Consider the following 111,694-nt stretch of genomic DNA (forward strand, 5'->3'; position numbering starts at 1 on the left):
CCCCCCTCTCTTGGGGGGGGGGGGCGTGGCCCGAAACCCCCCCCCCCCCCCGGGGGGGGGGGCGGCGCCGGCGGGGGCGGGCGGGGGGGGGGGGGGGCAGCGCCGGCGCCAGTCACCCCTCCCCGCCGCTTCGCGGCGACCCTCCCCATCCAGGGGAGGGTAAAGCGCGATCGGCCGAAGGCCGCAAGCCCGACCGGGCGTCCGAGCCGTTGCGAGGCGACTCCCGCGACGCCGAAGGCGCGCAAAAAAGAGGGGGCGGAGGGCCCGCGCCGGCAGGCGTGGAACAGCCCGTGAGCGTGAATATTTGCTGCGTCGGCGACGACGACCAGTCCATCTATGGCTGGCGTGGCGCCGAGGTCGACAACATCCTGCGCTTCGACAAGGATTTCCCGGGCGCCACCATCATCCGGCTGGAACGCAACTACCGCTCGACGGCGCACATCCTCGGCACCGCCTCGCACCTCATCGCCCACAATGAGGGTCGCTTCGGCAAGACGCTGTTCACCGAGAAGGTCGCCGAGGACGACGAGAAGGTGCATGTTCACGCCGCCTGGGATTCCGAGGAGGAAGCCCGCGCCGTCGGCGAAACCATCGAGACCTACCAGCGTGCCAAGCACAAGCTGAACGACATGGCCATCCTGGTCCGCGCCTCCTTCCAGATGCGCGAATTCGAAGACCGCTTCGTCACGCTCGGCCTCAATTACCGCGTCATCGGCGGCCCGCGTTTTTATGAGCGCATGGAAATCCGCGATGCGCTGGCCTTCTTCCGCGTCGTCGCGCAGGGCGCCGACGACCTCGCCTTCGAGCGCATCGTCAATGTCCCCAAGCGCGGCCTGGGTGAAGCCACCATCCGCCAGATCCACGACACGGCGCGTGCGTTGCGCATCCCGATGCTGGAGGCAGCCTCCAAGCTCGCCGAAAGCGATGAATTGAAGCCCAAGCCGCGCGCGGCCTTGCGCGAAGTGGCGGCCAATTTCGAGCGCTGGCAGAAGGCGCTGGAAACCACGCCACACACCGAGCTCGCCGAGACCATTCTGGAGGAGAGCGGCTACACCGACATGTGGAAGAACGACCGTTCGGTCGAGGCGCCGGGCCGGCTGGAAAACCTGAAAGAGCTGATCCGCTCGATGGAGGAGTATGAATCGCTGCGCTCCTTCCTCGAGCATGTCGCGCTGGTCATGGACGCCGAGCAGAACGCCGAGCTTGACGCCGTCAACATCATGACGCTGCATTCGGCCAAGGGCCTCGAATTCGAGACCGTGTTCCTCCCCGGCTGGGAGGAAGGCCTGTTTCCGCACCAGCGCGCGCTGGACGAAGGCGGCCGCTCCGGCCTGGAGGAAGAGCGCCGTCTCGCCTATGTCGGCCTGACCCGGGCCAAGAAGAACCTGCATTTGTGGTTCGTCTCCAACCGCCGCATCCACGGCCTGTGGCAATCGACCATCCCGTCGCGCTTCCTGGACGAACTGCCGGAAGCCCATGTCGAGGTCGCCGAAAGCGGCAACTCCTATGGCGGCTACCGCAATACCTATGGCGGCGGTTCGTTCGCGTCCGGCCGTGGCGGCCAGGGCGCAGGACGGCAGAACCCCTACGGCGCCTCGCGCTTCGACAATGTCGGCGCGGAAAAATCCGGCGCCTTTTCCAACACCTATGCCACGCCGGGCTGGCAGCGCGCCCAGGCCAACCGCACCGAAGCGACCGACCGCAACTGGGGTTCGCGCTCCGGCCACCAGGTCGAGCGCATCGGCTATGGCGAGACCGACTCCGGCTACGGCGCCGGCCGAACCAGCGTCAAAGGCCGCACCATTGACGGCGAACTGGTCGCCAAATCCGTCGCCGACACGCCGTCGCCCTTCAGCGTCGGCGACCGCGTCTTCCACCAGAAATTCGGCAACGGCAACATCTCCAACATCGAAGGCAACAAGCTGACCATCGACTTCGACAAGGCCGGCCAGAAACGCGTGCTGGACGGGTTCGTCGCGGCGGTGTGAGCGCCCGCTTGTCCTGTTGTCCTACAAGCGACCACATTGTTGTAGTCTGGCGGAGCCCTCCCCGCCTCGTCATCCACGGGCGGAGCAAGGAGCGTAGCGACGCAGCGTAGACCCGAGGATCCATCCCGCGTCTTCAACGCGTTGCCACGGTGCGGAATCCTGCGCAGCTGCACTCCAAGGTCGCGGAATGGATTCCAGGGTCTACGCGACGGAGCTTCGCTCCTGCTCCGCCCTAGAATGACGAAGCGACGGGCGTCTGCCCAGTCGTCGGGGCATGCGGTCCGCAACATGAGCGTCCCCGTCAATTTAGCCCGCCCCTCACCTGTACCGCGCCTGGTTCCACTTGTGCCCCAGCAGCGACAGGATGATGATCAGGCCGTTGAAGAACTGGACGTAGAAGCCGCTCAAGCCCGCCGCCACGACGCCGGTCTGGATGAACGACACGGTGACCGCGCCGATGGCGCCGCCGGCAACCGTACCGATGCCGCCCCAGGTCGGCGTGCCGCCGACGAACACTGACGCCAGCACCGGCAGCAGATAGCCGTCGCCGGCCGTCGGCCACCAGGTGAAGTTGATCATCACCGAGAACGTACCGGCGATCGCGGCCCCGATGCCGGTGAAGATGAAAACTTTCACCCGTACGCGCTTGACGTCGATGCCCATTTGCTGGGCGCTGTCGGGGTTGTCGCCGACCACCCTCACCTGCGCGCCGAAGCGGTGCCGGTTGTAGAGCATTGCCGACAAAATGACGAAGGCGAGTGCCCAGAAGACCTGTACCGGAAAACCCCACACCTGACCGGAGAAGATGGTGTACGCCCAGCTGTCGCTGAGACCGGTCAATGCCGTCGATCTGCCCTCGTTGATGATCTGGATCAGCCCACGCAGCAGGAAATTCATGCCGAGCGTGGCGATCAGCGACGACAGCCCGCCATAAACGACGAGCGACCCAACGAGGAAGCCGAGCAGCGTGCCGGTGATGAGTGCGGCAGCGATGCCGAGAAACGGATCATAGCCGGCCTGCACCACCAGCGCGAACACCCAGGAGGCAAAGCCCATGGTTGCGGGAAACGACAGGTCGATCTCGCCACAGGTGACGACGAAGACCAGCGGCACCACCACGAACAGCGCAACGGGCAGCGTGGTCAGCACGGATCTGTAGAGATACCAGGTGGTGAACACGGTCGGGTTGGCGATCAGGAACGCCGCCATCATGATGATGAACACGGCGAGCGTGCCGAGCGCTGCGCGGTTGTCGATGACGAAACCGCGCAGCCAATGGTCGGACGGGTGCTTCCACTCAGGCCGGGCCGCCTTGCCGCCGAGCGGGCTCTGCAGATCGGGTTCCATGGTCTTGCTCATCGTGCTGCCCTCTCCGCGTCGCCGGCCTCGTGCAGCCCCGGCAATCCTCCGGGATGCGCAACGTCTTCCATGAAATTGATCAGCTCTTCGGCCGACTTGACCTCGGTGCGATCGGCGGTCAGCGCCACCTTGCCGCGGTCAATCACCACGAAGCGGTCGGCGATGTCGAAGACATGGTGGATGTTGTGGCCGATGAACAGGATCGAACGGCCGCTCGCCCGCACCTGGCGCACGAAATGGAAGACCTTGGCGGTCTCGGTCAGCGACAGCGCCGTCGTCGGCTCGTCAAGGATGATCAGCTCGGCCTGCTTGTAGATGGCGCGCGCGATCGCCACGCCCTGGCGTTCGCCGCCGGAGAGCTGGCCGACGATCGAATGCGGCGTGAACACCTTCGAGGTAAAGCCGATCTCGCGCATCAGCCGGCTCGCCTCCTCTATCTCTTTATTGACCTTCAGAAAGCCCATGAAGCCGGTGAGTTCGCGGCCCATGAAGATGTTGCGCACGATGGTCTGCTGCACGGCCAGCGCCCGGTCCTGGAAAACCGTCTCGATGCCGGCGTCGCGCGAGCGTGCCGCACTCCAGCCGGTCACCGGCTTGCCGCGCACCAGGATCTCGCCGCTGGTCGGCTTGACGACGCCGGACAGGATCTTGATCAGCGTCGATTTGCCGGCGCCATTGTCACCGATCAAGCCAACCACCTCGCCGCGGTCGACCGAGAGATTGACCCCGCCCAGCGCATAGACCTGGCCATAGGATTTGCTGATGTCGCGCAGTTCGATGATGCGTTCGGCCATGGCGATCCTCGCTCCTGTGGTATCATCCCGGCCTGGTGCCGGCGGTCCTGCCGGCCGGGCTTGCGCCCAGCCGGCAGTTTGGGAGGTCAGCGCAGCGCCTGCTTGGCGAGCTCGGCGACGATCTCGTAATTCTGCGGCGTGACGAAGCCCGCCCCGGTGTCGACATTCATCGGCGCCAGGCCCAGCACCACCTGCTGGCAAAGGCTGAGGATCGGCAGATAGCCTTGCAGAAACGGCTGCTGATCAGCCGTCAGCTGCACCCAGCCGCCCTTGAACGCCTCGACGATCTGCGGGCTGGTATCGAAGCCGAAGTTGAAGATGTCGCCGGGCTTGCGTCCCGCCGCCTGCATGTAGGTGGCGACGTTGCCCAGCATCTGGCCGCCGGGATAGCCGACCGCCTTGACGTCGGGATTGTTGAGCAGGGCCGCGGTGATCACCGGTATCGCCAGATTGGGGTCGGACGCCCATTCGCCGCTCGGCGGCGACGACAGCTGGATGACCTCGACGCCGGCTTCCTTGAGTGCTGCCACCGTGCCGCGCTCGCGCGCGCCGCGGGCCTCGTTCTCGAACGGGCCGATCATGATCGCCTTGTCGCCGGACTTGAGATTGCCGAGCTTGAACGCTTCGACGCCGAGCGCGCGGCCCTGCTGCTCCTGCTGGGCGCCGACATAGCCGCCGCCGAACGCGTCCACCACCTTCGGCACCGGCACGTTCTGGTACATCATCTTGATGCCGTCCTTATGCGCCTGTTCGGCCAGCGGCATGATCGCGGCGTCGCCCGGATGGCCCATCATGGCAATGCCGTTTGGCTTCACGGCGACGGCCTCACGCAATTGCTGCACCATCTTCTCGACGTCCCACTGCGAGAAGATGTAGTCGACCTTCGGCCCGAGATCGGACGCCGCCTGCTTGGCGCCATTGTAGACGATGGTGCCGAAAGCGTCGCCCTCGGCGCCGCCGACGAAAAAGCGGATGTGGACATCCTTGCACCACTGGGCGTCGAGCGCCTGCGCCGGCAGAGTGGAGATGGCAGCGCACAGCGCCGTGGCGGCGGCCACGACGGTCGAGCGCAGAAGTGTCGTTCTCATTGCGATGCTCATGCACGTTCCTCCCTTTTGTCCTCGGTGAGCCGAGGGGTTCGTCGTTCGCTTTTCGGCAGTGCTTGTCGGCAGTGCTTGGCAATCTGTCAGGCCGGCTCCTCCCACCGGCCCTCGGTCACGCTGGGTTCGGCAGGTAGGTCGCTCCTCCCCGGCATTGCTTGAGGTATTCCAGCCCGCGCACCTGGCCTGTGATTTCGAGGTCGCCGCGATAGACCGGGTCGTGCCAGCCCTCGATGTCGATGGCGCCCTTGTAACCGGCCAGCCGCAATTCGCTGATCACCCGCGTCCAGTCGCTGTCGCCAAAACCGGGTGTGCGCATCTGCACGAAGGGCAGCTTGCCGAACACGCCGTGCTCGCCGATGACATCCCAGCGCACCGTCGCGTCCTTGCCGTGGACATGGAAGATGCGCGGCGCCCATTTGCGGATCTGCGGTATCGGGTCGATGAGATAGACCAGCTGATGGCAGGGCTCCCATTCCAGGCCGAGGTTCTCGTCGGGCAATTCGTTGAACATCAGCTCCCAGGCGTCCGGATTGTGGGCGATGTTCCAGTCGCCGGCCGCCCAGTTGCCGTCCATGGCGCAATTTTCGAAGGCAATGCGCACGCCCTTGTCGGCGGCGCGTTTGGCCAGCGGCCCCCAGACCTCACGGAAGCGCGGCAGGCTGTCGGTCAGCTTCTTGCCACGCAGGCGGCCGGTGAAGCCGCTGACCGTCGAGGCGCCGAACAGATGCGCATTGTCGATCACCGTTTCCCAGGCCGCGAGCACGCCGCGATCGACCTCGCCGTCCTCCAGCGGATTGCCGAACACACCGATCGACGACACGACGACATCGGCATCGCCGATCGCCTCGCGAATCTCGCCGGCGAGCCGCGGCAAATCCTTGCCGCCCAGCGTCTGCCAGAAGAAGGGCTGGATGCTCTCGAAGCCGAGCGGCAGAATCTCTTTGATGTAGGCGGCCGGGTCTTCGAGATTGGCCCGCACCATGGTGCCGATCCGGATGTCGAGAAGCGGGTTTGGCATCATGATGCTTCCTGTGTGATTGCGACGCGCCGTCCGGTCTCGGCGCTTTCGATGGCGCCAAAAACCATGGCCAGGCTTTTGATGTTGTCGCTGCCACGCGTTTCCGGCTCGCTGCCGGTCTCGATGGCGTGGATGAAATCCTTGATGATGCCGAGATGACCGCCGATGCGGTCGGCGGGATCGAGCGGCGGCACTGTGATGGGTTGGGTCAGGTCGAACAGGCCGTCGCGGACCGACAACACAACCTCGGCCTTCAGCCCGTCCTCGCCGTCCCAGAGCAGGCTGCCGTGCTCGGCGACGATGCGCCATGTGCTCTCCCAACTGGTGCGGAAGCCCGCCGCGCACCAGGAGCCTGCATAGGTGAAGCGCTTGCCGCCACCGAGATCGAAGATAGCGCTGGCCGACGATCCCTGCCGGTACCAGGAATTGGCCGGCTCCCATTCCTGGCAAAAGACACCGGCGGGATCGCCTGCGACCATGTAGCGGGCGGCGTCGAATGTGTGGATCGCCATGTCGAGCAAGAGCACATGGGCCATCTCCTCGCGAAAGCCGCCGAAATGCGGCGCGACGAAGAAGTCGGCATGGATGCTGGTCGGCTTGCCGATGGCGCCGGAGTCGAGAAAGCGCCTGATGCGCCGGACATTGGCGACGTAGCGGCGGTTCTGCACGACCGCATGGACGCGCCCCGCGTTACGCGCCGCATCGACGATGGCGCGCGCATTTTCCGGAGTATCGGCCAGCGGCTTTTCCGTCAGCAGATGGCAATTATGGGCAAAGGCGGCAAAGGCGACATCACGCCGGGCGGCTGGAACCACGACATCGAACACCGCGTCGGGCCTGGTCTGGTCGAGCACCGCGTCGAGGCTGGTGCCGATGACCGCGCCGTCGAGCCCGTATTCGTGCGCCCTCGCCTTCGCCCGTTCGGCGTCGAGATCGACAAGGCCAACAATGGCCAGCCCGTCGATCTGCCTCGCGGCATCGAGCCAGGCCTTGCTCATCGCACCACAGCCGACGAGGACGGCATTCATCATCCGGCATTCCTCCCGTCCGGTCCCTCCAGACCGAATGTCACGGCATTTCCGGCATCACCGTAAACGTTTCTCCGTAAACGTTTACGAGAACACACCCGATGGCGTAGAATGTCAATCGGCTGTCAGCGAAAATCATCCCGAAGCCTTGGCCTGGGCGGCAGCCGGTGCTAGCCAAGACAGGGGGAGAACTGTCCTTGGCGTCCAGCATCCATGACCTCGCGCGTCACCTGAACATTTCGATCGGCACCGTGTCGCGGGCGTTGAACGGCCGCGCCGACGTCAATGCCGACACCCGCCAGCGCGTGCTCGCCGCCGCCAAGCAATTGAACTATTCGCCCAACCAGTCCGGCCGCAGCCTGCGGCAAGGCACCACCCATTCGATCGCCTTCATGCTGCAGCCGCATCCGGGCGACCAGCAATATGGCGAACCGTTCTTCATCCCGTTCCTGATCGGTCTGCAGGGCCGGCTGGCCGAGGATGACCTGGATCTGATGGTCGTCATGGGCGAGCCCGGCCAATATCAGCAGGAGAGGCTGCGCCGCGTGGTTGAGACGCGCCGGGCCGACGCGGTCGTGTTGGCCAATACACGGCGGGAAGACGATCGGATCGACTATCTCAGCAAGGCCGGCTTTCCCTTCGCCACGCTTGGCCGAAGTCAATCCGGCGACGACACCTATCCTTCGCTCGATATAGATTTCGAGAGGGCGGGTGATGAAGCCGTCGACCGGCTGGTCGCGCGCGGCCACCGCCGCATTGCCGCCATCCGCCCTTCGCTTGATCTCAACTTCGGCTACCTTTTCCTCGACGGCTACCGCAAGGGGCTGGAGCGGCATGGCATCGAAGTCGACCCCGGCCTGATCGCCGACGGCTTCATCAACGAGGCAGGCGGCTACCAGGTGACGCCGCGCGTGATGCTCTCCAAGGACCGGCCCACAGCCATCATCTTCAACAATGACGCAATGGCGCTCGGCGGCTGCAAGGCACTGGCCGAGATGGGCATCAGGCCCGGCCACGACATCGCGGTGATCGTCATCGTCGACACGCCGCTCTGCCGCTACTTTTCACCGGCGCTGACCGCCTTCCGTCCGTCGCTGGAGCCGATGGGCCGGCGGCTGGCCGAAATGCTGCTGGCCTCGCTTCCCGCCTTTGCCGGCCCGGAAGGTCCGCGCATCATCCGCGAAGTCTGGCCGCTGGAGCTGATCGCGCGCGACAGCGATTGATAGTGCGTCTCTCCCTTCTCCCACAAGGGAGAAGGAAGAGGCCCGCTCTGTCACGCAAGTATCATGTTCGCGTCCTAGACCGCTTTGCGAGAGGGCGACATCGTCGATGCGATGCGGTGGCCCCTTTGCGCCGCTCAAGGCTTGTCACAAAGAGGATCTCCATGAAAATCTCGCACCGAACCGTGTCGCTCGGCGCCGCGCTGGCGCTGTTTACCGCCCTGACCCCTGCCCTTGCCGACAGCACAGCCACCGTTGGTGGCTTCGTCAACAAGGGCCTGGTCGGCGTCGGCCGCATCCCGGCCGATCAGAAGGACAAGTTCGGCGAGACCTTCGGCTCCGGCTCCGGCATGTCGATCGACGCCGCAAGCTGGACCCGTGGCGCGGACGGCTACAAGGGCTCGCTCTGGTTGCTGCCCGACCGCGGCTACAATGTCGTCGGCACCACCGACTACCGGCCGCGCCTCAACACTATTCGCATCGAGTTCACGCCGGCCGCACTAGGCGCCACGCCCACCTCCGGCCAGGAACAGACAGGCGTCAAGGCGACGCTTGCCGATTCCCTGCTCCTCACCGACGACAAGGGCGCTGACGCCACCGGCCTCGATCCGCTCAACGGCGTGCGCGCGGCCAATGGCGACCTGCCGATCCTGCCCGAGGCCAATGGCAAGCTGGCGCTCGACAATGAGGCGATCGCGCGGCTGCCCGACGGCACCATGTTCATCTCTGACGAATACGGCCCCAACATCTACCGCTTCTCGGCCGACGGCCATCTGTTGTCGGCAACGCAGCCGCCCGCCGCTTTGGTGCCGATGCGCAAGGGCGCGCCGAACTTCGCCTCCGACAATCCGGGCCCCGGTGCAGCCGAACCCGATCCGAAGGATCCCGAAACCGGCCGCCAGAACAATCAAGGCCTCGAAGGCATGGCGCTGACGCCGGACGGCAAGTCGCTGATCACTGTGCTGCAGTCGGCGCCCCGCCAGGATGGCGGCGATTCGCCCGCGACGCGCCAGAACACCCGCGCGCTGGTCTACGACGCCTCCGACCCGGCCCATCTCAAGCTGGTGCATGAATATGCCGTGCCGCTGCCGGTGTTCAAGGACGCCAAGGACAAGACCAAGGTCGCCGCGCAGAGCGAAATCGTGGCGCTGTCCGACAAGACCTTCCTGATGCTGGCGCGCGACAGCGGAAACGGCCAGGGGGTGAAGGGCGATACTTCGCTGCTGCGCCAGATTTTCGTCGTCGACGTCTCTGGCGCCACCGACATTGCCGGCGGCGCCTTCGATGCCGCCGACAAGCCGCTGGCGCCCAAGGGCGTGCTCGACCCCTCGGTGACCCCGGCCAAGCTGACGCCGTTCATTGACATCAACGACAACAAGGAACTCGGCCGTTTCGGCCTGCATGACGGCAAGCCGAACGACAAGAACAATCTCTCGGAGAAGTGGGAAGCAATGTCTGTGGTCAGCCTGCTCGATCCGGCGCTGCCCGACGACTATTTCCTGTTCGTCGGCAACGATAACGACTTTCTCACCCAAGACGGTTTTCAGGTCGGCGCGCCCTACAAGGCCGACGACGGCGCCGATGTCGACACCATGTTCCTGGTCTATCAGGTCACGCTTCCGGGCCTCGCCAAGAAGTAGCCGTTTACGGAAAGGCGGACGCGCCCGGCGCGTCCGCCTCTAAACGTTTGTCGGCGATCAGCGATGCCGTGAAGGCACCTATTTCAAAATCTCCGCATCCCTTGGCACGCCGGCATCGATCGGCTCGGCGGTCCGGCTCGACACGGCCATGATCTTGCCTGCGGCCGACAGGTTCGGGCGCACATAGACCTGGGCTACGCCGTTGACCCGGCTGTAGAGGTCGATAATGTCCTGGTTCATGAAGCGCACGCAGCCCGACGACGCGTTCTTGCCGATGGAATCCCATTCCGGCGTGCCGTGCAGCCGGTACATCGTGTCCTTGCCGTCGCGGAACAGATAGAGCGCACGCGCGCCGAGCGGGCTCTGCGGTCCCGGCGGCATGCCGTCCTTATATTTCGCCAGTTCCGGCCGGCGCTGGATCATTTCGGGCGGCGGCGTCCACACCGGCCATTTCTTGCGCGCCTGGATCACGGCGCTGCCGGTCCAGCCAAACCCGGCCTTGCCGAGGCTGACGCCATAGCGCATTGCCTTGCCGCCGTCGCGCACCAGATAGAGAAAATGCTCGGATGTATCGACGACGATCGTGCCGGGTTTTTCGCCGGTCGGATCGTCCACGATCTGGCGCACGAACTTCGGATCGAGCTTGGCCACGGGGATTGCCGGCAATGAAAAGCCCTCATCGACGCGCGCCGAATACATGGTGGCGGCATCGCCCAGAGCCGGTTCGGGCGCCGGAGCGGGCGTTGGCGGCACCACGACGTCGGTCGTGGTGCAGGCTGAAAGCGCCATGGAAGCGGCACCCAAAGCGGATATTCCAAGAAACGCGCGCCGGTTCAGGCGCTCGGAAAAAAGCGGATTGTCGGACATGATCCCCCCAGCCTATTCATCATATCCAACAGGATATGCGACCCCACGCGGCGACGACCCATATCCCATTCCGAATGTTTTGAGAACTGATTAGCTTGAAGCCGCCAGGTGGCATGTTCCAATGCCGCATCGACCTTGTCCGTCAAATCGGCGATCATTGCCGGGCGGACTTTGAGATGAACCTTCGCCGAACAGCCCATGGACGAAAAAATACCACCGCGCCGGCGCACCGGCGACCTGACCAGCGGCCCGATTCCGCGCACGCTGCTTTTGTTCGCTCTGCCGGTGCTCGGCTCCAATGTGCTGCAGTCGCTCAACGGTTCGATCAACGCTGTCTGGGTCGGCCGCTTCCTCGGTGAATCGGCGCTGACCGCCACCTCCAACGCCAATCTGGTTCTGTTCCTGATTCTTGGCACCGTATTCGGCATCGGCATGGCCGCCACCATCCTGGTGGCGCAATCGGTCGGCGCCCGCGACCTGCCCGAGGCGCGGCGCATCGTCGGCACCAGCGCCAGCTTCTTCTTCCTCGTCTCGGCTATCTTCGCCGTCTGCGGCTGGATCTGGGTCGACGCCATCCTCAACACACTGGGCACCCCGCCCGATGCGCTGCCGCTGGCGCGCTCCTATCTGCGTATCATCTTCGTCGCCGTGCCGATGATGAATCTTCTGTCCTTCGTCATGACGGTGCTGCGCGGTGCGGGTGATTCGCGCACGCCATTCTTCTTCATGGCGCTCGCCGTCGTGCTCGACATCATCCTCAATCCGCTGCTCATTCGCGGCATCGGCCCCTTCCCCGAGCTCGGCATCGCCGGCTCCGCCACCTCGACGCTGATCGGCCAGACAGTGAGCGTGATCGCCATCCTCGTCGTGCTTTATGCCAGAAAGCATCCGCTGCGGCTCGCCGGCGCCAACCTCGCTCTGCTGCGGCCGGATCCGGCGCTGCTCAGGATCGTCGTCTTCAAGGGCGTGCCGATGGGCCTGCAGATGATCGTCATTTCGGCGGCGGCGCTGACCGTCATGGGCATCGTCAACTCCTACGGCTCGCAGGTCGCCGCCGCCTACGGCATCGCGGCGCAGCTGTGGACCTATATCCAGATGCCTGCGCTGGCGATCGGCGCCGCAGTCTCGTCGATGGCGGCCCAGAATGTCGGCGCAGGGCGGTGGGACCGCATCGGTCGCATCGCGGCGTCCGGCGTCGGCTTCAACCTGGTGCTCACCGGCGCCCTGGTGGCGCTGCTGTTCTTCTTCGACAGGCCGGTGCTCGGCCTGTTCCTTAGCGGCGACAGCACCGCAATCGACATTGCAGCCCACATCAACAAGGTGGCGTCCTGGTCGTTCATCCTGTTCGGCGTCACCATCGTGCTGTTCGCCACCGTGCGCGCCACCGGTGCCGTGATGCCGCCGCTGATCATTCTGGTGATTTCCGTGCTGGTCGTGCGTACCGGCTTTGCCTACTTCTTCAGGAGCTACATCGGCGAGGAAGCGCTGTGGTGGAGTTTTCCGGCGGGATCGATCACCTCGCTGGTGCTGGCCGCCGCCTATTATCGCTTCGGCCGCTGGCGCACCATGCACATGATCGAGGACCGGCCGGCCGCCGGCGAGCCGCCCGACACCGGCCTCGGCATCCCGCGCGGACGGGCAAACATGGCGCCCGAGACGCCAAACGGGTGAGGCTCAGCGCGCGTATTTGACGCCGAACCCCAGCGCTACGACAGAGAACAGCGTGATCATGCCGGCGAAGGCCAGGCTTGCCGTCGTCGGAGTGGTCCAACTCGACAGCAGCCCAATGCCGATCACCGGCAGCGCATTGCCGCAGAAGCAGCAGATAAAGAACGCCGACACCAATTCGGCGCGACGCTCGGCAGGTGCGATCTGGTTCACCACCTGCAGGCCGCCGCGATAGCCGAGCGCCGCCGCCACGCCGCACACAGCGGTGGCGGCAACCATCAGGGACATCGAGGCGAAAAACTGAGCAGCAACCATCAGCCCTACGGCCGGGATCATCAGCGCCAGCGCGGCCAGCATGCCGGCGCGGCTGGACAGTCGGGTCGTGGCCAGAATGGTCGCGGCCGCAACGATCGACAGTTCAAAGAACAGCCCGCCGGCCTCGGCATGGTTGGCCACATGCAGCTGCTGCGCCAGGATGCTCGGCGCCAGGGCTGCATAGAAGCCGACCAGCGCCATGGCGCCGAAGCCGGTGAAGGCCGGCGCCACGAAAGCGGCGCGGATATCAGCGGGCACCGACAGCCGCGGCCGCAGCGAAACGTCGGCCAGCCTTCCCGGCCGCGAAACGGTTTCCCTGGTGCGCCAGATCAACAGCGTCACCACCACGAGCAAGGCAAGATAGACCGCAAACGTTAGTCTCAACGGCCAGGGCGCATATTCGGCGAGCAGGCCCGATGCCAGCGCGCCGAGGCCAAGGCCAACGAAGTTGGTGCTGGTGGCGATGATTGCCGCGCGCGATTTGTCCTTACCCTCGATCAATTCGGCAAGCCAGGCCGTGCCGGTTCCCGCGCCGACGCCGATGCCAAGGCCGCTCAATATGCGGGCGACATCGAGCCATGCGACGTTCTCGGCCAACAGGAACACCAGCGCGCTGACCACCGCTATGGCCATCGACGCCAGCGCCGCAGGACGGCGGCCAATGCCGTCGGACAAGCGCCCGAACATCAGCAATGCGCCGAGATTGCCGACGACATAGACGGCGTAGACCAGCGTCAGCGTGATCTGCGAGAAACCGAAGGCCTGCTTGTAGATGACGTAAAGCGGCGTCAGCACCGTGCTGCCGGCGAACAGAGCGGCGATCATGGCGGCAACCGCGGCCATCGCGGGCCGGCCATCGAGTCCGTTGTCGCGCGTTATGGTCTCGGCATAGCTGGTCATGGCAACCTCCGGCCAATCGCCCAACGCCCAATTGCGCCCCAACGTCCATGTAAGGATGGCCGTTCCACGCGCCGAACTTCATCCTGACAACCTTGTCAGGATGGTCTTGCCCGAAATCCTCGCTTAACGTCTTTCCATCGAGAAGGAGAATCCATGGGAAAAGGTAGAGTCGAGGCATTCACCGATGGGGTGGTCGCCATCATCATCACCATCATGGTGCTGGAGCTGAAAGTGCCCCATGGGGAGGATTTTTCAGCGCTTCTGCCGCTGTGGCCGATCTTTTTCAGCTATGTCTTGTCGTTCATCAATGTCGGTATCTACTGGAACAATCTGCACAACATGTTCCACACCGTCCAAAGGGTCGACGGCCGCGTGCTGTGGGCCAACCTCAACCTTCTGTTCTGGTTGTCGCTGATGCCGGCGACGACGGCCTTCATGGGCGAGAACCATTTCGCGCCGGTCCCCGTCGCCGTCTATGGCATCGACCTGGTGCTGTGCGCGGTCGCCTACACCTTTCTCGCCACCAAGCTGCACCATTTGCACGGCAACGACACCGCCTTCGCCAAGGCGCTGGGCAATGACCGCAAGGGCAAGATCTCGGTGGCCCTCTACGCCGCCGCCGTCCCGCTTGCCTTCGTCAACCAATGGATCGGCGTTGCGATCTTCGTGCTGGTGGCCGCCGTCTGGTTCGTTCCGGACACGCGTTTTTCGCGGGTGCTGGAAAAGTAGCGTAGGACGCCTCTACTTGCGCATCGCCTTCAGCTTTTCGGCAACCGACGCGGCTAGGTCGGCATAGCGCTCCTCCAGCCGCTCGGCCGCCTTGATGATCGAAAAATCATGGCCGAATTTTTCCAGCGCCATGCGCAATTTCTCGACGAACTCGGCCTGTTTTTCGAGTGCCGAAAACAAGGTCTTCACCTGCGCTTCGCTTATGTCCGGATTGGCAAGCATCTGTGGCACCTCGCGGCCCATCTGGTCGCCGGTGGCGGTCTGCTCCTTCAGGATCGCAACCCAGTCGGTCAATCGGCAGTCTCCTGTTCAGCCGCAGCATGCACAGCCGCCGTTGATGCGGTCAACCCGAACACGCGGGACGGCCTTGCACGATGCGCGTCCCGCGCTAAGTTCGGCGCCACCCGAACCCTAGGAAAAAGATCATGACCTCCGACGCCGAAATCCAATCCGCTTTGCCCGCCCTCAGCCGAGGCAACGTCGCCGTCATCACCGGGGGCGCCAGCGGCATCGGGCTTGCCGCCGCCAAAAGGCTGGCGGCTATGGGCATGAGACTGGTGCTGGCCGACATTGGCGGCGCGCGCCTCGATGCGGCCCGCCAGGCAGTCGCCGCGATCGCCGGCGAGAATGCCGTGCTTGCGGTCGCCACAGACGTCTCGAAGGCCGACGAACTCGGCCGGCTGGCGGAAAAGACGCATGCCGCTTTCGGCGCCGTATCGCTGCTGATGAACAATGCCGGCGTCGGCAACAATCCGGGAAAACCGTGGGAGAACGGCGACGCCTGGAAGCGGCTGATCGACATCAATTTCTGGGGCGTCGTACATGGCGTCGAGGCCTTTGCGCCGGCCATGCTGGCCTCCGGAGAGCCGGGCCTGATCATCAACACCGGCTCCAAGCAAGGCATCACCACGCCACCCGGCAATCTCGCCTACAACGTATCCAAATCGGCATTGAAGACGTTCACCGAAGGCCTGGCGCACGCATTGCGCAACGAGCCGGGCGCGAAGGTCGCGGCGCATCTTCTCATTCCCGGCTTCACCTTCACCGGCCTCACCGAAGGAGCGGTCGAAAAACCCGCTGGCGCCTGGACCGGCGAGCAGGTGGTCGACTTCATGCTGGCTTCGCTGGCGCGCGGGGACTTCTACATCCTGTGCCCCGACAATGAGGTGATGCGGCCGACCGATGAAAAGCGCATGGCCTGGGCGATCGGCGACATCATCGAGAACCGGCCTGCTCTCTCGCGCTGGCACCCCGACCATAAGGACGCTTTCGCGGCCTTTATGGGAAACTGATCGTCGAACTCAGCCAAAGCCGAGACTCAGGCGGGCGCGCGTTTTTTCGCGGTGCGCTTTTGCGCGACGGCCTTCTTGCCCGCCAGTTCGGCGAGCTCGTGGTCATGGCGTTTTGCCGCCCGCTCGCATTTGTCTCTGATCTCCTCGACCTCGGATTCGGTCAGGTGCTCGATGCCGATGAAATGATTGTGGCCCTCGCTGACGCGGATCAGTTCGTCGAGCTTGGCCTGAACCGCGGCGCCGTCGCGGTTCTGGGTGTTCTGAATCAGGAACACCATCAGAAAGGTGATGATCGTCGTTCCCGTGTTGATGACGAGCTGCCACGTATCGGAGAAGCCGAAGAATGGCCCGCTTACCGCCCAGACGATAACGATGGCGCAACAGGCGATGAAAGTCGGCGGCAGGCCCGCCAAGTGCGAAACGGTGTTGGCGATTCTGGTAAACAGCTTTTCGATCATTCACATCCTCAACCGTTCAAAGCGCGACGAGCTGACCAAGGCCGCATTCATCGCTCCAACAATAAACAACCGGCAGCCGCTTCCGGTTCCCTGTCGCAGAGGGCATCGCTGGTGCAATTGTATGCACGCCAAAGGCGCAGCGCCGTGAAAAGCCGCCTTATCGGTTTGTTGCCATTAGTCACCATGCAGGCCAAAACCTGTTCGTTCCGCTTCACGGCGGATTTGTCTCCAAGCCCCTTCCGCTGCGCCACCCCCGCATGGCGGAAGGGGTCCGTTGCGTTGCCGCAGACCGGCGGAACTCTTCCCGACACGTGCCGTTCAGAATTTTGGCGCCAGGATTTCGGCCAGCCAGTCGATGAAACCGCGCACGCGCGGCGAGCTCTCAGGAATGCTCTTGCTCCCAACGATCGAGGAAATCCTCAATCGGCAAGGCCTGCATGTCGGGAACCGCTTTGGCGAGTTTCTCCGGCGGCCAGTCCCACCAGGCAAGGCTTTCGATCCGCGCCGCGATCTCGGAGGGAAAGCGCATGCGCAACGGCTTCGCCGGTACGCCGGCGACGATTGTGTAGGCCGGCACATCCCGCGTCACCACCGAATTGGCGCCGATGATGGCGCCATTGCCGATGCTGATCTCGGGCATGATGACGGCGCCATGGCCGATCCAGACATCATTGCCGATGCCGACCGCCTTGGCCTGCCGCCGCGCGCGGAACGCCGCGTCGACGCCCAGCCAGCGGAAATACTCGTTCGGCCGGTAGCTGAGCTTGTGCTGCGTGATCCGCTCGATCGGATGCTCCAAGGCATTGATGCGGCTGTTGGCGGCGATCGAGCAGAATTTTCCGATCGTCGTGTAGATCGCCTCGGCGTGGCGCTCGAAATAGGAGAAATCGCCGACATTGACCTCGCGCAGCACCACCCGTTCGCCGATCGAGGCATAGCGGCCAAGCTTGCACGCTTTCAGCTCCGCGGTCGAATGGATGCGCGGCTCGGGATCTTTCAGGACGAGGTTTTCGGTACGGTCCATCTGGCGGATTTACCCCCGCGCAATTGCGGAAGCAATTGTCGCGTTGCGCCCGGAGGATCGTTATTTCGGCTTGCCGCCGGTCCACACCACGTTCTGGCCGAACAGCGGCACGGTCGTCACCGACATTTTCGCCGAGCCGTCCTGCACTTGGCGCGAATGCGAGAGATAGATCAGCGTCTCGTTCTTCTTGTCGTAGATGCGGTTCACCACCTGCTTCTTCCAGATCAGGCTGATGCCTTGCTTGAACACCTCTTCGCCGCCCTCGCTCATGTCGATGTCGCCGATGGTGATCGGCCCGGTCTGGCGGCAGGAGATCGAGGAATCAGACGGATCCTCGAACCAGTTGCCCTTGTGCAGCCGGTCGATGACGCTGCGGTCGAAATAGGAGACATGGCAGGTCACGCCGTCGATCTTGGGATCCTTGATCGCCTCGACGATGATGTCGTTGCCGACCCAATCGACGCCGACCTTGCCGACTTCCTCTGCCGCTGCGGCACCGGCGCCAAGGGCAATGCATGCGGCCAGCGCGCCGCCGATCAGTTTCTGCCCAATCCGTCTCTGCCCAGTCCGTCTTTGCAAGGGAGCCTCCTCAGGTTCAGTTTGCCGGTCTCAGGTGGGATAAGGGCCAGCTGTTTGCAAGGTAGCGCCCAGCCCGGTTGCGGCAACGCGGCATCTTTGCCTTGCCCCCTGCGACCGGCTAAGACTGCCGGCAGAGAGGCGCCGATCCGGCGCTCGATGATTTCTGCTACGGACAATTCCTGATGATGCGTTCAATTCTGGTCGGCATTCTCGTTCTGATGGCGGCGGGCATCGGCTGGCTCACCTTTGACTTCTATCGCGGCCACTATGGTGGCGAACCGTATGGCGCGCCATTCACGCTGGTCGACCAGAAAGGCGCGCCAATCACCGAAGCCGCCTTCCGGGGAAAACCCAGCATCGTCTTCTTCGGCTTCACCCATTGCCCGGAAGTCTGCCCGACCACTTTGTTCGAAATGGCCGGCTGGCTGAAGACGCTGGGCGACGACGGCAAGAACCTCAACGCCTACTTCGTTACCGTCGATCCAGAGCGCGACACGCCGCCTGTGATGAACACTTACGTCAGCAATTTCTCCGACCGCATCGTCGGCATATCGGGCGATCCCGACAAGGTGCACGCCATGGCGAAGTCCTTCAACATCTACTGGAAGAAGGTCGACACCGGCGACGGCGATTATACGATGGACCACACCGCCTCGGCGCTGCTGCTCAATGCCAAGGGCGAGTTTTCGGGCACCATCGCCTATGGCGAAAGCGCCGATACCGCGATTGCCAAGCTGAAGCGGCTGGCAGCAGGCTAGGCATGATCCCTAAATGTGGAATCCGGTTTTCTCGGACAGAAAAGTGTTGTCCAGAGATCATGCTCAAGCAAGAGACCAACTGATGGGTCAGACCAGGCTCCACTTCATCGCTGGGAAGATCGAGGCCGACCGCATATTTGCCGCGCTCGAGCCGGCTTTCGAGGATGAAGGCCTGCCGATCGCCGTGCTCGAAGTCGATGAAGACCGCGACATCTATGAGGTTTCGCTCTACACCGACGGCAATGTCGACGCGGTTGAGGCGCGGCTAAAAGACAGCCTTGTGGGACTGTCCCTGTCGAAGCCGATCGAGCGCGAGGTTTTGCCCGACATCGACTGGGTGGCGCGCTCGCTGGAGGGACTGAAGCCGGTGCGCGCCGGACGTTTCTTCGTCCATGGCGCGCATGACCGCCGGAAGCGCCACAGCGGCGAACTCGCCATCGAGATCGAGGCCGGCCTTGCCTTCGGCACCGGCCATCACGGCACCACGGCCGGCTGCCTCGAAATGCTGGAACGGGTCGTGCGCCGCGAACGTCCCAGGAATGCCCTCGACCTCGGCACCGGCAGCGCGGTGCTGGCAATCGCCGTCGCCAAACTGGCGCATATTCCGGTGCTGGCGACCGACATCGATCCGATCGCCGTCAGGGTCGCCGCCGCCAATGCCCGCCTCAACCACGTCAAGGCGCTGGTTGAAACGGTGACGGCGCCCGGCTTCCACCACCCGATCTTCGGCAAGCGCGCGCCTTTCGACCTCATCGTCGCCAACATATTGGCGCGGCCGCTGATGCGGCTGGCGCCTGAGATGGCCAGGCACATCAGCCTCGGCGGCTCGATCGTGTTGTCCGGCATCCTCGAGCGCCAATGCAATGCGGTGATCTCGGCCTATGTCGGCCAGAATTTCCGGCATGTCAGGACCCTGCATCGCGAAGGCTGGGTGACGATCCACCTGAAGCACTGAGACGCAACGCGCTTTGGACCAATCCGAGCCTGTTGCGATTGGCGAAAATCGATTCCGGTTTTCCGGGTCATGCGCTACGGTCGCGCCCGATACAGGAGGCATACCATGTTCCAGACCTTCGATTCCGCAGGCGACCCGAGCGTCGGCAAGCCGCGCGTGACGTTGCTGCGGCGATGGCTGGCGGATAATGGCCTCGACGGTTTCCTGGTGCCGCGCGCGGACGAGCACCAGGGCGAATATGTCGCCGATCGCTCGGCGAGGCTGAAATGGTTGACCGGCTTCAGCGGCTCGGCCGGCGTAGCACTTGTGCAGCGTGACCGCGCCTTCATGTTCGTCGATGGCCGCTATACCTTGCAAGTGCGCCACGAGGTCGATCTCGACATTTTTGCGATCGAGAGTCTCGTCGACAACCCGCCGGCCTCCTGGATCAAGGACAATCTCGGCAAGGGCGCCACGCTTGGCTTCGACCCCTGGCTGCACACGATTGGCGACATCAAGGCGCTGAAGGCTTCGGCCGAGCAATCCGGCGCGACGCTGGTGCCGCTGGACAATAACCCGATCGACATCATCTGGAAGGATCAGCCCGAGCCGGCGGTGGCGCCGGTCGAGATCCACCCGATCGGCTTTGCCGGGGAACTCGCCAAGGACAAGCTGGCGCGGCTGGCGGCGGCAATCGGCAAGGAGGGCGCGACGCACGCCGTGCTCACCGACCCCTCCTCGATCGCCTGGGCCTTCAACATCCGTGGCGGTGACGTGCCGCACACGCCGCTGGCGCTCGGCTTTGCGATCCTCGCCGCCGACGGCAAGCATCAGCTGTTCATGGACAGCCGCAAGTTTTCGCGCACGGTCGCCGCCTATCTCACCCAACTCGCCGATCTGCACGAGCCCGGCGAATTCGAGGCGGCGGTCGCAGCCCTTGCCAAGGGCGGCGCCAAGATCGGGCTCGATCCGGTGCTGGCGGCGGAAAAGCTGAGAATGCTGGTCGAGGACAATGGCGGCGCATTTGTTTCAGCGGCCGATCCCGCCCGCATTCCGCGCGCCACCAAAAACCCAGCGGAAATCGCCGGCAGCCGCGCGGCGCACCGCCGAGACGGGGCGGCGGTGGCGAAACTGCTGTGCTGGCTGGAACGGCAGAAGCCGGGCACGCTCGACGAAATAACCGTTGTCACCAAGTTGGAGGAGGTGCGCCGGCAGACCGGCGAGGAAACGCAGATGCCGCTGCGCGACGTCTCCTTCGACACCATTTCCGGCGCCGGGCCGAACGGCGCCATCATGCACTACCGTGTGTCGCGCGCCACCAATCGCAAGCTGGCAAAGGGCGAGCTGTTCCTGCTCGATTCCGGCGCCCAGTATCAGGACGGCACCACCGACATCACCCGCACGGTGCCGATCGGCCAGCCGACCGAGGAGATGCGCGAGCGCTTCACACTGGTGCTGAAGGGCATGATCGGCATTTCCACGCTGCGCTTTCCCGCCGGCACGCGCGGCTCGGAAATCGACGCAGTGGCGCGCATGGCGCTGTGGAAGCATGGCTGCGACTTTGCCCACGGCACCGGCCACGGCGTCGGCTCCTATCTGGCGGTGCACGAAGGGCCGCAGCGCATCGCCCGCACCGGCACCGAAAAGCTGCTGGCCGGCATGATGCTGTCCAACGAGCCCGGCTATTACAAGGAAGGCTCCTACGGCATCCGCATCGAGAACCTGATCCTGGTGACACCGGCTGAACAGGTGGAGGGCGGCGACATCGCCATGCACGGTTTCGAGACGCTGACGCTGGCGCCGATCGATATCAGGCTGATCCGCACCGACCTGTTGACGCGCGAGGAGTTGCACTGGCTGGATACTTACCATGCCTGGGTGCTGGCCGAGATCGGCCCGATGCTCGACGGCGAGACGCTGGCTTGGCTGGAGAAAGCGACAGCGCCGCTGCCGCACGACGCCAAGATCTGAAATGAGCTTCTTTCTCCCCGTCACTATACGGGGAGGTGAGGAGCGGTCCGCGAAGCGGACGAAAAGCCAATTGCTTGGCTTTTCGAGTGACGAACGCCCGCCAGGGCAATGAGCGGCGGCGCCGACAGTTCGAAACTGTTCCGCGCGCAGGCGCCCTATGCCACAAACTGCCGCGCGAGGACCAGCACCACCGCCCCGGCCAGAAACATCGCCATCAGGCCGCCGCGCAGCGAGACCACAGCGGCGACGACCAGCGCCGCCCATTCCGCCGGTCCGGCGCTAAGTGCGGCGGGCGCCACCAGCGTCGTCAACACTGCGGCCGGCACGGCATTCAAACCCGCCTCGACGCGTGGATGGATGTGGTCGAAGCGCGAGATCACCAGATGGCCGCCGACGCGGGTGAGATAGGTGGCGATCGCGCCGGCAATGATGATCCACAAGGTCGCGCTCATCGTTTTGCCTCCACACCGCTATGGTGCGGCGGCAGGATGACGGCCAGAAGCACGCCTGCAATGGCGCCGATGGAGACGTGCCATGGCGATCCCACAGTTTTGTAGGCAATGATCGACGCCGCGGCGCTGGCGATCACCACCGGCAGCCACAGTGGCCGGTTGCGAAAGCCCATGACCAGCCCGAGGAAATAGATCGGCAGCAGGAAGTCGATGCCGAGCGCATGCGTGTCCGGGATCAGCTTGCCGAACACCGCGCCCAGCGCGCTCTCGATCCCCCAGAACACATAGACCGGCAGGCCAAGCCCCATGTACCAGGCAAAGCCAACGGTCTCGCCGGCTTCGGCCTTACGCTCGGCCACCGCGAATTGCGGATCGGTGAGCACGAAATAGCCCAGCGCTTGGCTGATAACCGGCCAGTGCGCGATTCGCCGGCCGATGCTGGCGGAGTAAAGCACGTGACGGAAGTTTACGGCGAAGATCGACAGCACGATCAGCCATGGCGCGACATGCTGGCCGAACAATTCGATGCCGACCATCTGGCTGGCGCCGCCGAAGATCAGCGCGCTCATCAAGAAAGCTTCGAGAACGGAAAAGCCGTTGTCGACGGCGATGGCGCCGAACAGCAGCCCAAATGGCGCCGCGGCGACAACCACCGGCATCGACAGCCGCACGCCGTCCCAGAAGTCGCTGGCCACGGAATTTTCGCTTAAGGTCTCTGCCGACATGTCACATTCCCATCTCGCGCTGCTATGTAGGAGCCGGCGTTTGAAAAGTCAGACGAATTCGCTTGAGCCAACAAATCAGCGAAACTGATGTTGTAAAAACAAATGAGGGGGTTCGGATGATCGCTTATGACTTCACCGGCAGGCACGCGGTCGTCACCGGCGCCGGTGGCGGTATGGGCGAGGCGATCTCGCTGGCGCTGCTCGATGCCGGCGCCTCGGTCACCGCCATCGACGTCAAGCCGCGTCCGGCGTCGCTTGCCGCCTATGACGACCGGCTCACCTTTGCCCAGGGCGACCTCACCGACGCCGCCTTCGTCGAGCAGACCATCAATGCCGCGGGCCGCGAGCGCGGCGGCATCGATTATCTCGCCAATGTCGCAGGCGTGCTCTGGTTCGGTCGCGACAAATCGGCCCTCGAGATGGACCTCGATGTCTGGGATCAGGTCTTCAACATCAATCTGAAATCCTTCGTCCACACCGCGCGGGCGGTGGTTCCGCATATGCGGGCCGGCGGACGCGGCGGCGCCATGGTGCACTTCTCCACCATCCAGTGGTATCGCGGCGATCCGACCCCGCAGGATGCCTACCAGGCATCGAAGGCCGGCGTCTGTGCGCTGTCGAAGTCGCTCGCCATGCAGTTGGCGGGCGATGGCATCCGCTCCAATTCGATCTGCCCGGGAATGGCGTTGACGCCGCTGCAGGCGCGCTGGGACACCGAAGAGAAACGCGCGGCCGTTGCCAATTATGCGCCGCTCGGCCGCATCGGCACGCCGCAGGACATGGCCAATGCCGCGCTATTCCTGCTTTCCGATGCGGCAAGCTACATCACCGGCATCGAACTGGCAGTCGACGGCGGTCTTTTGATGCGGATGTAGCCGTGCAGTGCGCCGGGCTGATTTAGCTCCGCGGTGCCGTGCCCTGGATCGCCCTGCCCCAGTCGAGCAACGGCTTGGCGCGCAATGTGAAATCGACAAGCTCGTCGACCAGCGCTGGCGCGTGGATGCCGGCCGGATCGATCATGTGCTGGACATAGAAGTGCCGGTTGCGGATGGCGTCGACAAGATCGGGTTCGTTGACCTGCTCGAATCCGCGCGGCGTGCGCTTCAACCGACCCTCGGTTTCGAGTTCGAAGCCGTTTTTCCTAAGGGTTGAAAGCAGTTTTCGGAACTCGGCTGGCCGGGCGATAATCGCCTTGCGCATCGCCAGCAGCAGGGGCGGCTCCGGGTTCCACCAGGCAACGTCGGCAAAGCAGCGGTCGATCCCGACATAGACGAAGAACACGCCCTGCTCCATCTTGGTGCCATCCGGTGACAGCATGGCCGACAAATGCTGGTTGTAAGGCCGTTTGTCCTTGGCGAAGCGCACGTCGCGGTTGATGCGAAACAGCGATTTCTTGCGGTCTCCGCGCAAGCCCAGACCCGCCGCCGCGAAGCGCTCCGTCAGCGTCTCGACCAGATCGCAGAACGGCTCATGCAACTCGCTGTCGTAAAGCGCGCGGTTTTCCTGGAACCATTCGCGGCTCTGGTGGAAGTCGAGCGCCTTGAGGAACGGGATGGCTTTTTGCCCGAACCCTTTGAACGAACCGGCCATCACGCCTTGCCGACCCGTTGCAGCCAGGTGTCCTCGTCGATGACTTCGACGCCGAGTTCGCTGGCCTGCTTCAGTTTGGAGCCGGCGCCCGGCCCGGCCACCAGCAGATCGGTCTTCGCCGACACCGAACCCGCCACCTTGGCGCCGAGCCGTTCGGCCATCGCCTTGGCTTCGGAGCGTGTCATCTTTTCCAGCGTGCCGGTGAAGACGATGGTCTTGCCGGCAACCTCGCTGTCGGTCGACACGGTGACGACATACGGCTTCGGCTTGACCTGTTCGAGCAGTCTGTCGAGCACGTCGTCATTGCGTTCATTGCCGAAGAAATCGCGCAACGCATCGATCACTGTATCGCCAATGCCGTTGATGGAGGGGAAGACGCTGTGCGGATCCTCAGCCGCCGCCGTTTCCTTGCCGACGCGGATCAACTCCTCGATGGTCGAAAACGTCCGGGCAAGCACGGCCGCCGTCGTTTCGCCGATATGGCGGATGCCGAGTGCGAAGATGAAGCGGTCGAGCTCCGGCTCGCGGCGCGAATCGATGGCCGCGAACAGCTTGTCGAGGCCTTCATAATTGCGGTCCTCGACACCGCGCACATTCTTGCGCGCCTTGCCCGATGCCGCCTCGCGCTGCCTGGCCTGCTCCTCGCGCCGCTCGGCCAGCGCCCTGGTGACGCCCGGGCGGCGATCCCTGAGGGTGAAGATATCGGCGGCGGTCTTGACCAGTCCCGAATTGAAGAACAGGTCGATATTCTCGGCGCCCAGACCCTCGATGTCGAGCGCGCCGCGCGACACGAAATGACGCAGCCGCTCCACAGCCTGGGCAGCGCAAATCAGCTCGCCGGTGCAGCGCCGGCGCGAATCCTCCTTGCCGGTCTTTTCGTTGATTTCGCGCGTCGCCGGCGAGCCGCAGACCGGACAAATGTGCGGGAATTCGTAAGGCACCGCATCAGCCGGCCGCTTGTCGACGACCACGCTGACGATCTGCGGAATGACATCGCCCGCCCGTTGTATGACAACCGTGTCACCGATGCGGACATCGATGCCGTCGCGAATCGGCAGGCCGTTGCTGTCGAAGCCTTTGATGTAGTCCTCATTGTGCAGCGTGACGTTTTCGACCACCACGCCGCCGACCGTGACGGGCGCCAGCCGCGCCACCGGCGCCAGCGTGCCGGTACGACCGACCTGGATATCGATCTTCTGCACCGTCGTCATCGCCTGTTCGGCCGGGAATTTGTGCGCAACGGCCCAGCGCGGCTCGCCGGTGACAAAGCCCCAGCGACGCTGCAATTCCAGCTGGTCGACCTTGTAGACGACACCGTCGATGTCGTAGCCGAGCGACGAACGCAGCTCCTCGATCTTGTGGTAGTGCGCGATCAGCTCCTCGACCGACTTCGCCCGCACCATCAGCGGGCTGACCTTGAACCCCCATTCGGCGAATTTCTGCACCGAATCATATTGGGTCGGCGCCGGATCCGCTGTCGTGTAGCCCCAGGCATAGGCAAAAAACTTAAGATTGCGGCTGGCGGTGACGGACGCATCCTTCTGTCGCAGTGAGCCGGCCGCGGTATTGCGCGGATTGACATAGTCCTGGCCGCCCACCGCCGCCGAGCGGGCCTTCAGTGCCTCGAATTCCGCATAGGTCATGTAGACTTCGCCGCGGATCTCGATGGTCTCGGGCCAGCCCGATCCTTTGAGCTTGGCGGGGATGTCGGCGATGGTCCTGAGATTGGCGGTGATGTCTTCGCCGACAGCGCCGTCGCCGCGCGTAGCACCCTGCACGAACACGCCGCGTTCATAGCGCAGCGACGCCGACAGGCCGTCGATCTTCGGCTCGGCCGTAAACGCAATGTCGAGATCCTTGTCGCGGTCGAAGAAGCGCCGGCCACGCTCGATGAAATCGGTGACGTCCTCGTCTGTATAGGCCTTGGCGAGGCTGAGCATCGGCACCGCATGGCGCACCTTGGCAAAGCCCTCCGCCGGCGCGGCGCCGACCCGCAGCGAGGGCGAATCCTCGCGCACCAGACCGGGAAAGCGCTCCTCGATGGCAAGATTGCGCCGCCGCAGCGCGTCATATTCCGCGTCCGTAATCGTCGGCGCGTCCTCGGCATGATAGCGCCTGTCATGACCGGCGATCTCCTCGGCCAGCCGCTGGAGCTCATCCGCGGCTTCGCTTTCGCTCAACGATTCGACTGGTTTTTCAGACATGCAGCGGTCCCTGGACAGTGGCGCGACACCATAAATCAGGATTTCGGAAAAAGCATTCCTGAACAGCGGGATGGAGCCATATCCTGACTCAGTCCGAAAGCCTTGCGACGACTACGCTGCAGCAATATTTTCGCGCAGCAGCCGTTCGGCGGCTGCGCGCGCCTCTTCGGTGATGGTGGCGCCGGCCAGCATGCGTGCAATCTCTTCCTGGCGCGCGGCCCGGTCCATTTCGGCGATACCGGTAGCGACCCTGTCCGAGCCGCCGGATTTGGAAATCAGGAAATGCGTCGCAGCACGTGCCGCCACTTGCGGAGCATGCGTGACCGACAGCACCTGCACGCGCTTCGACAGCCTGGCCAGCCTTTGGCCGATCGCATCGGCCACGGCGCCGCCGACCCCGGTGTCGATCTCGTCGAAGACCAATGTCGGCGCCGAGCCACGGTCGGCCAGCGCCACCTTGAGCGCCAGCAGGAAGCGCGACAGCTCGCCGCCCGAGGCGACCTTCATCATCGGCCCAGGCCTGGTGCCGGGATTGGTGCGCACCCAGAACTCGACCTGGTCGATGCCTTCTTCCATGCGGTTCTCGCCATCGCTGGCCAGTTCGACGATGAACTCAGCCCGTTCCAGCTTCAGCGCCGGCAATTCGGCCATCACAGCCTTGGTCAGGCCGACCGCGGCGGCGTGGCGAAGCGAGGACAGCTGGGCTGCGGAGATATCGTAGGCCTCGCGCGCCGCCGCGGCCTGCTTTTCCAGGACATGCAGGCGCCCCTCGCCGGCATCGAGATCGGCAAGGTCGGCCAACATGGTGTCGCGCAGTTGCGCCAGATCGTCGACAGCGACACTGTGCTTGCGTGACGCCGCGCGCAACGAAAACAGCCGCTCTTCCGCCTTCTCCAGCCGCTGCGGGTCGTATTCGGTGGCGCGCAATGCCGCCTCGACGCCCGATTGCGCGGCATCCAGCGACAGCATCGCCTCATCCAGCGACTTCACCACATCCTCGAGCAGGCCCGGCGCTTCGCTGGCCTTGCGCTGCAGGCGCCTGAGCAAACTGGCCAGTTGCGGCAGTGGCGAGGACGGGCCTGACAGCACATCCTGCGCATCGTGTATTTCCGAGGCGATCTTTTCGGCCCGCATCATCGTGGCGCGCAATTCGGCCAGTTGCGTCTCTTCGCCGGGCTGCGGATCGAGCTTTGCCAGTTCCGCCACCGAGGCCCTGAGATAATCGGCCTCGCGCGCCGCTGCCTCGACCTTGGCGCGGTGCCTGGCAAACTCCTGCTCGGCGCCGCGCCAGTAGCGCCACGCCTCGCCGGTCGCGCGGGCGGCGCCGAGATGGCCGCCAAAACTGTCCAGCAATTCGCGATGGGCGCCGGGATCGACCAGAGCGCGCTCGTCATGCTGGCCGTGGATCTCGACCAGCGCGTGGCCTATGTCGCGCATCAGGGTGACGCTGGATGGCTGGTCGTTGACGAAGACACGGGTGCGGCCATCCGCGGTCTGCAGCCGGCGTAGGATGATGTCGCCGTCATCCTCGATGGCGTTTTCGGCCAGCAGCGCGCGCACCGGGTGGTTGCGCGGCACATCGAAGACGGCAATGACCTGGCCCTGGGCAGCTCCGTGGCGCACCAGCGAGGCGTCGCCGCGCGCGCCAAGCGCCAGCGACAGCGCGTCGAGAAGGATGGATTTGCCGGCGCCGGTTTCACCGGTCAGCACGGAAAGGCCGGGCTGGAAGTCGATATCCAGCTTCTCGATCAGGACGATATCGCGGATCGACAGTCTGGAAAGCATCAGAACCTGGACCTCAAGCAATTCCAGGAAAAGTGCGTAGCGGTTTTCCGTCCGGAATTGCGTACAACAAAAAGTTAGGACGGTTCAGCGCCTCAATTAAACCACTGAACCGCTGGTGAAGCGGCTTGCGACCGATGGAGTCGCAGCGCCGCACTATCTTTTTGTTTGAGCGTCGGATCAATCCGAAAAGCGCGTTCCGCCTCAGTCGATGCTCGGGCGTCAGGCGCCGGTGATCAGCTTGCCGGCCTTGGATATCCACGATCCGGCATTCTCGCGCGGCTCAAGCCCGTTGCTCTGCAACAGCTTGTAGGTATCCTTGTACCATTGGCTGTCGGGATAATTGGTGCCGAGCACCGCAGCGGCGGTTTGCGCTTCCGAGGTCAAGCCCATCGCGTAGTAGCTTTCGGCCAGACGCGCCAGCGCCTCTTCGACATGGCGGGTGTTGGAATAGTTCTCGACCACGTTGCGGAAGCGCTTGACGGCAGCAATGTATTCGCGCCGCTCGAGATAATAGCGGCCGATCTGCATCTCTTTGCCGGCCAGCTGGTCGTTGGCGAAACGGATCTTTTCCTTGGCGTCGTCGACATATTCCGACGTCGGCCAGCGCGTCACCAGATCCTGCATCGTCTGCACGGTCTGGCGTGCTTCCTTCTGATCTTGGGTGACGTCCTTGATCTGCTTGTAGTAGCTCAGCCCGATAATATACTGGGCGTAAGCCGCGTCGTCGGTCGACGGATAGAGCGTGAGATAGCGCTTGGCCGAGCCGATCGCTTCGTCATAACGGCCGGCGCGATAGTCGGCGAAGGCGCCCATCACCATCGATTTGCGGGCGAATTCCGAATAGGGGTGCTGGCGGTCGACGGCGTCGAACTTCTTGCTCGCCTCATCCAGGCGGCCGGCATTGAGATTGGCAAGGCCTTGATTGTAAAGGACGTCGGCCGGTTCGGTCTGGTCGACATAGGTCGACAGGTCGACGTCTTTCTCGGACGACATGCAGGCCGAGAGGAAGAGCGATGGCACAACCACCGAAAGCGCCAGGAAAACAGCCCGATACGGCGCTTTCGATTGACCAACTCGCTTGAAGAACATGATTGGATTGCGCCCTTTCGGCGTTAGTTCAATGCCTTTCGCATGGCGTTCCCTCAAAACTGATCCCCACTTTTGAGCGACATGCGCCTAACAGACGGCAGCAGCCATAAACCATAACTGCCTTGCCCAGCAACGCTATGTCTAGCCAATCGCACATTTTTGTGGCGGCTTGGTGTTGCCCCGAATGCTACGCACTTTCACTGGCCGGTGATGCTTTCGTGCAACACCGGCCAGCGTTCAGAAAGCCAGAAAATCGTTAAGAATCAGATCACCCAGGGCGCAAAGACAGGGCCGGTGACGGCGCTCATCTCGGCGGTGCGGCCGCGCTCGCGGCGCGTGGTCTCGACGACCTCGAAGGCCGAACGGTCGGACAGAAGCCGCCGCAAAGCAGCCGCATTCATCCGGTGACCGCCGCGATAGGAGCGGAAGCAACCGATGAAACGGGCGCCGGCCAGCGCCAGATCGCCCATCGCGTCCATCGTCTTGTGGCGAGCGAACTCATTGGGGTAGCGCAGGCCGCCCATGTTGATCACCCGGTTGTCGTCGCCGATCACCAGCGAGTTCTCCAGCGAGGAGCCCAGCGCATAGCCGGCCGCCCACAGCCGCTCGACATCCTTCATGAAGCCGAAGGTGCGGGCGCGCGCGATATCCTGGCGAAAGATGTCGGGGTTGATGTCGGAGGCGAATAGCTGGCGGCCGATCGCCGGGCTTTCGAAATCGATCTCGACCTCGAAGCGCGTGCCGCTATAGGGCCTGAACTCGGCCCAGGACGCGCCATTCTCGATGCGGACGGGCTTGACCACCCTGATGTAGCGGCGCTTGACCGCCAGCGTCTCGATGCCGGCTTGGTCGATGGCTTCCACGAACGCCACCGCACTGCCATCGAGGATCGGAACCTCATGACCGTCGATCTCGATGACGATGTTGTCGATGCCGAGCCCGAAAAGCGTCGCCATCAGATGTTCGACGGTGGCGATATGCTCGCCTGCCGGATCGCCGAGCATGGTGCAGAGATCGGTCGCGCCGACTTCAGCAACCAGCGCGCGGAACTCGCGGCTCTCGCTTCCGTTCGAAAGGTGGAAGAGCACGCCGGTGTCGGCGTCCGCAGGGAGGAAATTGACGGTGACCGGTTTGCCGCTGTGAACGCCGGTACCGGTCAGCGTTGCACGCGATTTCAGTGTCGTCTGATAGTCTTGCAAGACAAACCCCATAGCCCAAACGCCTAAGTCCGCTTTAACCCAAAAGGCGCGGCTCTTTTTTATCGGCAGGCAGGGCCACTTCCCCGAATCCCAGCACACCGAAAGTGCTGCGGCAAAGATAATGGTCTGTCAGGGAGACTCCAAATCACGGTTTCTTACTCTGTGTAACCGCGACAGACCTTGAGCGTCACATCGTAACGCCTTGTTATTAAACCACTTTAAACGTTAACAGGCAGACAATCTCTCGTCTGCCTGTTAACAAGTGTTACATACCGTTAACGGCTCAGTTGGCCTGGCGGCGCAGGAAAGCCGGTATCTCCAGCTGGTCGTCTTCCTGGGTCGACCTGGTCTGCGGCGTCAACCGGCCCTGATCGTCGAGCTGGCCGCGGCGCGGCGCGTAAAGCTGCGGATCCTGGCTGGCAAGGCGGCGCATTTCCGGCGCCGCCTGGCGCAGTTTCGGTTCGCGCGGCTGTGCCGGCTGCAACCGGGCCGGCTCTTCTTCGCGGCGCGTCAGCCCGTTGGTCAGCCGCTTGAGCAGCCCCATCGGCCCGCTGTTTTCATGGTCGGCCGGACGGCCCTTGGCTTCCACCTCGGCCCGCACCACCGGCGGAAAATCCTCCACCCGCGGCATGCGCTGCGGTGCGGCAGCCACCGGCTGCGGCATTTCCCGCATCGGCGCCGGTTGCATCACCTGCTGCACGACAGGCTGCGGCTGGGCAGGCGGGGCCTGGAAGATCTTGCTCTGCGGGCGGAAATCTTCCGCCTGGGCCATCGGCGCCGGACGAGCCATTGCCGCCGCATTGGCCTCGGCAAGCTGGATCGCCTCGGCCACCGGATCGGCCGCGCGCTGCTCATAGGTCTGCTGCTGGACCGGTGCCGGACGGCCTTCCGCCCCCGGAGCCGCTGGGCGGCTGACCGGCTTCTGCTGCGGCGGCACGGCCCGGATCGAGATCGGCGCCGCGGCAATTTCAGCTGCCGATTTGTCGATGCCGGTGGCGACCACCGAGACGCGGATGACGCCTTCGAGTTCCTCGTCGAAGGTGGCGCCGAGGATGATGTTGGCGTCCTGATCGACTTCCTCGCGGATGCGGGTCGCGGCCTCGTCGACTTCGAACAGGGTTAGGTCGCGGCCGCCGGTGATCGAGATCAGCAGGCCCTTGGCGCCCCTCATTGAGGTCTCGTCGAGCAACGGATTGGCGATCGCCGCCTCCGCGGCGGCCATCGCGCGGCCCTCGCCCGAAGCTTCGCCGGTGCCCATCATCGCCTTGCCCATTTCGCGCATCACCGAACGCACGTCGGCGAAGTCGAGATTGATCAGACCTTCCTTGACCATCAGGTCGGTGATGCAGGCAACACCGGAGTAGAGCACCTGGTCGGCCATGGCGAAGGCGTCGGCAAAGGTGGTCTTGTCATTGGCCAGCCGGAACAGGTTCTGGTTGGGGATGACGATCAGGGTATCGACACATTTCTGCAGCTCCTCGATGCCGAGATCCGCCGTCTTCATGCGGCGCTGGCCTTCGAAATGGAACGGCTTGGTGACGACGCCGACGGTGAGGATACCCCGTTCGCGCGCCGCGCGGGCAACCACGGGAGCCGCACCGGTTCCGGTGCCGCCCCCCATACCGGCGGTGACGAAGCACATATGGGTGTTGGAGAGATGATCGATGATCTCATCGATGCACTCTTCCGCCGCCGCACGGCCCACTTCAGGCTGCGAGCCGGCGCCGAGCCCCTCGGTGACATGCGCGCCGAGCTGGATCAGCCGCTCGGCCTTCGACATGGTCAGCGCCTGTGCATCGGTGTTGGCCACGACGAACTCGACACCGCGCAAGCCCGCGGTGATCATGTTGTTGACGGCATTGCCGCCGCCGCCGCCGACACCGAATACGGTGATCCGCGGCTTGAGCTCGGTGATGTCCGGCTTTTGCAGATTGATCGTCATTGTCTCCGTCCTTTGCCTTTCCCGCCGCTTCGCCGCCGCGGCCGCCTATGGGGCTGTCCCCGTCAATTAGAAACTGTCTCTCAACCACTGACTCATGCGATGCAGTTTTCCGCCCGTCCCGGTCATCCTGAGACCGGAAATTCCTTTCGCCGGATGGCTCTCGAAGCTCGCCATCTGCGGGTAGATCAGCAGCCCGACCGCCGTCGAGAAAGCCGGCCCCTTGGCAGCTTCCGGCAGGCCCGCCACGCCGAGCGGGCGTCCGATGCGCACATTGCGTCCCAGAATGCGGCGCGCCGCCTCGGGGAGACCCGCAAGCTGGCTGGCGCCGCCGGTCAGCACGACGCGTTTTCCCACGGCATTGCCGTAGCCCGACTTGTTCAGCCGGTCGCGCAACAGTTCCAGCGTCTCGTCGATGCGGGCGCGGATGACGCGCGTCATCACCGAGCGCGGGATCTGCAGCGGCATCTCGCCGTCTTCGCCGATCGGCTGGATCGAGACCAGGTCGCGATCGTCGGCACTGCCAGGCAGCGCCGAACCATGCATCACCTTCAGCCGCTCCGCGGCGTCGAGCGAGGTCGACAGGCCCTTGGCCATATCGAGCGTCACATGATTGCCGCCGATGGCAATGGCATCGGCGTGGACGAATTTGCCTTCCGAAAACACCGAGATGGTCGTCGTGCCGCCGCCCATGTCGATGCAGGCCGCACCCATTTCCAGTTCGTCGTCGACCAGGGCCGCAAGCCCGCTGGCATAGGGCGTCGCCACCATGCGCTCGACCGACAGATGCGAGCGGTTGATGCAGAGCTCCAGATTGCGCAGCGGTGCGGCATCGCCCGTCAGCACATGCATGTCGACGCCGAGCTGGTCGCCGACCATGCCGCGCGGATCGCGCACGCCGCGCTCGGCGTCCAGCGAAAAGCCGACGGGCAGCGAATGGATCACGTCGCGTTCGGCCTTGAGCGCCTGCTTGGCGCCGGCGGCAAGCACGCGCTTGATGTCGGCTTCGTCGGCCTGATGGCCACCGAGATTGATGGTGGCCGAATAGGTTTCGCTCTTCAGCCGGCCGGCCGTCATGTTGACGATCAGCGAATCCACGGTCAGTCCCGCCATGCGTTCGGCTGCGTCGACGGACAGGCGAATGGCGTGCTCCGCGCGGTCGAGATCGACGACCACGCCCGACTTCACGCCTTGCGATTTCTGGTGGCCGATGCCGATCACCTGGATGCGGTGCGAGCGGCCGCGCAACAGCTTGCCGTCCTCGCGCGGCTTCAGTTTCGCCACCACGCAGCAAACCTTGCTTGAGCCGACATCCAGCACGGTGAGCGTGCCGGAACGCCGCGAAGAGGCATCGCTGTTGCCGCCAAGCCAGCTCATATCTTCGTCCCCGACTTGCGCTTCAGATTTTGCGGCTTTTCATTGAGCGCGGCCTGGCGCTGCGTCGCCGCTTCCGGCGTCAGCTGCACCACCAGGCGATCGGAGATGCGCATGTCGACGGCGGCGATGTCCCGCGTCAGAAGCCCGCTGTCGTGGTCCATCCGAACCAGGTCGGCAATCGCCTGATCCTCGCCATTCTCGGGCAGCTTGATCGTGATGCCGTTTTCCAGCTTCAGGTCCCAGCGCCGTTCGCCGATGCGGACATAGCCTTTGACCCGAGCCGCGAGCTCGGGAAATTTCTTGATCTTGGCCACGAAGTCGGGCGCCTTGGCCGGTGCGCCGGTGCCGATGATCAGCGGCAGCAGCGCCTGCTTGCCGCCCGAGAACGGCGCAATCACCGCGCCGGAGCGCTCGATGACCGAAAGCTCCGAGCCCTGCTGCCAGAGCGCGAACGGCTCGCGCTCCTCGACACGCACTTCCAGCGTATGTGGATAGACCTTGCGCACCGCCGCCACTTCGACCCAGGGCAAGGTATCAATACGTTCACGCGCGGCCTCAGCATCGAAGCCGATCAGTGACGTCCAGCCGTCGAGATCGAGCCGGTCCAGTATGTCGATCTCCGAAGTCTGGCGGTTGCCGACCACCTTGATCTGGTCGACGGCAAAGCCGGTCCGGGCGGTGATGCTCTGGACGATGTCGTCGGCATGACCGCCGAGAATGGCGCCATAGAGGCTGCTTGATGCAATGAGCGAAGCCGACAGGATGGCCGCGGAAAAGCGCGGCGCGACGAAGTCGCCGCCGCCCAGGCGCGCCAGCACGCGCACCGGCCGGCGCAGCACGCGCGGCAGCACGAAATGGTCGAACGACAACGGCATGCCGAACAGCGCCGGCCCGGCGCCGCCCCTGCCCTTGTCCTGTCCCCATTTCAACGCAGACACGAAGCGTCCTCCACCATCCAACTCAACAATTCGCCAAACGAGTGCCCGGCCTGGGCGGCGATTTCAGGCACCAAAGACGTCGGCGTCATGCCCGGCTGAGTGTTGATCTCGAGCCAGACAATCTCGCCGTTCTCGGAGTGACGGTCGTCATAGCGGAAGTCCGATCGGGAAACGCCCCGGCAGCCGATAGCCAGATGTGCCTTGAGTGCCAGTGTCTGTATTTTTTGGTAAATATTTGATGAAATTTTAGCAGGGATTTCGTGTTTTGATCCGCCGGCGACGTATTTTGAATCATAGTCGTAGAAGGAATGGCCGGTCGGAATGATCTCGCAGACGCCGAGCGCCACGTCGCCCATGACGGCGCAGGTCAGCTCGCGCCCATGGATGTAGCGCTCGACCATGACGGTCTCGCCATATTTCCATTCGGACGAGCCGATGACCTGCGGCGGATGCGACTGCCCTTCATGCACGATGACGACGCCGAAGCTTGAGCCTTCATTGACCGGCTTGACCACGTAGGGCGGCTTCATCGGATGCTTGTTCTGGATGGCAAAGCGGCTGGCAACCTTCGATTCCGCCACCGCGATGCCGGCAGCCTTGGCGACCTTCTTGGCTTGCTCCTTGTTCATGGCGAGCGCCGAGGCGAGCACGCCCGAATGGGTGTAGGGAATGGCCAGATATTCGAGGATGCCCTGGATGGTGCCGTCTTCACCGAACGGGCCGTGCAGTGCGTTGAAGACGACATCAGGCTTGAGTTCGGTGAGCACGGCGCCGACATCGCGCGCAACATCGACGCGGGTAACCTGGTAGCCTTCATTCTCAAGCGCATCCGCACACGCCTTTCCCGAAGACAGAGACACGGGCCGCTCGGACGAGAATCCGCCCAGGAGGACAGCCACATGCTTGTTCTTCATATCCCGTCATCCCTCTCACGGCGGGCCCGCAACCACGCATTCAGCGACCAGATTGAGTCCGAGTCTCCCGGCAGGTTGCCCCCCAGACGGAAAACGCGGTCGACGCGTCGAACGACTCAAATCAGGAAACGCTTTAAGGCAGAGAATCAGAGAGTTGATTCGCTGGCAAGTGCTTATGATTCCGACAGATTCACTTTCCGCGAAAACGGCCGGAAAAAGCGTGTTGTGAGTCTTTAGAGCAACGGTGGCGCTGTTGTTTCAGACCGTTTGAAGTTCAAGCATCACATGAACTTCAGCTTGCGCTAAAGAAGCTGTCCGAGGAATTCCTGCACGGCATGGCCGGGGCGGAAATTGCCGAGCCGCTTGATTTCCCACTGCAGGCGGATGCCTGAATTTTCAAGCACGCGGGCGCGCACCGTCTCGCCGAGATATTCGAGGTCGTATCCGGTCGCTGTTCCGGTGTTGATCATGAAGTTGCAGTGCATCGGCGACATCTGTGCGCCGCCGATCATCAGCCCGCGGCAGCCGGCCTTGTCGATTTCCTTCCAGGCCGAGGTGCCTTCCGGATTCTTGAAGGTCGAGCCGCCGGTCTTCTCGCGGATCGGCTGCACCGTCTCGCGATGCGTCTGGACGGCGTCCATGGCCGCCTTGATCGCCTCCTGGTCTTCCAGAACACCTTCGAAAACGGCGGAGGTGAAGATCAGCCCGGCAGGTGCGGCCGAGTGACGATAGGCATAGCCCATGTCTTCATTGCTGAGGGTGTGGAGATTGCCCTTGCGGTCGAGCGCCCGAACCTCGACGACACGTTCCCGCGTCTCGACGCCATTGGCGCCGGCATTCATCCTCAGCGCCCCGCCGATGGCGCCGGGAATGCCGTGATAGAAATGAAAGCCGCCAATACCGGCCTCATAAGCGACGGCCGCGACGCGCTTGTCGGGCGTCGCAGCACCGGCCTTGATGACGGTCGGCGAAACCACCTCGGCTTCGCCAAAGCCCTTGGCCGAAAGCCGGATGACGAAACCCGGAATGCCGCCGTCGCGCACCAGGAGGTTGGAGCCGACACCGACGATGGTGAGCGGGATGTCCTCCGGCACGGCGCGCAGGAAGGCAGCCAGATCCTCCTCGTCGGCCGGCTGGAACAGGGCGTCCGCCAGACCGCCGGCGCGGAACCAGGTGATCTTGTCCATCTCGGCATTGGGCGTGATGCGGCCGCGCAGGCCGGCAAGCCGGTCGCCAAGTTTGTCGAGCAGGTCCTGGCCGCGCATCATGAGACGGTACCGCCGAGTTCCCCAGGCAGCGCATAGGCCCATTGGGTGATGTTGCCGGCGCCCAGGAAGATGACGAAGTCGCCCGGTTTCGCCAACGCGCGGATGACGGGCGAAATCGCGGCAGGGGTTTCGACGTAGCGCGCATCGCGATGGCCCCCGGAGCGGATGCGCGACACCAGCGCCTCCGAGGTCACGCCGTCGATCGGCTCCTCGCCCGCCGCATAGACCGGCGCCACCATCACCGTGTCGGCATCGTTGAAACAGACCGAAAACTCGTCGAACAGATCGTGCAGCCGGGTGAAGCGGTGCGGCTGCGCAATGGCGATGACGCGGCCCTTGGTGGCGCTGCGCGCCGCTTTCAACACCGCCGTGATCTCGACCGGGTGGTGGCCGTAATCGTCGAAGATGTCGACGCCGTTCCACGAGCCGGTGTGGGTGAAGCGCCGCTTGACGCCGGCAAAGGACGACAGCCCTTTCTTGATCGCTTCGGCCGATAGGCCGAGTTCATGCGCGACCGCAATTGCGGCGGTGGCGTTGGAGACGTTGTGGCGGCCGGGCATCGGCAGCCGCAGATCCGATATCGTCGTCTGGCCGCCGGTCTTGCGGTCGCGGATCACCACGTCGAATGCCGAGACGGCACCGGCCATCCGGTGGTTGGTGAAACGCACATCGGCCTGCGCGTTCTCGCCATAGGTGATGACGCGGCGGTCCTCGATGCGGCTGACCAGCGCCTGTACTTCCGGATGGTCGGTGCACATCACGCCAAAACCGTAGAACGGCACGTTCTCGACGAATTGCCGGAACGCCTCGCGCACCTTGTCGAAACTGCCATAATGGTCCAGATGCTCGGGATCGATGTTTGTGACGATGGCGATCTCGGCCGGCAGCTTGAGGAAGGTGCCGTCGCTTTCGTCGGCTTCGACCACCATCCACTCGCCATCGCCCATACGGGCATTGGTGCCATAGGCATTGATGATGCCGCCATTGATCACCGTCGGGTCGAGCCCGCCGGCATCGAGCAGCGTCGCCACCATCGACGTGGTTGTGGTCTTGCCATGCGTGCCACCGATCGCGACCGCCTGGCGGAAGCGCATCAGTTCGGCCAGCATCTCGGCCCGGCGCACGATCGGCAGCAGTTTTTCGCGCGCGGCCTTCAGCTCGGGATTGGATTTCTTGATCGCGGTGGAGACGACCACCACTTCGGCCGCGCCGATATTCTCGGCCTTGTGGCCGACAAAGCATTCGATGCCCTTGTCGCGCAGCCGCTGGACATTGGCGCTGTCGGCCTGGTCCGAACCCTGCACCTTGTAGCCGAGATTGTGCAGAACCTCGGCGATGCCGCTCATGCCGATGCCGCCAATGCCGATGAAATGCACAAGGCCGATGGTCTGCGGCATCTTCATCAATGCGTCCCTTTCCTGAAATCCGAAACGGTTTTTCTGGACGCAATAGCCTCTGTGAGATCAGCGAGCAACCGTGCCGCGTTCGGCCGGCCAGCCGACTTCGCTCCGGCAGCCATGGCCGTCAGCCGCTCGGGAGTGTCCATCAGCCCGCCAATGAGAGCCGCGATGCGCTCCGGCGACAGTGACGATTGCGGATGCACCTCGCCGCCGCCCGCCGCGGCAAGGGCGGCTGCGTTCGCCGCCTGATCGTGATCCAGCGCATAGGGATAAGGCACCAGCAGCGCCGGCCGGCCGATGACGGCGATCTCCGAAACCGTCGAGGCGCCGGAGCGCGAGATCACCAGATGCGCCGCGCCCATGCGCTGTGCCATGTCGGTGAAGAAGGGCGAGACCTCGACATGGACGCCGAGTGCCGCATAGCCGGCCTTCACCCGCGCCACGTCGTCGGCGCGGGCCTGCTGGGTGATCACCAGCCGCTTGCGCTGCGCCTCCGGCAGAAGTGCGATCGCCGTCGGCATGGCGTCGGAAAAGAACTGCGCGCCCTGGCTGCCGCCGAACACCAGGAGCCTGAACGGATCCGCCCCTTTGGATGCGGTGTAGGGCGTCTTGGCCGCCTCCAGGATTGGCGGCCTGACCGGATTGCCTGTCGTCACCGTCTTGGCGCCTGTGGCACTTTCATCTTGCGGCAGGAAGCCGCCGGCAATCGCATCGACACGCCCGGACAGCGCCCGGTTGGCGCGGCCCATCACTGCGTTCTGCTCATGGATCAGCGTCGGCAGCTTGCGCCGCGTCGCGGCATAGAGCGGTGGCAAGGTCGGATAACCGCCAAAGCCGACGACCGCATCAGGCTTGATCCTGGCGATGACGGCAGAGGCCTGGCGCACGCCGCGCCAGATCTTCCAGAACGCTCCGAGCAGAGCGGCGGGGTTTTTCGAGCCCATCGTCGCCGACTGGATCGGATGGATGGCGGCGGCCGGGAAATGGCCGGCAAAGCGCTCGGCGCGGTCGTCCGTCGCCAGATGCACGCCCCAGCCGCGCTCGATCAGCTCATGCGCCAGCGCCTCGGCCGGAAACAGATGTCCGCCGGTTCCGCCAGCCGCGAGAAGGATGACACCCCGCGCCATATCACTCCGCCGGCAGGGCGCGCTGCGACAGGGCAAAGCCCATCTGCTTGCGCTTTTCCGGTCGCTTGCGCGTCAGCGCCAGCACCATGCCCATCGAGATGGCAATGGCGATCTGCGAGGAGCCGCCATAGGAGATGAAAGGCAGCGTCATGCCCTTGGCCGGCATCAGTTGCAGGTTGACGCACATGTTGATGACCGACTGCAGGCCGAAGACGGTGACGAGACCGCCGACGGCGTAGCGGGTGAAATCATCATGTTCCTTCAATGCCGTGCTCAAGCCGCGCAGCACGATGAAGGCGAAGATCGACATGATGAAGAAGCACATGATCAGCCCGAACTCTTCGCCGGCGACCGAAAACACGAAATCGGCATGCGCGTCGGGAATGACCCGCTTGACCGTGCCCTCGCCCGGGCCGACGCCGAACCAGTGGCCGTTGATCAGCGCCTCGCGGCCCATGTCGACCTGGAACGTGTCGCCTTCGCCGGTCAGGAATTTGTCGATGCGGGCGGCGACGTGCGGGAACACCGTATAGGCGGCAAACAGGCCGCCGGCGCCGGTGGCGCCAAGCGCGATGATCCATAGCCATGGCAGGCCGGCCATGAAGAACATGACGCCCCAGGTGCCGGTCACCAGCATGGTCTGGCCGAGATCGGGCTGCGCCACCAGAAGCGAGATGACCAGGATCAGCAGCAGCATGGCAAACAAATTGCCGGGGATGTCGGGCTGGCGCTTGTGTTCGGCGAACAGCCAGGCGCAGACGATGACGAAGGCGGGTTTCAGAAATTCCGACGGCTGGATCGACATGCCGACAAACGACACCCAGCGCCGCGCGCCCTTCACCTCGACGCCGATGTAGAGCACGGCCACCATCAGCACCAGCATGATGCCCAGGATGATCAGCGCCATGCGCCGGATCTGCCGCGATTCCAGGAAGGAGACCGCCAGCATCACGCCGAGCGCCGGCACGGTGAAGATGATCTGCCTGGTGGCAAAGTGGAAACTATCGAGGCCGATGCGTTCGGCCACCGCCGGGCTTGCCGCAAAGGACAAGACGATGCCAAGCCCCATTAGCGACAGGAACGCCGCCAGGAACCAGCGATCGATCGTCCACCACCAGGTTGCAACCGGGCTTTTGTCGAGACGGCTTTGCATTATCGTGCCCCTCCGATGGGTTTGACACCCTCGATAGCATTCGCAGCTTGCCTGAAGGCTTCGCCGCGAACTTCGAAATTCTTGAACTGGTCGAAACTGGCGCAGGCCGGCGACAGCAGCACCACCACCTCGCCGTTGTCATCCTTGGCCGAGTCTTTCGCGGCATGGTCGACCGCGGCGGCCAGGGTGCCCGAGATTTCATAGGGCACGGCTTCGCCGAGCGTCGCCGAGAACGCGGGCGCCGCCTCGCCGATCAGATAGGCCTTGGCGATGCGTGGGAAAAAACCGCGCAGCGGCTCGATGCCGCCTTCCTTGGGCAGTCCGCCGGCGATCCAGTAAATGCGCGAAAAACTCGACAGCGCGGGTGCCGCCGCATCGGCATTGGTCGCCTTGGAATCGTTGACAAACAGCACGTGGTCCTTGCGTCCGACCTGCTCCATGCGATGCGCGAGGCCTGGAAAGCTCTCCAGTCCCGCCTGGATCTCGCCCAGGCTCAAGCCGACCCTGAGGCAGGCGGCAACAGCGGCAAGCGCGTTCTGCGCATTGTGCTGGCCGCGCAACGAACCGATGCCTTCGAGGAAGGCGACGCGGCTGTAGCGGCCATGGACGGCTTCCATCAGATCGGAACCGTCTGCGAAATAACCGTCGGTCAGCGGCAGCCGCTTGGAGATGCGGATCACCTCCCGGCCCGCCCTCTCCAGCCGGTCAGCGATCTGCGCGCACCAGGAATCGTCAACGCCGACGATCGCCGTCTCGCTGCCGGCAACCAGCCGCTCCTTGATCGAAGCGTAATGCTGCATGGTGCCGTGGCGGTCGAGATGGTCGGGCGTCAGGTTGAGCAGGATGCCGGCCGTCGGGTTGATCGAGGGCGCGAGATCGATCTGGTAGGACGAACACTCGACGACATAGTCCCGGTCAGCCTGCGGTGGATCGAGCGTCATGATGGCCCGGCCGATATTGCCGCCCATCTGCGTGTCGCGCCCTGCCGATTTGAGGATATGCGCGGTCAGCGCCGTGGTCGTCGACTTGCCGTTGGTGCCGGTGATAGCGATGAACGGCGCATCAGGCGCGCGCGCAATCCGCTCGCGGCAGAACAATTCGATATCGCCGATCACCTCGACGCCGGAGCCACGCGCCAACTCCACCGTCCAGTGCGGCTTGGGATGCGTCAGCGGCACGCCGGGCGAGAGCACGAAGGCCGAGAATTTCGACCAGTCGGCGCCGCGCAGATCGGCGGTCGCAATGCCTTGGTCAGCAGCCTTGGCGACGCTATCGGGATTGTCGTCCCAGGCAAGCACGTCGGCGCCGCCCTCGATCAGCGCGCGCGCCGTGGCGATCCCCGAGCCACCGAGCCCGAAGAGCGAAACGCGTTTGCCCGAAAAGGATGCGGCGGGGATCAAGCGGGTTCCTATCTCAGCTTGAGGGTCGACAGGCCGACCAGCGCCAGGATGACGGCGATGATCCAGAAGCGGATCACCACCTGGCTTTCGGTCCAGCCGAGCTTTTCGAAATGATGATGGATCGGCGCCATCAGGAACACGCGCTTGCCGGTCATCTTGAAGTAGCCGACCTGAATGATGACCGACAGGATTTCCACGACAAACAATCCGCCGACAATGACCAGCACGATCTCGTGCTTGGTGGCGACCGCGACCGTACCGATCAGGCCACCCATGGCCAGCGAACCGGTGTCGCCCATGAAGATCGCCGCCGGTGGCGCGTTGAACCAGAGGAAGCCGAGGCCGGCGCCGATGACGGCGCCAAGCACGACAGCCAGCTCGCCGGTGCCGGGCACGAAATGGATCTGCAGATATTCGGCGAACACCGCATTGCCGGAGAGGTAGGCGATGACGCCAAAGGATGCCGCCGCGATCATGATCGGCACGATCGCCAGCCCGTCGAGGCCATCGGTCAAATTCACCGCATTGCCGGCGCCGACAATGACGAAGCAGGAGAACGGCACGAAGAACCAGCCGAGATTGATGATGAATTCCTTGGCGAAGGGGAAGGTCAGCGACGACGAGAACGGCGCCTGGCCATTATGCATGATCGCCCAGGCGGCGATGCCGGCGATGACGAATTCCAACGCCAGCCGCGCCTTGCCGGAAAAGCCGAGATGCGACTGCTTGGTTACCTTGAGATAGTCGTCGTAAAAGCCGATCGAACCGAAGCCCAGCGTCACCAAGAGCACCACCCAGACATAGATCGAGGAGAGGTTCGCCCATAGAAGCGACGAGCCGACGATGCCGCACAGGATCATCAGCCCGCCCATCGTCGGCGTGCCGGCCTTCTTGAAATGCGTCTGCGGGCCATCGGCGCGGATCGGCTGGCCCTTGCCTTGCCGCAGCCTCAGCGAATTGATGATGGTCGGCCCGAAGATGAAGACGATCAGCGCCGAGGTGATCAGCGCACCGCCGGTGCGGAAAGTTATGTAGCGGAAGACATTGAAGACCGAGACCTTGTCCGCAAAATCGACGAGCAATGTAAACATGCGATTCCGTCCCCCGGACTAGTTCTGTTTCGTGCCTGCGGCTTCCGCCGGATATTTGCCGAGCAAGGCCTCGACCAGCTTTGAAAAGCCGATGCCTTTCGACGATTTGATCATCACCACGTCGCCTGCCTCCAGCGTCGACAACAGCAGCGGCTTCAATTCCTCGGCGCCGGCGCGGTATTCCGTTTTGATCTCGTCGGGCAGGATGTCTGCCAGCGCCCGCATTTCCGGGCCGCCGAGAAAGACCGTGTGCGTGCCGGTCCCGACGATCAGTTCGGCCAGGGCTGCATGCAGCTTGGCCGAATGGTCGCCGAGTTCGAGCATGTCGCCGAGCACGGCGATGCGCCGGCCCTCGCCCGTGACAGGCGTCGCGTTGAGCAGTGCCATGGCGGCAGCCATCGAGGCCGGATTGGCGTTGTAGCTCTCGTCGATCAGTGTGATCGGTCCCTTGGGATGGCGAAGCACATGGCGCTTCCCACGGCCACGCTCGGCGGAGAGATCGGCCAGCGCTTCCGCCACCTTTGCGATGTCGGCTTCAACGAGATGCGCCGCGCCAAGAACGGCGAGCACATTCTGCACCATGTGGCGGCCGGGCGCGCCGATCCGGGCAACGACATCCTGCCCGCCGATCCTGGCGGTGATGTCGGAATGATCGGCATGCAGCTCGCATTTGGTCAGCTTGTAGGTCGACCGTGCATTCTCACCGAAGCCAAAGACATGTTCGACGCCGGCGGCCCGCGCCATCTTGTCGAGCAGCTTCCATCGCGCATCGTCGCGGTTGAGCAAGGCCGCACCGCCGGGCTCGATGCCTTCAAAAATCTCGGCCTTGGCCTTGGCGATCTCGTCGAGATTTCTAAAGAAGCCAAGATGCGCCGCGGCGATCATCGTGACGATGGCCACATGTGGCCGGACCATCTTGACTAACGGCCGGATCTCGCCGGGATGGTTCATGCCGATCTCGAACACCGCATAGTCGCAATCGCCGGGCATGCGCGCCAGCGTCAGCGGCACGCCCCAATGATTGTTGAAGGACTGCGCCGAAGCATGCACCGTGCCGACGGCCGACAGCACATGACGCAGCGCCTCCTTCGTGGTGGTCTTGCCGGCCGATCCTGTCACCGCGATGATCTTTGCATTGGACCGGGCGCGGGCGGCAACACCGAGTTTCTCCAGTGCTGCCAGCACATCCTGCACGACGATCATCGGCGCCGTCAGCCGCCCGAGCGACGGCAACTTGCCCTCGGCAACGATCAGCACGCCGGCGCCGGCCTTGATCGCCGCGGTCGCGAAGTCATGGCCGTCCATCGCCTCGCCCTTGATGGCGAAGAAGGCGTCGCCCGGCTGCAGGCTGCGGCTGTCGATCGAGATCCCCGAAATTCCCTCCGGCATCGGCCCGAGCGGCCGACCGCCCATGGCGTCGACCAGCGCCTCGGAAGTCCAGAGCACGCTCATGCGGCCCGCTCCCGCAGCGCCGAGCGGACTTCTTCGTGGTCGGAGAACGGAAATGTCTCGGCGCCGATGGTCTGGCCCTCTTCATGGCCCTTGCCGGCAACGATCAGCGTATCGCCCGCTTTGAGCATGGCGACCGCTTCGTGGATCGCCTTGCGGCGGTCGCCGATTTCAATGGCGCCGGGTGCGGCTGCCAGGATCGCGGCACGGATCGTTTCCGGCACTTCCGAGCGCGGATTGTCGTCGGTGACGATGACGACATCGGCGAGCCGCGTGGCGATCTCGCCCATGATCGGCCGCTTGCCCCGGTCGCGGTCGCCGCCGCAGCCGAACACGACGATGACGCGGCCGGTGGTGAACGGGCGCACGGCGGCCAGCACATTTTTCAGCGCATCCGGCTTGTGGGCATAGTCGACATAGACGGGCGCGCCATTGGCGGTGGCGCCGACAAGGTCGAGCCGTCCCGGTGCCCCCTGAAGTTTCTCCAATGCCATCAAGGCTTTGGCGACCGGCGTTCCAGTGGAAATGGCCAGCCCGGCCGAAACCAGGGCATTGGCGATCTGGAAGTCACCTGCGAGCGGCAGGTCGATCTCGTAGAGCACGCCGTCGGCTTCGACCTCGGCGCGCTGGCGGTGGCGCTCGTGCTCGACCCGCTTCAGGCGCAGGAAATCGCCATGGCGGCCGACCGTCAGCACCTTGAGCCCGGCGGCCTGCGCAGCCTGGATGGTCGGCGCCGACCACGGATCGTCGGCAAAGATGACCGCCGGCGCGCCTTTCGGCAGCAGCGTGTCGAACAGGCGCAATTTGGCGCGATGGTAGTCCTCGACCGTCGGATGATAGTCCATATGGTCGCGGCCGAGATTGGTGAAACCGCCCGCGGCGAGCTTGACGCCATCAAGGCGGCGCTGGTCGAGACCATGGCTGGAAGCCTCCATCGAGGCGTGGGTGACGCCGGCCTCCGCCAATTCCTTGAGCAACTGGTGCAAAGCCACTGGATCGGGTGTGGTCAACGAACCGTAGTCGTTGCGGCCCGGCGCCACCACGCCGGTGGTGCCAATGGACGCGGCGGCAAAGCCGGCCTGCTCCCAGATCTGCCGGATGAAGGCGGCGACCGAGGTCTTGCCTGCGGTGCCGGTAACCGCGACCATGGTCTCCGGCTGGCTGCCGAAGAAACGTGCCGCGCTCAGCGCCAGCGCCAGGCGTGGGTCGTCGACGCTGAGCACCGGGACGGACAGGCCGGAAACGGCGCTGGCGTTGCCAACGACGACCGCCGCTGCGCCGCGCTTTGCCGCATCGGCGGCATAGGCCGAACCATCCGCCTTGCTGCCGGCGAGCGCGAAAAAGACCACGCCGGTCTTGACCGTGCGGGAATCCGACGAAATCCCGGTTACCTCCACATCGCGGGAAGATGTTCCCTCGACAGGCAGGATACCGGCTAAATCTCTCAGGTGCATCGAACCCCGTTTATCTCAACAAAATGGCGCGCAGTTGCCGGCGCGCCCTAAGAATCACTGATAGGAAACCAGCGTTGCGCCATTTTCATGGCTGAAATCTGGCTTCACGCCAAGCATGGCGGCTGCCCGCCTGATGATGTTTCCGGCCATGACACCCGCATTGTTGGCGGCGACGTCGGTCATTCCGGGCTTTTCCGGGTGCGGAGCGTCAGCGATCGTAAACACCAGATACTGCGGATCGTCCATCGGGAAGGCGGCGACGAAGGTGTTGAAATTCAGTTCCTTCGAGTAGCGGCCATTGATCACCTTCTCGGCGGTTCCGGTCTTGCCGCCAACGCGGTAGCCGGGGGCCCTGGCGTTTCTGGCCGAGCCTTTCTCAGCATTGAGCGTGTAGAGGTAGCGCATGCCCTCCACAGTCTTTTCGCTGACCACTCTCTTGGCCACCGCCATGGCATCCTGCTCGCTGCGGACCAGGAAAGTCGGCGGGATCAGGTAGCCCTGCATCAGCGCCGCGCAGCCGACGGCCGCCTGCAGCGGCGTCGTCGACACGCCATGGCCGAAGGCGATGGTGAAGGAGTTGACCTGCTTCCAGACCTTCGGTTCGGTCGGGCGGGCGACTTCAGGCAGTTCGGTCTGCATCCTGTCCAGAAGGCCAAGGCGATGCAGGAATTCGCGGTGCCCCTCGATGCCGACCATTTCGGCCTCACGGGCCGATCCGATATTGGAGGAGTAAAGGAACACCTCCGGCAATGACAGCACGCGGTTCTTGCCGTGGAAATCGTGGATGGCCTGATGGCCGACCCGGATTGGGTGCGAGGCGTCGAAACGGCTGTTCATGTTCGCCTTGCCGGAATCGAGCGCCATGGCCGAGGTAAAGCTCTTGAAGGTCGAGCCCATCTCGTAGAGGCCGGCCGACATGCGGTTCAGGCGGTCCTTGTCCTGCGCATTGAAGGGATTGTTCGGATCGAAATCCGGCACCGAGGCCATCGCCACCACTTCGCCGGTCTTGATGTTGAGCACGACGGCGCCGGCGCCCATGGCGCGATAGCGCTCGAGGCCGGCGGCAATCTCGTCGCGCACCACATGCTGGACGCGCAGGTCGATCGACAGCTGAACCGGCTTCAGATCCTTGGCGATCGCCAAGCCTGAGGCCTGCAGGTCGCTCAGGCCCTGCTCGTCAATGTACTTCTCCATGCCGGAGATGCCCTGATTGTCGATGTTGGTGAGGCCGACAATGTAGGACGAGGTCACGCCGGCAGGATAGAAGCGGCGCTTTTCGGTGCGAAAGCCGATTCCGGGAATGCCGAGCTGCATGATGTCGGCCTGCTGCTTGGGCGTCAGCTGCCGCTGCAGCCAGACGAAGCCGGCGCCGCTCTTCAGCTTGTGATAGGTCTGCTCGGGGTCGATATCTGGCAGAATGGTCGACAGCTTTTCGATCGCCTCGTCGGCATCGACGATGCGGCGCGGCTCGGCAAACAGCGATGCCGTCTTGATGTCGGTCGCCAGCACCTCGCCGTTGCGGTCGACGATGTCGGGACGCGACGCCGTCACCCGGCTTTGCGGCCCATTCGACATGTCGGGGGACTGGAAACCGAGATAGACCAGCCGCCCGGCGATGGTCGAATAGATGCCGAAGAACACCGCCATCGTCATCACGATGCGGGTCTTGGCCTTGCCGCCGGTCGCCTTGCGAGCGCCTTCGACCACGATGGAGCCGTCCTCGCCGGTCCGTGCGCGGCGCTTCAGCAATTTGCCGACCGACGGAAGTTTGGCGCGCATTGGAAATCCAGCGATCATTGGACGATGGCTCCGGTGACCACGGGATCCTTGTCGGCTGGTCCTTTGCCGGAATTGTCGGCCATGCCGCCAAGCCGTTGCGACGACAGGTCCTCGATGTTGAGCGGTTTTGCCGGCAGGTCGTCGAGCCCGACGATCTGCCGCGCATTGACCGGCTCGAGTGCGAGCTGCGATTTGTAGATTTCAGCCAGCTTCTGCAGGCGCGACGGCTGGGTCAGCAGGCTCCAGTCGGCCTTGAGCAGGTCGATCGTGTCCTCCTCATAGCGGATCTGCGCCTCGATCTTCTGCACCGAAGCCAGCTGTTCCTCGGCCTCGCGCTTGGCCTTGTAGGTCAGGGCCGCGGCCGAGACCATGACGGCGATCAGGACTATGTCGCTGGTTCGAAACACGTATTCACCTCTCTCGCGGCGCCTGGATGCCGGGAAGCTTTGGAAGGCCGAAAATGGTGAGATCACCGGCGCGCGCCGGCGCCTCGGTGCGGATGGCGGCACGCAGCCTGGCCGAGCGCGCCCGCGGATTGGCAGCGACTTCGGCATCGCCTGCCGTCACGCCGCCACCAGCCTTGCTGAAGGTCGCGGTGCGCACGTGCGCCTCAGGCAAATGACGTGAGCCGGTGGCGACATCGGCGCGGTCGGCGATGAAGCGCTTGACGATGCGGTCTTCCAGCGAGTGGAACGTCACCACGGCAAGCCGCCCGCCGGGCTTCAATACCCGCTCGGATGCCATTAGGGCTTTGGCCAATTCGCCCAGCTCGTCATTGACGAAAATGCGCAGCGCCTGGAAGACGCGGGTGGCCGGATGGATCTTGTCTTTCGGCGCGCGGCCGATATGCGTCTCGATGGCGTCGGCGAGATCAAGCGTACGCTCAAACAACCGTTTTTCGCGGCGGCTCTCGATCATGCGGGCAATGCGCCCGGCGTTACGCTCTTCGCCGAGGAAGCCGAAGATGCGGGCAAGGTCGCCTATCTTGAACGAATTGACGACGTCGGCAGCACTCAAACCCGCCTGCGCCATGCGCATGTCGAGCGGCCCGTCCGTGCGGAACGAAAAGCCGCGCTCGGGCTGGTCGACCTGCATGGAGGAAATGCCGATGTCGAGGACAACGCCGTCGGCGCTTTCGACCTGCTCGTCCAGCGTCGAAAATGGCGCCTGCACCAGCCTTAGCCTGCCGCCGGATTGCTGTTCCAGGCCGCGCCCGGCGGCAATCGCATCGGGATCGCGATCGATCGCCACCACCGAGGCGCCGCTCGCCAGGATCGCCTTGGTGTAGCCGCCGGCGCCAAACGTGCCGTCGACGATCACATCGCCGGCTTTGGGTGAGAGCGCCTCCAGCACTTCGGCGAGGAGGACCGGAATGTGGCGGACCGGTCCGCCAACGGCGCTGAGATCATCGCCGTGATCCGCCATCATTCCGGCCGCTCCCCAGCCTTGGCCTCGTGAGCCTTCGTCCCCTGCCGAAGCTGCAAAAGCCGAGCGCGCGCCTGCGCCCCATAGGCGGCCAGCCGTCCAGGCTCCCAAACTTGAAAGAAATTGCCACGGCCGACAAAGGCCACTTCGCTCGTGATGCCCGTATGCTCGCGGATGAAATCGCTCATCGTGATGCGGCCATCCTGATCGAGCTTCAGGAACGTCCCGTCGCCATGGCAGAAGAACGACATATCGTCCGCCGTCTGCAAAAAAGGGTCTTCCAGCGCGATGCGCTGTTCGTAGCGGTCGAGCAGATCGAGGCCGCCGACGTCCATCGCAGGCACGTCCAGTCCGCGCAGCGCGTAGAGCTCCGAATAGCCGCGTTTCTGCACGACAGCGCGGAAATGCGCCGGAACGGAGACCCGCCCCTTCGCATCGATCCTGTTCACCGCGCTTGACAGAAACCGGTCCATGACACGCTGCAGCCGCTTCCGCCGCCGCACCCCTCTCCATGTTTTCGTCCGCGCCGAAGCGCGTCCCCTGCCGAAAATCCGCTTCGGTCCCAGCGGCAAAACCCCGCAAACGCACAGCCGCCGCGGCTGCCCGATTGGCGTACGCTTTACCCTGACGCGGAACGAAGGCTTTGGTATCGAAATGGGATATCATGGGGCACTATGGGCGTCAACGGGAACAGGCTTCACAAACGCGCGCGCCACAACCGGTGAGAGCAGCTCTGACAACACTCCCGTCTTTATCTCCCATTAAGCCTAACGAACCGTTTAGAGCGGGCTGGCCCAAGCGGAAGCGGCTTGCCGCGCATCACTGCCGCGAATAGCGTCGTCAGTCTTTTCGCTGAGCAACAAGGTCAGAAATCCATGTCCGAAACAGCAAGGTCCCGCGCGGCCTCCCTTGCCCATCTGCGGCGCGACGGACTTGCCAAAGGCGACCCCATCCCATTGGCGCTGACCATGGCCGCTATTTTCCACAACCCGGGCGACGGCGCCGGCTACAGCCAGTACGGCCGCTACAGCAACGCCACCTGGGATGCAGTCGAGCACATGCTGGCGCATCTCGAAGACGCGCCATGCGTCGGCTTCCCATCCGGAATGGCGGCAATCTCGGCGGTGTTTTTCGGCCTGTTGAAATCCGGCGACCGCGTGCTTTTGCCTTCGGACGGCTACCATGCCACACGGGCGCTGGCGGAACGCTTCCTCAAGCCCTTCGGCGTCGCCTATGATCTGCGGCCGACAGCTACATTCCTCGATGGCGGCTTCGGCGGCTACCGCCTTGTCTACGTTGAAACCCCGTCAAATCCGCGATTGGACATTTGCGACATTACAGCCGTCACCGAGGCCGCGCACCAAGCGGGCGCGATCGTCGTCGTCGACAACACCACGATGACGCCGTTCGGCCAGCGCCCGCTCGATCTCGGCGCCGACATTGTCGTTGCTGCCGACACCAAGGCGGCCAATGGGCATTCCGACGTGCTGTTCGGCCATGTCGCCAGCCGCAATCCAGATATCATCGCGGCCGTCACCGGCTGGCGCGAGACCGCGGGCGGCATTCCCGGCCCGTTCGAGGCTTGGCTGGTGCATCGCGGCCTGGAGACGCTGGAGGTACGCTTCGACCGCATGTGTTCTTCTGCCGAGGTGATCGCGAAGCGCCTGAAAAACCATCGCGCCGTTAGCGGCTTGCGCTACCCCGGGCTGGAGGGCGACCCGTCGCACAACCTCGCCCGGGCGCAGATGGAGCGCTTCGGCTTCCTCATGTCCTTCGAACTCCTCTCCCAGGAAAAGGCCGAGGATTTCATCAACAACTGCACGCTGATGCAGGCGGCAACGTCGTTCGGGGGTGTCCACACCTCCGCCGAGCGGCGGGCCAAGCGAGGAGATTCGGTTCCGCCCGGCTTCGTGCGCCTGTCGGTGGGCTGCGAGCCGGTGGAAGAACTCTGGCAGGCGATCGAGGCATCGCTGGACAAGATCGGCATCTGAGCTGGCGGTTAGGTCACCAAGTCGTCGGCGCCAATATCGCGCCTGCCGTGCAAAACGCGGACGATCTCGATCGCGTCTTCGCCCATGCGATACAGAGTGACATATTCGCCGACGATCAGATGACGAATGCCGGGCGCGATATCATCGCGCGGCGCACCTGAGAACGGGTGCAAGGTGAGCAGTGTCCAGCGCCTCTCCAAAGCGTCCACAAGGCGCATGGCTCCCTTTGGGCTATGTTCCGCAATGTAGTCACCGATGCCTTCGACATCTGATATCGCCTGAGGAAGCAGCCGATATTTCACTCTTCCGAGCCTGCAGCTTCCGACATCCTGTGATATTTGGCTCGCAGCCGGTCCATGAAGGGCTGGCCGTCCACCGCCGGTCCGCTGTCGATCCCCTCCTGAACCAGCCTGCGCAGTTCCTCGACCGTATAGCCGAGCAGATCGCGGCGGTCTTTCCATTGCCGCAGCGCATCACGGATGACTTCGCTGGCCGAGGCATATTCGCCGGCGGCCACGACATCGTCGACCGCCGCCGCCAGTTCCGGCGAAAGCGTGATGCTGCGTTTGTCGACATGACCCATGGCGTGCTCCTGATCAAACCACGACGATCATGGTACGATTAAATCGTACCAGCTTCAAGAATGCGTTTGTCTCGACCCACCCGGTGCAGTTGATTCAATCGCTCAAGCACCTGAATCGTCAGCTGCGCCCGAAGGCGCAGACTGCTGATCCCAAAGGATTAATCGCGATATGGGGAGAAATTGCCAGCTGGCCTGTAAGCCGGGTTTTGTATGGCCCTCGCCCCTTTCGGGGCGAGAACGTGGCGGCCATTCATCTTGGGCGCATGTTGCCATGCGCCTCACGCAACCTACCCGGACGGTGAGCCGGAAACAGCCCTCGAAGGTTTCCCCTCGCACCGTCCCTATTCGGTCTTGCTCCCGGTGGGGTTTACCGTGCCGCTCCTGTTGCCAGTCGCGCGGTGGGCTCTTACCCCACCCTTTCACCCTTGCCCCGATAAATCGGGGCGGTTTGCTTTCTGTGGCACTTTCCCTGGGGTCGCCCCCGCCGGCCATTAACCGGCACCGTGTCTCCATGGAGCCCGGACTTTCCTCACCCGCAGCCTTTCGGCTTTGCGGGTGCGGCCGCCCGGCCAGCTGGCACAGCGTATAAAGGGGTTCACGTTCCAAAACGCAAATGAAAAAGCAGACTTTATGCCGGCGATCCCAATGCCGCCAACTGCACCTTGACCTTGCCGCAATAGGCCGCCGACACCGGGTTCATCCGCGTCGCGGCATGGCCGGCATTGTATTTCAGGATCGTGCCGCAGGTGGTGCCGCCGCCGAGATTGCGCGCCATGGCAAGGTACTTCATGCCGTATTTGATGTTGGTGTCGGGATCGAACAGACCCTTGGCGGAGCCGCTATACCCCATCATCCGCGCCGTTGCCGGCTTGATCTGCATCAGGCCGATTTCACCCGCGCTGCCGACGATGTTCGGCCGGTAGTTGCTCTCGATCTTGATGACCGCCTGGGCCAGCGACACCGGCACGCCTTCGGCCGCGGCATAGCGGGCAATGATTGCCGAATACTGGCCGCCAAGCGCGGCTGCCGCAGTCGACTCCGCAGCGGTGCTTGGGCGGATCGATGCGGTCGTCGTCAGGTCGACGCTCTTCCTGTTGCGCTTAAAATGCCTCTTGGCCGTGGCTTTTCTGGCCTTCACCACGGCTGCTTTGCGCACATTCGCGGTGGTTGCCCTTTTTGCTTTCGGGTTTGCCTTCGTCATGGTGGCTTTGGCGGGTGCGGCGATGAAGCCCTGGTCTGCCCTCTGGCTCAGTGGTGCGGCATCGGCCGTGCTGAAGGTAAAAGTCATTACGCCGGCAGCAATAGCTGCCGTTACAACGGTCAATTTCTGCATGTGGTCCCGTTCTGTTTGGCCGCGCGAAGATCTTCACGCAGCAACGCCTAATCAATATCGGAGCATCCGGGGGGCTGGAGGTCCGATAACTTGCACGAACTGCCTTTGAGGGCGGAATTTGTGTCGAACAAGGCGAGGCAATTCACTTTCAGTGACAGGCTGTAACTTGAATATCAGGAAACGATTATTTAGACGCAACTGACCTAAGGGAAGTCAGCAGGCTTTGCAGCGTGCTAGACGTAGAGCCGTCGGCGACACCATCCACCAGGCGCGGTCGGAAATGCCGTTGAAAAGCTTCGACGACGATTTCGGTCTGGCGGTCGAAGACACCTGATATCTCGACGCCATAGCCATAGAGCGCCAGCATCGACTGCAGTGTCTCGACCTCGGCGCCGGTATCGCCGGCTTTCAGCACCGCGCCGCGCCGGACCGGCGCCGCAGGCACGAGATGGCCGACCCCGGCCGCAAACAGCGCCTTCCAGGGGAATTTCTCGCCCGGGTCGATCTTGCGCCCCGGCGCTATGTCGGAATGGGCAAGCACCCTTTGCGCCGAAATGCAATGGCGTTCGATGATACCAAGGCAAAGCCCGATCACCGCTTCCACCTGCCGCTTGGGAAAGGCCGAATAGCCGAGCGAATGGCCGGGATTGACGATTTCGATGCCGACCGAACAGGAGTTGATGTCGGTACGCCCGAACCAGGAACTTGCACCGGCATGCCAGGCGCGGTCGCTTTCGCGCACCATCTGGATAATGCGACCGTCCTCATGGACGAGGTAGTGCGACGAGACTTCGCTTGCGGGGTCGCACAACCAGGCTTCCGCGGCAGCACCAGTCGCCATGCCGGTATAGTGCAGCACGATCATGTCGGGCCTGAGGGTTTCGCGCCGCGGGCCGAAATTCGGCGATACCCTGACCTCCGCGCTTGGCTCGTCGGGCGGGAAGCCGCTCATGCGTGCCTGAGGCCCCGCTCGATCATTTCATAGGCCGCGTTGATCGCCGCGACCCTGGTCGTTGCAATCTTGATGAATTCCTGCGGCAGGCCGCGCGCGATCAGCCGGTCCGGATGATTGTCGGAGACCAGCTTGCGGTATCGCTTCCTGACCTCCTCGAACGGTTTCCCGCGCTCAATGCCGAGCACGATATAGGGATCGCCGGCGCCGAGATTGACGTGCCTGGCCAGGATGGCCTCGTAGTGCACCTCGTCGATGCGGAAAATCTCGGCAATACGGTGCAGGAAAATCCCTTCGCGCTCATGCACCAGCCCGTCCGCCTTGGCGATATGGAACAGACCGTCGAGTATGTCTTCCAGCATGACGCAGTTCGAATGGCCCGAGCCGCACATCTGCGCCATACTCTCGGCATAGGTCTCGAACCCGGCGACGTCGCGCTTGGCCAGATCGTAAAGCCGCGCCACATTGCGGGTCTGTTCTCGCGGCACCTCGAATATTTCCTGGAACGCGCGAACCTCGTCCTGGGTGACGATGCCATCGGCCTTGGCCATCTTGGCTGACAGCGCAATCATCGCCACAGAGAAGGCGACGCGCCGGCGCAGATCGGCGTCACCGGAGAAAACCGTGCGCACGGCCTCGACCACATCGGCTACGCCGGACGTGGCTGAAGATGAAACGCGGTTGATGAAGTCGCCGAGGCGATCCCAAATCGACATGAGCGCTTATTAGGGCCGCCGGCCATCGCTATCAAGCCAAGACAGCGCCGCAGAGTGGATCGAATTCACGCAAGCAACCGACGCGCCAGATCCCAAACCGTAGGAAAGAGCCGGTTCAAGACCCTTGAGCCCCGAATCGACCTAAACGCAGGAAGGCCGGCGCGAAGCCGGCCTCCTCTCTCGTCACGTCAAAGTGACCGAGACTGCTGCTACTGCGCGGGGGCAGGAGCAGGTGTTGCCGGAGCCGGTTCTGCAGGCTTCGGTGCATCCGGCGTCGCCGGCTTCATGGGCTCGGCGGCTGGCGGATTGGTGCTCTGGGTGGTGGTGTTATCCGTACCGCTGTCGCTGCAGGCGGCAACGCCGAACAGGGCCAGGGCGGAAACGGAAGCAAGAATGAGCTTTTTCATGACATCTCTCCTTCAACACACGCTCACGTTGCGGTGAACGGTCGAAGGCAAAATGCATCAAACGGCCATGAGTTTCGTAACGTTGCGTTTCCTGATGTAACATCCGCGCACTACCGATTGCGGGCCGGGCGATGCCGAACTAACAGTCTGGACCCAAATGCAATGCCGGAGTTCTGCGTGGACAAGAAATGGGATTTTTGGATCGACCGCGGCGGCACCTTCACCGACGTGATCGGACGTGATCCGCAAGGCGGTTTGCATCCCAGGAAATTCCTGTCGGAAAATCCCGAAGCCTATCCCGACGCGGCCATAGCCGGCATCCGCGAGCTTCTGGGGCTGAAATCCGGCACCGCTATTCCTCCGGGCCTGGTCGGTGACGTCAAGATGGGTACCACCGTTGCCACGAATGCGCTGCTGGAGCGCAAGGGCGACCGTGTGCTTTTGCTCATCACCAAGGGCTTTCGCGATGCGCTGAAGATCGCCTATCAGGCGCGGCCGGACATCTTCGCCAAGGAGATCATCCTTCCGGAACAGCTCTACGAGCGAGTCATCGAGATCGACGAGCGTGTGCGCGCCAATGGCGAGGTCGAGCGCTTGCTCGACATCGCCGCCTGCCGGCCCGCCATCGAACAGGCGAAGGCCGACGGCATCGATGCGGTGGCCATCGTCTTCATGCATGCCTGGAAATATCCCGACCACGAGAAGGCGGTGGCGAAAGTCTGCCGCAAGATCGGGTTCAGCCAAGTCTCGGTCAGCCATGAGGTCTCGCCGCTGATCAAGCTGGTCGGCCGCGGCGACACTACCGTGGTCGATGCCTATCTGTCGCCGATCCTGTCGCGCTATGTGCAAAGGGTGGCGGGAGAACTGGGCGCGATGCCAATCTCCCCACTTGTGGAGGGTGAGGAGCGGTCGGCCAAAGGCCGAGAAAAAGCCGACGATTTGGCTTTTTCAGCGACGAACGCCCGGAGCCATAGCGAAGGGCAGTCGGCAAAGCCGACAGGGGGGGTTCTCTCAGGAGGCACCACCAAAGCGTCGAGCACTGCCGCGGCGACCCCACCCGGCGGCTTCGCCGCCACCCTCCCCTCGAGGGGGAGGGAGAACCCTCGCCTGATGTTCATGATGTCGTCGGGCGGGCTCACCGCCGCCGACATGTTTCAGGGCAAGGACGCGCTGCTGTCCGGCCCGGCCGGCGGTGTCGTCGGCATGGTCGAAACGGCGAAACTCGCCGGTTTCGAGAAAGTCATCGGCTTCGACATGGGCGGCACCTCCACCGATGTCGCCCATTTTGACGGCGAGTATGAGCGCGCCTTCGACACCGAGGTTGCCGGCGTGCGCATCCGTGCGCCGATGATGCGCATCCATACCGTCGCTGCCGGCGGCGGCTCGATCCTGCATTACGAAGCCGGCCGCTTCCGCGCCGGGCCGGATTCCGCCGGCGCCAATCCCGGCCCCGCCGCCTACCGGCGCGGCGGCCCGCTTGCCGTCACCGACGCCAATGTCATGCTGGGCAAGCTGCAGCCCGATTTCTTCCCGGCAATTTTCGGCCCAGGCCAGGACCAGCCGCTGGACGTCGCCGCCGTGCATAAAAAATTCGCGGCGCTCGCCGCCGAAATCGGCGATGGCCGCACGCCGGAAGCCGTCGCCGAAGGGTTCGTTACCATCGCGGTGGAAAACATGGCAAACGCCATCAAGAAGATTTCCGTGCAGCGCGGCTACGATGTCACCGAATATCTCTTGAACTGTTTTGGCGGCGCCGGCGGCCAGCATGCCTGCCTGGTTGCCGACGCGCTCGGCATGGAGGCGGTACTGATCCACCCCTTCTCCGGTCTGCTCTCAGCCTATGGTATCGGCCTGTCGTCGGTTTTCGCGTCGCGCCAGCAGGCACTCCTGAAGCCGCTTGCCGAAGAATCCAGGACCGAGATCGGCAGCCTCATCGGCACGTTGAAAAAAGCCGTCATCGCCGAATTGGCAGCGCAAGGCATTGCGCAGGACAAGATTGCGGCAAAGCCGGTGCTGCACATCCGCTATGACGGCACCGACACCACGCTGCCGGTGAATTTCGAACAGGACTCTATCTTCCAGGCCAGGCGCGATTTCGAATTGGCCCACAAGGCGCAGTTCGGTTTCGTCTATGACGACAAGCCGATGATCGTCGAGACCGTTGGCGTGGAAGGCGCCGAGATCGTCGAGACCACGGCCGAAGCCGTTGCGCCCGCCGGACCGGCAATGGTTGAAGCGGGTGCGTCGGGAACGCGGCGCATCTACACCGAGGGCCGCTGGCATGAGGCCGGCATCCATCGCCGCGAAAACCTGCGCCCATCCAATCTGGTCCCAGGCCCCGCTTTGATCATCGAGCCGAACCAGACCATCGTCGTCGAGCCGGGCTGGCAGGCCGAAATCACCAACCTCAATCACGTCGTCATTCGCCGCACGGAACGGAAAGTTCGCACGGCTGCCCTCGGTACCGAAGCCGATCCGGTGATGCTGGAGGTCTTCAACAACCTCTTCATGTCGATCGCCGAGCAGATGGGCGTCACGCTGCAGAACACCGCCTATTCCGTCAACATCAAGGAAAGGCTGGACTTTTCCTGCGCCGTCTTCGACCGTCATGGCGCGCTGGTCGCCAACGCGCCGCACATGCCGGTGCATCTCGGCTCCATGGACCGCTCGGTCGAAACCATCATCCGGCTGAACTCCGGCGACATCCATCCCGGCGACGTCTTTGCGCTGAACGCCCCCTATAATGGCGGCACGCATTTGCCTGATATCACCGTGGTGACGCCGGTGTTTTCCCTCCCCCTTGAGGGGAGGGTGGCCGCGCAGCGGCCGGGTGGGGTCCTCTCAGAAGGCACCACAAGAGCGTCGAGCACTGCCGCAACGACCCCCTCCGGCGGCTCCGCCGCCACCTCCCCCTCAAGGGGGGAGGAAGTAATCTTCTACGTAGCCTCGCGCGGCCATCATGCCGATATCGGCGGCACTGCCCCCGGCTCGATGACGCCGCTTGCCACCACAGTCGACGAGGAAGGCGTGCTGTTCGACAATTTCCGCGTTGTCGATCGTGGAAAATTCCGCGAGACGGAGTTGCAAACGCTGCTCACCGACCACCCCTACCCCGCCCGCAATCCGCACCAGAACATCGCCGATCTCAAGGCGCAGATCGCCGCGAACGAAAAGGGCGTGGCGGAATTACGCAAGATGGTCGGCCATTTCGGCCTCGACGTCGTCGAAGCCTATATGGGCCATGTCCAGGACAACGCCGCCGAAAGCGTGCGCCGCGTGCTGGAGCGGCTGCCCGATAGTTCTGAGTACGAATACCCGACCGACACCGGCCAGGTGATCAAGGTGAAGATTACCGTCGATCGGCAAAAGCGCGAGGCGACCGTGGACTTCACCGGAACGTCGAAGGTCGAGAAGAACAATTTCAATGCGCCGGAGCCCGTCGCCCGTGCAGCCGTGCTCTATGCCTTCCGTGTCATGGTCGAGGACTTGATCCCGATGAATGCCGGCTGCCTGCGGCCGATCAACATCATCATCCCCGACGGCTCGATGCTGAAGCCGGCCTACCCCGCCGCTGTCGTCGCCGGCAATGTCGAGACCTCGCAGCACGTCACCAACGCGCTGTTCGGCGCCATGGGTGCCATGGCCAATGCGCAAGGCACGATGAACAACCTGACCTTCGGCAACAAGCAGTACCAGTATTACGAGACCATCTGCTCCGGCTCGCCGGCAGGCCGGATGAACTCCGGCCGCGGCTTTGCCGGCACATCCGGCGTCCACACCCACATGACCAATTCGCGCCTGACCGACCCGGAGGTGCTGGAACTGCGCTTTCCCGTTTTGCTCGAGGATTTTCACATTCGCGAGGGCTCCGGCGGCAAAGGCAAATGGGATGCCGGTGACGGCACCAGGCGGACGATCCGTTTCCTCGAAAAGATGGAATGCGCCATACTGTCCTCGCACCGCAACCGCCCGCCGCAAGGCCTCGATGGCGGCGGTGACGGCGAGGTCGGCTCGACCAAGGTCCGCCGCCAGGACGGCAGCGTCGAGACGCTGAAGGCCTGCGACCAGACCGTGCTCGACGCCGGCGACGCCGTCATCCTGACGACGCCGACGCCGGGCGGGTTTGGCAAGGCCTGAACTCGCGTCAACAGGCTGTCACCCGCCTGTCATGCCCCTGAGTTACCCGCTTGCGGCAAAGCAAATGGGGAATCACTTTGCCATGACGGACGTCTCCTCGGATCTCGTTTTTCGCCGCGGCAAGGAAGTTGGAAAAGCCGTCTACCAGAACCGCCCGCTTTCGCAGGCCGGCCTTTCCGAACGACTGTTTGCGCTGCTGTTTTCCGGCCTTGTCTATCCGCAGATCTGGGAAGACCCTGAAGTCGACATGGAGGCCATGCAGCTTGGCCAGGGCCACCGCCTCGTCACCATAGCGTCGGGCGGCTGCAACATCCTCGCCTACCTCACCCGCTCGCCTGAACGCGTCGATGCGGTCGACCTCAACGCCGCCCACATCGCCTTGAACCGGATGAAGCTGGAGGCGGTGCGGCATCTGCCCTCGCAGGGCGATCTGTTCCGTTTCTTCGGCGCCGCCGACACCAACCACAATTCGCAAGCCTATGACCGCTTCATCGCGCCGCATCTCGACCCGGTCAGCCGCCACTATTGGGAGCGTCGCAGCTGGCGCGGCCGCCGGCGCATCACCGTCTTCGATCGCAATTTCTACCAGACCGGCCTGCTCGGCCTGTTCATCGCCATGGGCCACCGCATCGCCAAATTCTTCGGCGTCGATCCCGCCGGTATCATGGCGTCGAAGAGCCTCGCCGACCAGCGCCGCTTCTTCAACGAAGAGCTGGCGCGGGTCTTCGACAAGAAGCTGTTGCGCTGGGCTACCTCGCGCAAGGCTTCGCTGTTCGGCCTCGGCATTCCGCCGGCGCAGTACGATTCGCTGATCACCTCGGGCGATGGTTCGATGGCCAGCGTGCTGAAGGCCCGGCTGGAAAAGCTCGCTTGCGATTTTCCGCTGAAGAACAACTACTTCGCTTGGCAAGCCTTCGCCCGTCGCTATCCCAATCCGGGTGAGGCCGCCCTGCCCGCCTATCTAGAAGAGGCCAACTACAAGGCGATCCGCAACAATGTCGATCGCGTCGGCATCCACCACGCCAATCTGATCGAATTTCTGGCCGGCAAGGACGCAAGCACCGTCGACCGTTTCGTCCTGCTTGACGCGCAGGACTGGATGACGGACGACCAGCTCAATGCCCTTTGGTCGGAGATCACCCGCACCGCCTCGGTCGGCGCCCGAGTCATCTTCCGCACCGCCGCCGAGCCCAGCCTGCTGCCGGGCCGCGTCTCGATCTCGCTGCTCGACCAGTGGACCTACGAGGACGAGGCCTCGCGCGACTGTTCGGCCCGCGACCGCTCTGCGATTTATGGCGGCTTCCACCTCTATGTGAAGCGCGCGGCATGAGCGCGAGCGGGCTGCCGGCCGATCATGCCGAACTGATGGACGGCGTCTACCGCTGGCAGCGCCACATCTACGACCTGACCCGCAAATACTATCTGCTTGGCCGCGACCAGATGATAGTCGGGCTGGATGTGCCGGCGAATGGCAGAGTGCTCGAACTTGGCTGCGGCACCGGCCGCAACATCGCGCTTGTCGCCCGCCGCTATCCCGACGCCCGCCTCTACGGCCTCGACATCTCGGCCGAGATGCTGGAGACGGCGAGCAAGGCGATCGGCCGCGACGGCCTGTCCGGCCGCGCCGTGCTGGCGCGCGGCGACGCCACCGATTTCGACGCCAAGACGCTGTTCGGCGTCGAGCGCTTCGACCGCATCTTCGTGTCCTATTCGCTGTCGATGATCCCCGGTTGGGAAAAGACGGTTTCGGCAGCCCTTGCGGCACTCGCGCCCGGCGGCTCGCTGCATGTCGTCGATTTCGGCCAGCAGGAAGGCTTGCCCAACTGGTTCCGGACATTGCTGCGCGGCTGGCTCAAGAAATTCCATGTCACGCCACGTGAATCATTGCGCGAAGTCTTGGAATCGGAATCTCGGCGAACCGGCGCAAGCTTCTGTTTCCGCGCGCTTTATCGCGGCTATGCCTGGCTGGCGGTCGTCAAGATCGCGCACTCTTCCCTCCCCCTCGATGGGGGAGGTCGCGCCGAAGGCGCGGGTGGGGGTGAAGTGCCAGGCACCCCGCCCCGACGCTACGCGCCGACCCTCCCCATCAAAGGGAGGGTAAAGAGAGCTAGCGCAGTGCCTTCATCAGCGCGCCGACCATCACCTGCGGCCGGTAACCGAGCTTGGCGGGCGTCAACCCCAGCCGCACCACCACCAGTTGCTCCGACGGGATGATGGCGACCGTCTGGCCGTCATGGCCCTCCATCCAGTAGGTATCGTTGGGCAGGCCGGCGGCGACGCCGGCGCCGGGATTTCCTTCGTCCCCCGGGGCTTCGATCCAAAGTTGCCCCTTGCCGTAGACTTTCGAGGCCGGTGCCGGTTCGCGCATCCAGTCGACGAAACCGGCCGGCAGGATCTGGTTGCCGTTCCAGATGCCGCCCTGCAGCAGGAATTGGCCGAACCGCGCCCAGTCATGCCCGGTGGCATAGAGGTAGGATGAGCCGACAAAGGTACCCTCCTCGTCGGTTTCGAGCACCGCGCTTTGCATGCCGAGCGGCCCGAACAGCGCTGTCCTTGGCCACATCAGCGCCTTGTCCTTGTCGCCGATAGCATCCTGCCACAGCCGCGACAGCATCACCGCCGTGCCGCTCGAATAGGAAAAGACCTTGCCGACGTCGCCGGTCAGCAGCTTGGCCTCGGCGAAGCCCGCCATATCCGGTTCGAGGTAGAGCATGCGCGTCACATCGGCAACGTCGCCATAATCCTCGTTGAACTCGAGTCCGCTCGACATCGCCATCATATCGGCAAGGCTGATGGCGGCGCGGCCGTCCGCCTTCCATGAGCCGAACAGGCCCTGATTGGTCACCGCCATCTTGCCGTCCTTGACCAGCGTGCCGACGAGCGCGGCGTTGACTGTCTTGGTCATCGACCAGCCGAGCAGCGGCGTTTTCGCCGAAAAGCCGTCGCCATAACGCTCGGCAACAATGCGGCCATTTTTGACCACCACCACGGCGCGCATGCCGATGCCGGTCATCGCCGCACCGTCGAGGATCTTGTTGATTTCGGGATTTTGCGAGGCGTCGACTCGATCTCCCCCGGGCCACAGATCGCCCTTGGTGGCCGCCGACGCCTCGGCAGGGATTGACGTGCGCCGTGCCTTGCCGACGTCGCCATCAGGAACCGAGGCGCAACCCAGGCCGGCGCGCGCAACGGCAACGCTCTTGCCGAGGAAGCCAAGCAGCCCGGCCGAGACGGTCCCCCTGTTCTTGTCGACCGACACCTTCATCAGCCTGAGCAGCGGATGGCCGGGCGCCTGCACGTCGATGGCAAGCACCTCATTGGGATCACGGCCGGCGATAAAAACATTCGAGCAGACAATCTTGGCGGAATAGCCGGAACCGACGCGGATCAGGTCGGGCGGCGCGACGTAGAGCCAGGCAAACAGGGCGGCTATGGCCAACACGACCAGGCCGAGCAGCCATTTGATGATCTTCACGGCGATCCGCATCTTTCCGTCCCTGCTTTTCCGCTGCCCGTGGCTTGCGGCCCGATTTTATGTCATCGATTTGCCGCCATTGCTTCCGCAAAATCGGTGTTCTTGTCGAGCGCCGTCAACCTGTTATCAACCATGATCGGCGATCACTGGTGCATGTCGCCCAAAAGTGCGCAGCGGTTTTGGAACAACGACATGCACGAAAATAGCGTATCAGGCGATGCTGTGGGGCGATCGCCTGAGGGGCACCTGCAACGACAACCCAACAGCGACCGGCTGATTCCGGCTCGGGAAATGCGATGCGCCGTTTCGCGGCCCTCATCACGTTGACGCTGCTGGCCGCCTGCTCGACCGCCGGCGATCTCGTGCCCTCGATGTCGCCATCCAGCAGCCCGACGGTTGCCGTGCGCGCACCGCGTTTCGAAGACTCCAAGCCGCATGAATGGGATAGCGGCGCGCCTTGGAACTATGCCGTTCACGGCACCGACGTCTCCAAATACCAGACCTCGGTCGACTGGCCGACGGCCAAGGCCAGCGGCATCTCCTTCGCCTTCATCAAGGCGACCGAGGGCGGCGACCGTTTCGACGAGTATTTCAACGAGCATTGGTCGCGCACCAAGGCCAATGGCATTCCGCGCGCGGCCTACCATTTCTTCTATTTCTGCACGCCTGCCGCCACCCAGGCGCGCTGGTTCATCCAGAACGTGCCCGTCGACCGCTCGGCCATGCCGCCGGTGCTCGACATGGAGTGGAACCCGCAATCGCCGACCTGCCGGCTGCGCCCGGATTCGGCGACGGTGCGGGCCGAAATGACCACCTTTCTCGAGATGATCGAGCGGCACTATGGCAAGAAGCCGATCATCTACACCTCGGTCGACTTCTTCGACGATAACGACCTTTCGACGTTCCGCGGCTATCCCTACTGGCTGCGCTCGGTGGCCGGCCACCCCCGCCAAAAGTACGGCAGCCACCCTTTCACCTTCTGGCAATACACCGGAACCGGTATCGTTCCCGGCATGACCGGCAAGTCCGATATCAACGTCTTCAACGGCACTGAGGCAGCCTGGAAAAAGTGGCTGCGGCAGAACACCCGTTGACACCGGCTCTGCCGCCTGCTTTTCGACGTCCCATGCGCACCTACCTGCAACCACTGGGATATCCACGCCGGAAACGATCGAGGAGCCGATTGCGCTCCGGGCTGCTCGCGGGCCTGCTGCTCGGCGCTACGGCGATGCCGGCGGGGGCGCAGGAATGCGGCGGCGACTTCGAAACCTGGAAGCAAGGCGTGGCGGCGGAAGCCAGGGCGGCCGGTGTCGGCGCTGTCGGCCTTGACGCGCTGGAAGCCGCCACCATCGACGACAAGGTGCTGGCGCGCGATCGCGCCCAGGGCGTCTTCGCCCAGACCTTCATCCAGTTCTCCAACCGCATGATCTCGGCCTACCGGCTGAAGCAGGGCGCGGCCAATCTGAAGAAATACGCCGAAGTCTTCGCGCGCGCCGACCAGCAGTTCGGTGTCCAGGCGCCGATCATCACCGCCTTCTGGGGGCTGGAGACCGATTTCGGCGCCGTCCAGGGCGATTTCCACACGCTGAGCGCCTTGGTGACGCTGTCGCATGACTGCCGCCGGCCGCAGCTGTTTCGGCCGCAACTGGTGCCGCTGTTGACGCTGATCGATCGCGGTGTCGTTCCGGCCGACGTCACCGGCGCCTGGGCCGGCGAGATCGGCCAGACGCAGATCCTGCCTTCCGATTATCTGGCGCGCGGCGTCGACGGCGACGGCGACGGCATCGTCGACCTCAGGCGCAGCGTACCCGACGTAATCATGACCACGGCCAACAAGGTGCTGTCGCGCGGCTGGAAACGCGACCAGCCCTGGATCGAGGAAGTGCGCGTGCCCGAGGACATGCCCTGGGAGCAGACCGGCCGCACCAACAAGCTGCCGCTGTCGCAATGGGCCGCCTGGGGCGTCACCAACCCCGATGGCACGCCGCTGATCGACAATGGCCTGAAGGCCGGCCTGGCGCTGCCGATGGGCCGCAAAGGTCCGGCCTTCCTAGCCTACGACAATTTCGACGTCTATCTCGAATGGAACCAGTCCTTCACCTACGCGCTGACCGCCGCCAACTTCGCCAGCCGGCTGGCCGGGGCAAAGCAGTTCGACCCGCGCAATCCCGAAACCGGTCTCAATGGCGATCAGATGAAGGAATTGCAGACCAAGCTCGAAGCCAGGGGCTATGACGTCGGCACCGTCGACGGCATTCTGGGCACCAACACCCGCGAAGCCATCCGCAAGGAACAGATGCGGCTCGGCATGCCGGTAGACGGCTGGCCGACGCCGGAGCTTTTGGGGAAACTGTGAGTAGAATCTGCCCAAGCTGGGTTCCTTATTCCCTACTCCTTGCCCGGACAAAGTCGATAAATGCCCGCAAAGCCGGGGGGACGTGCCTCGAACTCGGGTGATACAGGAAGAAGCCTGGAAAGCTGGGCGACCAGGGCTCTAGAAATCTCATCAGCCTGCCCGCATCGATCCACGACTGGACCTGATAGTCGATCATGTAGGCAACGCCTGCTCCACCCAGCGCCGCGTTCAGCATCAGCTCGGTGTCGTTGACAGTCAGGCTGCCCTCGACGGCGATTTCCAGAGACCGTTTGCCGCGCGCGAACTCCCATCGATAGAGGTTGCCGCCACCAGGCCACTGGAATTTTATGCATTGGTGCTGATGCAACTCCTGCGGATGGCGCGGTATGGCCCGATTTTCGAGATAGACGGGAGCGGCCACCGCCGCCATCTGCAAATCCCCGCTCAGTTTCACTGCCACCATGGCCTTCTCCAGCCGCTCGCCAAGCCTGATTCCGGCATCGAACCGTCCTCGAACAATGTCGGTCAGCGTATCGTCGACGATGACGGTCAGCGCGATATCAGGATAGGCGCGTTGGAAGTCGCCAAGGATCGGGCCGATGAACCGCACCGCGGCAACACGCGGCACGTTTATTCGTAGCGAACCCGCCGGTCGATCACGCGCGGCATGAATGTCCGCTACGGCGCCCTCCAGCTCTTCGAACGCAACGGCAAGGCGCGCAAACAGCGTCTCGCCGGCACCAGTGGGTGAAACACTACGCGTCGTGCGATTCAGCAACCTGACGCCGATGCGAGCCTCCAGTTGCCGGATCGACTGGCTGAGCGCCGGCGGGGAAACACGCAGCCGGGCGGCGGCGCGGACGAAACTACGCTCTTCCACGATTGCGGCAAATGCCTTGAGCTCGGCGAATTCAGAACCGCGCATTGTGTATCCCTAGATTAACAACCTAGTCAGATAATAGGCCATTATCTGATCAGTTGCATGGCCCTATTTCTCGACTAGCGGACCCGTCGGATGAAACCGGCACGGGCCTGAATGATTGAAGGAAACGTATCCTGCCCAAGTCCTTGCAAGGCAAAACCGCACTCGTCACCGGCAGTTCGCGCGGCATTGGGCGAGCCATCGCCGAAGGCCTCGCCTCCAAGGGCGCTGCCGTCGTCGTCAACTATGTCGGCAACCACGAAGCCGCTGACGAGGTCGTGGCCGCCATCGCCGGCAAGGGAGGAAAGGCGATCGCCGTCCAGGCCGACATATCAAGCGTCTCGGATATTCATCGCCTGTTTGACGAGGCTGAGAGTGAGTTCGGCGCGATCGACATCGTGGTTGCCAATGTCGGCGTCGCCGTCATCAAGCCTCTGACCGAGGCAACCGAAGCCGATTTCGACCATGTCTTCGGCACCAATGCCAAGGGCACGTTCTTCGTGCTTCAGGAAGCAGCGCGCCGTGTGCGAAACGGCGGCCGCATCATCGCGGTCTCCACCGGCGGCACCAAGATGTTCTTCACGCAAACGGCGCTCTATCTCGGCAGCAAGGGCGCCGTCGAACAATTCGTCCGTGTGCTCTCGCGTGAACTCGGACCGCGCGGCATCACGGTGAATGCGCTGTCGCCTGGCTTCACCGACACGGACCTGCTTCCCGAGCGCGATCGCGCCGTGGCGGCCGGCATGTCTCCATTTGGCAGGATCGGCGCGCCCCGCGACGTTGCCGATGTCGCGGTCTTCCTGGCCAGCGACGAGGCCCGCTGGCTGACCGGCGAGAATATCCAGGCCGGTGGCGGGGTCGCTTAGTCCGCCATCGTCTCCAGGCTGGCGAATCCCTGCGGCGCATCGCCTTCGTCAAACGGCGTCGTCACCTCGACAAATGTGTCGGGATAAAAACCGTTGAAGCGGGTTCTCAGCGACAGCGAATAGGCGCCGATATGGCCGATCTCGATCCAGTCGCCGGTGTCGACGGTTTCCGGCAGCCAGAACGGCCGCGACAGGATGTCGACGGAATCGCAGGTCGCGCCGCAGACCTTGAAGGGCACGATGTTCTTCTCCTCGCCATTGCGCGAACGGATCGCCGGATCGGGGATGAAGCGGGCCGGCAGTGTGATCTTGCCAGTCCAAGAATCCGACAGCGACGCCCAGATGCCGTCATTGATGTAGAGCCGCTTGCCCTTGCGCAGCAGCACCCGCACGATCAGCGACAGGCAGCGCGCCACGATCACCCGGCCGGGCTCGGCCACCAACGGGATCTGGTCGAACTGGTATTCCCTCAGGTCGCCCGACAGCCGCGACATGATCTGGCCGAGCGACGGCATCTCGATCTGCTTGCGATTGGGGTCATGGCCGTACTCGGCGGGAAAGCCGCCGCCGACATCGAGCCCCGCAATGTCGAAGGTCAGCCGGTTGCGCACCCAATCGGCGGAGGCCAGCGCCCGCTCATAGGTGTCGGGATCCTCGATCTGGCTGCCGACATGGAAGCACAGGCCGACCTTGTAGCCGGTGCGGTTGAGTCGCTCGGCGAGTTCCACAGCATAGGCCGGCCCGGCGCCGAATTTCTTTGACAGTTCATAGGCCGCCGAGCCCTTGGTCTGGATGCGCACGAACACGCTGATGGAGCCCGGATCGATGTCAAGCGCCCGCACCACCCGCGTCAGCTTGGTGATCTCGTCCTCATGGTCGAGCGAAATGACGCGGATGGCGTATTTTTCCAGCGCAAGCTTGATGTCCGACTGCGCCTTGACCGGATGCATGTAGAGCATCTCGGCGTCGGGTGAGACGGCGCGCACGGCGGCGAACTCGCCGGGCGAGGCCACATCGAAGGCGGTGACGCCGGCTTCGACCAGCGCCTTCAGCACGATCTGCTCGCCATTGGTCTTGACTGCGTAGGCGGTCTTGCCGGGAAACATGCCCATGAACTGTTTGGCATCCGCCTTCAGCACCTGCGGGCGAAAGCAGTAGACCGGATCGTCCGGCCGAAGCGCCAGCGCCGCCTCGCGGGCATTCTCGAATCGCTGCATGGACGAATCCCCTGACTTCTCGGCTGCGCACAATTAATCCAAGCTAGCGGCCAAAGAAAACAATTCTGTGTCTGGCGGGCACTGACCCAGCGGCGCACCCTCCTGGCAGCACTGTTGCCAGCAATCAGGTTTCGGGTGGCTCTTGTCGCCGGACCCGATATGCCTTCTGCCTGAGTGGCTGGCATTGATGCCGCGGGGAAGGACGTTCACGATGGCAATAGCCACGACAGCCGTGCAGCGCGGACCGATGACGCTGAGGGACTGGGGACAGCTTCTGCTGCTCGGCGCCATCTGGGGCGGCTCGTTCTTCTTTGCCCGCATCGCCGTTGCCGAAATGCACCCGCTGGTGCTGGTTCTGTTTCGCGTTGCCATTGCGGCCATTGCACTGCAGCTCTATCTCGGCATTCGCGGTCCGTCCTTCCGCCTCGCCTTCCCGCATGCCGGCCTGTTTTTCCTTTTGGCGCTCGCCAACAATGTCGTCCCGTTCTCGCTGATCTTTGCCGGCCAGACCGCGCTTGGCGCCGGCGTCGCCTCGGTGCTCAATGCGACGACGCCGTTCTGGACGCTGATTCTCGCCAACGCGCTGACAGCGGACGAAAAGCTCTCCTGGAACAAGCTTGCCGGCATCGCGCTCGGCATCGCCGGCACCGCTGTCATGATCGGCCCCGGCCTGCTGGCCGGGCTCGGCGGCCCGGTCTGGGCGAAATTCGCGCTGATCGGCGCCTCGCTGTCTTACGCCGTCGCGCTGATGATTGCCCGCCGCTTCAAGGGCGTGCCCTCGCCGGTCATCGCCACCGGACAATTGACGGCGTCGACCATCATCATGATCCCGGTGGTGCTGCTCACCTATGGCCCGGCCGGCCTGTTCTCGGCCTCGCCGCCGGTCTGGACGGCGGTGCTGGCGCTGGCGCTGCTCTCCACCGCCTTCGCCTACATCCTCTATTTCGACCTCGTCGCCTCGGCCGGCGCCACCAACGCCTCGCTGGTCACGCTCATCGTCCCGGCCAGCGCCATCCTGCTCGGCCTCCTGTTCCTCGGCGAGCGGCTCGCTCTGTTCGAGTTCTGCGGCATGGCACTGATCGCGCTTGGCCTGGTGACGATCGACGGGCGGTTGTTTGGTCGGCGCTAATGCCTGTCGACCAAAAGTGCGCAGCGGTTTTGGAACAACGACGCGCTTTAGGTCTGGTAGCGCTGCCATGCCTCGCTTTCGTCACAGCCACGTCACAATTTATTCACAGGCTACCAGCGGGTTTTGCCGAAGAGTTTCAATGCCTAACGCCAGGTGGCAGGTCGCAAATTCCACAATCGCGTCGCATTGCAGCATATTTTCCGCTTGCCTGTGGCACAAATGCCCCTAGACTCCACCCATAGCTCTTGAAGAGGAGACTATGACATGGGACTTACGAGGCCAATCAACGCATTGATGATCTGTGCTGCATTTGCCTTCATTGGCGCCCTTATCATAGGTGTTCTTCCGTAACCGCCGGAGCGGAGGAACAGCAGCAATAGCCCACAAATTCGAAAGGCCGGGTGTTTCGCCCGGCCTTTTGCATTTCAGATTTCATACCACGATGAAGCTCAGGCGGCGGCGGATCCAGCTGCCTCTGTTTCGTGGGAGCGGATGCCGATCATATGGCAGATGGCAAACACCAGGTCGGCCCGGTTCATGGTGTAGAAATGGAAGTCGCTGACGCCGCGCTCGACGAGATCGAGCACCTGCTCGGCCGCCACGGCAGACGCCACGAGCGCATGCGTCTGCGGATCGTTGTGCAGCCCTTCGAACCGCTCGGCCAGCCATGCCGGCACCAGCGCGCCGCAGCGTGCCGAGAAATTGGCGACCTGGGTGAAATTGTGCACCGGCAGGATGCCGGGCACGATCGGGATGTAGATGCCGGCGCGGCGCGCCTTCTCGACGTAACGCTCGTAGAGATCGTTGTCGAAGAAGAACTGGGTGATCGCCCGCGTCGCGCCATTGTCGGCCTTGCGCTTCAGCATGTCGAAGTCGGTGGCAAAGTCCGGACTTTCCGGATGCTTTTCGGGATAGGCCGAGACCGAGATGTCGAAATCGCCGGCGTCCTTCAGCGCTCCGACAAGTTCGGCGCCATTGGCATAGCCATCGGGATGCGGCCGGTAGGCGGTGCCGACGCCGGCCGCCGGATCGCCACGCAAGGCGACGAAGCGCTTCACGCCCATATCGGCGAATTCGCGGACGACGGCGTCGACCTCATGGCGGGCGGCGTCGACGCAGGTCATGTGAGCCGCCGGCGTCAGCGTCGTCTCGTTCAGGATGCGCTTGATCGTGCGCGCCGTGCGTTCACGCGTCGAGCCGCCGGCGCCATAGGTCACCGAGACGAATCTCGGCTTCAGCGGCTCCAGCCTGGTGACGGTGTCCCAGAGCCTGGCTTCCATCTCGTCGGTCTTCGGCGGGAAGAACTCGAAGGAAACGCGCACCTTGTCGCCGATGTCGGGACGGCGGGAAAAGCGGAACTGGTTCATCAGGCGATTTCCCCCATAGGGTACGCTTTGGTGGGTTGGGTGTCATTTGAAGGCTCGGCCATCAGCATGCGGCGGTCGCGGCCGAGCCACAGCTTGACGGTCAGCCTGGCTTCGTTGCCGCCGCGCGGCTCGAATTCCTGGGCATCCTCGAGATCGAGCCCGGCCTCGGCAAACCATTCGGAGATCTGGCGGTCGGAAAAGCCCAGCCTGACATGCGCGTGCTGGTCGCGCAGAAACTCCAGCGCATGCGGCGCGAAGTCGACGATCACCAGCCTGCCCGCCGGGCGCAGCAGCCTTGCCGCCTCGCGGATGGCGCGGGCGGGATCGTCCAGATAGTGCAGCACCTGATGGATGGTGACGAGGTCGAAGGCGTCGCGCTCGACCGGCGGCGCGAAGATGTCGCCCTGGCGGACCTGCGCATTGGCAATGCCTGCCTTGTCGAGATTGGCGCGCGCCACCGTCAGCATCTCGCGCGACATATCGATGCCGACGCCGCGCCGGTAGAGCGGTGAGAAGATTTCCAGCAGCCGCCCGGTGCCGGTGCCGAGATCGAGCATCGACTGGAACGGCCGCTTGCCGACCAGCTTGAGGAGTGCGGCTTCCACCGCGCGGTCCGGCACATGCAGCGAGCGGATATGATCCCAGCTGGCGGCGTTTTCGGAGAAATATTCGGCGGCGCGGTCCTGCCGTTTGCGCTTGACCGACGCCAGCCGCTCTAGATCGCGCTCGACCTGCGGATCGGCGCCATGAATGCCGGAGACCAGCCGCAGCACGAAGTCGCGCGCGGAATCCGTATCCGACAGCCGGAAGAAGGCCCAGGAGCCCTCCTGGTAGCGGCCGATCAACCCGGCCTCCAGCAGCAGCTTCAAATGCCGCGACACCCGCGGTTGCGACTGGCTGAGGATCTCGGTGAGGTCGGACACGGTGAGATCGCCGCGCGACAGCAGCGCCAGGATGCGGAGCCGGCTCGATTCGGCCGCAGCCTTCAACGTATCAACCATCGTATCGAGCGAAACATGCATCGGCGCGCTCTCGTTGAAAAAGATATAAACATATGTTTATGTCAGCTTTGACGACATGGCAAGGCCTATGTCGCTTCCTGACAAGGAAATGGCGCACACATGGTCCCCGCCTGAGAGAACCGCTTTTCCCTGACGATCGGCTGGAAACTTGTGCTAGGGCGAAAGCCATGTTCGAGAAGCGCGACGGCGAAAAGCTCCTGCAGGCTGACCCGGCTGACATGCCGGCGGATGGCCATATCGTGTTCATCGGCCGCATCGCCTCGCCATGGACATCCAGGCAAACCTGCCCAAAGAACATGCGCGCGGCGCGCGAGACCGGACAGGCGGCCACGGTTCTCATCGACCCTGCCTATCGCGACGGCCTGCTTGCGCTGGAGCGGGCCAGCCACATCGTCATCCTGTCCTGGCTGCATCACGCGCCGCGGGCACTGATTGTCCAGAGACCCCGCCATGCGGCTGAGCCGAAAGGCGTTTTCTCGCTGCGCTCCCCTGCCCGGCCGAACCCAGTCGGGCTGCATATCGCCAGGCTGATCGCCGTCGACATCGACCACGGCCGCATCGCCATCGACGCCATCGATGTGCTCGACGGCACCCCGGTGATCGACATCAAGCCCTATTTCGCCTCGACCGACGCCTTTCCCGAGGCGACCATTGCCGGGCGTGACGAAAAATGAGCGCGCCCACCGGCCGCCGCCGCGCCATCGCCAAGGCGCTGACCGCACTGCTGCCCCTGGCGCCCTATGCCGATATGGAGAAAATCCGCACCGAGGCCGGCGCCGTGCACATGAAGACGCTGCCGCCGGGCATCGCGGTCTGGCTGGCGACGATCGCCCATATCAGGCACGGCCATACCGACTATGAAAAGCTGCTGGCCGAGGGCTATGACCGCGACTCGGCGCGGTTCTTCGTCATCGAGCAAACAAACATGGTGCTGACCCGTTGGCGCGCCACGCGCCTGCTCGATGCAGAGGACGAAGAGGAATAACTTCAGCTACCGTCGCTTCAATACGGCAACCGCATTGTAGGGCTGGCCGTCGGCCTGGCCAACCCAGGTCCAGGACAGGTTCCCTTTGAAAAATCGGACGGTGATGCCGCCACCGTCGATGCACTTGTCCTGGCCGTAGCTGATGTTTTCCCGGTATTCCGCCGAACTGTCGTCGCGAGAAATCTGGGTCAACGATCCGCCGCAGCCGAGCGACGGATAGTCGATCGACGCGGCGCCATCGCCGATTGTCATTGCGATCGCCCAATCGGCGCCGGCAGCCCCGGCCGGACTTTGATGACCGCTGCCGGTCCAGACGCCGTTGAGCCCCGCCGCGTTGACCACGCAAGGCACGTTCTGAAAGATCGGCGTCAGCTCGCTGCCCATCTTCTCGCAACGATAGGTCTGGCCGTTCTGGCACAGCGCCTCGCCCTCGCGAGCGCATTGCGCGAAGGCATGGCCAGTGACGAAGACGAGGAAAATTGCAAAGCTGATGGTCCGAAAAGATCTGCCCATTTTGCCCCTCCCGGCCGGATATTTTCAAGCCGGACCATAGGGCATATCGAATGTGCTACCTAGGACAAACAGCGATGGTTGGGTGGCCCTATGCCGCCTGCAGGGGACCACTAGCTTGAATCTGCCGCATCAAGCCGAAGGGACCAATCGCCATGAACCGAAGCGCAGCAGCCGGTAGCATTGTGCCATTGCCGGCTTTGTCGGATCGCCATATCGATCCGCATTCCTATCCCGACGGCATCGCCTTTCTCGATGGTCAGTATCTGCCGATGTCGCAAGCCAAGATCTCGGTGCTGGATTGGGGCTTTCTGCATTCCGACGCCACCTACGACACCGTGCATGTCTGGGACGGGAGCTTCTTCCGACTCGACCTGCATCTCGACCGCTTCTTCGCCGGCTTGCAAAAACTGCGCATGACGATCCCGTCCGACCGCGATGGTGTGGCCGAGATTCTGCACAATTGCGTGGCGCTGTCGGGCCATCGCGCCGCCTATGTCGAAATGCTGTGCACACGCGGCGCCTCGCCGACCTTCAGCCGCGATCCGCGCCAGGCGGTCAACCGCTTCATGGCCTTCGCAGTTCCCTTCGGCTCGGTCGCCAATGCCGAGCAGTTGCGGCGCGGCCTGCATGTCGCCATTAGCGACAAGGTGCGCATTCCGCCGGTCTCGATCGATCCGGCGATCAAGAACTACCACTGGCTCGACCTCGTGCGCGGCCTCTACGACGCTTATGACCGTGGGGCCGAAACCGCATTGATTCTCGACTTCAACGGCAATGTCGCCGAAGGCCCCGGCTTCAACGTGTTCTGCGTCAAGGACGGCAGGCTGTCGACGCCAGCCGCCGGCGTGCTGCCCGGCATCACCAGGCGCACCGTCTTCGACCTCTGCGCCGAGGCAGCGCTTCCCACCACGGCCGTCGACGTCAGCGTTGCCGCGCTGAAGGCTGCCGACGAAGTCTTCATCACTTCCACCGCCGGCGGCATCATGCCGGTGACAGTGATCGACGGCGCTGCTGTCGCCGACGGCAAGATAGGCGGGATCACAAAGCGCTTGATGGCGCTCTACTGGCAAAAGCATGACGACCCGGCCTGGTCGAGCCCGGTGCGCTATCCCTGACCGGCGAAGGTCCTGCTCCACACGATGACGTGACCAAAAAGATTCCCCCTCGCCTCTGGAAAATCGCTCGACGCACCGTATATCGCGGAAGCGGAGAAGCCTCCGCTTCCCAGTTCACGGCCCGCATGGGCAAGGATTCCACGTCATGACAAGCAAGGTTTGGTTCATCACCGGATCGTCGAAAGGCTTTGGCCGAGTCTGGGCCGAGGCCGCACTCGCTCGCGGCGACCGTGTCGCCGCAACCGCGCGCGATGCCGGCACGCTCGCCGATCTCGTCGCGAAATACGGCGATAATGTCGCCGCGATCAAGCTCGACGTCACCGACAAGAAGGCTGTCGAAGCGGCCATCGCCGAGGCGCACAAGCGCTTTGGCCGGCTCGACGTCGTCATCAACAATGCCGGCTATGGCCATTTCGGCGCCATCGAGGAAGTCAGCGAACAGGAAGCCCGCGACCAGATCGAAACCAATGTGTTCGGCGCGCTCTGGGTCACCCAGGCGGCTTTGCCGATCATGCGGGCGCAGGGCTCCGGCCACATCATCCAGATCTCGTCGATCGGCGGCGTCAACGCCTTTGCGTCGCTCGGCCTTTACCATGCCTCGAAATGGGCGCTCGAAGCCTTCAGCCAGTCGCTCAGCATCGAGGTCGCCGAATTCGGCATCCATGTGACGCTTGTCGAACCGGGCGGCTTCTCCACCGATTGGTCCGGCGCCTCGGCCAAGGTCTCCAAAGCGATCGAGGCTTACGCGCCGGCCCGCGCCAAGATGGCGGAACGCCGCGCCAACTCGGTCGCCGGCGACCCCGAGGCCACCGGACCGGCGATGCTTGAAATCGTCGACGCGGCCGAGCCGCCGCTGCGCGTCTTCTTCGGCGATGGCGGCCTGCCGATGATCAAGCAGGAATACGCCAACCGCATCGCGCTGTGGGAAAAGTGGGACCACGTTTCCGTCGAGGCGCAGGGCGCCAAGAAGAACCGCAAGGCGGCCTGAGCGCGTCTTGAAATCCGGCTGCGTCGCCCCGGCGGCGCAGCCCGTGCCCTAGCCCGGTACTAGGATCGATAAATCCACTGCTCGGGCACGCGCACCGAGATCTCTTCCCCTGTTGTCATACGACCCGGTTTCTCGACCCAGGCAACGAGGCCGCGCAGCCGTTTCGCCGCCTTCGGGAAGGCCAGCGCGCCGGCCTCCCGATCGGCCATCCCGGCGTTTTCGGCGATCGCACGTCCAGCAAGCCGGCAAGGCCCGTTCTGCGCATCGACCTTGATCGTCACGCCACCTCTAAAGAACAGCAGCGTGCCTGACGGCAGCATCGAGAGATGCGGCACGCCTTCGATCAGCAGATTGGCGCCGATCCATTCCGGCTTGATCTCGGCCAGCCCCATCCGCTCGGCAATGACGGCGATTTCATCCGCTGCTACGATTGATATCTGCCGCTCGTTGCGGATTTCGGTGCCGCGCGGATACCAGGGTTCGCGACCGCCCGAACGACGGGTGGCGCCGGCGTGGAAGTCGCCGTCGATGCCTTCGAAACCGAGCTGCAATGCTTCCACCGGGCGCGTCTGGAAGTGATTCGACGGTGCGACGTACAAAGCGGCCACTTTGGCGGACAGCTTCCTGGCGGGGATGATGTCGACCGGCTCCTCAGACTCCGGGAAGAGGTCCAGCATGGCTTCGTTCCTTCTGCAGGATGACGTCGCAAATAGCCGTAGCCGTGGGCTCGGGTCCAGTCGAAAGCGATGATGATTCGATCAAACCGGCTGATAGCGTCCATCGGCATCGTCATGAAGGCAAGGCTGGAGGAACGCTTTCTGCGCGGAGAACTCGGCAACGCCTATGACGACTATGCCCGCCGCGTACCGATGCTGGTGCCGTTCATGCCGGCCTGATTACAGCATCCGCAAAAGCGCGCCACCGATCGAATAGCCGGCGCCGAAGGCGCACAGCACGCCGAAATCGCCGGGCTTCATGTCGGCGTGGTTTTCCGACAGCGCGATGATGGCGCCAGCGCCGGCGGTGTTGCCGAGCCGCTCCAGCACCATCGGCGCGCGGTCATGGTCGACCTCGTGGCCGAAGGCCAGTTTCAGGATCATGGCGTTCATTCGCGCATTGGCCTGATGCAGCCAGAATCGCCTGATGGCTTGCGGCGTCAGCCCGTGCTCGGCGAGGAATTCGACAATGAATTTGTGGCCGGCGACGGTGACTTCCTTGAACACCTTGTTGCCGACCTGTTTGATCAGATTGCCTTCGAGGTTGATCATGTAAGGATCGTCCTGGGCGGTGCGGGTGTGATAGCCCAGATTGGTGCGGATATTGTTCGACATCTGCGTCCAGGTGCGCGTGTCCAGCACCTCGAAACGCCCCGGCCGCCTCTCGCCCTCGCCCAGCCCCTCGACCACCATCGCCACCGATGCATCGCCGAAGATGAAATGCGTCTGCCGGTCGCGGAAATTGAGATGGCCGGTGATGATCTCCGGCGTGACCACCAGCACGCGCTTGTGCGCGCCCGCCCGGACCAGATTGGCCGCAATGTGCAAGGCGGCCGCGGCCGATGAACAACCAAGCCCCATGTCGAAGCCGGCGCCCTTGGTGCCCAGCGCCTCCTGCATTTCGATGGCGATCGCCGGATAGGGCCGTTGCTGGTGCGAGGCCGAGCAGATCACCAGGTCGATGTCGGACGGCTTCAGGCCGGCATGGTCGAGCGCCTTCCGGGCCGCGGCCACTCCAAACTCGGCCTGCAGCGACAGCGCATCATCGGGCCGCGCCGGAATGCGCGGCGCCATGCGGGTCGGATCGAGAATGCCTTCGCGCTCGATGACATGCCGGGTCTGGACGCCTGAGGCATGGACGATGAAGGCGCTGTCGGATTTCTGCAGCAGCGTCTCATCCGGGCCTTGCCGGCGCGCATTCTCCGTGTCGACCCAAGCGTTGAAACTGGCGACCAGTTCTTCATTGGTGATCTTGGCTTCAGGGATTTCAACGCCGATGCCGCTGATGATGACGCGATGCATATCCAGTCCGTCCATGCGCAGGCGTTGTCGTTCTCATGTGAACGACCAGGGGGCGCGACACAACACTTTTCTCACCCCACCGGTTTACGCCGGCTTAAACCATAGGCTGTGGCCGGATGTCATCGGGAGTGCTAGCCGGCCCGCTTGGCGACGATGAAAATGCGCGGGAAGCGCAGCAGCACCTTGCCGTTTGCGGTCTTCGGATAGGCCTTGGCAATTTTAGCCGTGTAGCTGTCGAGGAAGATCTTGCGCTCGTCGGCGTCCAGCGGATCGAGGAAAGGCTTCAGCCCCGTCGACTTCACCCATTCGACGATCGCCTCGGCGTCGGTCAGCGGATGATTGTAGGCCGTATGCCAGATATCCACCCGGTCGGAGAGCGGCGACAAGAGATCATAATAGAACGACACCGCCGGCAGCGGTCCGCGCGCAGCACCTGCCATCTTGGCGGCGAACGGCATTTCGGCGGCCGTCTCGCGCATCACCTGATGCGACGGCTCAAGCAGATTGTCGGGCATCTGGACGGCGAGCGCGCCACCGGGGGCGAGAAAGCCCATCAGCCGCTGAAACACTACCGGGTGGGTGGGCAGCCACTGGAATACCGCGTTGGCGAAGATGACGTTGACCGGCTCGGCCGGTCGCCATGTCGAGGCATCGGCGAGGTCGAAATTGACGCTGGGCAGGCGCGCCTTCGCCTTCTCGATCATGTCGGGAGAGGTGTCGAAGCCGCTGATATCAGCATCCGGCCAGCGCTCGACCAGCAGCTCGGTCGAATTACCCGGGCCGCAGCCGATGTCGACCACCCGGCGCGGGAAATCCACCGGCACCTGCGCAACAAGATCGCGCGCCGGCCGTGTGCGCTCATCCTCGAATTTCAGATATTGGGCGGCTGACCAGTCGGTCATTCAAGCTTTCCTCGTATCAGTTGAGAAATTCGCCGCCCCGGTTGCTCCCTTACCGCGTCAGCCTCTTGTAGGTCATCCTGTGCGGGTTGACGGCTTCGGGGCCGAGACGACGGATCTTGTCCTGCTCGTAGTCCTCGAAATTGCCCTCGAACCATTCGACATGACTGTCACCTTCAAAGGCCAGGATGTGGGTGGCCAGCCGGTCGAGGAACATACGATCGTGCGAGATGATGACGGCGCAGCCGCCAAAGTTTTCCAGCGCGTCTTCGAGCGCCGCCAGCGTTTCGGTGTCGAGATCGTTGGTCGGTTCGTCGAGCAGCAGCACATTGCCGCCGGTCTTCAGCATTTTTGCCAGATGCACGCGGTTGCGCTGGCCGCCGGAGAGGTTGCCGACCTTCTGCTGCTGGTCGCCGCCACGGAAGTTGAACGATGCGCAATAGGCGCGGGTGTTGGCTTCGAACTTGCCGAGCTTGACCACTTCGGCGCCGCCCGAGATTTCTTCCCAGACGGTCTTTGACGGATCGAGCGCATCGCGGCTCTGATCGACATAGCCGAGCTTCACCGTTTCGCCGATGCGGACAGAGCCGGCATCCGGCGTTTCCTGGCCGGTGATCATGCGGAACAGCGTCGTCTTGCCGGCGCCGTTCGGGCCGATGACGCCGACGATGCCGCCTGGCGGCAGCTTGAATTCCAGGCCTTCGATCAACAGCGTGTCGCCAAAGCCCTTCGACAAGCCTTCCGCCTCGATCACCACATTGCCGAGCCGCTCGCCATGCGGAATGACGATCTGCGTATCGCTCGGACGCCGCTTGTCGGCTGCATCCAGCAGCTCCTGGAACGCCTGGATACGCGCCTTGGACTTGGTCTGGCGGGCTTTCGGGCTGGACTGGATCCACTCGCGCTCGCGGCCGATGGCGCGCTGGCGGGCGTCGTCCTCGCGACCTTCCTGCTTGAGGCGCTTGGCCTTGGCTTCGAGGTATTTGGTGTAGTTGCCCTCATAGGGAATGCCGCGGCCGCGATCGAGCTCGAGGATCCATCCCGTGACATTGTCGAGGAAGTAGCGATCGTGGGTGATGATCATCACGGCGCCCGGATAGGCGCGCAGATGCTTTTCGAGCCACGCCGTGGTTTCGGCGTCGAGATGGTTGGTCGGTTCGTCGAGCAGCAAGAGGTCGGGCTGACGCAGCAGCAGCTGGCAGAGCGCGACGCGGCGGCGCTCACCGCCCGAAAGCTTGGTGACCTCGGAATCCTTGGGCGGGCAGCCCAGCGCTTCCATCGCCATCTCGACCTGCTGTTCGAGATCCCACAAATTGAGCCGGTCCATCTCGTCCTGGAGCTTGGCCGACTCGTCAGCCGTCTCGTCGGAGTAGTTCATCATCAATTCGTTGTAGCGCTCGATGATGGCGGTCTTGGCGGCGACGCCTTCCATGATGTTCTCGAACACCGTCTTGTTGGCATCGAGCGCCGGCTCCTGCGCGAGATAGCCGACGGTGGCGCCTTCGGCGAGCCACGCTTCGCCGTTCCACTCCTTGTCGAGCCCGGCCATGATCTTGAGGATCGTCGACTTGCCCGAGCCGTTGGGGCCGAGGATGCCGATCTTGGCGTCGGGATAGAAGGAGAGATGGACATTCTCAAGCACCTTCTTGGTGCCATAGGCCTTGTTGAGGCCGGCCATGTGATAGATGAACTGGCGTGCCACGCGCGCTTTCCTTGATGATTGACCGAAAATGTCGGATTGAATGGAGGTTGGCCGCTATGTAGGCGATGCCGGGCCGAACGGCAATCGCTTTTGCCATTTCAAGCCGGGTGTACACCGCACGTTAAGTTTTCCGCCGGTTGTAGGGAGCGTTGAAATCCCCGGTTAACCCTTCAGCGTCAAAACAGGATCGATCGCTGGCCTGTCGCGATCGAAAGTAGAGATCGGACCGAAGGTAGTGCTGAACAGTTTCCTGCTCCTTGCCGAAGCGGTCGTCTACTTCAGCGTCATGGTCACGCTGTTCCGCTTCAGGGATCGCATCGGCCTCGGCGTCTTCGTCTGCGCGCTGGGCGCCATGCATTTCCTCGAAACCTATCTCGCCAGCGTCTTCTATGTCGCCCTGCCCTTCGGCATGGTCTCGCCAGGCTCGGCGGTGCTGTTTTCCGGCAAGCTGGTGATGCTGCTTCTGCTCTACATGAAGGAAGATGCGGCCACGGTGCGCCAGCCGATCTATGGCCTTTTGCTCGGCAACGCCTTGATGATCGGGCTGGTCCTGATCCTGCGCCTGCACGATATTTCAGCCCTTTCCGACGGCAAGCTTCCCGATATCGGTTTCATCGACCAGTTGGGCTGGCTGATGGTGTGGGGCACGACGCTGCTCTTCATCGACGCCATCCTGATCATCCTGCTTTACGAAAAGCTCGGGCGTTATCTGCGCAAGGCGCCGTTCTCCCGCATCCTGATTTGCGTCGCCTGCGTGCTCACCTTCGACCAGGCCGGATTTTTCACCGCCCTGCATTTCGTCGCAGGCGCACCGATTGCGGTCTTCTTCGGCGGCTGGTTGGCCAAGATGGGTGCCGCTTTTGCCTACAGCGCCATGCTTGTCGCCTACCTCAGATGGTTCGAAACGCGTCAGGTCGTGGCACCCCGCGGGCTGTCCGACGTCTTCGACACGTTGACCTATCGCGAGCGCTACGAAGCCCTGGTCGAACATGTCGGCCGCGACGGCCTCACCGGCCTCTTGCACAGGGGACGCTTTGACAGCGACGGCGAACGTCTGGTTGCTGTCAGCCTGCGCACGGCCCAGCCGCTCAGCCTGCTGATCGTCGACGTCGACCATTTCAAGTCGATCAACGATCGCTTCGGCCATGCCGAGGGCGACAGGGTGCTGAGATCCATCGCCCAGGTACTGACCCAGGCGGCCGGCGCGCACGATCAGGTTTTCAGGATCGGCGGCGAGGAGTTCGCCATCCTTTGCTCGCAGCCGCATGCGGTCGCCAGGTTGCTCGGAGAAAACCTCCGCCAGGCCGTCAAAGCGTGCGTAAACCGGTTCGACATCAGCGTCAGCGCCGGCATCGCCACTGTCGATGAGACCGTAGGCTCGCTTGCCGATCTCTTCGCCCTTGCCGACGAGCGTCTCTACAGGGCCAAGTCCACCGGGCGTGACCGCGTCGTCGGCGAAGCGCATGACGATGCCGAAGACCTAACTGCGTGGACATTGCCCACGCGTGGCGTCAGCGGATAAGGCTGTCAGCTCCGCTTGCGCTGCTGCAACGCGCCGACCGCAACTGAAACGGCTATCAGCGCGATGGCCAGCCATTTCAGCACGGTGATGATCGGACTGGCATCGATGTCATAAGCGATGAACAACAGAATGCCGGGCACCAGCAGGCCGCACATGACCAGCATGATGCGGTTGATCTGCCAAGACACTTTTGCTGCCAGCGCTTCGTCACCGGCTTCGCCGACAAGACCGGCGCGCATCTCCCGAGAGATGGCCAACGCGCTCGACAGGCGCATGGAGATCGGCAAGCCGAGCCCGATTATGAGGAAGGCACACGCCGCCAGCAGAGCCGAGAATTTGAGCGCGCTGGTGTCGGCCGGCACCGGAAACAAAAGTGTCGCCAGCGGCAGGAAGACACAGACGATGCCGAGCGCGGCAATGGCGATGAAGATCGCGGCATTGACCCAAGTGAACAGCTGGTAGCGGCTTGCCCCGATCGGCGCGGCAAGCACGCGCATGCGCGCCCACTCGGCATCGGTATAGGAAAAGCCCGGCCATTCCATGCGGCCGTCTTTAATGGCGGTCATCCCCCTGGCCCAGAAAGCCAGCCGCGCCAGCGCGCCTGATGTCATGCCACTCATCGCCACCCCCGCCGAATGAAACACATCCAGACCATATCACCGCGTCACTGCCAAGCGACAGACGGATATCCTACTGGAACCCGGCCGCATCGACCGAGCCCTTCGGACAGCCCGCCTTGGTCGTCGGCGCCGAGGCGAGCATGAGAGTGCTCAGCGAACTGTCGGGGCCGATCGGGCCGGTCAGGCCGAGCGTCAGCTCGCCGATCAGCCGCCTGCCGCTCGACGGATCGACCAGGCAGGAGACACGCACCCGCGCGCCCGACCCGGCGCCGAAGGCGCTGTCGAAGGCGCTGCGGATCTGGTCCGAAGTCAGCTGCTTGCCGACATTCCTGGTGAAGAGCTCGCGCACCGGCGAGGCATTCACCGCCCGCATCAGGTTCAGCGCCTCGGCAAAATACTCCTGCTGGCTCTTGCCGTAGCAGGTGCCGTGCTTGATCCATTCATGCCGTTCGAGCTTGGAGGCGGTGCCCGGCATAACCTGGTCGAGCTCGGCGCGCGTAGCGGCATCGAGATCGACCGGCGGCAGGTCTGCCCAATGGGCCGGATTGTCATTGGCCTTGTCGCTCGCCGGCACCTGGCAATAGAAATTGCCGTTCGGCTGCGGCCAGAGCCCATGCAATGTGAAATGCGACGCGTCGAAGCCGCCCGCCGTCTGCGCCTGGCATTCGGGCTTGCTCGACTTGGTTTCGCAGAAGGCCGGCTGCCAGCTCAGCGCGAAAACATATTCGGGTTTTCCTGAAGCCGGCGCCGCAGGCTTGCCCTGATCGGCGGGCGCGGCCGGCTGGGCGGCTGCGCTGCCGCCGGTGACATGACCGCAGCTGATCTTGACCCAGCGACGCTCAGGATCGGCGCCCGGCACGCGGATGAGGTAATGCGTCGGCGCATCCTTGTTGCCGGCCAGGAGGTCGTAGCTCTGTCCAGCCGTTGTCGCGATATTGCCGGGGTTCTTGCCGCTCTTGATTGCCTGCGTTGCTGGACAGGCAGCATCGGCCACGAAGGAGCCGCTCATCTTCACATCGGCGCGCGCTAGGCCGACACCGGCCAGCGCCACCAACACCGCACCCCATATCGCCGATATCCGCATTCCAGCACTCCTAGCGTTTCATAGCGCAAGCTAGAAACGTGTGACATGTCAGAATTACGATTTCTTTCGTCCGCCGCAAAAAACAATCGCTCGGTCGATCAGACCCCGCCCTCCTCGACCCGCTTCGTCAACATACGCAGCAGATCAAGCGCGGTCTCAAGCACGCGAGGCTCGATGCCCTCGCTGATGCGGTTGGCCCAGACATGCTGGCGCGTGCCGATATCCCTGATCGCGGCCCGGCCCGCATCGGTCATCGCCAGGAGCTTGGCGCGGCGGTGCGCCGGGTTGTCCGCATAGGCGGCGAGCCCTTCGGCGGCCAGAATGTCGGCAAGGCGCTGCACGCTCTGGCGGGCAAGCCCCATGTGGCGGGCAATGTCGGCCACCGATTTCGGCTCCTTCAGCACCGCGCCCAGAACCTGCCAGCGCGCCGCCGTCAACCCGGCAGGCTCCGCCAGCCGGTCGGCCGCGTCGAGAAACCCGCCATTCAGCCGGAACACGGCAAGCACCAGTTCGGTGAGCACATCTCCGGCTTCGGTCCTGCTTGTCATTTCTGGCCGGCCTCGATGGTGGAAACGAAAGTGTTGACGGCTTCAGCCACCGCCTCCGGCTTGTCAAGCATCACCCAATGGCCGGAACCGGCGACGGTTCTGTGGCCAATTCCGCTGCGCAGCCGAAACAGGGCCGCCGCATTGTCATTGGCCTCCGTGGCCAGCACGAAGATCGGCCCGTGATAGGCGTCGAGCGTCGGTTCGGGATTCCATTCCGCCAGCGCCTTGCCGACGCCTGCCCGAGCCGCCGGATCGACCACCGCCGCATCGGCGATGACCTGTTTGCGGACATCTGGGTTGGAGCCGGCGATCGAGGTGTAATAAGCGCTCAGGACATCGCCGCCGTTTGGCCCCGCCAGATCGCGCACGAACCCGTCGCGAATCTCTTTGGGCAGGGCGCGCGGATCGGTCGCCGGATCGACCAGCAGGATGCCGGCAACACGGTCGGCATGGCCGGCGGCATAGGCGAGCGCGGCCCCACTGCCGCCGCTATGTGCAACGAGGACAAACCGCTTCAGGCCGAACGCATCGGCCACCGCACCAATATCGTCGGCACGGCCGTCATAGCCGTAGTCGGCATCAGCTGCAGGCGCCGATGCGCCATGGCCGCGAAAATCGAAGGCGACCGCCTCACGGCCACCTGCGGTGAGCTGCATCACCCGGTTCCACTGTGTGGCGCGGCTGCAATCGCCATGCGCGAACAGGATCGGCAGGCCGCCGCCGGATTTGATGTCGTAGCCGGCAAGCTGGCCCTGCGGGCCGGCAATGGTTGAGGTCTTCATGGTCGTCTCCCTGGTCTGGCTGGAAGCAATGCCGGGCAGGAGCATTGCGGATGAAAGGCTCGCCAGCAGAAACGCGCGGCGCGAAACGGTCGAAACGGTTTTCATACTCATGTTCCCGATGTAATTTGACAGCATGCTGTCATATAGCCAAATTGACAGCACACTGTCAATAGTGACGCCGGCTGATTTCGACCTCCCCTTGACGTCGGTCACGCCGTCGCCCAACAGTCGCCAAGGGAGCGAGACATGGCATTTGACAAGCAGACGACGCTGGCCTCACCGACCGGGGCCACGCTCAATCTCTATGTGAAGCACGCGGGGGGCTCTCCACGCGCGGTAGTCCAGGTCAATCACGGCCTGGCCGAACACGCCGCGCGCTATGCCCGCTTCGCCGATTACCTCAGCACCCGCGGCTTTCATGTCTACGTCCACGACCATCGCGGCCATGGCGCGACCAAGGCGCCCGATGCCCCGCTCGGCAGATTCGCCGGCACAAGCGGCCCGGCCAAGGTGATCTCCGATGTCGACGCAGTCCACGATTTGATTGCGAAGGAGCAGCCCGGCCTGCCGGTCATCCTGTTCGGCCATTCGATGGGTGCGTCGGTGGCGCTCAACTACCTGCTGGCGCACTCGCCGCGCGTCCACGCCGCGGCGATCTGGAACGGCAATTTCTCACAAGGCCTGCTTGGTCAGCTTGCACTCGCCATCCTCGCTTATGAGCGCTTCAGGCTCGGCTCCGATGTTCCCTCACGCGTCTTGCCCAAACTGACCTTCCAGGCCTGGGGCAAGGCGGTGCCCAACCACAAGACGCCGTTCGACTGGCTGTCGCGCGACGAGGCTGAAGTGGCCAAGTACATTGCCGACCCGCTGTGCGGCTGGGATGCCTCGATCTCGATGTGGCGCGATGTCGTGGAGATGGCGCAGAAAGGCGGCAAGGATGCGGGCTTTGCCGGCATCAGGCGCGACCTGCCCGTCAGCATCGTCGGCGGCGAGAAGGATCCGGCCTCCGACTATGGCAAAGGCATCGATCATCTCACCAAGCGGATGCGCGCGATGGGCTTTTCGAATCTGGTTTCAAAGGTTTACGCCGACACCCGCCACGAAAGCCTGAACGAGGTGAACCGCGACACCGTTATGGACGATTTCGCTGCCTGGGCCGATAGCGTGCTCAAAGAGTGACATCGCTGGCCTACCGCAAGGCCCGTGACAGCGGCATCCCGGGTTGATAGAGGCTGCGGTTCCGACCCGTTTTTGGTGATTTATGGCTGAACCTCCGCTGAAAGGCGTCCGCGTCGTCGAACTCGCCCGCATCCTGGCCGGCCCCTGGGCAGGACAATTGCTGGCCGATCTCGGCGCCGATGTCATCAAGGTCGAGAGCCCCGACGGCGGCGACGATACCCGCAAATGGGGTCCGCCCTTCGTCATGAGCCATGATGGCGAGAACCTGTCGGCCGCCTATTACCACTCCTGCAATCGCGGCAAGCGCTCCATCGCGGTCGATTTCTCGACGCCCGAAGGGGCCGAGACGGTGCGCCGGCTGGTTGCCACGGCCGACGTTCTGATCGAGAATTTCAAGCTCGGCGGCCTGAAGAAATACGGGCTCGATTACAAGAGCCTGAAGGCGATCAATCCAAAGCTCGTCTACTGCTCGATCACCGGCTTCGGCCAGGACGGGCCTTACGCCTCACGCGCCGGCTATGATTTCATCATCCAGGCCATGGCCGGCATGATGTCGATCACCGGCGAGGTCGGGCGCGAGCCGCAAAAGGCCGGGGTCGCTATTTCCGACATCTTCACCGGCCTCTATTCGGTGATCGCCATCCAGGCAGCGCTTCGCCATGCCGAAAAGACCGGCGAAGGCCAGCATATCGACATGGCCCTGTTCGACACGCAGATTTCCGCACTCGGCAACCAGAACCTCAACTATCTCGTCTCCGGCAAAGCGCCGGTGCAGATGGGCAATGCGCATATGAACATTGCGCCCTATGAGGTTGTCCCGGTCAGGGACGGCCACATCATCCTGGCGGTCGGCAATGACGGCCAGTTCGCCAAATTCTGCGCCGCCGTCGGGCTCGACCATCTCTCAGCGAATCCCGATTTCGCCACCAATCCGGCCCGCGTCGCCAACCGGGTGAAGTTGCGCGAGCACTTGATCGAGACGCTGAAGAATTGGGATCGCGACCCATTGCTGGCCAAGCTCGAAGCGGCAAGCGTGCCGGCGAGCCCGATCAACGACATCGGCCAGATGTTTGCCGACCCGCAGACGATCGCACGCGGCATGCGCCTCGACCTCGACGATGGCCATGGCAATCGTCTGCCCTCGGTACGCGCGCCGATGGTGATGTCCGGCACACCGCTGGTCTATGAACGCCCTTCGCCGCGCCTTGGCGAACACACGCAAGAAATCCTTGCCGAACTGGAGAAGTCTGGACGATGAAGACCGGTGGACAACTGATTGTCGACGCACTCGAGGCGAACGGCACCGACCGCATCTTCTGCGTGCCCGGCGAATCCTATCTCGCGGTGCTCGACGCATTGCATGACTCGCCCATCCGCACCATTGTCTGCCGACAGGAAGGCGGCGCCGCCATGATGGCCGACTGCCAGGGGCGGCTGACGGGCAAGCCCGGCATCTGCTTCGTCACCCGCGGCCCCGGCGCCACCAATGCATCGGCCGGCATTCACATTGCCATGCAGGATTCGATACCCGTCATCCTGTTCATCGGCCAGGTCGCCAGCCACGCCAAGGAGCGCGAGGCTTTCCAGGAGGTCTACTACAAGCGCTTCTTCGGCGACATCGCCAAATGGGTGGTGGAGATCGACGATGCCGCGCGCATCCCCGAACTCGTCACCCGCGCCTTCGCCGTCGCGACATCGGGCCGCCCCGGCCCCGTGGTCATCTCGCTTCCGGAGGACATGCTGACCAGCCTGGTCGACGCGCCTGCGGCCTTGCCGCACACGCCGGTCGAAACCCGCCCCGGCGGAGCCGAGCTCGACGCGCTGGAGAAACTGCTCGGCAAGGCCAAACGCCCTTTCGTCATCCTCGGCGGCACACGCTGGGACGAGGAAGCGGTGGCGCGCATGCGCGCCATTGCCGAGGCCTGGTCGCTGCCGGTCGGCTGCTCCTTCCGCCGCCAGATGCTGTTCGACCATCTGCACCCGAACTATGCCGGCGATGTCGGCATCGGCATCAACCCGAAGCTGGCCACCGCCATCAAGCAGGCCGACCTGGTGCTGCTGATCGGCGGACGCATGGGCGAGATGCCATCGTCCGACTATACGCTGCTGAAGAGCCCCTATCCCGACCAGGCGCTGGTGCATGTCCACGCCGATGCCGGCGAACTCGGCCGCGTCTACCGGCCGACACTGGCGATCAACGCTTCGCCTTCGGCCTTCGTCGAAGCTTTTGCCAAGCGCAAGCCGGCCGGCACGCCAGCCTGGGCGGATGAGACAGCGAAAGCACACGCTGCCTACCTCGACTGGTCGACGCCGCCTGAGACCGGCCCCGGCCCGGTCCAGATGGGGCCGATCATGAACTATCTGGAAAAGGTTCTGCCCGACGACGCCATTTTCACCAACGGCGCCGGCAATTACGCCACCTGGGTGCACCGCTTCCACCGCTTCCGCCGATTCGCCACGCAGGGCGCGCCGACCTCGGGCTCGATGGGTTATGGCACGCCGGCCGCGGTCGCCGCCAAGGCGCTCCATCCCGACCGCACCGTGATCGCCTTTGCCGGCGACGGCTGCTTCCTGATGAACGGACAGGAATTCGCTACCGCCGTGCAATACGACCTGCCGATCGTCGTAATCGTCGTCAACAACGGCATCTACGGCACCATCCGCATGCACCAGGAGCGCGACTATCCCGGCCGCGTCGTCGCCACCGATCTGAAGAACCCTGACTTTGCCGCTCTTGCCCGCGCCTATGGCGGCCACGGCGAGACGGTCGAGAACACGGCAGATTTTGCCCCTGCCTTCGAGCGTGCCCGCGCGAGCGGCAAGCCGGCGATCGTCGAAATCAGGCTCGACCCCGAGGCGATCACGCCGACGCGGACGATGACGCAGATCCGCGACAAGAGCTGAGAAGTTGGCAGCGAAAGCCGAGTTCCGTCACACCCCCCTCTGTCCTGCCGGACATCTCCCCCTCAAGGGGGGAGATTGGATGTCACGTCGCCCTTCGCCAATCTCCAGCGTTGCAGACAGGGCGCTATGGTCAGAGCTGCTGATCTCCCCCCTTGAGGGGGAGATGTCCGGCAGGACAGAGGGGGGTGCTGTCCCGCCGACGCTGCCAAGGCGATCGCCCCTTTCCTGATATCTACAAGCGAGCTATCAGACCGCTGCCAGCGCCTGCGTCAGGTCGGCGATAAGATCGTCCGGATGCTCGACGCCGATCGACAGCCTGACCGTGGTCTCCAGCACGCCGATGCGCTGGCGCACGTCGAAGGGAATGCCGGAGTGCGTCATCGCCGCCGGGTGGCTGGCGAGTGACTCCGTGCCGCCAAGGCTCACCGCCAGCTTGAATATTTGCAGCCCGTTGAGAAAGGCGAAGGCCGCCTTCTCTCCGCCTTTGATATCGAAAGAAAATGTCGACCCGGCGCCGCTGCATTGCGCCTTGTAGGCCCGTCCCGCTGCCGTATCCTCGCCCAGGAACGGCAGGTAATGCACCTTCTCGACCTTGGCGTGATCGCGCAGGAATTCGGCCACGAGCCGCGCATTGTCGTTGGCGCGCTCCATGCGGATGGACAGCGTCTCCAGCGAGCGGCCGAGCATCCAGCAGGAATGCGGGTCGAGTTGCGTCCCGATGGCGCCGCGCAGCGCCTTGATCGGCTTGGTCACCGCCTTGCTGCCCATCGCCGCCCCGGCGATCAGGTCGGAATGGCCGCCGACATATTTGGTCAGCGAATAGACGGAGACATCGGCGCCATGTTCGATCGGCCGCTGGAACACCGGGCCGAGCAGCGTGTTGTCGCAGACGATGATCGGCGTCGAGCCTTGGCTAGCGCCGATCTCGTCGGCAATCTTCCGGATCAGTGCGATCTCGACCAGGCTGTTGGTCGGATTCGACGGCGTTTCGATGAGAATGACCGAGACACGCCCCTTCGCCACCGCTGCATCAGCAGCGGCCCGCACCGCCTTGTCGTCGACGCCCTCGGCGCAGCCCCCCGCGCCGATGCCGAAGCCGGACAGCGTGCGCGTCAAAAGCGTCTCGGTGCCGCCGTAAAGCGGCTGCGAATGCAGGATGACATCGCCCGGCCGGGCATAGGCGAGCAGCGTCGTGGCGATCGCCGACATGCCCGACGAGAACAGGATGCAGGCGTCCGTTCCCTCATAGACCGCCAGCCGGTCCTCGACGATCTCCGAGTTGGGATGATTGAAGCGCGAATAGACCAGGCCGGACGCCGTGCCGCTCGGCGGCTCCTTGCGGCCGGATGTGTAGTCGAAGAAGTCGCGTCCCTCCTCCGCCGATTTGAACACGAAGGTCGAGGTCAGGAACACCGGCGGCTTGACGGCGCCTTCCGACAGTTGCGGATCGAAGCCATAGCTCAACATCAACGTTTCCGGATGGAGCTTGTGGTTGCCGATGTGGGTTTTCGACGGGCGCGGCGCGGTCATGGCTTTTCCTGCGTTCTGGAGGAGTCTCGTCCAGCAATTTATGCGATCCCGGTCCACCAGTCCTTGCTATTTTCGGCCTCGCATGGCTGCATTCCGGCAACAAATTGCCGAGCGAGAGCAAAAGTGCAACAGAAGATAGCCGACGATTTCGACCGCAAGATCCTGCGCGAGCTGCAGGCCGACGCCCGCATCACCAACAATGAGCTGGCGGAGCGCATCGGCCTGTCGCCGTCGCCATGTTTGAGGAGGGTACGCCGGCTGGAGGAGGCCGGCATCATCAGGGGCTATACCACGCTGGTCGACCCGGCCGCCTTCGGGTGGAACATGGTCGCCATCGCCACCGTCCGGCTCAGCCGCCAGAACGAGGACGAGATCGTCATGTTCGAGGACGCCATCCGCGGGTGGGAAGAGGTGCTGGAATGCCACCTCGTCACCGGGGCGCGCGACTATGTGCTGAAGGTGGTGACCGGCAGCCTCGAACAGTACGAGCGCTTCATCAAGGAAAAGATCGCGCGGCTGAAATGCGTCGCCTCGATTGAGACCAGCTTCGTCATGAACACCATAAAGGAACGGCGCCTCTGACATTTGGTCAAAGGCGCCGCTCTCGAGGTCGAAATTGCCTGGCCAGGCTTATTTGATCGCCTTGTCGGTGATGGCTGTGGTGTAGGCGCCGGTCGGCGCCTTGGTGATGATCTTCTGGTCGAGCAGCGCCTTGGCGGTGCGCTCGTAGGTCGCCGGGTCGAGCTTGCCGTCGGCATTGTCGATCAGCTTGGCGACTTCGCTCATCATCCGCTTCTGGTGGTTTTCGTCCTGGCCACCGCCGTCCATGACAATGCCCGCGGCCTCGTCATTGTTGTCGATAGCATATTTCCAGCCCTTCATCGAGGCGCGCACGAAACGCACCATCTTGTCTTCGAAAGCCGGATCCTTGAGCTTGTCTTCCGAGGCGTAGAGCCCGTCCTCCAGCAGGTCGTTGCCCATCGCCGAGTAGTTGAACACGGTCAGCTGGTCCGGCTTGTAGCCGGCATCGATCAGCTGCCAGTACTCGTTGTAGGTCATGACCGAAATGCAATCCGCCTGCTTCTGGATCAACGGCTGCACGTCGAAGCTCTGCTTCAGAACCGTGACGCCGTCCGGGCCGCCTTCGGTCTTCAGGCCGAGCTTGTTCATCCAGGCGTAGAATGGATATTCGTTGCCGAAGAACCAGACGCCCAGCGTGTGACCCTTGAAATCGGCTTCGGTCTTGATCGGGCCGTCCTTCGGACAGACCAGCTCCATGCCGGCCTTCTTGAACGGCTGGGCGATGTTGACCAGCGGCACGCCCTTTTCGCGCGCGGCGAGTGCCCCGCCCATCCAGTCGACGATGACGTCGGCGCCACCGCCGGCGATCACCTGCTCGGGTGCGATATCGGGACCGCCCGGCTTGATGTCGACGTCGAGGCCTTCGGCTTCATAAAAACCCTTGGCCTTGGCGACATAGTAGCCGGCAAACTGCGCCTGCGTGACCCATTTCAGCTGCAACGTCACCTTGTCGGCGGCCATTGCCTGGAACGCGGCCAGCGACATTGCGCCGGCCAGCATCGGTATGATCAGTCTTTTCATGTTTTTACCCTCTGAAGTTAACACCCGAACCCACCGCCCTATCCACCACGGACAGAGGGATGCCAAAACGTGACGGCTCTCTCGACGAGAGCGACCACGCCATAAAAGACCGAACCCGCCAGTGCTGCAACTGCGATTTCGGCCCAGACCATATCGATGTTCATCCGCCCGACCTCGGTCGAGATGCGAAAGCCCATGCCGACCACAGGCGTGCCGAAGAACTCGGCGACGATGGCGCCGATCAGCGCCAGCGTCGAGTTGATCTTGAGCGCGTTGAAGATGAAGGGCGCTGCCGCCGGCAGTCTGAGCTTCAAGAGTGTTGGCCAGTAGCCCGACGCATACGTGCGCATCAAATCGCGCTCCATATGGCCGGAGGCGGCAAGACCGGCAACCGTGTTCACCAGCATTGGGAAGAAGGTCATGATGATGACGACCGCGGCCTTGGACGGCCAGTCGAAGCCGAACCACATCACCATGATCGGCGCCACACCGATGATCGGCAGCGCCGAGACCATATTGCCGATCGGCAGCAGACCGCGGCGCAGGAACGGCACCCGGTCCGCGGCGATGGCCACCAGGAAGCCGGCGCCGCTGCCGATGACATAACCGAAGATCACCGCCTTGAAGATGGTCTGCCTGATATCGGCGCCGAGCACCGGCAGGGAACTGGCGATGCGCACACCGATGGCGCTCGGCGGCGGCAAAAGGATGAAGGGAATGCCGGCGCCACGCGTCACCGCTTCCCATATGATCAGGATCCAGGCGCCGAAGATCGCCGGGATGATGAGGCGCAGCGCCATCCGCGCCCCTTTTGCCATCGGGCGAAGCCCCGACAGCACCGCCACACAGCGCCAGGCCAGCAGCCAGGCAGCGGCGAGCAGCAGGAAATACGGCGCCAATGCCGTGCCTTCGAAACCTGTAATGCCCGAGATCAGCATCCAGGCGACGAGATGAGCGCCGATGAACAGCACCGCAGCCTCGGCCAGCGGCGAAATTCTGATCATCGAGATCAGCCCTGCCAGCACGGCCAGGCCGATCATCGGGGTCTTTATTCCGAAATAGGGGTAGTCGAAGCTTGCCGTCGGGTCTGCAAGGGCGGCCGCTTCCGGCTTCGACATCGCGCCGAGCGCGACGGCGACGAGGCACAGCGCAATGGCCAGCACGGCTTGCCAGGAGGGCTTCAGCCAGTTCATGCCGGCCTCCCGCCCATCGCGCGGTCAACGAGGCGCCCGGCTATGCCGACCACCATGACCAGAAGGGCCGCCACCACCGAGCCCGCCACAAGGGCGGACCAGATGTCGATGGACTGGCTGTAATAGGCACCTGCCAAAAGCTTGGCGCCGATGCCGGCGACAGCACCGGTCGGCAGTTCGCCGACAATGGCGCCGACCAGGCTCGCCGCCACCGCCACCTTCATCGAGGTGAACAGGAACGGCACCGAGGCCGGCACCCGCAGCTTCCAGAAGGTCTGCGAGACACTGGCATTGTAGGTGTGCATCAGGTCGAGATGCATGAGTTCGGGCGAGCGCAGGCCCTTCACCATGCCCACCGTCACCGGGAAGAACGACAGGTAGGTCGAGATCATCGCCTTTGGGATCAGACCGCTGATGCCGATCGCCCCCAGCACGACGATGATCATCGGCGCCACGGCCAGAATGGGAATCGTCTGGGAGGCGATGATCCACGGCATCAGGCTGCGGTCGAGCGTCGCCACATGCACGATGCCGACCGCGATGACCATGCCGAGCGCCGTGCCGAAGGCAAAGCCGAGCAACGTCGACGACAGGGTCACCCAGGCATTGTAGACGAGGCTTCGGCTCGATGTGATGGGCCGCAGGAAGGTGTTCTCGAAGAAGTTCACCGCCACCTGATGCGGCGCCGGCAGCGTCGGCTTGGGCTGCGACAGCGTCTTGCCGATGAATTCGACGGTGCCGTGGGTTTCCCCGGCGCGCCGGTCGAGGTCGCGCTGGAACGGCGCGTTGAGGATGACGGCGAAGACATACCAGAGCACCACCACGCCCAGGAGGATGGAGGTCACGGGGATGAGTTTTTCGCGGAAGGTGTCCATCTATCGCGCCTCGCCAGCGGGGCGCCCTCCTCTCCCCAACGGGGAGAGGGTGGCCGGAGCGAAGCGGAGGTCGGGTGAGGGGGTAGAAATCTTTCCGTCGAGACAAGCCAAGATCGTATCCAGGACCGCTCGGCGCTCAGCCAAAACTTCGTGATTCCAGAAGCGCAGAACCGAATAACCTTGTCCGTTCAGCCAGGCTGTCCTGGCGGGATCGGTCAGTGAATCCGCGTGTTGGCTGCCATCAAGTTCGACAATCAGCCCCTGCTCGCGGCAGACGAAGTCCGCGATGAAAGGTCCGAGCGGCACTTGCCGCACATATTTGTAGCCGTTGAGATGACGTCCTCTCAATTCCCCCCAAAGCCGGTATTCAGCTTCGGTCTCGTCAAACCGCAGCTTTCGGGCGCGAGCGGTTGCCCCGACATTTCTCTTGGTCGGATCCGTCGGCGCCGCCCCCTCACCCGACCTCCGCTTCGCTCCGGCCACCCTCTCCCCGTTGGGGAGAGGAGCCAGCCGGTCGTTCGCCCCCTCAATCATCATAGCTGTGCCCTGCCCGCAACCCATCGCGCACGCGGGCCGCGATCGCCAAAAACTCCGGTGTCTCGCGGATGTCCAGTGGCCGCTCCTTTGGCAGCGTCGATTCGATGATGTCGGTAACCCGACCTGGGCGCGGCGACATGACGACGATGCGCGTCGACAGATACACCGCCTCGGGGATGGAATGGGTGACGAAGCAGATCGTCTTGTTGGTGCGCGCCCACAATTCCAGAAGCTGTTCATTGAGATGATCGCGCACGATCTCGTCCAGCGCGCCGAAGGGCTCGTCCATCAGCAACAGGTCGGCGTCGAAGGCGAGCGCGCGGGCGATCGAAGCGCGCTGCTGCATGCCGCCGGAAAGCTGCCAGGGGTATTTCTTCTCGAAGCCGGAGAGGTTGACGAGCTCCATCGTGCGCTTGATGCGCTCGGCCTGCTCCGCTCTCGAAAGGCCGATGATCTCCAGCGGCAGCGCCACGTTACGCTCGATCGTGCGCCACGGGAAAAGGGCTGCCGCCTGGAAGACGTAGCCATAAGCGCGTTTCTCGCGCGCCTGTTCCGGCGTCATGCCGTTGACCGAGATCGTGCCCGATGTCGGTTTTTCCAGATCGGCGATGACGCGCAGCAAGGTGGTCTTGCCGCAGCCCGATGGGCCGATGAAGGAGACGAACTCGCCCTTGCCGATGGTCAGGTCGACATTGGAGAGCGCCTCTACCGGACCGTCATTGGTCTGAAAGGTAAGGCCAAGTCTGCTTGCCGAGACGACGGCTGGCGATTGTCCCGTCATCGCTTGCTGCCTGCCTCTCGCAGCCGCCCAGGATGAAATGCCGTTGCATTCGCGTTGATGTTGCTTTCCACTCGTCCAATCCCACCCAATCGACGCCCGGAGCCTTGCCGATGTCGCCCAAACCCACTTGTCACCTTATCCGTCCTGAAAGCACTTATGAAGGCAAGCAGGGATTGACCTATTTTGCCGGCATTGCAGCCGAGACGGTCGGCTCGTCCGGCATCTGCATGCATCTGCTCACCCTGCCGCCTGGCGCCCGCGCCAAGGCGCATCTGCATGAAAGCCATGAGACGGCGATCTATGTGCTCTCGGGCGAGGTCCACACATGGTATGGCGACAGGCTCGAGAACCACATCGTCGTCAAGGCCGGCGACCTCTTCTACATCCCGGCCGGCGTACCGCATCTGCCGGCCAATCTGAGCAACGCCCCGTCCTCGGCCGTCATCGCCCGCACCGATCCCAATGAACAGGAAAGCGTCGTCCTGTTGCCGGAACTGGATGCGCTGGTGGCCTGACGCTGACGGGACTGCCGTCATTTGCACCGCGCCACTTCGCCCATGACATTGCCGTCCTCGTCGGCGACCGTCAGCTTCTTGGCGTTCTTGGCGCTGCGCTTGATGGTGAATTTGGTCGGCTCCTGTCCCTCTTCGCCTTCCGCCTCGCATGTTGCCGTCACCACCAGCGACCCATCAGCCTGCGCTTGCTTCTCCGTGAAGGTGCAGGCGCTGGCGGCGGTGACCAATGCCTCGTCGGTCAAAAGCAGCATCCGATCGGCGGCGACTTCCTGGCCGTTGCGGTTGATGCAGCCATATTTGTCCCCATAGGGTTTCGTCAGGTCGATGCCTGCCGCAAGGGCCTGACCCGCAGCCAGAACGACTATCATCGCAACAGACGGCCCCAAACCGCGCGCGCTCATTCCCCCAGCTCCAACGTCACGAACACGGTTGCAACGGCCCCATTTCTTCAAGACCGGGAATGGTCACGAAGAACCCACCCTCGCCCTTGTTGGTGACCACAACGGTTTCAGCCGTCGTCCCCGCCTCGCCTTCGGCGGAACAGGTCGCATCAAGCGATTGCGTGCCCGGCGCCCACGTCAATTGCTGCGCGAACCGGCAGCCGCTGCCATAGGTCTCGATGCCTTCGGCGGTCAGCACGATATAATCGTCCCGGCCCTGAAAACCGGCCTTTGCAAAGACACAGCCGGCATCGTTGCCCCAGGAGCCGGCCAGCCTCTCGGCCCCTGTTGCCGGACCAGCGACCACCATCGCCACGACCAGTGAAATGAGCGCCCCCGGGCTCCGCAACGTCAAACGCCTGTCGCCGGAATGCCGGTGCGTTCGACCTTGCGCGGCGCGGTGATGTCCTTCCAGGTCGATAGAGCCCGGTTGACCGCCGCGTTCGGCTCGCGGGCGACGAATTCGCCATGGCCGGGCTTGGCCTTGACCTCCGCTTCCTCGACCGACAATTCGCCGCGCGAAAAGACGAAGCGCGGCAGGCCGGTCACCTCAAAACCTTCGAAGACGTTGTAGTCGATCACCGATTGCTGCTTCTTCGAGGTGATGGTCTTCTTGGCGCTGGGGTCCCACACCACGATGTCGGCGTCCGCGCCTTCGACGATGGCGCCTTTCCTAGGATATATGTTGAGGATCTTGGCGATGTTGGTCGAAGTCACCGCGACGAACTCGTTCATCGTCAGCCGCCCGGTGTTGACGCCCGTCGTCCACAGCACGGGCAAGCGGTCTTCAAGCCCGCCGGTGCCGTTCGGGATCTTGGTGAAATCGCCGACGCCATTGCGCTTCTGCTTGGTGGTGAAGGCGCAGTGGTCGGTCGCCACCACCTGCAGCGATCCCGCCTGCAGGCCGGCCCACAGCGAATCCTGGTGCAGCTTGTTGCGGAAGGGCGGGCTCATGACGCGGCGCGCCGCATGGTCCCAATCCTTATCGAAATACTCGCTTTCATCCAGCGTCAGATGCTGGATCAGCGGCTCGCCGAAAACCCGCATGCCCTTCTGGCGGGCGCGGCGGATGGCTTCGTGGCTCTGCTCGCAGGACACATGCACGACATAGAGCGGCACGCCGGCCATGTCGGCGATCATGATGGCGCGGTTGGTCGCCTCGCCTTCCACTTCCGGCGGCCGCGAATAGGCGTGTCCCTCGGGGCCATTATTGCCGGCGGCGAGCAGCTTTTGCGACAGCGCCGCAACCACGTCGCCATTCTCGGCATGCACCAACGGCAGCGCGCCGAGATCGGCGCAGCGCTGGAACGACGCGTACATCTCGTCGTCGTCCACCATCAGCGCGCCCTTGTAGGCCATGAAATGCTTGAACGAGGTAATGCCTCTGTCGACGACGGTGGCCATCTCGTCGAACACCTGCTTGCCCCACCAGGTGATCGCCATGTGGAAGGAGTAGTCGCAGGCAGCCTTCGAGGTCTTGTTGTCCCACATCTGCAACGCTTCCAGCAGCGATTGCTGCGGCGCCGGCAGGCAGAAATCGACCACCATCGTGGTGCCACCGGAAAGGGCCGCACGCGTCCCGGACTCGAAATCGTCGGCCGAATAGGTGCCCATGAACGGCATTTCGAGATGGGTGTGCGGATCGATGCCGCCCGGCATGACGTAACAGCCGCTGGCGTCGAACTCATGGTCGCCATGCAGGTTCGAGCCAATGGCGACGATCTTGCCGTGCTGCATCAGCACATCGGCCTTCCAGGTGCGGTCGGCGGTGACGATGGTGCCGTTTCGGATGACTTTGGTCATTGTCGTGTTCCCTTGTTCTCTTCGCGCTTCTTGTGAGCGTCGTTTTGAATACAGATCTTAGTTCACGCCACGATCCCCGCTGTCTCTACCACCGCATGGAACAGCACGTCGGCGCCGGCGCCGGCCCATTCCTTGGTGATTTCCTCAGCCTCGTTGTGTGACAACCCGTCAACGCAGGGGCACATCACCATGGCGGTCGGCGCAACGCGGTTGATCCAGCAGGCGTCGTGGCCGGCGCCGGAGACGATGTTGCGGTGGGAATAGCCGAGCCGATCGGCGGCGTCGCGGATCGCCTTGACGCAGCCGGCATCGAAGGTGACCGGATCGAAAGCGCCGACCTGCTCGACCTTGTACTGGATGTCGAGCGCCTCACAGATTGTGTCGATGCCTTCGCGTATGCGCCCATCCATCGCGTCCAGCACTTCCTTCTCGGGCGAGCGGATGTCGATGGTGAAGACGGTGCGCCCGGCGATGATGTTGCGCGAGTTCGGAAACACCTCCATGTGGCCGACCGCGCCGACGGCGTCGGGCTGGTAGTCCATGGCGATCTCGTGCACCAGTTCGATGACCCGAGCCATGCCGAGCCCGGCATTACGGCGCTTGGGCATCGGGGTCGAGCCGGTATGCGCCTCCTTGCCGGTCAGCGTTACCTGCAGCCATTTCAGGCCCTGGCCGTGGGTGACGACGCCAATGTCGATGCCTTCGTCCTCGAGGATCGGCCCCTGCTCAATATGCAGTTCGAAGAAGGCGTGGATCTTGCGATCACCGACTTTCTCGGTGCCTTTCCAGCCGATGCGCTCCAGCTCCTCGCCAAATTTCCTGCCCTGTTTATCAGTGTGCTGATACACGTCCGCCTGATCGAGCACACCGGCGAACACGCCGGACGCCATCATAGCCGGGGCAAAGCGCGAGCCTTCCTCATTGGTCCAGTTGGTAACGACGATCGGATGCCTGGTCTGGATGCCGAGATCGTTAAGCGAGCGAATAATCTCCAGCCCGCCGAGCACGCCGAGCACGCCGTCATATTTGCCGCCGGTCGGCTGCGTGTCGAGGTGGCTGCCGACATAAACCGGCGGCAGGCTGGGATCAGCGCCTTCCCGGCGGGCAAACATGGTGCCCATTTCGTCGAGCCCCATTTCGAGCCCGGCCGCCTCGCACCAGCGCTTGAACAGATGCCGTCCCTCGCCGTCCTCGTCGGTCACGGTCTGGCGATTGTTGCCGCCGGCAATACCGGGGCCGATCTTCGCCATCTCCATGATGGAATCCCACAAACGGTCTGAATTGATTCGCAGATTCTCGCCTGGGGCGGCCATTCAAAGTCCTCTCATTTCATATAACCAACCGGGCGGCGGTTCCCGCCGCCGCCCGACTGGCTGGATAGATTAGTCGATCGCCCTCAGCACTTCTCTGACATGGTCGATCAATTCGTTGATCTGGCCCTTGGTGATGATCAGTGGTGGCGACAGCGCGATGATGTCGCCGGTGGTGCGGATCAGCGCGCCGCGCTCGAACGCCTTGACGAAGGCCGAGAAGGCCCGCTTGGTCGGACTGCCGGCGATCGGCGCCAGTTCGATCGCGCCGATCAGGCCGATATTCCGGATGTCGATGACATGCGGCTCGTCCTTCAGCGAATGCAATGCATCCTCCCAGTAAGGCGCCAGTTCCTCGCCGCGGGTCAGCAGGCCCTCTTCCTTGTAGGTGTCGAGCGTGCCGAGTGCCGCGGCGCACGCAATCGGATTGCCCGAATAGGTGTAGCCGTGGAAGAACTCGATCATGTGCTCGGGGCCGGTCATGAAGGCGTCGTGGATTTCCTTCTTCACGAACACCGCGCCCATCGGGATGACGCCGTTCGAGACGCCCTTGGCGGTGGTCATGATGTCGGGCGTGACGCCGAAATAGTCGGCGGCAAACGGCGCGCCGAGACGGCCGAAACCGGTGATGACCTCGTCGAAGATCAAGAGGATGCCGTGCTTGGTGCAGATTTCGCGCAGCTTCTGCAGATAGCCCTTCGGCGGCAGGATGACGCCGGTGGAGCCGGCGACCGGTTCGACGATGACGGCGGCGATGGTCGAGGCGTCATGCAGGGCAACGATGCGCTCCAGCTCGTTGGCGAGTTCCGCGCCGTATTCCGGCACGCCCTTGGAGAAGGCGTTCTTCTCCGGCAGATGCGTGTGCGGCATGTGGTCGACGCCGCCGAGCAGCGTGCCGAACATCTTGCGGTTGGTGACGATGCCGCCGACCGAGATGCCGCCGAAATTGACGCCGTGATAGCCACGTTCGCGACCGATCAGGCGGGTGCGCGCGCCCTCGCCCTTCACACGGTGATAGGCGATCGCCATCTTCAGCGCCGTTTCGACCGATTCCGAACCGGAATTGGTGAAGAAGACATGGTCCATGCCCTTGGGCGCGAGATCGACCAGGCGGTTTGCCAGTTCGAACACGATCGGGTGTCCCATCTGGAAGGCCGGCGCATAGTCGAGTTCGGCCGCCTGATGCTGGATCGCTTCCGTGATCTTGGGACGGCAATGGCCGGCATTGACGCACCAGAGGCCGGCGGTGCCGTCGAGCACCTTGCGGCCGTCGCTGGTGGTGTAGTGCATGTCCTTGGCGGACACGAACATACGTGGCGCCTGTTTGAACTGCCGGTTCGCCGTGAACGGCATCCAGAATGCGCTGAGATCGTTCGGCGTGACTTTCAGCCGGTTGGGCATGACCAAGACTTCCCCTTGTAACCTGTTTCGGTGCGGCTAACGCTTGGTCTTTCCAAAGCTTGGTCTTTGCTGCGTTTTCATGCTACGCAAATTTTTGACCGATTGGACAAACGTTAGCACCGCCCTGTCGGCGGTCAAGGGATTACTAGCGGAAATGCGGCCTGCGAAGTGCGCTCCACGGGTAAGAGAAAAACTGGTCCAGAGAATTGGTCCAGATGAACCCTGCGGCCAAGGCTTGCAGGGGTGAGCGGCGCCATGGAAGGCTCAGCCCCTCGCCGCACCCGCATCCAGCAGGAAAAGCGCGAACTGATCCTGGAGGCAGCCCTCGAAGTCTTCTCCGCCAACGGCTTTCGCGGTTCGACCATCGACCAGATCGCCGAGGCCGCCGGGATGTCGAAGCCGAACCTGCTCTACTATTTCCGCCGCAAGGAAGACATCCACGAAACGCTGATGGAGCGGCTGCTGGCGACGTGGCTGGCGCCGCTACGTGAACTCGACGACATCGGCGACCCCCTGACCGAGCTCAGGAGCTACATCCGGCGCAAGCTCGAAATGGCGCGTGATTTTCCCAGGGAGAGCCGGCTGTTCGCCAACGAGATCCTGCAAGGCGCGCCGCGCATCATGCCGCTGCTGGCGGGTGAGCTGAAAACGCTGGTCGACGAGAAGGCCAACGTCATCAAGGGCTGGATGCGCGCGGGAAAAATCGCCCGCACCGATCCCTGGCACCTGATCTTTTCGATCTGGGCGACGACGCAGCACTATGCCGATTTCGATGTCCAGGTCCGTGCCGTGCTCGGCGCCGATCGCGGCGGCGACGGCCGCTTCGAGGATGCGGCGCGGTTTCTGGAGCAGTTGTTCATTGATGGGCTGAAGCCGAAGGGCTGACCTTGGGCGTCAGGCGCTGCGGCGCTCCGCCGGCATCGCCTCAAGCAAATTCTGCAGCTTCTCGATCGAATTCTGTTCGGCCAGCGGCGTGTAGACGATCAGCTTCATGTCCGAGCCGTCGTCGATCGACAGGCTCATATGCTCGAACGTCATGGCGCCGGCTCTCGGATGTCGGACATGTTTCACCCCCGACAATCGGCGTGCCACGTCGCGTTGCGGCCACCAGTCGCGAAACTCCGGACTTGAGCGCGTCATAAGCACGATCAGCCGCTCGAAATCCGCATCGCCCACATAGCGGGCGCTTTCCGCCCGGAACGAGGCCAGCACGGTGCGCGCCAATTGCTCCCAGTCAACCAGCAGGCGCCGGTGATGCGGATTGGTGAACACCATGTGGACGATGTTGCGGGCGTCGCCCTCTAGCAGGCCATAATCACCGAACACCGCTACCGCCGCCGGATTCCAGGCCAGCACGTCCCAGCGCCGCCCGACGACATAGGCCGGCTGCAGCACCAGGCTGTCCAGCATATGCATCAGCGGGCCATCGACCTTTTCCGGCGCAGCCACGCGGTTCTCCGGTTGCTGGCGGCCTGCCAGGATGAACAGATGCCGCCTTTCAACGGCGTCGAGGCGCAGCGCTTCGCTGAGCGCCGCTAGCACCTCCACCGAGGGCCTGACCTCGCGCCCCTGCTCTAGCCATGTGTACCAGGTGGTGCCGACGCCGGCGATCATCGCCACTTCCTCGCGACGCAAGCCTGGCGTGCGTCTCCGCAGGCCGGTCGCGATGCCGGTGGCGGACGGCGTCAATCTTTCGCGGCGCGAGCGCAGGAAGGCGCCAAGCTCGCGCCGGCGGCTGTCTTCAGCGGAGTGCGTGGGGGCATCCATGAGAGCTATTATAGCAGTATTGATACCAGGATAAAGTTTGAACTGTTTGGGCTGGGTCAGGCGCCCCATCTTCCATCCAGAGAGATGGAGGCTCTGAATATGGATCTGAAAGACAAGACAATCCTCATCACCGGTTCGACCGACGGCGTCGGCCGTGTCGTCGCGCAAAGGCTGGGCGCCGGTGGCGCGCGCGTGCTGGTGCATGGCCGTGACGCGGCTCGCGGCAAGGCAACCGTCGCAGAAATCGAATCCGCCGGCGGCAAAGCCGAGTTCCTCGCCGCCGACCTCGCCTCGCTAGCCGAGGTCCGCCGCCTTGCCGAGGCCGTACGCGCAAAAAACCGACCGGCTCGACATCCTCATCAACAATGCCGGCATCGGCACGGCCGGCGCCAAGCGACAGCTCAGCGCCGACAGCTTCGAACTGCGCTTTGCGGTCAACTATCTCGCCGGTTTCCTGCTGACCTCGGAACTGCTGCCGCTGCTCAAGGCGAGTTCGCCGGCGCGCATCATCAACGTCGCTTCGGCCGGCCAGCAGGCGATCGATTTCGGCGATGTCATGCTGACACGTTCCTATGACGGCGTGCGCGCCTATTCCCAGAGCAAGCTGGCGCAGATCCTGTTCACCATCGACCTGGCCGGAGAGTTGAAAGGCAGCGGCGTCACCGTCAACGCTCTGCATCCGGCGAGCTACATGAACACCACCATGGTCAAGCAGGCTGGCGTAACCCCATGGAGCTCGGTCGAGACCGGCGCCGACGCCATTCTCAACCTCGCGACATCGCCCGCCCTGGAGGGCCGCAGTGGCCTCTATTTCGATGGCCAAAAGGAATCCCGCGCCGAAGCACAAGCCTATGACGCCAAGGCCAGACAGCAATTGCGAACCCTGAGCCTCGACTTCGTCGGCCAGGCTTCCCCACAATCGAAGGAACAGCATTCATGACCGGCAAGATCGAACACACGGTCGTCATCGGCGGCTCATCCGGCATCGGCCTGGCGACGGCGCGAAAACTGCTTGGCCCGGGCATGAAGGTGACCATCACCGGACGAAACCAGGACAAGCTCACCAGCGCTTGGAAGAGCCTCGGCGGCGCCGCCGAGAAAGCTGCCTTCGATGCTTCGAAGCCGGACGAAGTCCGCCAGTTCTTTGGGGAACTCGGACCGTTCGATCACCTCGTGCTGGCTGCCAGCGGCGGCAAGGGACTTGGGCCGTTCGAAACCCTCGACCTCTCAGACATCGCCGGCGGCGTCGACGAGAAAGTCCGGCCGCAGCTGTCCTGTTTGCAGGCAGCCTTGCCGACGCTCAACAGATCGGGATCGGTCACTTTCATCTCGGCGGTGTCGGCACAATTGTCGGTGCCCGGCGTGGCCGGCATCGCCGCCGTCAACGGCATGCTGTTGACGGTGGTGCCGATCCTGGCGGTCGAACTGAAGCCTCTGCGCGTCAACGTCGTGGCGCCCGGCGTCATCGACACGCCATGGTGGGATTTTCTGGCCGAAGACCAGCGGCAGGCGGTGTTCAGCGAATATGCCGGCAAAACCCCGGTGGGCAGGATCGGCCGCGCCGAAGACGTCGCCGGCGCAATCGCCTTTCTCGTCTCCAACGGCTTCATGACCGGCCAGGTGCTGACCTGCGATGGCGGTTTGCGCTTCGCGGCGTGACCTTACAGCGACTGTGCGATCAGCGTGAGAAAGCCTCCGGCCAGGGCGACGTTGCCGACGAAGCCGTTGATGCGCGAGGCCCGGTCCGGGCCCTGATGGTCCCAGAAATTGTGGAACATCGGCGTCGCGACAATGAGAAACAGCACCAGCACAGCACTGGCGATCGCGGTCCACAGGCCGGCCATCACCAGCGCCCCGGCAACGGTTTGCAGGACGATGCCGGCCCACAACGCCAATCTCGCCTGCGGCACGCCGCGCGCGGCCATCAGCCCGGTCAGGAACGCCTCGTTCTGAACATTGCGCAGGCCGGCGAAAACGAAGGCGCCGCCGAGCAACAGGCGGCCGAGAAACAAAAAGGTCGAAGGCAAATCGACAGGCATGAAATCTTCCCCGTACTTAAGCATGAAACAGGTGGAGCGCCGCCCTTTCCACGGCGCTCCATGACTAACCGGACGGTCAGGCTGCTTTGGCAGCCGGCATCGGGTGAATGGCGTGGAACGGGATGCAGAGCCGGTTCCAGGTGTTGATCATGCCGATCGCGACCGACAGCTTGACCAGTTCCTCTTCCGAGAAGTGCTCTAGCGTGCGGGCATAGAGTTCGTCGGAAACGCCATTGTTGGCGATCAGGGTCGTTGCCTCGGTCCAGGCAAGGGCCGCGCGTTCGCGCTCGGAAAACAGCGGCGATTCCTTCCAGGCCGAAACCAGATAGAGCCGTGTCTCGGTTTCGCCATCGCGCCTCGCCTCGCGGCTATGCATCTCGACGCAGTAGGAGCAGCCATTGATCTGCGAGGCGCGGAGCTTGATCAAATGCAGCAGGCTCACTTCAAGCCCGCATTCGTCGACCGCCTTGTTGAGCGCCGACACGGCTTTCATGATCTCAGGCGCCTTGGCGAAGAATTGCAGTCTCTGTTTCATCGTCTTTCCTTTCACATCTGTTTGCGGGGGATTAAATCTGTTTGGTCGAAGCGGGTTTCTGCGGCCGCTGATGGCGCGCCACAAAGGCACAGCTGGCGGCAAACGATCGCGGATCGCCTTCGGCCTTGTAGTCAGCCACGATGTCGGACAACCGGGTTTCCGCGAGAGCGGCACGATAGGCACGCTCGGCTTTCAGCATCGCGGCATTGATGCCGCACGGCTTCACATAGGCCGAAGCATCGATCTTGACCGGGCCGCGCTGGCGGATCTCGCCGCAGCGGAAGGCCGGCTCGCGACCCTCGACCGCAAGCACGATATCGAGCAGCGTGATGCGCTCGGCCGGACGCGCCAGCCGGTAGCCGCCCGCCGGTCCCGGCACCGATTCCAGGATGCGCGCAGCAGTCAGCTGGTTCAGATGTTTCAGCAGATAGCTCGGCGACAGGCCGAAGGACTCTGCCAAAGCAGCACCCGGTATCGTGCTGTTGCCCTCCACGCTGGCCAGTGTGGCCGCGCAATGGATGGCCGCTTCTACACCCTCGCCCAGTTTCACGATGTTGCGCTCCTATTCATGGATATCTTTTATCCTAGATAGATTTTATCTGCAATAGTAAAATGAAAAACGGCGCTCGAAAGCGCCGCTTTTTTCTTCGACCCGTTCCCTACTCTGCGGCCACCTTGGCCATCGGGTTGTTCGGGTGCGTCGTCCAGTTGGCATAGACCGGCGACACCGGCTTGCCGGTGCGCTGGTCCATGACGCCGGCGGCCAGCGGCTCCATGGTGATGCAGTTCTCGACCGGGCAGACATTGACGCACAGATTGCAGCCGACGCATTCGGCCTCGATCACCTCGAAATGCCTGACGCCGTCGACCATGTTGGTGATTGCCTGGTGCGAAGTGTCCTCGCAGGCGATGTGGCAGCGGCCGCATTTGATGCAGGCGTCCTGGTCGATATGCGCCTTGGCGATGTAATTGAGGTTGAGATACTGCCAGTCGGTGACGTTGGGCGTGGCGCGGCCGACAATGTCGTTGAGCGAGGCGTGGCCTTTCTCGTCCATCCAGTTTTCGAGACCGGCGATCATCTCCTGCACGATCTTGAAGCCGTAAGTCATCGCCGCCGTGCACACCTGCACATTGCCGGCGCCGAGCGCCATGAATTCAGCCGCATCGCGCCAGGTGGTGATGCCGCCAATGCCGGAGATCGGCAGGCCGCGCGTTTCCGGATCGCGGGCGATCTCGGCCACCATGTTCATGGCGATCGGCCTCACCGCCGGGCCGCAATAGCCGCCATGCGAGCCCTTGCCGTCGATGGTCGGCTGCGGCGCGAAACTGTCGAGGTCGACGCCGGTGATCGAGTTGATGGTGTTGATCAGCGACACCGCGTCGGTTCCGCCGGAGAGTGCGGCGCGCGCCGGCTTGCGCACATCGGTGATATTCGGCGTCAGCTTGGTGATGACAGGCATGCGGGTGTTGGCCTTGCACCAGCGCACTACCATTTCGATGTATTCAGGCACCTGGCCGACAGCCGCGCCCATGCCGCGTTCCGACATGCCGTGCGGGCAGCCGAAATTGAGTTCGATGCCGTCGGCTTCGGTCTCCTCGACCACCGGCAGGATCGCCTTCCAGCTTTCCTCGACGCATGGCACCATCAGCGAGACGACGATGGCGCGGTCGGGCCAGTCCTTCTTGACCTGCTTGATCTCGCGCAGATTGACCTGCAAATCGCGGTCGGTGATCAGCTCGATATTGTTGAGGCCGAGCAGGCGCCGGTCCGCCCCCCAGATCGCGCCATAACGCGGGCCGTTGACGTTGACCACCGGCGGACCTTCTTCGCCCAGCGTCTTCCACACGACGCCGCCCCAGCCCGCCTTGAAGGCGCGGATGACGTTGTAGGCCTTGTCGGTCGGCGGCGCCGAAGCCAGCCAGAACGGATTGGGCGATTTGATGCCGACGAAATTGTTTCGAATGTCTGCCATGGGTCTTTCTCCTCTGGCCGTGGCGGGCTTACCGCCACCTCAAAGCGTTGCCTGCGATCATTCCTCGCATCGAAGAAAAACCGATGGCGGTTCGCCTTCGACCGTTACCGTGATCTGGTCCGGATCGCCCTTGCGCGCCTCCAACCCGACCATTCTTTCGTCCATGCGCACGGTCTCGTCCCCGTTGAGATAGACGCTGGCGCATGAAATCCTTGTCTCAACATGATCGCCGCTTGGCGGCCCGGATGTCCATTGGCAGATCGTGTGCTCGCTGAAGCCGACACCGGATGCCTCGACGGACATCCGCTCTTCACCCTTCTGGTCACACCATTGCGTATAGAGCCAATAGTCCGGTGAAGCCGCCGGCATTGCCGCGGTGCCGATGACGGCAGCGAGGATCGGCGCGATCATCGCAGTGCCCGGTTGATCAAGCGGGTCGGCTTTACCGAGGCCAACCAGAACGGATTGGGCGATTTGATGCCGACGAAATTGTTGCGGATGTCGGTCATAACTCTCTCCGCTAGCTACAGATCACAACAAGAGTCATCTGAACTGCTACAGGCTCACTCGAAACGTTTCGGACGACCACCTGCCACACATGGTCGCTAAACGGATAACTTGCCGATACAACTAACGCAGTAGGGTTGGCCGGCGGGATATCAAGCGCGTAACCTCCAGAGATGAGCTCCTCGTTCCCGCACCCAAGCATAGGAGAGAACGCCTCCCCTGCGCGAACGTCCGGTTGATCAAAATATCTGGTCACACGATGAGCCGCCGAGGCGTTGGCAGAAAACAGCAACAGGCTCGTGCTTAAAACTCCAACGAACTTGACGACGTTAGGCATTCCAGCTTCCTCCAGCCAGAGCCCGGTTGATGCTCTCAGCCGCGTCGCGGCCCTGCGCGACGGCCGAGACCGTCAAATCATCGCCGCCGAAAATGCAGTCGCCGCCGGCCCAGACATTGGCGAGCGAGGTTCGCCCTTCCGCATCGACCTTGATGCGGCCGGCTTCGAGGTCGATCGAGGCACCGCTTCCGTTGAGGGCTGCCGGCACAAAACTCTGGCCGATCGCCTTGAACACCTGGTCGGCGGGGAGCGTTAGCGTCTCGCCGGTGCCGGCGAGCTTGTCTCCGTTCATGGCGGTGTATTCGAGTTCGATGCCCGACACTTTGCCGCCTTCGGCAATGACCCGCTTCGGCTGCAGCCAGTGGCGGATGGTGACGCCGTTGGCGGCGGCCAGATCCTGCTCGAACTCGGAGGCGTTCATATGCTCCTGGCCGCGCCGGTAACAGATCGTCACCTCCTCGGCGCCGAGCAGCTTCGACTGCACCGCGGCGTCGATCGCCGTCATGCCGCCGCCGATGACGACGACGCGCCGGCCGACCGGCAGGCTCGCGAGATCGCTGGCCTGGCGTAGCTCGGCGATGAACTCGACCGCATTCACGACGCCATCGGCCTCCTCGCCATCTGCGCGCAGCGCGTTGACGCCGCCAAGTCCCATGCCAAGAAACACCGCATCGTAATTCCGGATCAGGTCCGACAGCTGGTAGTCGCGGCCGAGCGCCCTGCCGTTCTGGATATCGATGCCGCCGATCCCCGTGACATAGTCGACCTCGGCCTGGGCGAAATTGTCGATGCTCTTGTAGGCGGCGATGCCGTATTCGTTGAGGCCGCCGGCCTTCGGGCGGGCTTCCAGAATGGTGACGTCATGGCCCTGGCGGGCGAGCCGGTGGGCCGCGGCAAGACCGGCCGGTCCGGCGCCCACGACGGCGACCGACTTGCCGGTCGATTCAGCGCGCGGATAAAACTGCTTGTGCTCGGCCATGGCGACATCGGTGGCGTAGCGTTGCAGGCGGCCGATCTGCACCGGCTTGCCTTCCGCCACCTCGCGCACGCAGACCTCTTCGCAAAGCGTCTCGGTCGGGCAGACGCGGGCGCACATGCCACCCAGTATGTTCTGGTCGAAAATCGTCTTGGCCGAACCGATCGGGTTGCCGGTCGATATCTGGCGGATGAACAGCGGAATGTCGATCGAGGTCGGGCATGCATTCATGCACGGCGCGTCGTAGCAGAAATAGCAGCGATCGGATTCGACCAGCGCTTCGTGGTGATCGAGCGGCGGATGCAGATCGGAAAAATTCTCGGCGTACTGGTCGGCGGCAAGCCGGCCGCCGGCAATGCCGTCCTTGAACTGGCCTTCTGGCATCGTCAGTTCCCCTGTTTTCGTTTTGGGGAAGGCTAGCACGTTTTATTTTTTTATCAATTGGTCAATTTTCGACCCAAGCCGCTGAAAAGATTAGCTGATAATATGATTTAGTTGCTCATGTTATGAGTGACGGTTGCGTCCTCAAAGAGGGGAGCGCGACAAGCTCCAAGTCGCGGCAAGCTGTTCCAGGCCAGCGCGAAATGATAGGGCGCTTGAGCACGATGCGCGGCTTTCATTCAACGGAGAAGGCGATGACCGATGATAGGGAGACGGCTCACCGGTGGGAGCCCGTGGGAGATTTACCTCTGGCTGCCTGTCAGGTGTGGCGTCTAAAATCCGACAATAACTTTGAGCTGACCGTCGAAGGCGACTTCGGGACATCGGAACGAACTCTCAAGATCGATTTTCAAGGGGTAGTAGCCCTGGCTGCCCATGACGACATGCTGGGACTGACCAAAATCCGTGCGGACACCTCGATCCCATTGATTGGACTCTGGCAGGCAAGCCTCCTACAGGTGGCCGATCCTGCGAGTGGAGAACTCGCACTGGTTGCGATCGACACTTGGCCCGACAGAAGACTGTACGCATTTTCTGCTGCTCAGTCTCGAATGCACGGTTGAGGTCATTGCTCGTGAAGCCACTCCTTCTTGGATCTGATCACCCGGGGAGCGAAACGCCTTGAAACCGCATACGCTCCGGCACAGGCCAAGATTGGTGGCTGTTCGCTACGAAGGTGCCAGCTGTAGGCTGGCATCTGAGCGGCCGCCATGGATCGACCTGATCTCGTCGGCAACCAGTTGCTGCAGCCGCCACAGATTGCGGTCGCGGATGCCGAATTCCTCGAGGTGGCTGACGGTGTTGTAGAGATATTCCGCGCCCGAGCCGACATGGCCGCAGGCTCTGGCAAGCACCCCCGCCACCGTGTCCAGCGGCTGCCCGAGCGACGTTCCCCTGCCGGTCACCCCGACCCAGAAGCCGAGCGCCCGTATCCGGCCCTGCTCCGTGCGCACGGGAACCCACCGGACCGAGCTGACACTCTCATGGTCGTCGATCTCGCGCCGCAGCAGTCTTTCGATCTGCTGCGGCTTGTCGCCGTCGGGCAGGCGGTAGATGACGCCGTCGCATCGGCCACCGCGTTCGAGCGCCATCATCAGCCCCGGCTGCGCGACGCTGCCGCGCCAGCGCACCATGTCGAGGCAGAAGGAGCGGTGCCAGCCGAAAGCGGTGACGCGCTGGCGTTCGACGGATTCGAAAGCCGGCTTCCAGATCAGCGAGCCATAGGCGAACACCCACAAAGGCCCCTCGTCTGCTTCTTCAGACAGCCGCAAGGCTAAGGTCCGGTAATCCTCATCGTTCAGCTGCGTCCAACTGCAGTCGGGTCCGGGATCGACCTCTTCGCGATGACACAGTGACACAAGCTCAGGCGTGAGCGACATAAGGCGCATGAAACGACTACCCCTCGTTTGCCCAAGGAAAGTCGAAAACCGCCGCATGTGCAAGCCGCCGGTGGGCCGAAGTGCGGAACGATGTGTCAACGCAGCCGTTGAATTTTCTCCGCTTCGCTGTCGGATTTGCGTCGCTGAAAACGTCCTTTGATGGATCGGACGACGATCTATGCATGAAGGTGAGGAGACCGAAAATGCCGAAATCCCCAATGCCCTTCTTCTGGTACGAGTTGATGACCAGCGACCTCGATGCGGCGCAAGCATTTTACACCACCGTGGTCGGCTGGCGGGCCGAGCCCTTCGACAAGGCGCCCGGCATGCCGCGCTATATCGTGGTGAACTCCGCCGAGCGTGGCGTCGGCGGGCTGATGACCCTGCCCGAGGAAGCAGCCAGGACGGGTCTGAAGCCGGCCTGGTTCGGCTATATCCACACCAGCGATACCGATGCCTCGACCGAGGCACTGAAAGCCGCCGGCGGGGCTGTTCACCGCGAACCCGACGACATTCCCGGCGTCGGCCGTTTCTCCGTCGTCGCCGACCCGCAAGGCGCCGCCTTCATGTTCCTGCAGCCCAATGGTCCCGACCAGCCCGTCCTTCCGGCAACGACGCCGGGCCATGTCGGCTGGCACGAGCTTTATGCGGCCGACCGCCAGAAGGCCTTCGATTTCTATTCAAGCCAGTTCGGCTGGACCGATGCCGGTAGCATGGACGTCGGCGAGATGGGCATCTATCAGACCTTCTCGGCCGGCCCTGAATCTGGCGGCGGCATCATGAACAAGCCGCAACAGCTGCCGGTGCCGGTCTGGCTGTTCTACTTCAATGTCGACGCCATCGACGCAGCCGCCAAACGCGTCACCGACAATGGCGGCAAAATTGTCATGGGTCCGATGCCGGTGCCGACCGGCCAATGGATTGCCCAGTTCACCGATCCGCAAGGCGCTTATTTCGCGCTGATCGCGCCGGGCCGCTGATCCCCTCCGGTACTCGCCTGCACGGAACTGCTCTCATC

The 111,694-nt window shown here is 63.5% G+C and carries 105 protein-coding genes, 1 other RNA gene and 3 pseudogenes; 34 read left to right on the forward strand and 75 right to left on the reverse strand.

Features of this window, described 5'->3' with window-relative positions; translation table 11 throughout:
* Positions 1 to 293 precede the first annotated feature (293 nt).
* Positions 294 to 1,988: pseudogene (locus NKI32_RS17625) on the forward strand (ATP-dependent helicase); the annotation flags it as partial.
* A 318-nt stretch (positions 1,989 to 2,306) separates the two neighbouring features.
* Here the strand turns inward: NKI32_RS17625 and NKI32_RS17630 are convergent.
* The 5 genes from NKI32_RS17630 to NKI32_RS17650 form a co-directional block, all read right to left on the reverse strand.
* Complete coding sequence (locus tag NKI32_RS17630) at positions 2,307 to 3,347, reverse strand: ABC transporter permease (RefSeq protein WP_023746907.1); 1,041 nt, start codon at positions 3,345 to 3,347, stop codon at positions 2,307 to 2,309.
* The gene (locus NKI32_RS17635; protein WP_023668308.1) at positions 3,344 to 4,141 is read right to left on the reverse strand and encodes an ATP-binding cassette domain-containing protein; all 798 of its coding nucleotides are present in this window, start codon (positions 4,139 to 4,141) and stop codon (positions 3,344 to 3,346) included. Before NKI32_RS17635 ends, NKI32_RS17630 begins: the two co-directional genes overlap by 4 nt.
* Before the next feature lie 86 nt (positions 4,142 to 4,227).
* Entirely contained in the window at positions 4,228 to 5,241 is a 1,014-nt protein-coding gene (locus NKI32_RS17640; protein WP_352668030.1) for a substrate-binding domain-containing protein, read from the reverse strand.
* A 115-nt stretch (positions 5,242 to 5,356) separates the two neighbouring features.
* The gene (locus NKI32_RS17645; RefSeq protein ID WP_353003072.1) at positions 5,357 to 6,265 is read right to left on the reverse strand and encodes a sugar phosphate isomerase/epimerase family protein; all 909 of its coding nucleotides are present in this window, start codon (positions 6,263 to 6,265) and stop codon (positions 5,357 to 5,359) included.
* A complete protein-coding gene (locus tag NKI32_RS17650) occupies positions 6,262 to 7,293 on the reverse strand; it encodes a Gfo/Idh/MocA family protein (RefSeq protein WP_352916285.1) in 1,032 nt (343 codons plus the stop codon). Before NKI32_RS17650 ends, NKI32_RS17645 begins: the two co-directional genes overlap by 4 nt.
* A gap of 194 nt (positions 7,294 to 7,487) precedes the next feature.
* Here NKI32_RS17650 and NKI32_RS17655 point away from each other — a divergent pair, with 194 nt between their 5' ends.
* Both NKI32_RS17655 and NKI32_RS17660 read left to right on the forward strand, forming a co-directional pair.
* Positions 7,488 to 8,513 (forward strand): LacI family DNA-binding transcriptional regulator, encoded by a 1,026-nt coding sequence (locus tag NKI32_RS17655; RefSeq protein WP_023682116.1) that lies wholly within the window; start codon positions 7,488 to 7,490, stop codon positions 8,511 to 8,513.
* Positions 8,514 to 8,674: 161 nt separating this feature from the next.
* Positions 8,675 to 10,150, forward strand: coding sequence for an esterase-like activity of phytase family protein (locus NKI32_RS17660; RefSeq protein ID WP_353003073.1), 1,476 nt, complete (start codon positions 8,675 to 8,677; stop codon positions 10,148 to 10,150).
* Between the two features lie 78 nt (positions 10,151 to 10,228).
* Here NKI32_RS17660 and NKI32_RS17665 read toward each other — a convergent pair whose 3' ends face one another.
* Positions 10,229 to 11,017, reverse strand: a complete 789-nt coding sequence (locus tag NKI32_RS17665; protein ID WP_023668302.1) for a L,D-transpeptidase — start codon at positions 11,015 to 11,017, stop codon at positions 10,229 to 10,231.
* A 198-nt stretch (positions 11,018 to 11,215) separates the two neighbouring features.
* Between NKI32_RS17665 and NKI32_RS17670 the strand changes: the two genes are divergently transcribed.
* Positions 11,216 to 12,688, forward strand: coding sequence for an MATE family efflux transporter (locus NKI32_RS17670; protein ID WP_023682118.1), 1,473 nt, complete (start codon positions 11,216 to 11,218; stop codon positions 12,686 to 12,688).
* Positions 12,689 to 12,691: 3 nt separating this feature from the next.
* Here NKI32_RS17670 and NKI32_RS17675 read toward each other — a convergent pair whose 3' ends face one another.
* Positions 12,692 to 13,900 (reverse strand): MFS transporter, encoded by a 1,209-nt coding sequence (locus tag NKI32_RS17675; RefSeq protein WP_353003074.1) that lies wholly within the window; start codon positions 13,898 to 13,900, stop codon positions 12,692 to 12,694.
* Between the two features lie 153 nt (positions 13,901 to 14,053).
* On the opposite strand from NKI32_RS17675, the gene NKI32_RS17680 reads away from it, so the two are divergent.
* Positions 14,054 to 14,629, forward strand: coding sequence for a TMEM175 family protein (locus tag NKI32_RS17680; RefSeq protein WP_023682120.1), 576 nt, complete (start codon positions 14,054 to 14,056; stop codon positions 14,627 to 14,629).
* Between the two features lie 12 nt (positions 14,630 to 14,641).
* On the opposite strand, the gene NKI32_RS17685 is transcribed toward NKI32_RS17680, so the two are convergent.
* Entirely contained in the window at positions 14,642 to 14,923 is a 282-nt protein-coding gene (locus NKI32_RS17685) for a hypothetical protein (RefSeq protein WP_023668298.1), read from the reverse strand.
* Positions 14,924 to 15,054: 131 nt separating this feature from the next.
* On the opposite strand from NKI32_RS17685, the gene NKI32_RS17690 reads away from it, so the two are divergent.
* Complete coding sequence (locus tag NKI32_RS17690) at positions 15,055 to 15,921, forward strand: SDR family NAD(P)-dependent oxidoreductase (protein WP_023682121.1); 867 nt, start codon at positions 15,055 to 15,057, stop codon at positions 15,919 to 15,921.
* 26 nt (positions 15,922 to 15,947) lie between these two features.
* On the opposite strand, the gene NKI32_RS17695 is transcribed toward NKI32_RS17690, so the two are convergent.
* The 3 genes from NKI32_RS17695 to NKI32_RS17705 form a co-directional block, all read right to left on the reverse strand.
* Positions 15,948 to 16,379 (reverse strand): low affinity iron permease family protein, encoded by a 432-nt coding sequence (locus NKI32_RS17695; protein WP_023750938.1) that lies wholly within the window; start codon positions 16,377 to 16,379, stop codon positions 15,948 to 15,950.
* A gap of 382 nt (positions 16,380 to 16,761) precedes the next feature.
* Positions 16,762 to 17,403: an LbetaH domain-containing protein gene (locus NKI32_RS17700; protein WP_023733062.1), complete on the reverse strand. Its 642-nt coding sequence runs from the start codon at positions 17,401 to 17,403 to the stop codon at positions 16,762 to 16,764.
* 60 nt (positions 17,404 to 17,463) lie between these two features.
* On the reverse strand, positions 17,464 to 17,982 hold the full coding sequence (locus NKI32_RS17705) for a CreA family protein (RefSeq protein WP_023753104.1): 519 nt from the start codon (positions 17,980 to 17,982) through the stop codon (positions 17,464 to 17,466).
* A gap of 182 nt (positions 17,983 to 18,164) precedes the next feature.
* Here NKI32_RS17705 and NKI32_RS17710 point away from each other — a divergent pair, with 182 nt between their 5' ends.
* From NKI32_RS17710 to NKI32_RS17720, 3 genes are all read left to right on the forward strand, one after another.
* Complete coding sequence (locus tag NKI32_RS17710) at positions 18,165 to 18,740, forward strand: SCO family protein (protein ID WP_023697009.1); 576 nt, start codon at positions 18,165 to 18,167, stop codon at positions 18,738 to 18,740.
* A gap of 82 nt (positions 18,741 to 18,822) precedes the next feature.
* A complete protein-coding gene (locus NKI32_RS17715) occupies positions 18,823 to 19,695 on the forward strand; it encodes a 50S ribosomal protein L11 methyltransferase (protein ID WP_023733063.1) in 873 nt (290 codons plus the stop codon).
* 105 nt (positions 19,696 to 19,800) lie between these two features.
* Positions 19,801 to 21,645, forward strand: a complete 1,845-nt coding sequence (locus tag NKI32_RS17720) for an aminopeptidase P family protein (RefSeq protein WP_353003075.1) — start codon at positions 19,801 to 19,803, stop codon at positions 21,643 to 21,645.
* 155 nt (positions 21,646 to 21,800) lie between these two features.
* Here the strand turns inward: NKI32_RS17720 and NKI32_RS17725 are convergent, their stop codons facing one another.
* Entirely contained in the window at positions 21,801 to 22,097 is a 297-nt protein-coding gene (locus NKI32_RS17725) for an AzlD family protein (RefSeq protein ID WP_023741691.1), read from the reverse strand.
* On the reverse strand, positions 22,094 to 22,822 hold the full coding sequence (locus NKI32_RS17730; RefSeq protein WP_352460239.1) for an AzlC family ABC transporter permease: 729 nt from the start codon (positions 22,820 to 22,822) through the stop codon (positions 22,094 to 22,096). Before NKI32_RS17730 ends, NKI32_RS17725 begins: the two co-directional genes overlap by 4 nt.
* 116 nt (positions 22,823 to 22,938) lie before the next feature.
* On the opposite strand from NKI32_RS17730, the gene NKI32_RS17735 reads away from it, so the two are divergent.
* The gene (locus NKI32_RS17735; protein ID WP_023682129.1) at positions 22,939 to 23,697 is read left to right on the forward strand and encodes an SDR family NAD(P)-dependent oxidoreductase; all 759 of its coding nucleotides are present in this window, start codon (positions 22,939 to 22,941) and stop codon (positions 23,695 to 23,697) included.
* Between the two features lie 22 nt (positions 23,698 to 23,719).
* Here NKI32_RS17735 and NKI32_RS17740 read toward each other — a convergent pair whose 3' ends face one another.
* From NKI32_RS17740 to mraZ, 21 genes are all read right to left on the reverse strand, one after another.
* Positions 23,720 to 24,412, reverse strand: coding sequence for a DUF2461 domain-containing protein (locus tag NKI32_RS17740; protein ID WP_353003076.1), 693 nt, complete (start codon positions 24,410 to 24,412; stop codon positions 23,720 to 23,722).
* Entirely contained in the window at positions 24,412 to 26,616 is a 2,205-nt protein-coding gene (gene ligA / locus NKI32_RS17745) for an NAD-dependent DNA ligase LigA (RefSeq protein WP_353003077.1), read from the reverse strand. Before ligA ends, NKI32_RS17740 begins: the two co-directional genes overlap by 1 nt.
* Before the next feature lie 111 nt (positions 26,617 to 26,727).
* Positions 26,728 to 28,401, reverse strand: coding sequence for a DNA repair protein RecN (gene recN, locus NKI32_RS17750; protein ID WP_352672864.1), 1,674 nt, complete (start codon positions 28,399 to 28,401; stop codon positions 26,728 to 26,730).
* 219 nt (positions 28,402 to 28,620) lie between these two features.
* Positions 28,621 to 29,490, reverse strand: coding sequence for an outer membrane protein assembly factor BamD (locus tag NKI32_RS17755; RefSeq protein ID WP_023668284.1), 870 nt, complete (start codon positions 29,488 to 29,490; stop codon positions 28,621 to 28,623).
* 263 nt (positions 29,491 to 29,753) lie between these two features.
* Positions 29,754 to 30,701 (reverse strand): UDP-3-O-acyl-N-acetylglucosamine deacetylase, encoded by a 948-nt coding sequence (gene lpxC / locus NKI32_RS17760; RefSeq protein WP_023668283.1) that lies wholly within the window; start codon positions 30,699 to 30,701, stop codon positions 29,754 to 29,756.
* 271 nt (positions 30,702 to 30,972) lie between these two features.
* Positions 30,973 to 32,631, reverse strand: coding sequence for a cell division protein FtsZ (gene ftsZ / locus NKI32_RS17765; RefSeq protein WP_023705548.1), 1,659 nt, complete (start codon positions 32,629 to 32,631; stop codon positions 30,973 to 30,975).
* A 66-nt stretch (positions 32,632 to 32,697) separates the two neighbouring features.
* Complete coding sequence (ftsA, locus tag NKI32_RS17770; protein WP_023688034.1) at positions 32,698 to 34,005, reverse strand: cell division protein FtsA; 1,308 nt, start codon at positions 34,003 to 34,005, stop codon at positions 32,698 to 32,700.
* The gene (locus NKI32_RS17775; protein WP_352672867.1) at positions 34,002 to 34,943 is read right to left on the reverse strand and encodes a cell division protein FtsQ/DivIB; all 942 of its coding nucleotides are present in this window, start codon (positions 34,941 to 34,943) and stop codon (positions 34,002 to 34,004) included. The genes ftsA and NKI32_RS17775 overlap by 4 nt, the downstream gene beginning before the upstream one ends.
* Entirely contained in the window at positions 34,931 to 35,857 is a 927-nt protein-coding gene (locus tag NKI32_RS17780; RefSeq protein ID WP_023668279.1) for a D-alanine--D-alanine ligase, read from the reverse strand. Before NKI32_RS17780 ends, NKI32_RS17775 begins: the two co-directional genes overlap by 13 nt.
* A 302-nt stretch (positions 35,858 to 36,159) precedes the next feature.
* Positions 36,160 to 37,125, reverse strand: coding sequence for a UDP-N-acetylmuramate dehydrogenase (gene murB / locus NKI32_RS17785; RefSeq protein ID WP_027050618.1), 966 nt, complete (start codon positions 37,123 to 37,125; stop codon positions 36,160 to 36,162).
* Entirely contained in the window at positions 37,122 to 38,528 is a 1,407-nt protein-coding gene (gene murC / locus NKI32_RS17790) for a UDP-N-acetylmuramate--L-alanine ligase (protein WP_353003078.1), read from the reverse strand. The genes murB and murC overlap by 4 nt, the downstream gene beginning before the upstream one ends.
* On the reverse strand, positions 38,528 to 39,652 hold the full coding sequence (gene murG, locus NKI32_RS17795) for an undecaprenyldiphospho-muramoylpentapeptide beta-N-acetylglucosaminyltransferase (protein ID WP_023705550.1): 1,125 nt from the start codon (positions 39,650 to 39,652) through the stop codon (positions 38,528 to 38,530). The genes murC and murG overlap by 1 nt, the downstream gene beginning before the upstream one ends.
* A 1-nt stretch (position 39,653) precedes the next feature.
* On the reverse strand, positions 39,654 to 40,805 hold the full coding sequence (gene ftsW, locus NKI32_RS17800; RefSeq protein ID WP_023668275.1) for a putative lipid II flippase FtsW: 1,152 nt from the start codon (positions 40,803 to 40,805) through the stop codon (positions 39,654 to 39,656).
* Entirely contained in the window at positions 40,805 to 42,205 is a 1,401-nt protein-coding gene (gene murD, locus NKI32_RS17805; RefSeq protein ID WP_023712435.1) for a UDP-N-acetylmuramoyl-L-alanine--D-glutamate ligase, read from the reverse strand. The genes ftsW and murD overlap by 1 nt, the downstream gene beginning before the upstream one ends.
* Before the next feature lie 8 nt (positions 42,206 to 42,213).
* A complete protein-coding gene (gene mraY, locus NKI32_RS17810) occupies positions 42,214 to 43,296 on the reverse strand; it encodes a phospho-N-acetylmuramoyl-pentapeptide-transferase (RefSeq protein ID WP_023668273.1) in 1,083 nt (360 codons plus the stop codon).
* Positions 43,297 to 43,314: 18 nt separating this feature from the next.
* Positions 43,315 to 44,748: a UDP-N-acetylmuramoylalanyl-D-glutamyl-2,6-diaminopimelate--D-alanyl-D-alanine ligase gene (locus tag NKI32_RS17815; protein WP_352513478.1), complete on the reverse strand. Its 1,434-nt coding sequence runs from the start codon at positions 44,746 to 44,748 to the stop codon at positions 43,315 to 43,317.
* The gene (locus NKI32_RS17820; protein ID WP_353003079.1) at positions 44,745 to 46,199 is read right to left on the reverse strand and encodes a UDP-N-acetylmuramoyl-L-alanyl-D-glutamate--2,6-diaminopimelate ligase; all 1,455 of its coding nucleotides are present in this window, start codon (positions 46,197 to 46,199) and stop codon (positions 44,745 to 44,747) included. Before NKI32_RS17820 ends, NKI32_RS17815 begins: the two co-directional genes overlap by 4 nt.
* Before the next feature lie 54 nt (positions 46,200 to 46,253).
* Positions 46,254 to 47,978 (reverse strand): peptidoglycan D,D-transpeptidase FtsI family protein, encoded by a 1,725-nt coding sequence (locus tag NKI32_RS17825; protein WP_023682141.1) that lies wholly within the window; start codon positions 47,976 to 47,978, stop codon positions 46,254 to 46,256.
* 14 nt (positions 47,979 to 47,992) lie between these two features.
* The gene (gene ftsL, locus NKI32_RS17830; RefSeq protein ID WP_023682142.1) at positions 47,993 to 48,385 is read right to left on the reverse strand and encodes a cell division protein FtsL; all 393 of its coding nucleotides are present in this window, start codon (positions 48,383 to 48,385) and stop codon (positions 47,993 to 47,995) included.
* A 4-nt stretch (positions 48,386 to 48,389) separates the two neighbouring features.
* A complete protein-coding gene (gene rsmH / locus NKI32_RS17835) occupies positions 48,390 to 49,406 on the reverse strand; it encodes a 16S rRNA (cytosine(1402)-N(4))-methyltransferase RsmH (protein WP_353003080.1) in 1,017 nt (338 codons plus the stop codon).
* Positions 49,403 to 49,876 carry a division/cell wall cluster transcriptional repressor MraZ gene (gene mraZ, locus NKI32_RS17840; RefSeq protein ID WP_023682144.1) on the reverse strand — a complete coding sequence of 158 codons (474 nt, stop codon included), beginning with the start codon at positions 49,874 to 49,876 and terminating at the stop codon, positions 49,403 to 49,405. The genes rsmH and mraZ overlap by 4 nt, the downstream gene beginning before the upstream one ends.
* Positions 49,877 to 50,278: 402 nt before the next feature.
* On the opposite strand from mraZ, the gene NKI32_RS17845 reads away from it, so the two are divergent.
* Positions 50,279 to 51,394: a cystathionine gamma-lyase gene (locus NKI32_RS17845; protein WP_353003081.1), complete on the forward strand. Its 1,116-nt coding sequence runs from the start codon at positions 50,279 to 50,281 to the stop codon at positions 51,392 to 51,394.
* Between the two features lie 8 nt (positions 51,395 to 51,402).
* On the opposite strand, the gene NKI32_RS17850 is transcribed toward NKI32_RS17845, so the two are convergent.
* The 7 genes from NKI32_RS17850 to NKI32_RS17880 all read right to left on the reverse strand — a co-directional run bounded on the left by NKI32_RS17850 (position 51,403) and on the right by NKI32_RS17880 (position 55,385).
* Positions 51,403 to 51,696 (reverse strand): type II toxin-antitoxin system RelE/ParE family toxin, encoded by a 294-nt coding sequence (locus NKI32_RS17850; protein ID WP_023668265.1) that lies wholly within the window; start codon positions 51,694 to 51,696, stop codon positions 51,403 to 51,405.
* Positions 51,693 to 51,977 (reverse strand): type II toxin-antitoxin system ParD family antitoxin, encoded by a 285-nt coding sequence (locus tag NKI32_RS17855; protein WP_023668264.1) that lies wholly within the window; start codon positions 51,975 to 51,977, stop codon positions 51,693 to 51,695. The genes NKI32_RS17850 and NKI32_RS17855 overlap by 4 nt, the downstream gene beginning before the upstream one ends.
* Positions 51,978 to 52,156: 179 nt before the next feature.
* Positions 52,157 to 52,554, reverse strand: an RNA gene (rnpB, locus tag NKI32_RS17860) — RNase P RNA component class A.
* 51 nt (positions 52,555 to 52,605) lie between these two features.
* Positions 52,606 to 53,310, reverse strand: a complete 705-nt coding sequence (locus NKI32_RS17865; protein ID WP_023744596.1) for a lytic transglycosylase domain-containing protein — start codon at positions 53,308 to 53,310, stop codon at positions 52,606 to 52,608.
* A 184-nt stretch (positions 53,311 to 53,494) separates the two neighbouring features.
* A complete protein-coding gene (locus NKI32_RS17870) occupies positions 53,495 to 54,262 on the reverse strand; it encodes an N-acetylmuramoyl-L-alanine amidase (RefSeq protein ID WP_023753535.1) in 768 nt (255 codons plus the stop codon).
* Positions 54,259 to 54,978 (reverse strand): J domain-containing protein, encoded by a 720-nt coding sequence (locus NKI32_RS17875; RefSeq protein WP_023744594.1) that lies wholly within the window; start codon positions 54,976 to 54,978, stop codon positions 54,259 to 54,261. The genes NKI32_RS17870 and NKI32_RS17875 overlap by 4 nt, the downstream gene beginning before the upstream one ends.
* Before the next feature lie 209 nt (positions 54,979 to 55,187).
* Complete coding sequence (locus NKI32_RS17880; RefSeq protein WP_023668260.1) at positions 55,188 to 55,385, reverse strand: hypothetical protein; 198 nt, start codon at positions 55,383 to 55,385, stop codon at positions 55,188 to 55,190.
* Positions 55,386 to 55,562: 177 nt separating this feature from the next.
* Between NKI32_RS17880 and NKI32_RS17885 the strand changes: the two genes are divergently transcribed.
* From NKI32_RS17885 to NKI32_RS17895, 3 genes and pseudogenes are all read left to right on the forward strand, one after another.
* Positions 55,563 to 59,522 carry a hydantoinase B/oxoprolinase family protein gene (locus NKI32_RS17885; RefSeq protein ID WP_353003082.1) on the forward strand — a complete coding sequence of 1,320 codons (3,960 nt, stop codon included), beginning with the start codon at positions 55,563 to 55,565 and terminating at the stop codon, positions 59,520 to 59,522.
* A 31-nt stretch (positions 59,523 to 59,553) separates the two neighbouring features.
* Entirely contained in the window at positions 59,554 to 60,852 is a 1,299-nt protein-coding gene (locus tag NKI32_RS17890) for a BtaA family protein (RefSeq protein WP_353003083.1), read from the forward strand.
* Positions 60,849 to 61,505 (forward strand): annotated as a pseudogene (locus NKI32_RS17895) (class I SAM-dependent methyltransferase); the annotation flags it as partial. The gene NKI32_RS17890 and the pseudogene NKI32_RS17895, both read left to right, overlap by 4 nt.
* Before the next feature lie 124 nt (positions 61,506 to 61,629).
* Here the strand turns inward: NKI32_RS17895 and NKI32_RS17900 are convergent.
* Positions 61,630 to 63,009, reverse strand: coding sequence for a serine hydrolase domain-containing protein (locus NKI32_RS17900; protein ID WP_353003084.1), 1,380 nt, complete (start codon positions 63,007 to 63,009; stop codon positions 61,630 to 61,632).
* A gap of 284 nt (positions 63,010 to 63,293) precedes the next feature.
* On the opposite strand from NKI32_RS17900, the gene NKI32_RS17905 reads away from it, so the two are divergent.
* Both NKI32_RS17905 and NKI32_RS17910 read left to right on the forward strand, forming a co-directional pair.
* The gene (locus NKI32_RS17905) at positions 63,294 to 64,091 is read left to right on the forward strand and encodes a glycoside hydrolase family 25 protein (RefSeq protein WP_023668254.1); all 798 of its coding nucleotides are present in this window, start codon (positions 63,294 to 63,296) and stop codon (positions 64,089 to 64,091) included.
* Positions 64,092 to 64,123: 32 nt separating this feature from the next.
* Entirely contained in the window at positions 64,124 to 65,353 is a 1,230-nt protein-coding gene (locus NKI32_RS17910; RefSeq protein WP_488377202.1) for a lytic murein transglycosylase, read from the forward strand.
* Between the two features lie 25 nt (positions 65,354 to 65,378).
* Here the strand turns inward: NKI32_RS17910 and NKI32_RS17915 are convergent, their stop codons facing one another.
* On the reverse strand, positions 65,379 to 66,278 hold the full coding sequence (locus NKI32_RS17915; protein ID WP_353003085.1) for a LysR family transcriptional regulator: 900 nt from the start codon (positions 66,276 to 66,278) through the stop codon (positions 65,379 to 65,381).
* 143 nt (positions 66,279 to 66,421) lie between these two features.
* Here NKI32_RS17915 and NKI32_RS17920 point away from each other — a divergent pair, with 143 nt between their 5' ends.
* The gene (locus NKI32_RS17920) at positions 66,422 to 67,141 is read left to right on the forward strand and encodes an SDR family oxidoreductase (RefSeq protein ID WP_353003086.1); all 720 of its coding nucleotides are present in this window, start codon (positions 66,422 to 66,424) and stop codon (positions 67,139 to 67,141) included.
* On the opposite strand, the gene NKI32_RS17925 is transcribed toward NKI32_RS17920, so the two are convergent.
* Positions 67,138 to 68,358, reverse strand: coding sequence for an alanine racemase (locus NKI32_RS17925; RefSeq protein WP_023668250.1), 1,221 nt, complete (start codon positions 68,356 to 68,358; stop codon positions 67,138 to 67,140). The genes NKI32_RS17920 and NKI32_RS17925 overlap by 4 nt on opposite strands.
* A 211-nt stretch (positions 68,359 to 68,569) precedes the next feature.
* Between NKI32_RS17925 and NKI32_RS17930 the strand changes: the two genes are divergently transcribed.
* Positions 68,570 to 69,487 carry a DMT family transporter gene (locus tag NKI32_RS17930; RefSeq protein WP_353003087.1) on the forward strand — a complete coding sequence of 306 codons (918 nt, stop codon included), beginning with the start codon at positions 68,570 to 68,572 and terminating at the stop codon, positions 69,485 to 69,487.
* Between the two features lie 449 nt (positions 69,488 to 69,936).
* Here NKI32_RS17930 and metF read toward each other — a convergent pair whose 3' ends face one another.
* A complete protein-coding gene (metF, locus tag NKI32_RS17935) occupies positions 69,937 to 70,854 on the reverse strand; it encodes a methylenetetrahydrofolate reductase [NAD(P)H] (protein ID WP_023682156.1) in 918 nt (305 codons plus the stop codon).
* On the reverse strand, positions 70,854 to 71,876 hold the full coding sequence (locus NKI32_RS17940) for an ArsR/SmtB family transcription factor (protein WP_352463550.1): 1,023 nt from the start codon (positions 71,874 to 71,876) through the stop codon (positions 70,854 to 70,856). The genes metF and NKI32_RS17940 overlap by 1 nt, the downstream gene beginning before the upstream one ends.
* A gap of 167 nt (positions 71,877 to 72,043) precedes the next feature.
* Here NKI32_RS17940 and tsaA point away from each other — a divergent pair, with 167 nt between their 5' ends.
* Complete coding sequence (gene tsaA, locus NKI32_RS17945; protein WP_353003088.1) at positions 72,044 to 72,550, forward strand: tRNA (N6-threonylcarbamoyladenosine(37)-N6)-methyltransferase TrmO; 507 nt, start codon at positions 72,044 to 72,046, stop codon at positions 72,548 to 72,550.
* On the forward strand, positions 72,547 to 72,861 hold the full coding sequence (locus NKI32_RS17950; RefSeq protein WP_023668245.1) for a DUF2293 domain-containing protein: 315 nt from the start codon (positions 72,547 to 72,549) through the stop codon (positions 72,859 to 72,861). Before tsaA ends, NKI32_RS17950 begins: the two co-directional genes overlap by 4 nt.
* 6 nt (positions 72,862 to 72,867) lie before the next feature.
* Here NKI32_RS17950 and NKI32_RS17955 read toward each other — a convergent pair whose 3' ends face one another.
* Positions 72,868 to 73,374, reverse strand: a complete 507-nt coding sequence (locus NKI32_RS17955) for a hypothetical protein (RefSeq protein ID WP_023735978.1) — start codon at positions 73,372 to 73,374, stop codon at positions 72,868 to 72,870.
* Between the two features lie 152 nt (positions 73,375 to 73,526).
* On the opposite strand from NKI32_RS17955, the gene NKI32_RS17960 reads away from it, so the two are divergent.
* Together NKI32_RS17960 and NKI32_RS17965 are read left to right on the forward strand one after the other, a co-directional pair.
* Positions 73,527 to 74,489 (forward strand): D-amino acid aminotransferase, encoded by a 963-nt coding sequence (locus tag NKI32_RS17960; RefSeq protein ID WP_023668243.1) that lies wholly within the window; start codon positions 73,527 to 73,529, stop codon positions 74,487 to 74,489.
* Positions 74,490 to 74,634: 145 nt separating this feature from the next.
* Positions 74,635 to 75,477, forward strand: coding sequence for an SDR family oxidoreductase (locus tag NKI32_RS17965; protein ID WP_023729364.1), 843 nt, complete (start codon positions 74,635 to 74,637; stop codon positions 75,475 to 75,477).
* 59 nt (positions 75,478 to 75,536) lie between these two features.
* Here the strand turns inward: NKI32_RS17965 and NKI32_RS17970 are convergent, their stop codons facing one another.
* Positions 75,537 to 76,154: an MOSC domain-containing protein gene (locus tag NKI32_RS17970; protein ID WP_353003089.1), complete on the reverse strand. Its 618-nt coding sequence runs from the start codon at positions 76,152 to 76,154 to the stop codon at positions 75,537 to 75,539.
* Positions 76,155 to 76,223: 69 nt separating this feature from the next.
* Between NKI32_RS17970 and NKI32_RS17975 the strand changes: the two genes are divergently transcribed.
* Complete coding sequence (locus NKI32_RS17975; protein ID WP_023705569.1) at positions 76,224 to 76,373, forward strand: hypothetical protein; 150 nt, start codon at positions 76,224 to 76,226, stop codon at positions 76,371 to 76,373.
* Here the strand turns inward: NKI32_RS17975 and NKI32_RS17980 are convergent, their stop codons facing one another.
* The 3 genes from NKI32_RS17980 to ettA form a co-directional block, all read right to left on the reverse strand.
* Positions 76,374 to 77,495: a beta-ketoacyl-ACP synthase III gene (locus tag NKI32_RS17980; protein WP_023714787.1), complete on the reverse strand. Its 1,122-nt coding sequence runs from the start codon at positions 77,493 to 77,495 to the stop codon at positions 76,374 to 76,376.
* 131 nt (positions 77,496 to 77,626) lie between these two features.
* The gene (gene tam, locus NKI32_RS17985; protein WP_023725378.1) at positions 77,627 to 78,397 is read right to left on the reverse strand and encodes a trans-aconitate 2-methyltransferase; all 771 of its coding nucleotides are present in this window, start codon (positions 78,395 to 78,397) and stop codon (positions 77,627 to 77,629) included.
* A gap of 49 nt (positions 78,398 to 78,446) precedes the next feature.
* A complete protein-coding gene (gene ettA, locus NKI32_RS17990) occupies positions 78,447 to 80,096 on the reverse strand; it encodes an energy-dependent translational throttle protein EttA (RefSeq protein WP_023725379.1) in 1,650 nt (549 codons plus the stop codon).
* A 235-nt stretch (positions 80,097 to 80,331) separates the two neighbouring features.
* Between ettA and NKI32_RS17995 the strand changes: the two genes are divergently transcribed.
* Positions 80,332 to 81,618 (forward strand): GGDEF domain-containing protein, encoded by a 1,287-nt coding sequence (locus NKI32_RS17995; RefSeq protein WP_023705571.1) that lies wholly within the window; start codon positions 80,332 to 80,334, stop codon positions 81,616 to 81,618.
* 5 nt (positions 81,619 to 81,623) lie between these two features.
* Here the strand turns inward: NKI32_RS17995 and NKI32_RS18000 are convergent, their stop codons facing one another.
* The 4 genes from NKI32_RS18000 to NKI32_RS18015 all read right to left on the reverse strand — a co-directional run bounded on the left by NKI32_RS18000 (position 81,624) and on the right by NKI32_RS18015 (position 84,757).
* Positions 81,624 to 82,238 carry a hypothetical protein gene (locus tag NKI32_RS18000; RefSeq protein ID WP_031194875.1) on the reverse strand — a complete coding sequence of 205 codons (615 nt, stop codon included), beginning with the start codon at positions 82,236 to 82,238 and terminating at the stop codon, positions 81,624 to 81,626.
* A 70-nt stretch (positions 82,239 to 82,308) separates the two neighbouring features.
* Complete coding sequence (locus NKI32_RS18005; protein ID WP_023714790.1) at positions 82,309 to 83,322, reverse strand: ribonuclease T2 family protein; 1,014 nt, start codon at positions 83,320 to 83,322, stop codon at positions 82,309 to 82,311.
* A 98-nt stretch (positions 83,323 to 83,420) separates the two neighbouring features.
* Positions 83,421 to 83,870: a MarR family winged helix-turn-helix transcriptional regulator gene (locus NKI32_RS18010; protein ID WP_023714791.1), complete on the reverse strand. Its 450-nt coding sequence runs from the start codon at positions 83,868 to 83,870 to the stop codon at positions 83,421 to 83,423.
* Entirely contained in the window at positions 83,867 to 84,757 is an 891-nt protein-coding gene (locus tag NKI32_RS18015; RefSeq protein WP_198026954.1) for an alpha/beta fold hydrolase, read from the reverse strand. Before NKI32_RS18015 ends, NKI32_RS18010 begins: the two co-directional genes overlap by 4 nt.
* Before the next feature lie 141 nt (positions 84,758 to 84,898).
* Between NKI32_RS18015 and NKI32_RS18020 the strand changes: the two genes are divergently transcribed.
* The 3 genes from NKI32_RS18020 to NKI32_RS18030 all read left to right on the forward strand — a co-directional run bounded on the left by NKI32_RS18020 (position 84,899) and on the right by NKI32_RS18030 (position 88,735).
* Positions 84,899 to 85,831 (forward strand): alpha/beta fold hydrolase, encoded by a 933-nt coding sequence (locus NKI32_RS18020; protein ID WP_023739884.1) that lies wholly within the window; start codon positions 84,899 to 84,901, stop codon positions 85,829 to 85,831.
* 82 nt (positions 85,832 to 85,913) lie between these two features.
* Positions 85,914 to 87,089 carry a CaiB/BaiF CoA transferase family protein gene (locus NKI32_RS18025; RefSeq protein ID WP_353003090.1) on the forward strand — a complete coding sequence of 392 codons (1,176 nt, stop codon included), beginning with the start codon at positions 85,914 to 85,916 and terminating at the stop codon, positions 87,087 to 87,089.
* A complete protein-coding gene (locus tag NKI32_RS18030) occupies positions 87,086 to 88,735 on the forward strand; it encodes a thiamine pyrophosphate-binding protein (RefSeq protein WP_353003091.1) in 1,650 nt (549 codons plus the stop codon). Before NKI32_RS18025 ends, NKI32_RS18030 begins: the two co-directional genes overlap by 4 nt.
* A gap of 246 nt (positions 88,736 to 88,981) precedes the next feature.
* On the opposite strand, the gene NKI32_RS18035 is transcribed toward NKI32_RS18030, so the two are convergent.
* Positions 88,982 to 90,265: a cystathionine gamma-synthase family protein gene (locus NKI32_RS18035; protein WP_353003092.1), complete on the reverse strand. Its 1,284-nt coding sequence runs from the start codon at positions 90,263 to 90,265 to the stop codon at positions 88,982 to 88,984.
* A 123-nt stretch (positions 90,266 to 90,388) separates the two neighbouring features.
* On the opposite strand from NKI32_RS18035, the gene NKI32_RS18040 reads away from it, so the two are divergent.
* Entirely contained in the window at positions 90,389 to 90,847 is a 459-nt protein-coding gene (locus NKI32_RS18040) for an Lrp/AsnC family transcriptional regulator (RefSeq protein ID WP_023668224.1), read from the forward strand.
* 48 nt (positions 90,848 to 90,895) lie between these two features.
* Here the strand turns inward: NKI32_RS18040 and NKI32_RS18045 are convergent, their stop codons facing one another.
* The 5 genes from NKI32_RS18045 to NKI32_RS18065 are packed head-to-tail and all read right to left on the reverse strand — an operon-like array spanning position 90,896 to position 95,253.
* Complete coding sequence (locus tag NKI32_RS18045) at positions 90,896 to 91,867, reverse strand: ABC transporter substrate-binding protein (RefSeq protein ID WP_023682178.1); 972 nt, start codon at positions 91,865 to 91,867, stop codon at positions 90,896 to 90,898.
* A gap of 38 nt (positions 91,868 to 91,905) precedes the next feature.
* A complete protein-coding gene (locus NKI32_RS18050) occupies positions 91,906 to 93,060 on the reverse strand; it encodes an ABC transporter permease (protein ID WP_023682179.1) in 1,155 nt (384 codons plus the stop codon).
* Positions 93,057 to 93,935, reverse strand: a complete 879-nt coding sequence (locus NKI32_RS18055; RefSeq protein WP_023826577.1) for an ABC transporter permease — start codon at positions 93,933 to 93,935, stop codon at positions 93,057 to 93,059. Before NKI32_RS18055 ends, NKI32_RS18050 begins: the two co-directional genes overlap by 4 nt.
* Positions 93,936 to 94,496, reverse strand: coding sequence for an endonuclease domain-containing protein (locus NKI32_RS18060; protein WP_502897960.1), 561 nt, complete (start codon positions 94,494 to 94,496; stop codon positions 93,936 to 93,938).
* Entirely contained in the window at positions 94,462 to 95,253 is a 792-nt protein-coding gene (locus NKI32_RS18065; protein ID WP_023687997.1) for an ABC transporter ATP-binding protein, read from the reverse strand. The genes NKI32_RS18060 and NKI32_RS18065 overlap by 35 nt, the downstream gene beginning before the upstream one ends.
* A gap of 110 nt (positions 95,254 to 95,363) precedes the next feature.
* Here NKI32_RS18065 and NKI32_RS18070 point away from each other — a divergent pair, with 110 nt between their 5' ends.
* Positions 95,364 to 95,768, forward strand: coding sequence for a cupin domain-containing protein (locus NKI32_RS18070; RefSeq protein WP_031193071.1), 405 nt, complete (start codon positions 95,364 to 95,366; stop codon positions 95,766 to 95,768).
* A 17-nt stretch (positions 95,769 to 95,785) separates the two neighbouring features.
* On the opposite strand, the gene NKI32_RS18075 is transcribed toward NKI32_RS18070, so the two are convergent.
* From NKI32_RS18075 to aptA, 5 genes are all read right to left on the reverse strand, one after another.
* Positions 95,786 to 96,169: a hypothetical protein gene (locus NKI32_RS18075; RefSeq protein ID WP_353003093.1), complete on the reverse strand. Its 384-nt coding sequence runs from the start codon at positions 96,167 to 96,169 to the stop codon at positions 95,786 to 95,788.
* A gap of 16 nt (positions 96,170 to 96,185) precedes the next feature.
* Entirely contained in the window at positions 96,186 to 96,563 is a 378-nt protein-coding gene (locus NKI32_RS18080; protein WP_023668216.1) for a hypothetical protein, read from the reverse strand.
* A complete protein-coding gene (hydA, locus tag NKI32_RS18085) occupies positions 96,560 to 98,011 on the reverse strand; it encodes a dihydropyrimidinase (RefSeq protein WP_352627481.1) in 1,452 nt (483 codons plus the stop codon). The genes NKI32_RS18080 and hydA overlap by 4 nt, the downstream gene beginning before the upstream one ends.
* A gap of 62 nt (positions 98,012 to 98,073) precedes the next feature.
* Positions 98,074 to 99,324 (reverse strand): Zn-dependent hydrolase, encoded by a 1,251-nt coding sequence (locus NKI32_RS18090; protein WP_023690832.1) that lies wholly within the window; start codon positions 99,322 to 99,324, stop codon positions 98,074 to 98,076.
* Positions 99,325 to 99,393: 69 nt separating this feature from the next.
* Complete coding sequence (aptA, locus tag NKI32_RS18095) at positions 99,394 to 100,722, reverse strand: omega-aminotransferase AptA (protein ID WP_353003094.1); 1,329 nt, start codon at positions 100,720 to 100,722, stop codon at positions 99,394 to 99,396.
* Positions 100,723 to 100,977: 255 nt separating this feature from the next.
* Between aptA and NKI32_RS18100 the strand changes: the two genes are divergently transcribed.
* Positions 100,978 to 101,607, forward strand: a complete 630-nt coding sequence (locus NKI32_RS18100) for a TetR family transcriptional regulator C-terminal domain-containing protein (protein WP_023697053.1) — start codon at positions 100,978 to 100,980, stop codon at positions 101,605 to 101,607.
* 9 nt (positions 101,608 to 101,616) lie between these two features.
* Here the strand turns inward: NKI32_RS18100 and NKI32_RS18105 are convergent, their stop codons facing one another.
* Positions 101,617 to 102,489: a helix-turn-helix transcriptional regulator gene (locus tag NKI32_RS18105; protein WP_353003095.1), complete on the reverse strand. Its 873-nt coding sequence runs from the start codon at positions 102,487 to 102,489 to the stop codon at positions 101,617 to 101,619.
* Between the two features lie 99 nt (positions 102,490 to 102,588).
* Between NKI32_RS18105 and NKI32_RS18110 the strand changes: the two are divergent.
* Together NKI32_RS18110 and NKI32_RS18115 are read left to right on the forward strand one after the other, a co-directional pair.
* A pseudogene (locus NKI32_RS18110) lies at positions 102,589 to 103,429 on the forward strand (SDR family oxidoreductase).
* On the forward strand, positions 103,426 to 104,148 hold the full coding sequence (locus tag NKI32_RS18115; RefSeq protein WP_023804950.1) for an SDR family oxidoreductase: 723 nt from the start codon (positions 103,426 to 103,428) through the stop codon (positions 104,146 to 104,148). The pseudogene NKI32_RS18110 and the gene NKI32_RS18115 overlap by 4 nt, the downstream one beginning before the upstream one ends.
* A 2-nt stretch (positions 104,149 to 104,150) precedes the next feature.
* Here NKI32_RS18115 and NKI32_RS18120 read toward each other — a convergent pair whose 3' ends face one another.
* From NKI32_RS18120 to NKI32_RS18145, 7 genes are all read right to left on the reverse strand, one after another.
* Positions 104,151 to 104,528 carry a DoxX family protein gene (locus NKI32_RS18120; protein WP_023804949.1) on the reverse strand — a complete coding sequence of 126 codons (378 nt, stop codon included), beginning with the start codon at positions 104,526 to 104,528 and terminating at the stop codon, positions 104,151 to 104,153.
* 76 nt (positions 104,529 to 104,604) lie between these two features.
* Positions 104,605 to 105,063, reverse strand: a complete 459-nt coding sequence (locus NKI32_RS18125; protein WP_023668206.1) for a carboxymuconolactone decarboxylase family protein — start codon at positions 105,061 to 105,063, stop codon at positions 104,605 to 104,607.
* A gap of 31 nt (positions 105,064 to 105,094) precedes the next feature.
* A complete protein-coding gene (locus NKI32_RS18130) occupies positions 105,095 to 105,613 on the reverse strand; it encodes an RrF2 family transcriptional regulator (RefSeq protein WP_023668205.1) in 519 nt (172 codons plus the stop codon).
* A gap of 109 nt (positions 105,614 to 105,722) precedes the next feature.
* Entirely contained in the window at positions 105,723 to 107,036 is a 1,314-nt protein-coding gene (gene preA / locus NKI32_RS18135; RefSeq protein WP_353003096.1) for an NAD-dependent dihydropyrimidine dehydrogenase subunit PreA, read from the reverse strand.
* Between the two features lie 57 nt (positions 107,037 to 107,093).
* On the reverse strand, positions 107,094 to 107,447 hold the full coding sequence (locus NKI32_RS18140; RefSeq protein WP_353003097.1) for a hypothetical protein: 354 nt from the start codon (positions 107,445 to 107,447) through the stop codon (positions 107,094 to 107,096).
* Positions 107,448 to 107,556: 109 nt separating this feature from the next.
* On the reverse strand, positions 107,557 to 107,880 hold the full coding sequence (locus NKI32_RS31570; RefSeq protein ID WP_502897961.1) for a hypothetical protein: 324 nt from the start codon (positions 107,878 to 107,880) through the stop codon (positions 107,557 to 107,559).
* Positions 107,873 to 109,240 (reverse strand): NAD(P)-dependent oxidoreductase, encoded by a 1,368-nt coding sequence (locus NKI32_RS18145; RefSeq protein ID WP_352543034.1) that lies wholly within the window; start codon positions 109,238 to 109,240, stop codon positions 107,873 to 107,875. Before NKI32_RS18145 ends, NKI32_RS31570 begins: the two co-directional genes overlap by 8 nt.
* Positions 109,241 to 109,452: 212 nt before the next feature.
* On the opposite strand from NKI32_RS18145, the gene NKI32_RS18150 reads away from it, so the two are divergent.
* On the forward strand, positions 109,453 to 109,860 hold the full coding sequence (locus NKI32_RS18150) for a hypothetical protein (RefSeq protein WP_353003098.1): 408 nt from the start codon (positions 109,453 to 109,455) through the stop codon (positions 109,858 to 109,860).
* Positions 109,861 to 109,965: 105 nt separating this feature from the next.
* On the opposite strand, the gene NKI32_RS18155 is transcribed toward NKI32_RS18150, so the two are convergent.
* A complete protein-coding gene (locus NKI32_RS18155; RefSeq protein ID WP_353003099.1) occupies positions 109,966 to 110,685 on the reverse strand; it encodes a gamma-glutamylcyclotransferase in 720 nt (239 codons plus the stop codon).
* A gap of 194 nt (positions 110,686 to 110,879) precedes the next feature.
* Between NKI32_RS18155 and NKI32_RS18160 the strand changes: the two genes are divergently transcribed.
* A complete protein-coding gene (locus NKI32_RS18160) occupies positions 110,880 to 111,656 on the forward strand; it encodes a VOC family protein (RefSeq protein ID WP_023741729.1) in 777 nt (258 codons plus the stop codon).
* Positions 111,657 to 111,694: the final 38 nt, after the last annotated feature.

The organism is Mesorhizobium sp. M0761 (genome assembly GCF_040320205.1).
Taxonomy (GTDB): domain Bacteria; phylum Pseudomonadota; class Alphaproteobacteria; order Rhizobiales; family Rhizobiaceae; genus Mesorhizobium.

What these genes read in the sequence shown, in the direction of transcription:
- NKI32_RS18140 (WP_353003097.1), bottom strand. Translation starts at nt 107,447, where the DNA reads ATGATCGCGCCGATCCTCGCTGCCGTCATCGGCACCGCGGCAATGCCG.
- NKI32_RS17815 (WP_352513478.1), bottom strand. Translation starts at nt 44,748, where the DNA reads ATGAGCGTGCTCTGGACTTCCGAGGCGCTGGTCGACGCCATGGGCGGT.
- mraY (WP_023668273.1), bottom strand. Translation starts at nt 43,296, where the DNA reads ATGTTTACATTGCTCGTCGATTTTGCGGACAAGGTCTCGGTCTTCAAT.
- NKI32_RS17960 (WP_023668243.1), top strand. Translation starts at nt 73,527, where the DNA reads ATGAACCGAAGCGCAGCAGCCGGTAGCATTGTGCCATTGCCGGCTTTG.
- NKI32_RS17965 (WP_023729364.1), top strand. Translation starts at nt 74,635, where the DNA reads ATGACAAGCAAGGTTTGGTTCATCACCGGATCGTCGAAAGGCTTTGGC.
- NKI32_RS17980 (WP_023714787.1), bottom strand. Translation starts at nt 77,495, where the DNA reads ATGCATCGCGTCATCATCAGCGGCATCGGCGTTGAAATCCCTGAAGCC.
- NKI32_RS17635 (WP_023668308.1), bottom strand. Translation starts at nt 4,141, where the DNA reads ATGGCCGAACGCATCATCGAACTGCGCGACATCAGCAAATCCTATGGC.
- NKI32_RS17740 (WP_353003076.1), bottom strand. Translation starts at nt 24,412, where the DNA reads ATGGCCGGTTCGTTCAAAGGGTTCGGGCAAAAAGCCATCCCGTTCCTC.
- NKI32_RS17720 (WP_353003075.1), top strand. Translation starts at nt 19,801, where the DNA reads ATGTTCCAGACCTTCGATTCCGCAGGCGACCCGAGCGTCGGCAAGCCG.
- lpxC (WP_023668283.1), bottom strand. Translation starts at nt 30,701, where the DNA reads ATGGGGTTTGTCTTGCAAGACTATCAGACGACACTGAAATCGCGTGCA.
- rsmH (WP_353003080.1), bottom strand. Translation starts at nt 49,406, where the DNA reads ATGATGGCGGATCACGGCGATGATCTCAGCGCCGTTGGCGGACCGGTC.
- NKI32_RS18070 (WP_031193071.1), top strand. Translation starts at nt 95,364, where the DNA reads ATGTCGCCCAAACCCACTTGTCACCTTATCCGTCCTGAAAGCACTTAT.
- NKI32_RS17695 (WP_023750938.1), bottom strand. Translation starts at nt 16,379, where the DNA reads ATGATCGAAAAGCTGTTTACCAGAATCGCCAACACCGTTTCGCACTTG.
- NKI32_RS17680 (WP_023682120.1), top strand. Translation starts at nt 14,054, where the DNA reads ATGGGAAAAGGTAGAGTCGAGGCATTCACCGATGGGGTGGTCGCCATC.
- NKI32_RS18050 (WP_023682179.1), bottom strand. Translation starts at nt 93,060, where the DNA reads ATGAACTGGCTGAAGCCCTCCTGGCAAGCCGTGCTGGCCATTGCGCTG.
- NKI32_RS17915 (WP_353003085.1), bottom strand. Translation starts at nt 66,278, where the DNA reads ATGCGCGGTTCTGAATTCGCCGAGCTCAAGGCATTTGCCGCAATCGTG.
- hydA (WP_352627481.1), bottom strand. Translation starts at nt 98,011, where the DNA reads ATGACCAAAGTCATCCGAAACGGCACCATCGTCACCGCCGACCGCACC.
- tam (WP_023725378.1), bottom strand. Translation starts at nt 78,397, where the DNA reads ATGACCGACTGGTCAGCCGCCCAATATCTGAAATTCGAGGATGAGCGC.
- NKI32_RS18120 (WP_023804949.1), bottom strand. Translation starts at nt 104,528, where the DNA reads ATGCCTGTCGATTTGCCTTCGACCTTTTTGTTTCTCGGCCGCCTGTTG.
- NKI32_RS17640 (WP_352668030.1), bottom strand. Translation starts at nt 5,241, where the DNA reads ATGAGCATCGCAATGAGAACGACACTTCTGCGCTCGACCGTCGTGGCC.
- NKI32_RS17715 (WP_023733063.1), top strand. Translation starts at nt 18,823, where the DNA reads ATGGGTCAGACCAGGCTCCACTTCATCGCTGGGAAGATCGAGGCCGAC.
- NKI32_RS18045 (WP_023682178.1), bottom strand. Translation starts at nt 91,867, where the DNA reads ATGAAAAGACTGATCATACCGATGCTGGCCGGCGCAATGTCGCTGGCC.
- NKI32_RS18155 (WP_353003099.1), bottom strand. Translation starts at nt 110,685, where the DNA reads ATGCGCCTTATGTCGCTCACGCCTGAGCTTGTGTCACTGTGTCATCGC.
- NKI32_RS17700 (WP_023733062.1), bottom strand. Translation starts at nt 17,403, where the DNA reads ATGGACCGTACCGAAAACCTCGTCCTGAAAGATCCCGAGCCGCGCATC.
- NKI32_RS18055 (WP_023826577.1), bottom strand. Translation starts at nt 93,935, where the DNA reads ATGGACACCTTCCGCGAAAAACTCATCCCCGTGACCTCCATCCTCCTG.
- NKI32_RS17645 (WP_353003072.1), bottom strand. Translation starts at nt 6,265, where the DNA reads ATGATGCCAAACCCGCTTCTCGACATCCGGATCGGCACCATGGTGCGG.
- NKI32_RS17865 (WP_023744596.1), bottom strand. Translation starts at nt 53,310, where the DNA reads ATGCAGAAATTGACCGTTGTAACGGCAGCTATTGCTGCCGGCGTAATG.
- NKI32_RS17975 (WP_023705569.1), top strand. Translation starts at nt 76,224, where the DNA reads ATGATGATTCGATCAAACCGGCTGATAGCGTCCATCGGCATCGTCATG.
- NKI32_RS17855 (WP_023668264.1), bottom strand. Translation starts at nt 51,977, where the DNA reads ATGGGTCATGTCGACAAACGCAGCATCACGCTTTCGCCGGAACTGGCG.
- NKI32_RS17820 (WP_353003079.1), bottom strand. Translation starts at nt 46,199, where the DNA reads ATGCACCTGAGAGATTTAGCCGGTATCCTGCCTGTCGAGGGAACATCT.
- NKI32_RS17890 (WP_353003083.1), top strand. Translation starts at nt 59,554, where the DNA reads ATGCCCCTGAGTTACCCGCTTGCGGCAAAGCAAATGGGGAATCACTTT.
- NKI32_RS18005 (WP_023714790.1), bottom strand. Translation starts at nt 83,322, where the DNA reads ATGCGGATATCGGCGATATGGGGTGCGGTGTTGGTGGCGCTGGCCGGT.
- NKI32_RS17905 (WP_023668254.1), top strand. Translation starts at nt 63,294, where the DNA reads ATGCGCCGTTTCGCGGCCCTCATCACGTTGACGCTGCTGGCCGCCTGC.
- NKI32_RS18100 (WP_023697053.1), top strand. Translation starts at nt 100,978, where the DNA reads ATGGAAGGCTCAGCCCCTCGCCGCACCCGCATCCAGCAGGAAAAGCGC.
- NKI32_RS18010 (WP_023714791.1), bottom strand. Translation starts at nt 83,870, where the DNA reads ATGACAAGCAGGACCGAAGCCGGAGATGTGCTCACCGAACTGGTGCTT.
- NKI32_RS18145 (WP_352543034.1), bottom strand. Translation starts at nt 109,240, where the DNA reads ATGCCAGAAGGCCAGTTCAAGGACGGCATTGCCGGCGGCCGGCTTGCC.
- NKI32_RS17845 (WP_353003081.1), top strand. Translation starts at nt 50,279, where the DNA reads ATGTCCGAAACAGCAAGGTCCCGCGCGGCCTCCCTTGCCCATCTGCGG.
- NKI32_RS18030 (WP_353003091.1), top strand. Translation starts at nt 87,086, where the DNA reads ATGAAGACCGGTGGACAACTGATTGTCGACGCACTCGAGGCGAACGGC.
- NKI32_RS17940 (WP_352463550.1), bottom strand. Translation starts at nt 71,876, where the DNA reads ATGCATGTTTCGCTCGATACGATGGTTGATACGTTGAAGGCTGCGGCC.
- NKI32_RS17650 (WP_352916285.1), bottom strand. Translation starts at nt 7,293, where the DNA reads ATGATGAATGCCGTCCTCGTCGGCTGTGGTGCGATGAGCAAGGCCTGG.
- NKI32_RS18025 (WP_353003090.1), top strand. Translation starts at nt 85,914, where the DNA reads ATGGCTGAACCTCCGCTGAAAGGCGTCCGCGTCGTCGAACTCGCCCGC.
- NKI32_RS17725 (WP_023741691.1), bottom strand. Translation starts at nt 22,097, where the DNA reads ATGAGCGCGACCTTGTGGATCATCATTGCCGGCGCGATCGCCACCTAT.
- NKI32_RS17710 (WP_023697009.1), top strand. Translation starts at nt 18,165, where the DNA reads ATGATGCGTTCAATTCTGGTCGGCATTCTCGTTCTGATGGCGGCGGGC.
- NKI32_RS17735 (WP_023682129.1), top strand. Translation starts at nt 22,939, where the DNA reads ATGATCGCTTATGACTTCACCGGCAGGCACGCGGTCGTCACCGGCGCC.
- NKI32_RS17690 (WP_023682121.1), top strand. Translation starts at nt 15,055, where the DNA reads ATGACCTCCGACGCCGAAATCCAATCCGCTTTGCCCGCCCTCAGCCGA.
- NKI32_RS17730 (WP_352460239.1), bottom strand. Translation starts at nt 22,822, where the DNA reads ATGTCGGCAGAGACCTTAAGCGAAAATTCCGTGGCCAGCGACTTCTGG.
- murB (WP_027050618.1), bottom strand. Translation starts at nt 37,125, where the DNA reads ATGATGCGCGGCCAGGACCTGCTCGACAAACTTGGCGACCGGCTTGCC.
- NKI32_RS17910 (WP_488377202.1), top strand. Translation starts at nt 64,124, where the DNA reads ATGCGCACCTACCTGCAACCACTGGGATATCCACGCCGGAAACGATCG.
- NKI32_RS18060 (WP_502897960.1), bottom strand. Translation starts at nt 94,496, where the DNA reads ATGGGTTGCGGGCAGGGCACAGCTATGATGATTGAGGGGGCGAACGAC.
- NKI32_RS18090 (WP_023690832.1), bottom strand. Translation starts at nt 99,324, where the DNA reads ATGGCCGCCCCAGGCGAGAATCTGCGAATCAATTCAGACCGTTTGTGG.
- NKI32_RS17755 (WP_023668284.1), bottom strand. Translation starts at nt 29,490, where the DNA reads ATGTTCTTCAAGCGAGTTGGTCAATCGAAAGCGCCGTATCGGGCTGTT.
- NKI32_RS17955 (WP_023735978.1), bottom strand. Translation starts at nt 73,374, where the DNA reads ATGGGCAGATCTTTTCGGACCATCAGCTTTGCAATTTTCCTCGTCTTC.
- murC (WP_353003078.1), bottom strand. Translation starts at nt 38,528, where the DNA reads ATGAAGATGCCGCAGACCATCGGCCTTGTGCATTTCATCGGCATTGGC.
- ligA (WP_353003077.1), bottom strand. Translation starts at nt 26,616, where the DNA reads ATGTCTGAAAAACCAGTCGAATCGTTGAGCGAAAGCGAAGCCGCGGAT.
- NKI32_RS17780 (WP_023668279.1), bottom strand. Translation starts at nt 35,857, where the DNA reads ATGAAGAACAAGCATGTGGCTGTCCTCCTGGGCGGATTCTCGTCCGAG.
- NKI32_RS17675 (WP_353003074.1), bottom strand. Translation starts at nt 13,900, where the DNA reads ATGACCAGCTATGCCGAGACCATAACGCGCGACAACGGACTCGATGGC.
- NKI32_RS17825 (WP_023682141.1), bottom strand. Translation starts at nt 47,978, where the DNA reads ATGCGCGCCAAACTTCCGTCGGTCGGCAAATTGCTGAAGCGCCGCGCA.
- NKI32_RS17880 (WP_023668260.1), bottom strand. Translation starts at nt 55,385, where the DNA reads ATGAAAAAGCTCATTCTTGCTTCCGTTTCCGCCCTGGCCCTGTTCGGC.
- NKI32_RS18075 (WP_353003093.1), bottom strand. Translation starts at nt 96,169, where the DNA reads ATGAGCGCGCGCGGTTTGGGGCCGTCTGTTGCGATGATAGTCGTTCTG.
- tsaA (WP_353003088.1), top strand. Translation starts at nt 72,044, where the DNA reads ATGTTCGAGAAGCGCGACGGCGAAAAGCTCCTGCAGGCTGACCCGGCT.
- ftsW (WP_023668275.1), bottom strand. Translation starts at nt 40,805, where the DNA reads ATGCAAAGCCGTCTCGACAAAAGCCCGGTTGCAACCTGGTGGTGGACG.
- mraZ (WP_023682144.1), bottom strand. Translation starts at nt 49,876, where the DNA reads ATGGACCGGTTTCTGTCAAGCGCGGTGAACAGGATCGATGCGAAGGGG.
- NKI32_RS17870 (WP_023753535.1), bottom strand. Translation starts at nt 54,262, where the DNA reads ATGAGCGGCTTCCCGCCCGACGAGCCAAGCGCGGAGGTCAGGGTATCG.
- NKI32_RS17875 (WP_023744594.1), bottom strand. Translation starts at nt 54,978, where the DNA reads ATGTCGATTTGGGATCGCCTCGGCGACTTCATCAACCGCGTTTCATCT.
- NKI32_RS17930 (WP_353003087.1), top strand. Translation starts at nt 68,570, where the DNA reads ATGGCAATAGCCACGACAGCCGTGCAGCGCGGACCGATGACGCTGAGG.
- ftsZ (WP_023705548.1), bottom strand. Translation starts at nt 32,631, where the DNA reads ATGACGATCAATCTGCAAAAGCCGGACATCACCGAGCTCAAGCCGCGG.
- NKI32_RS17670 (WP_023682118.1), top strand. Translation starts at nt 11,216, where the DNA reads ATGGACGAAAAAATACCACCGCGCCGGCGCACCGGCGACCTGACCAGC.
- NKI32_RS18125 (WP_023668206.1), bottom strand. Translation starts at nt 105,063, where the DNA reads ATGAAACAGAGACTGCAATTCTTCGCCAAGGCGCCTGAGATCATGAAA.
- NKI32_RS18115 (WP_023804950.1), top strand. Translation starts at nt 103,426, where the DNA reads ATGACCGGCAAGATCGAACACACGGTCGTCATCGGCGGCTCATCCGGC.
- NKI32_RS17900 (WP_353003084.1), bottom strand. Translation starts at nt 63,009, where the DNA reads ATGCGGATCGCCGTGAAGATCATCAAATGGCTGCTCGGCCTGGTCGTG.
- metF (WP_023682156.1), bottom strand. Translation starts at nt 70,854, where the DNA reads ATGAACCAGTTCCGCTTTTCCCGCCGTCCCGACATCGGCGACAAGGTG.
- NKI32_RS17970 (WP_353003089.1), bottom strand. Translation starts at nt 76,154, where the DNA reads ATGCTGGACCTCTTCCCGGAGTCTGAGGAGCCGGTCGACATCATCCCC.
- NKI32_RS18000 (WP_031194875.1), bottom strand. Translation starts at nt 82,238, where the DNA reads ATGAGTGGCATGACATCAGGCGCGCTGGCGCGGCTGGCTTTCTGGGCC.
- NKI32_RS18160 (WP_023741729.1), top strand. Translation starts at nt 110,880, where the DNA reads ATGCCGAAATCCCCAATGCCCTTCTTCTGGTACGAGTTGATGACCAGC.
- ftsA (WP_023688034.1), bottom strand. Translation starts at nt 34,005, where the DNA reads ATGAGCTGGCTTGGCGGCAACAGCGATGCCTCTTCGCGGCGTTCCGGC.
- murG (WP_023705550.1), bottom strand. Translation starts at nt 39,652, where the DNA reads ATGGCGCGGGGTGTCATCCTTCTCGCGGCTGGCGGAACCGGCGGACAT.
- NKI32_RS17925 (WP_023668250.1), bottom strand. Translation starts at nt 68,358, where the DNA reads ATGCAGCGATTCGAGAATGCCCGCGAGGCGGCGCTGGCGCTTCGGCCG.
- NKI32_RS18035 (WP_353003092.1), bottom strand. Translation starts at nt 90,265, where the DNA reads ATGACCGCGCCGCGCCCGTCGAAAACCCACATCGGCAACCACAAGCTC.
- NKI32_RS17630 (WP_023746907.1), bottom strand. Translation starts at nt 3,347, where the DNA reads ATGAGCAAGACCATGGAACCCGATCTGCAGAGCCCGCTCGGCGGCAAG.
- NKI32_RS18020 (WP_023739884.1), top strand. Translation starts at nt 84,899, where the DNA reads ATGGCATTTGACAAGCAGACGACGCTGGCCTCACCGACCGGGGCCACG.
- aptA (WP_353003094.1), bottom strand. Translation starts at nt 100,722, where the DNA reads ATGCCCAACCGGCTGAAAGTCACGCCGAACGATCTCAGCGCATTCTGG.
- NKI32_RS17660 (WP_353003073.1), top strand. Translation starts at nt 8,675, where the DNA reads ATGAAAATCTCGCACCGAACCGTGTCGCTCGGCGCCGCGCTGGCGCTG.
- NKI32_RS31570 (WP_502897961.1), bottom strand. Translation starts at nt 107,880, where the DNA reads ATGCCTAACGTCGTCAAGTTCGTTGGAGTTTTAAGCACGAGCCTGTTG.
- NKI32_RS18015 (WP_198026954.1), bottom strand. Translation starts at nt 84,757, where the DNA reads ATGAAAACCGTTTCGACCGTTTCGCGCCGCGCGTTTCTGCTGGCGAGC.
- NKI32_RS17950 (WP_023668245.1), top strand. Translation starts at nt 72,547, where the DNA reads ATGAGCGCGCCCACCGGCCGCCGCCGCGCCATCGCCAAGGCGCTGACC.
- recN (WP_352672864.1), bottom strand. Translation starts at nt 28,401, where the DNA reads ATGCTTTCCAGACTGTCGATCCGCGATATCGTCCTGATCGAGAAGCTG.
- NKI32_RS18065 (WP_023687997.1), bottom strand. Translation starts at nt 95,253, where the DNA reads ATGACGGGACAATCGCCAGCCGTCGTCTCGGCAAGCAGACTTGGCCTT.
- preA (WP_353003096.1), bottom strand. Translation starts at nt 107,036, where the DNA reads ATGGCAGACATTCGAAACAATTTCGTCGGCATCAAATCGCCCAATCCG.
- NKI32_RS18105 (WP_353003095.1), bottom strand. Translation starts at nt 102,489, where the DNA reads ATGGATGCCCCCACGCACTCCGCTGAAGACAGCCGCCGGCGCGAGCTT.
- NKI32_RS17665 (WP_023668302.1), bottom strand. Translation starts at nt 11,017, where the DNA reads ATGTCCGACAATCCGCTTTTTTCCGAGCGCCTGAACCGGCGCGCGTTT.